Below are 115343 nucleotides of genomic sequence, written 5' to 3'. Positions count from 1 at the left end.
GCATTTAAGGAAACGTTGAATGCGCTATTCTTTTTAATCGATGAACTTCCTGTGGGTAGTGCAGCTGCTTCGATAGCTGATTGAACATCTTCAGGTGATTCAGCTTTAACTACTGAGGCCATAAAATTTCCATATTTCAAAACACGTGGAATTATTTTTTTTGCAGAATCACCTGGCAGCAATGAGTCCAGAATGTTGCAAATATTCATTACTGCGCTATTATAATTTTTTGTATAGATATTCTTATACAGGTAGTTGGCATTTCTTGCTACATCAATGTATTTATCATGGATAACATCAGTTTTAAGAGCCTCAGGAATTTTGAAAGTGTTCACCAGTTTAAAACCATAGTCAATAATATTTATTGACTTATTAATATACGTGTAATAGTCATCGTTGCTCAATGCCCCTTCTTCTTTTTTTGTTTTGAAATCTTCGATAGTATTTTGAACATCATCTGCTAATAATGAAAAGTTTTCAATTAAACCTGAAAGCCTGAAAATGTGATCTTTTTGCCTGGCTAAGAGTGTATCTATTCTAATTGAATCCTTATTCTTCCCATAAAATGTTATGTTTTGTGAGCTTGCTTGCTGGTATAGCAGTCCAAAATAGATCCGAAGTGTAAGGCTATCGGTAAAAAGGTTTTTATTCAGTTCACTTAATTGAACCCAGCTTTGATGCTGTGAAGTATCTGCCCTGATGCTTTGAGATATTATATTTAGAAATTTAAAGGAATTCTCCAGGTTCTTACTAACCTTCCCCCATGGCAAAACAGCTAGCTGCTTTATGACACTATCCGGCATGATACTATTTCCGGATTGGGATAATTCGCTGACTATATTAGCAGTGCCTACTACTAATTTTATTTCACTATGGTTAGCGATCAACATTTCATATTTTGGCAAATCAATAACCTGGTTTAAATGAATGATTAGATTGCTTAAATCCGTATGAAAATCATTCCTCAGATTTTCTAAAAAAGTGGCATATTTATAAGAATCAATTCCTTTTAGAAGTTCAACTGTTTTTGGAAAAAGTATTTTGCATTCTTCATGTTTGTTTAGAAACTCTTTAAACTGGTTGAAAAAAGCAACGCTCAATTCTTCTTTTCCTCTTTTAATTAAAAAGCGGGCGAGGCCATCTGCGATGGAGGTGACATTGAGGTTGCCTATACTTGGCAAAAGTGGATTGTTAAATGGACCGGTTAATCCAGCTTTATCAGACCAGTTTTCCGTGAAATCCTTTATAAATAGATTATTATTAAAAAACAAAGAAGTAACATCAGATTTTTTGCAATAATGTGATAAAATATCGGCTATTTTCCCCTTATCAGTTTCCTTCCATTTTCCAGCCGTATCAATCAAACTTTTTAACTCTTTAGCATCATAATATGCTGATTGTGCATTTGCTTGATCTTTTACCATTAAGCTAAAAACAAGCAAGCTTAAACATAATATTTTTTTCATACCTGGTAATTTTAATTGCATTATTGAATTATTTGATACTGAAATAATTTAATTGCTCCATAGTTAAAAGAACTTTTTTGTATTGAGAATCTTTTCAGTTCCTCAAGAAAATTTTGCTTTGCAATAGACCGGTATTTGGCCAAAAAGCATGCAGCCAAAGCTGAAATCATTGCTGTTGAAAAACTACTTCCTGAATCTTTCACTTTATTAAAAGCATTATCAAAGGAGGTACAAACAACCATCGGTGTTAATATGTCAAGTTTGACCTTTATTAAAAGATCAGTGGAAAATTCATCAATACAGCCAACTGATACGCATTCGTTCTCGTTAGCTGGAAATAAAACGTCATTAATCGCAGAATTATCACCAGCAGCACATATAATTAATTTTCTTTTTTGTGCACTAATTTGTTTAATCAAATCAATTATCTGCTGTCCCTGATTTTGAAATTTATCTCTGATAGTTTGAGCATTAAAACCTTGACTGATGTTTACTATTAAAGGACCATCAACATTTAGCATCCTTGTAAGAGCTTGAATAAAGTTGGTTAGTTGAATAGAAATATCTTCACTATCAGACTTATATTTTATAGAATATAGAATAATATCCTTGGCTATACCCTGAACAATTTTTTTTCCACAAAGTATTCCTGCGATAAAATTACCATGATGCAGATCTCTATTACTATTAGAAAGAATTTCTTCAGTAGGATTGTTATAGTATGAGGTACTAACTGTGATCCCCGTATCAATAAGCCCAATTGTTGTGCCTGCTCCATTTGTCTTAAACCAATCGAAATTATAAGCGGCAACAAATTGGTTAAAATCTATTTCAGGAAGACCTAATTGGCTAATAGCAGCCCCAACCCACTTGTCCGACACACAATGCCCATCCTTCCCCACATGCCATTTGCCCAATTCATTCTCTATCACCCCCACACTCTCAAATACTGCATCCTTATGAAGTACGCCTACCACGTTTTCCTTATTTGCAAAATCCTTAACCGGGCTGCTGCGCAGGTTCAGTTTATTGACAGTGACTTTTAATGTTGCCATGGTACAGTTTGTGTAAAATGATCCATACAATTTGTTATTAAAAAGTTTATCTGCTCTTATGTTCTCTGCCTAATCCATGCAAGGAATTGCAACACATTGTTGGCATAATTTTCTGCCCTTGGGCCACTTCCATTGTAGGCCTTCACCGTTTGAAAAAGGTCGTTGGGATGGGCAGCCCATTTACTTTTTAATTCCTTTATTACTTTTTCGAGGCAATGATCCATTTGATACCATTGCTTTTGCGTAAAAAAAGTTTCATCCGTTTGGATATATTGCAAATCATACTGAAACAAACCATACCCGGCATACACCCAGTGCTTGGGGCCAAAGCCCCGCATAGCACGGGTTTTATTGGCTTCTGCTATTAACATGTTGGCTGTGTCTTGTCCATAGCGTGCTATAAATTCCGGGGTGTTTTTAGGAAAAGCCCGCCGGGTTCCATTGACATCTCCTGATGCATCAAATACGCACCTACCCAACACTTCGTCAGGGGTATGGTCTTTGGTCCAGTCATAAAAATAAATGGCGGTTTCCTGGCAGGCAATGGCGTATAAAAGTTCTTTGGTAAATGGCGTCTCCTCGGTAACGGCCTGGCATTTATCACCATAATGTTGTTGCAGCCATTCGGCTGTTAGTAAACATTTATTGCGACTCAAAGGAAGTTCCTGAGGGGTAGTATGAGGCAGAGGAATTACTGCTTTCCCCGCTACCCTGTTTGCAGAATTATCCTGGGGAACTACAGGGTCATTAAGGCTGATGATCGTAACGCCGCCGCCCCAATAATAATAGCCATCTCTATCCATATACCATTTGCCCAGGTCGTTTGTTATCTCCTGTACACTCACAAATAAATAACCTTTGGATACGGTACCACTAATGTTTGCTTTTTCACCAAAATCAACTATTGGCGTTCTCCTTCTGTTGAGTTTATTTACTATAACTTTCAGTTGTGCCATAATTTATCCTACAGCCTCCTGGTCTGCATTATTGTTAGTAGAAGGGCTTGCTGTACTGGCAGGTGTGGTTGCAATAAGGGGTTTGGGTTGTCCACTATTTTCAGAATCTATTTTAGTACCCGTGCCTCTCAGACTAATCAGTTTACTCAACAGGTCAAACCAGAAGGGTGCGCCAAGCATAATGGCCAGGGCTGTGATGATCCAGCCGAAGAAGGTTTCCCAGCCGCCCGCCTGGTTGGGACTGTAAAAATTCCATTTATCGCCTATTGTATTTTGGATATATTCACTTCGCTCTTTAAAAAATTTCATCCGGTTATATTCCACCAGTGGGGCTGAAACCTTTGTAAGCGTTGCATTGTCGCTTTGGATGGACTGTTGAAGTAAACCAATACTGTCAACTATACGAATACTGTCAGCCGTATTTTTTAAGGTATCTTTTTTTAATAAAAGAGCCTTTACCAACCGTTTTGAATTATCCAGTTTATTATTCATTTGATCAATGGTATCCTGCGTTACAGCAATTACCTGTTCCAAAGCCGCTAACCTGTTTTTAAAATCACCACATTTCAGGCTGTCTTTCCACATACTCATGGTATCTTTCCAGGGTCTTCCCAGGCCCAACACATCATTTGCCCTCGCTGCATCTGCAGCTACCAGATTATAAGTAGAATCCAGGCGGCTGCTATCTCCTGTTAATAATTTATCCGGATTTAAATGCTCCTGGCTGGCAATAGCCATTTGTACCATCTGTTCCCGCGCAGTGCGGTTGGTGGTAAGGATCCGGCGAATGGCTAATGAATCAACATTAAAGAAATAGGCAAGTGCAAAACCAATGACGAAAAGTACTATCCGGGTATATTTTTTAAACCAGCCGGTGGCACGCTCCATCATATCATTAAACCATTGCTCCAGCTTTCCCTGGAAAACAGTTATGTCTGCACCGGAATCTTCCCAGAGCGATTTAAGAAAAAGCGCTGTGCTTTGATTGATTTCTATGGTTTCTCCAGTTGTTTCTGCAGTGGTATTTATGATTTTCTTTATGGCAGGGTTAGCAATGTCGCTCAAACTGATAGGTAATTTATGTATCACACCCGCCATGACAGAATCATGAATTGCCTGAAGGCTTTGCGAGGCCGGCTGGTCAAACCCTTTCAGCAGATCAAGCATTACCTTGGCAAAATTAGCTGAGGTAATGTAAGCCGGCTTACTGTACCAATTGTCCTCTGCCAGGTATTTGATCAAAGGATGGGCATAAAACCAGGGAGCTACTTTTTTGTTTTTAAGTATACTTTTAAGATTAAAAAGATGCAGAATTCCGACAATCCTGTCCATATAAGGAATGTCCTTCGCTGTTTTCCCATCCTCCAGCATTCTAAGGATTGCCTTTTCCAACACTTTGGCTCGAAATGCAAATCGTGTAGCAATTATCTCTTGTATGATTGTAGCCATCAGGCTATACAGCAGGAACACAAATACCAATCCTATAAAAACATCTAAAGCTACATTGTTGAACATAGTAGAAAGTTTTGAGATTACAACAACTGAGGCAATTGAAAGGATAAGGACGTTTCAACTAATTCAAAAATAATTTTCTCGAGCTTCAAGGAACCCCTCGCTGGCACAGGTTTGGCCGCGTTTGGTTTGTGCATAGTCAGACACGTGCCTTACTTTTACTTACCTATACCCTACAGCGCAAAATTTATCTTAACCTGAAAATTCTTATACGGCAGCTTCTCTGTTCCTGTAATTTCAGGTTGCCCGTTTTGCTGCAGGTAATAAGCCGTGGGAATTTTAGCGTTTAATCAATCAACCGAAAAGCCGAAAAAGCCATACCATTTCGTAGTACCAATACTTGTTCGTATACCTTAGTTATCAAAGCATCTGCCACTATCAAGCCTAAAGAGATTGCTTTGGTTATTTCCTTCATCTGCATAACATTCATACCCGTTATAATGTAATCCATAAGTTAACTGGGCGTAAGAAACCCAGGAAGAAAACCCAAGGGGCGTAAACGTCCCATGCTGTGTTTCTTTCTTATCTGACAAAGTAAAAATAAAATGACTATTAAGTGTGGCTACGGGATATTTACCGTTTTTAAACGGGCATTGGGGGGTACGGCAGGAATTGTAGAGGATATTGTCTTTTGAAGGAAAGCTCTTTATCAATTGCTATTTCAGGGAGAGCGCTTTTGTCTTACCAAAGCTACTCCCCCATTTAAACGCTTTCTTCATGAATAACCTCCAAATTCCATCAGGAAAAACCATGATATCTTTCAGGCTTTCCCTTTTACAATCTTCTTTATCTTTAATACCTATTGCTATACAAATGACTACCGTAGCTATTGCAGACGACCATAAAATATTCTGTGACTCCCTGGAAGCGCTCATTAACGACTTTGAAGGGTTCAGCGTTACCTGGACTGCCCAGGATGGAGACAAAGCCATTGAGATACTTAAGCAAAAAGATAATCAACCGCAAATTTTACTGCTTGATATCAATATGCCCGGCAAAAATGGTATTGAAGTAGCCGAATGGCTGTTTCAAAACAATATGCCAGCAAATGTGCTTGCTCTTACGATGGAGAATGATGATAACAGCATTATTAAAATGCTTCAATACGGTGTTAAGGGATACCTGCTGAAGAGTGTGAGCGCCGAAGAGTTATTGAACGCATTGCAGGCGGTGGTAAAATACGGCTTTTATTATACACCCCTCATCACCAAACAGATCAGCCAGCAGGTATCAAAAAAAAATACCAGCACTATTCCGGAACTGAAAGACCGCGAGAAGGAATTACTTCAATATATGTGCACTGACCTAAGCTATACAGCAATCGCTGAAAAAATGTTTTTAAGTGAATCCACAGTAGATACTTACCGTGGCAGGCTCTTTGAAAAATTTAATGTCAAAAACCGTATCGGCTTAGTACTCAAAGCCAACAATATGGGATTGATCAGGCTTTAATCATTCTTTTCAGGTATCATTATTTTAATAATAGCGCCCTTGCCGGCCGCAGATTCGATCTGCATTGCTCCCTTCAGGTAATCCACCCTGCTTCGAATGCTTTTCAATCCTAATGATGAATCGCTTATTTGCAAAGGATCAAATCCGCGACCGTTGTCCTCTACCATAGAAACGATAGCACCATCAGGGGTTTCTATAGACACGGAAATTTGAGAGGCATCGCTGTGTTTTACTGCATTTAAAACCAGCTCGCACATGATCCTGTATACGTTCAACTGAACATCTGTATGCAACGATGTAGTAATATCATGCTTAAACTGAACTGGTATATTATACGCCTCCTGAAGATTTTCGAAGTACTTAGACAAAGAAACTACCAGCCCTTCCGAAGAAAGTCCTTTGGGCATAAGCTGGTGCGACATGTCCCTTATTTCCATCATAGAACCATCAATTATCTCTTCCGTTTTTGCTACAAGCAAATCTGAGGCGTCATTCCGGAGCCTTGCTTTGGCTACCCTTAAAAAATTTATTTTTATAGCCGCCAGCATGGGGCCAATGCTGTCGTGCAGTTCGCCGGCAATCCTTTTACGTTCACTATCCTGCACCGTTACCAATTGTTCCAATGTGCGGGAATGCGCTTCTTCCAATTGTACAACATGCACCGCTACGTGCTTTTTATCTTCCCATATATTCAAAAAAGTGGCACAGGTAAGCACCAGCATTTCTGCTATGCTCGTGAGCAGCATGCCGTGATCATTCAAAAGAGCAACATAAAAAAAACCTGCGTTTGACAACACCTGCTGTATCGCCATGATCACCATAACCCCCATAGCTAATGCAAACAGCCGGACAGTGATGCTCTTTTCAAACAATCGTATTAGCACCAGTAAAATGCATGCAAACGATAAAACAAAATAAGTATGCCATCCTACATTGAACAGCGCGGGCAGCAGTGTCATTCCAGGTAAAAAATAATAGATGGTCAATGTGACCGGCATAACCACAGCAGACCAGGTAATACACCTGAGTATGGTTTGACTGATTTTATCATTATCCAGGATGCGCTTAAACAGTGAATCTAAAAGCCTGCAAAATGACAGCAGTCCGCATACAATGGATAAGGGCTTTATAATGCCATTAAGCACAGGGAACCCCGGAAAGAGCATGGGGTACAAATAGCCATAATGAGCGAGTATCCATGAAGTGACGCTAACGATATACAGCGCATAATAACCCAATGCGATATTTTTGAAAATAATCCAGCCAGATAACACTGCAATGATGATGAGAAAAACTGTGCCGAGGTAGAACCAGATAAGCCGGTCAAACCCTACGTATAACTTATCCAGGTTATCAGCGGTCATTATTTTATAACCCACATTCACATTTTTACCCTGATCCTGAAATGCGGCAAGATAGTATGTGTCCTCTTTATCCAGGCTAAGTAACATGGTATGCCATACATATTTCCTGTTGCGATCGTATGGCACCAGGTTTCCCCCGCTATATGCTATTTGTTTTGTGCCATCACTTGTTAGGCCGAACAGCAAAACAGTGTCGAGACTGGTATTATCAACAGACAAAACATATCTTTCATGACCGGAGGATGATCCGGCCTTTATTACAATATAGCACCACTTATTGTACGTTACTATTCCAAAATCAATTTTTTGCCCATCATAACTGGAATAATGAATATCTGAGGGATTTATATGAATGGCACCCGGAGGTATATGGGAAGAAAAAGAGTAAAAGCTATCAGAAAAAAAAGATGGCTCCTGGGCAAAAGATGATACAACTGCAATAAATAACAGCGTAATAAGAGCGGTGGCCTTATGAATATTCATGGTGGTTGTGATGCAACGTTAGCGCGGCAAGCTGTGGAAACCTGTAACTAAATATAATGCAAATCGTGAAATATATTTCATCCTGCTTCAATAATACTACGCTCAAACAATTATACGCCGGGTTTAAACGGCAGGATCATTTGCGGGATAGCGGGTGGGACGCAAAAGATGATTCAATATTTCACGCCCGCCCGACCGCGTCATTCGGGCAGGCGGAGAACGCAATGGAGCAGGGGCGCAAAGAAGGAACAAGTTAATTGCTCAAAAAACCATCCATGCAACTCCGTGCCTCTCGGTCTCCGTGGTTCAAAACTTTCGCGCTAACGCAGCGGGTATTACAATAAATCATTTAAATTGCCATTCATAATTATAAAGAATGAAAGCACTGTTTATCTGCGTTTTTTTACTATCTGCTATCACCTCCCAAGCCCAAACATCCAAAAAGAATGTGACCCTTTACGTTTTTGACCAGAACTGGAAAGGCTGTAAGCTGGAAGAAGCTAAGTACCTGGCCTGTCAGCAAAAACTTGGAGATACTGCGTATGAATGGAAATATTATCAATTCGACGGACCTTTATTATCAATAGAAACCTACAAAGACAAAGAAACCAATATTCCGCATGGTGCATTTACATACTATGGCGCGGATGGACAAATGGATTCTTCCGGTTACACATTCGAAGGTAAAAAGAATGATTGGTGGTATTATTACACGGATTCCTTTACGCTTTGGAAGAAAGAAAAATATGAGATGGGTAAGCTGGTTACCCGTATGGATCTGGCTTCAATAGAAGCGGAAAGAGAGGAAAACAGGAAGAAAGCGGAAACAGAAAAACATTGGGGGGAAGTGGAAGCAGTGTTTAAAGGAGGAACAGAAGACTGGGGGAAGTATATTCAGAAAAACATCAATTTCCCGGATCGTGCAAGAAATTTGAAAAAAGAAGGTAGTCTTTTGCTCCAGTTTGTAGTAAATACCGATGGCACCACCAGCGATATCACGATATTGAGGTCCATTGAATATTCACTCGATGAAGAAGCCATGCGTCTTATAAAAGATTCACCCAAATGGCGGCCGGCACACCAGGACGGCAAGCTCGTTAAGGCCTTCAGGCGGCAGCCGTTGATATTTCAATTACCCCAATAAGCTATTATCGGAGAGATGCAATGCTTTTGTACCAAGCTTAAGCAGTTGTAGGTTAGGTTTCCTGGCGTTATCATTTTACGGGACAGCGTCCAGGAAGAACATACTGTGTACGAAATTGGAGACTTCGTCATCGTGAAATACTTCCATCAGCGTTTTTAGTAGCAGAGAAGTGTTTGAGCAGATGCCTCCTTTGGTCGGCATGACAAGCAGCGGTGCTATGTTCAACATTAGTAATGCAATTCACCTGGGTTTCTCTACCTGGTATTCTGGGGTACGAGAAATCTGTGAATCCATAGGAATATTATGATACATTCGTACTCCACCTCGCAGAGTCCTGCTTACGCACCAGAAATTTTACAAGCTAAAAGAAGATGAACAATTTTATGCTTTGCCGGAAGAAAAGATAAAAATGCCAAGCCATGCGGTAATGCCAGATGAAATCATCCGATGGAAAAACACGGAAAAGCTGGCAACGCTTTTATGGACTTATCCGGGAATGAATAAACCTGATTTTATTTTTTCCCTGATTTTCGCTTTTTGTATTTCCCTTTGGGATCCCGCTTGTGATGATAGAGAGACGTGATTGTAATGAGTTTCCGGCTTTCATCAATATAGTAAACCAGGTTGTAGGGATATTTTTTGAGCGCTATTTCATGCAAGTTTTTATATGTATTGCGGTATCTGTTAGGGTTGGCACATATAGCGGTTATAGCATCCTGAACCGCCACAATCAACCCGTCGGCAGCAATTGAACTTTTTTCTTCATACCAATCAAACGCTTTCTCATATTCATTAGCTGCAATAGGATCAAAACTGTATTTGTACGCCATTACTATTTTCTCTTATTCCTTTTTGCCTGCAGGCGTTTACTCATTTCATTAGGTGAAACCATCCTGCCACCATTCAGGTAATAGGTAACTCTTTTGTCAAGCTCAGCTTTAAATTCATCGCTATAGTCAACCTGTGTTTCCTTTATCTCATCTTCTACCATTGTATATATTGCTTTCAGTTTCTTGTCGTCCGCAATTTCAAGATAACCATGTAGCTGCTGTTTTATAGCCGTAGTATTCATACAATATATTGTTTTCATTGTTTATTAGCCGCCATGCTATTTTCGGAACCTGTGGTACTGTGAAGTCTTTTTTCGTCCGAAACACCTTCCTTCCCTTCGCATTGCATATACTGCTATCAATTTCAAACAAATATAGCAAAAAAAGAGGGTATATTCCTGTGGAAGGGACACCCGGACATCTTTAATATCTGTTGGCTTGCCGAGAGTTTATCCAAAAGTGTATACCTAAGGTCACCCACTTGCATTTCACAAAAGTTTTATATCAAATCTACGAACTTTGCGGGGATGCAGTCCCTGAAGAACATATGGATTCAATACTTCACGCAGAGAACGCAAAGAAGCAGCGAACGCAAGTGAAAACAAACCAATCACCCAAAAATCTCTGTGCAACTTCTGCCCCTGTGCTTCCGTGGTTCAACGGTTCAGTGGTTCAACCCTAAAAATCAAACTCTCTTTTCCCAATATTCCAGCGCACGCCTGCGGTAAAGAAAAATTCATTTCTTTTCGGCTGTGCCTGCACGTTATAATTACGCTGCGCTATGTTCAGATCAATGTACAGGTTTTGCAGTAATTCATATGAAGCTGAAAAAGAGGCGAGCAATTGTTTTGCGGAAATACCTGTTCCAATATGAAAGCCATATTCCCTGGGACGGGTGAGATAGCTCCTGAAAAGATTATTACCCATATTAACGCCCATAGAATCAAGCCCCTGTTTATAATACATTAATTTGCCGGTAAGGTACAGGCGCGGAATGGGCTGATATTTAAGTACTGCAAGATATTCACCAAAATTGGCGCCCAAAGGATGCGCCAGTTCTTTATTGTAATGTACAAAGGCTGTATTGCTATCGTTATGCGTATACATGAACGGGCGTACGAGATTCATTTCCACCTGCAGATCAAGGTTGTTTATACCCGCCACATCAATGTATTTGGCTCCCAGTTGAAGCGCCTGTTTATTCATCCAGCTACCCCGGTTATAATTTCTTATTTCTTTAAATACAAATTCGCTGATCGCCAGTTGCCCGTACAATTGCATGCTTTTAAGGAAGTTGGCTTTAAAATCAATACCTACTGTAGCTTTGGATCCGCCACTGCCCAACTGCATTTCTATAGCCCTGTAAAAAATAACCGGGTTAAGATAGCTGAGCTCAAAACCATTTCTTCCATTGTATACTACATTCTCATATATCCCGATATTCAGCCATTTGGTCAACTGCATGCTCAAATGATGAAAGGCCATATAGTTTTTATACCGTATGGTATCCCTGTTGGGCACGGGGTTAAAAGGTGCGATGATTTCGGCATATATGCTTTTATAGCTGAATTTGCGCAACTGCACATCCATTTGCAGGTAAAGAAAGTTATTGCTGAAGTCGCTGAGCAATAAGCTGCGGTAACCATTTCCAACAAAAAGCTTATCGTAGCCAAAACGGAAATTGATGTATTTGGAAGCGGCGAAATCTATTCCCCCGCGTGCATCAATATAATCATACCCGTTTCCTTTAAACACCTTATAATATCCTGCATTGGGTACTCCCCTGTGCCTGGTAACATATTGCTGCACAAACAAAGGATCCCTTTCCTGGTTATCGGTGAGTGTTGTATAAAAGCCGAGCTTTCTGCCAATATTCCCTCGCATGGTAAATCCGCGGGTATTTACATACAATGCCTGGTCTACTTCCGATGATTTGCCCGCCTGCAGGTTCAGTACGGGATCAATAATTAAAGTAAAATCATCAGAATGCGTTTCATATAAGTGAGCCGGTGTTTTAAAAAAGGTATTCCATATGGGCTTGCGTACATGAAAGGATTCGCCTCTGTCTTTTGTCCAGTCGGAATTATTCATGAGCAGGCTCTGGATATTGTACCGGTCAACAGAAGAAAACTCAACAGGCAGTTCACCGGCCTGATCTAAAGAATCAAGATATGCTATCCGCCCGGTATACATTTTCCGGTTATATGGCTTAACCGTGGAGAAAGAAAGAACGGAATCATTTTGTAGTTTAATATCCAGCCTGTCTAACAATTGATATTGTTTGTCGCCCAGACTTATCCGGTCAGATTGTGTAAATGCAGTGGCGGATAATACCACGCAAAGAACGGTGAACGGTAGCTTTTTTATTAATTGCATTGAGGTGTGTCTTTAATATTTTGACAAATATATAAGATGTTTATAGCAGCAGTGGCGCTGAGTGTTATAACGATTAAAGCAACGCTATAGTTTGCGCTCATATAAAATATGTCTTCACAAAAGCGTAACGCTTAACGCAGCGTGATATCCGCTTCCAGCAATTGTTTGGCTCTTTTATGCAAAGGTTCACTTAATGGTACAACAGGCAGGCGCAAAACATTTTCAATAAGCCCCAGGTGAAATAAAAATGATTTTACCCCGGCAGGATTGTTTTCCGCAAACAACAATTCATAAGTCTCCAGCATGGCGTCATTCAAAACCTTTGCTTCTTTTAATTTTCCATCCAAAGCCAAACGTACCATATCCGAAAATTTGCGGGGCATACTGTTGGCAATTACACTGATCAGTCCATCCATACCACAGGCCAATTGGGGTAATGCAAGGGTATCATCGCCGCTGCATACGAAAAAATCATCCGGCCTGTTTTTGAGCAACTGCATACATTGCAGCATATCGCCTGCCGCCTCTTTTATGCCGGCAATATTGGGCACTTCCCTGGCAAGGCGAATAGTGGTAGCTGCAGACAGGTTACGTCCTGTTCTGCCCGGCACATTATACAATATTACAGGCCTGGGCGAGGCTTCGGCCACTGCTTTATAATGCTGGAACAATCCTTCCTGCGAAGGTTTGCTGTAATAAGGGCTAACGCTTAATACCGCAACCGCTTTATCCAAAGGAAATGTTTTTAATTCATGCACCGTTTCAGCCGTATTGTTTCCGCCAATACCCACTACCACTGGCACGCGGCCGGCTACTTTCGCAAGTGTATGTGCTACTATATTTTTCTTCTCTTCTTTGCTGATCGTTGGGGCTTCCCCCGTTGTGCCCATGCTCACGATATACTCCACACCATTATTGATCATGTGATCAATCATAACGTCTAATGCTTCGTAATCAATGCTGAAATCATTTTGAAATGGGGTAATCAATGCTACTCCTGTTCCTCTGAGTTGTGTTCTTAATGACATGCTGCTTATATGGTTATTGGTTGCAAGTTACAGGTTTCAGGTTGCCGGGAGTACTGACTGCCACTTGCATCTCCACCTTTTGCTTGTTTATTGTTTGAGATTTATTGAGGTAATTCTTCCCAGAAACCCATTTTGCTGTACTTTTCAATGCGTTGCTGCACGCGTACCGCAGGGTCAATGGATTGCAATTCTTTAATAAGCGGGATTAGGTATGATTTTAGTGTTTGCGAGGTTTCTTCATAATTCCAGTGCGCTCCCCCACATGGCTCAGGCACTACATCGTCAACCAGCCCAAACCCTTTCATATCGGTGGAAGTTAGTTTTAACTGCTCCGCAGCAACCTCCTTCTTTTCCCAACTACGCCATAAAATGGAACTGCAGTTTTCGGGTGATATAACAGTATACCATGTATTTTGCAGCATCAGCACCCTGTCGCCTACTCCTATACCAAGCGCTCCACCACTGGCGCCTTCACCAATAATCACACAAATAACCGGTACTTTTAAACGCATCATTTCATAAATATTACGGGCAATGGCCTCTCCCTGTCCGCGTTCTTCTGCTTCCGCCCCGGGAAATGCGCCCGGTGTATCAATGAGTGTAACAACAGGTTTATTAAATTTTTCAGCCAGTTTCATCAATCGTAATGCTTTACGGTAGCCTTCGGGGTTAGCCATACCAAAATTCCGCAATTGCCGCATTTTGGTGTTGATGCCTTTCTGGTGACCAATGATCATTACCGTTTGACCATCTAACTGCCCAAATCCTCCCACTATTGCCTTGTCGTCCCTCACATTCCTGTCGCCATACAATTCCACATAGTTGGTGCACATCCTTTTTATATAGGCATGGGTATACGGCCTATCCGGATGGCGGCTCAACTGCACCTGTTGCCAGGGCGTAAGATGCTGCGTGATTTCCCTTCGTTTTTCAACAATGGATTGCTCGAGTTGTTGCATGGTATCCGTATAATCCATCTTTGGATTTTTCTCGGCCATTTGTTTCAACTGCACTACCTGGTCAAATAATTCTTTAACCGGTTTTTCAAACTCCAGGAACTGTCTTTGTTTAAATTGGGGCATAAGCTGTTAAATATGCAGACGGCAAAAATAATATTTATAAAGGAAACCCCGGCAGAATTATATGTGCTGCGAAAAATGAGGTGTGAAGTTCAGGTTGCAGGTTACAAGGACAGGGACATGTTGCAGGTTGTTGCGGGAGCAATCTCAAATCAGAAATCTCAAATCAGAAATCAGAAATCAAAGATACGGCTTGACCCTCCTCGCCTCGGGCGCCGACCTCATCTGAAGTACTTTTTGTCGCAACGGGTCTCCACAACAGGGCAACTGTGAGAAGAGTGACCCCGGCGAATCGTTAGCGCCAGGGTCTAATATCTGCTCACAATGGACTTTTCATGAAGCCCCCCGGCGCGACTTAAAAAGGATGACTGGCGCATTTTGTACAACACGGTTTTATTAAGCCGTTCGGGTTTGTACGGCATAAAAGATTTACTTGCTGTAAATTGTAACCATTTCAAAAAATAAGCGACAGGTAGTTTAAACGCTCATAAATTCTAAATATAAAAATATGTATACAAGCAGAAGGACCTGGTTAAAACAAGTTGGCCTGGCAACAGCAGGAATAGGCGCCTCGAGTCTTGAAACTATTGCTGCTCCCGGCAATCCTTTTTGGGATAATACCATTGATGATAAACCTGTCAGACTAGTGGCAAATGAAAATCCCTATGGCCCCTCCCCCCTGGCAAGAAAAGCTATGGCCGACCACATAAGTATCAGTAACAGGTATAATGGTGAACTTACCGGCGTGTTGGTGGCAGCACTTGCAAAGAAACACGAGGTTACTGCCGGTAATATCCTGGTGGGAGCAGGATCTACCGAAATCCTGGATATTACAGCAAGATTTTCCGCTTCAAAAAAAGGAAGTTTTGTTATCGCCCAGCCTACATATGATTACTGGACTTATGTTGTAGAGAAATCTGGTTTCAGGAAAATAGGCGTACCGCTGGCCGCAGATAAAAAAAACGATCTCCAGGCAATGCTTTGTGCCGTGCAACCCGATACAAATCTTATTTATCTATGCAATCCCAATAACCCTACTGGCACTGTTTGTGACAGAGATATATTGGTGACTTTTGTAAAAGAAGCCACAAAAAAAGCAATCGTGCTTGTAGATGAAGCCTACATTGACTTTACAGAACAGCAATCGCTGTGCGATCTTGTGCCGTATAATAAAAACCTTGTAATAGCGAAAACATTTTCTAAGATATATGGGCTTGCTGGTGCAAGAACAGGGTATGCCATTGCGCATAAAGACACCATTGAGCAACTCGCGCTGATGGTATCCTGGCCTGCCGGCAGCCTTAGTGTAGTATCTGCTGCAGCAGCTATAGCATCCCTGGGTGATGAAAAATTTGTAAAAGAAAACTATAACTTAAATCAGCTAACACGTAAATATACTATTGAACAATTAGAACGCCTGCGTCTTACCTGTATTCCCTCCAATACCAATTTTGTATATTTTTCGCTTGATAATTATAAAAAGGATTACTTCGCCTTACTAAAGCAAAATAATATCATCGGTACAAGAATATACGAGGAGCAGGGAAAATGGACACGAATTACTGTAGGTACAATGAAGGAAATGAAAAAATTTATCAGTGCTGTTGCATGATACCGTTAGCAACCCGCTGATTTTCTTACAGGAGACTATCCTGTTAATAATAATTACCCCTCTCTGGCACCAGCTTTCAAAGGACAAATAAAGCTGCCCGGAAAAACAAGCGCCCTATTGTTGCTTTGTTCAGCGCCAGGGTGTCATAGCTGCCCACAATGGACTTTTCATGAAGACCTTGGCGCGACTTGTAAATCTCAAATCATAAATCTCAAAATCAAAAATCAGAAATCAGAAATCAAAGATGCCGTCTGCCCCTCCTTACATCGGGTGCCGACCGCATCTGAAATATCTTATTGTTTCAATGAATAAAAACTCAGTAAGCGGATATTATTCAGGTCACTGTAATCGTACTGATACAAACCATTTTTGCCAACAATCATCGCTTTTTTATTGGCTGCAATTACATCATATGGTTCATCACTGTCTATTTGTGTTAGCTGTTTTATTGCCCCGGGGTTTGATGCATCGTATAATCTTACACCGCTTGTACCATCACATACAAAAAGCAGGTTGCCGTCTTTAGTGAGACCGGTTGGCCCGGTAAGCGGATAGGTTTTTACCAATACAGGGTTCATAAGATCTTTTACATCTACAATATTCAGCTCATTGTCATTTCCACCACAGGAAGTGCCGCCGCGCAGCGTAACATACGCATACTCACCATCAGTTACTACAGGATCACAGGCACGGCCATGCGAAAATGTACCCAATTGCACAGGAGATGTGGGATTGGCAAGATCATACATAAACATACCTGAAGAAGAACCGAGAAACAATTTGTCTTCAAAAGGATAAATGGTTTCCAGGTCAAAACCTGCATAGAAAGTGGTATCCAACCGCGGAGTGGCGGCAGTGGTAATATCCACAATTCCTACACTGTGCGGTTCTCTTATGGCATACAGGTAATCATTCATTAATACCATGCTTGCCATTGAGCCGGCAGTGCCGTTACCATTAGATTTTGCCCCTCCGGAACTGGCGGCGTTATTTAACGCGAATATATCGCCCCCCAGATAAACTCTATCTGTAAATGCTACAACGGTATCTTTTTTAATCCAGTCTACAGCTATGTATTTATCATCAATATTTAAACCATAACCATACATCCGGCCCATAAAAAAATTAGCAATCCGGTTGCTGATATTAACATGCTTCGGGTTACTGATGTCTATTGCAAGTAAATCGTTATACATATCGGCATACAGGGTATTACCTTTTACAGCTATATCCCGGTTACCGGGAATGTTCAGGAAAGCGACCTGCGAAGGTTGGGATGGATCGCTGTTGTCAATAATATGAATTCCCTTATCTACCTCATTCAGGTAAATAAATTTATCCTTTATGTAGATTTTTCCCGCTTTTTGAACAGTTTCGGCAGGGTTTCCGTTTATAGCCGCCAGAACATCTGCTTTTGATTTCAAAACAGGCGTCATTATCGTATAGGTATAGGTATGCGTAGCAGTTATTTTATCCTTTATGCAACCGGAGAGAAAGACAAGCATATAACCTGTTGCCAATAGTGCCGGCAACAAGGATGGGATTCTTTTTGTCATAGCAATCGTTTTCAACGACTGACAATGTTGGAAAGGAAAGCGTTGCACTTGGGTTCAATTCTTTTCTAATCGTATAATACAACTATCCGGGTGCTTTCTTATTTACAACAGGGCAACTGTGATAAAAGTGACCCATCGAATCGTTCAGTGTCGGGGTCTGCTACCCGCAATGGCTTTTCATGAAAAAGCCAGCGTGACTTAGAAATGATGCCTTTATTGACACCGATGGAGGATAAATGATCAGTATGCAACGGGCGGTTCACTCTTCGAGCACCCTTCAAAAAATATTGACCAATATTAATTTATAAACGGTAACCCATCAAAATACCAACTTACAATTTTTTGCGTTTTAGAGACCTGTTGCATTGTTTGGTATTACTCCGTACCTGATTTAGCTGCCCTAATGCAATCATTAACTATATAAACCTTTTTTTGATGAGACAGCAATTGTTTCTGTTTGTTTTGCTATGCGTAGTTTATAATGGCTATGCGCAACAGCAAAGAACTACGAATCACGATTCAAACCGGGCCCAGGATCATAATTCATCGCGAAGCAATAAAACTGCAAGTATATCGCCGGATGGCAGCGACTGGAACTCATCAGGGAGTAATAAGTTGCGAATGCAGGCGCAATCAGATGATGGCGGCTGGAATACAAAGGGGAGCAATGGGGAACGAAGCTATTTACCATCTGGCTGGACTTTTGGTATTAACAGTGGCGTTTCTTTTGCAGGAAAAAGTAATGAAAACAGCCTGTTTAGAGGTAATGGTATGGCCACACAAATGTTTGGCCGATACTATTTTGGAAATATAGGGATCGGCGTTTCAAGCGGCATTGTTGCCGGCGCTATCAACAACGCGGTACTCAACAAGTTTTTGACAGAACGAAAATGGCAACAGGGCCAAATATCAAAATCTAATCCTTTCAATAGCTATTTTTTGTTTGGTCCCTCTTTTAAATTTGGCGAGCGGGTAATTGTAAACGCTGAATTGCAAGGCGGGATGTTCATTAACAACCCGGGCAGTATTACTATTAGCCAGCCGGGTGCTGTTCGCTCCTTATACCGTTTTGAAGGAGCTGGAAAAAACTTGTTCCCCGGTTTTTCCGGAAGTATCGGTTTGGCATATCCCATCAATAATTCCACCCGGTTTATTTTAAATACAGGTTACCTGCAAACAAAATCATCCATTAACTTATACGATCCCCAACGGGGTATGGATATGGCTATAGAACAGGATCGTGTTGTAAAATTGTTTACAGTTGGCGTGGGCATTACAAAATCATTTGGGTCAAAAAGAGACGCTGCAGGCGGAATGGCAACAGGAAAAAGACACGCCATCAATACAAAGGGAACAGGGGCAACTAATGGAAGAGTAATCCCGTCTGCACAAAATCATGCCATCAATACAACAGGAACTGGTGGTAACCGAATGATGAACAATGAAAGTTGCGGTCCGGTTACACAAAAAATAACAAACCCCGATGGAACGACAGAAGAAAAAACTTTTGCCTGTCCTGCCGATGCAGCAGCATATAATGAACGCATTAGCATGAATGTAACCGTACCCAAACAAACACAGGGAGCTACATTTGGCGAAAAAGTAAATGCGGGATTACATGCCGCCGGCGGTGCAGTGTCGCAGGGAGCTTCAAGAGCTGTTATCTCTGGTACTGTAAGCTGGAGTAGCGGTAATTCATCTGGTATTATAACCAATCAGGATGCTGTAGGTTCTGCTGGTAATCTTGCTGGTGGTGGGGCGGCGGCAGCTTCTTATGCCGCAACCGGAAGAATGGCGCCATCGTCAACAGCATCACAAGGTGTTTCCGCTACTTTCTATACAAGAGAGGCCGGTAGTGGCATGGCAACAGGTAAACGTTCGGCAAGAGATCATGGCAGCGGTATGGCCACTGGCAAAAGACAGTATGCACCTGTATATAATGAAGGAGATATAAACGAATGTAACGGCTGTGCCGCTACCGTAAAGTTGCTGGGGCACGAATTGACACATACCGTACAACAAGCACAGGGAATAAAAAATCCATTATATAGTGACAATGGAAACCAGGGAACAAACCCAATGTATGAAGGCAGGAGCAGCTTAAGTAAGGGCGGAGATAATGATTGCGATGGTATTGAAGGGTTAGCGGTTTTTTTGATAGATATAAATAGCGGAGCGGTAGTAGCCACTACAAAAACTACAACCTGTGGCGATTTCTTTTTTGCCAGGGTACCCGCAGCCAGCTACCTGGTAAAAGTAACCGGCGGTTTTAGCAAAACAAAAAACTATGATGTAACAATTAAAAGCGAAGCAAACTTAGACATGGCTGGTGAAATAAAAACAGCAGATGATCATTGGACAATTGAACTAAATACAGGGAATAGTACTATTCAAAAAGAAAGGACCCAATCAAACAATACAAACGAGCGAATGGCAGGCGCAGGTGTAATTGCAGATAGCGGTTGCGCACAATCTTACACAAAAAATTTCCCTGTGCTTATTGGCGATATTGATGACGATGGCATATCAGAAATTTTAATTGGCAATAGTGAGGCATTTTCATCAGAGGGGGCTGTTGCTTCAGCAGCGCTTGCCAGACCTGGCAATCCTATTGGCGGCATCATAGTAAAAGGTGGCAAGAACCCGGGAGGACAAATGCGCGCTGTACAAACAAATGAACATGGAGCGTTTGAATTTGCTAATATGGAAAAAGGAAACTACAGCATTGCTACTGAAGTAAATTATTATTTAGATGACGAAACAATGATAACAATTAGAGATGAAGATTGTGATGGAGATGGAACTACTACTAAACCCCGTGTCCAGGATCATAATTCATCCCGTTCCAATAAATCAAGCAGCATCGTAGATCATAACACGGGTGATGATACTAAGGAGAAGTCAATAGTTAATACTACGAAAAGCAATACCAAAGATTTCCTGGTAACGCTTGATGAACTGGATCAGTTGTTGGCAGCCGATAAAACTTCATCAGCAAATGCAATTCATAAGGCAAAAGAAAACAGCCGTGAGCTTAGAAATACAATTGTTCAAAACGAAAGCAACGTTGATAAAGCAATCGCTGCCGTGGATACCAGCTTTTCCGTTTTGCTTGGTTCAATCAGCAGCCTGGGCCAGCAATACAGTTCTATTTCCAATACACTCAAAACAAAACATGATACCGCTAAAAATAGTGTTGGCAATATCAGGTGACGGCGATATTGTTCAGCGCCAGGGTCTCATAGCTGCCCACAATGGCCATTCATGAAGACCCCAGCGCGACTTAAATCTGCTAAAACCGAAAACTTTTCCAGCTATATTTGCACCAATAACCAAATAAAAAGATTCCGGATGAAAAATATAGCAACACCAAAAGTTCTTTTGATCTTTAGCTTCTTATTTTTGTCAGGAAAAATTATTGCCCAACGAACCTGCAACTGTCTTGAGAATTTGGATACACTCATTAAAAAAACAGAACTGAATTATGTTGGTTATCCTGACAAGGTTACAAAAAAGTCACAATCGCAATACAAACAGTTGATTAAAAAGCTAAGAGCAAATGCCATAAAACGATCCGATCCGCAAAAATGTTTTTCCATACTGAAAGAATATGTTGGCTTTTTTTACGACAAACATTTCGATCTTGAATATAGCGTAACCGATACCGCCGCATTTGAATACAGCAGCCTCACAGAGTCTGGTTTTGTAAAAACTTTCGCCAATAAAAAAAGAGAGGCTATAGAAGGACTATGGATCAGTCCTGATTCATCTGTGAAGATGGCTGTGTACAAGGTGGATGCGACAACCTATAAGGCGGTTATTGTGCAGAGTAGTGATAACAAACTCCGGACCGGACTCGTGTATTACACCCTTACAAAAGATAAGGATGGGTATACGTTTAACAGGTACGATTGGTTAACACCCGATTTTCCGGTTAGGCAACATGGCGGACTGTTACACATCTGGAACTTTGAGATATGGGGCAAAGTATACCCCGATGCAATGACTTCTGACGAAAGATCCGAATTGCTTACCTGGCGCCATTACAATTTTGGGCTCAATTGTAAAAAGCTTGATGATAATAATGTGCTGCTAACCATTGGGTCGTTTAATCATGACGATAAGGTAAAAGAGATCATTCAGAAAAATGACTCCCTGATAAGGAGCACAAAAAACCTTATTGTGGATTTAAGGGGAAACGGCGGCGGCAATACCGGTTGGGTGTATCTCCTACCTTATTTTTATACCCAACCTATACAGCAGGGGCATACCTATTTGAGATTATCTCCGGAGAATATCCAGGCTAATCTTCCCGGCATTAAATGGATGGCGGAAAACCCCTCAACAGATCCTGCATGGAAAAAGTCTTACACTCCAGAATATCTTGCAGCTTACAAAAAAGCCTATGAAGAAATCCCCCATTCGAAAAATACATTTTACACCCTGCCAACTATGACATTATATGCAGATTCGATATTAAAAACACCTCAAAAAATTGCCTTAATCTTTGATGATCTTGGTGGAAGTTCAACAGAGTTTTTCTTTTATATTTCAAAGCAGAGTAGCAAAATAGTAAGATATGGCGAGCATACTTTAGGTATGATGGACTATATGGGAATATCCCAACAAACAAAATTGCCTTTTGATGATTACTATCTTTTAATCCCCGACAGGAAGTCTCCCTGGACAGATGCCGCGCCGACAAACAAAACCGGCTTTATACCTGAGAGTGATCTATCTCATTTACCGCATCATCAGTGGATAGAATATATAAAAGCTGACTTAGAAAAAGAGTAAGGATCTCAATATGGAGCCAAAAAGAGGAGTTGTCTGTATGAGCTTTCGTATCAATTCCAATCAAATCGGAAATGAATTTTTGATAGGAGAATTTATCTTTTTCAAACACCAATGTTTTGGGTCCCAACGGGTCTCCACAGCAAGGCAATTGTGAGAAGAGTGCCCCCAGGCGAATCCTTCAGTTCCAGGGTCTGCTACCCGCAATGGCTTTTCATGAAGACCGCAGCGCGACTTAATAAACAAAAAAAGCGCTACCCAAAAGGATAACGCTATGCTATTAAAATGACACTGCATTAAGAAACGGCAGTCTTTCTCTTCTCACCGGAAGACGTTGGACCGGAACTCTCATTCCTGAACGCCACGGTATTATCAAACACATCTACTAAAACAGGGTTTGTTTTATCAATATCACCTGCCAGTATTCTTTTACTTAACTGGTTCACAATTTCTTTCTGTATCAGCCGCTTCAATGGCCTGGCGCCAAATTGCGGATCATAACCGTTTTCGGCAAGAAAGTCGACCGCATAATCGGTGAATTCTAGTGTAATGCCGTTCAGCGACACCAGGTTTTTTAAATGGTTGAGCTGTATATTGATAATGCCACGTATTTCGCTCTTCATCAGCGGCTGAAACATAATGATATCGTCAATCCGGTTTAAAAACTCCGGGCGAATGGTTTGCCGCAGTATATTCAACACTTCACGTTTGGTATTCTCAACTACTTCTTCCTTATTGCTTTCGGTTACGTTTTCAAAATTATCCTGTATTACCTGGCTGCCCATATTGCTGGTCATGATGATAATGGTGTTTTTAAAATTCACCACGCGGCCTTTATTATCTGTTAAGCGGCCATCATCCAATACCTGCAGCAACACATTAAACACATCGGGATGCGCTTTTTCTATCTCATCTAATAATACCACGCTGTAGGGTTTGCGCCTGACGGCTTCGGTTAACTGGCCGCCTTCATCGTAGCCCACATACCCCGGAGGAGCGCCCACCAAACGGCTAACGGTGTGCTTTTCCTGGTATTCGCTCATATCAATCCGCGTCATCATATTGTCATCATCAAACAGGTATTCTGCCAATGCCTTTGCCAGTTCAGTTTTTCCCACTCCTGTGGTGCCCAGAAATATAAACGAACCTATTGGTTTTTTGGGATCATGCAATCCTGCACGGCTGCGGCGGATGGCATCTGCAACGGCGGTTATCGCTTCCTCCTGCCCTATTACCCGCTTGTGCAATTCATCTTCCAGATTCAGCAGTTTTTCTCTTTCAGTCTGCAGCATCTTACTCACAGGTATACCTGTGGCTTTAGCTACCGCTTCGGCAATATCTTCCGCATCTACCTCTTCCTTTAATAATCTTTTTTCAGGAGCCAATTCATTCAACTCTCCGGTAAACTGCTCTATCTTTTTCTCTTCTTCCTGAATTTTTCCATACCGGATCTCGGCTACCCTTCCGTAATCGCCATTGCGTTCTGCTTTTTCAGCCTCTGTTTTTAATGCTTCAATGCCCGCTTTGCCGGCCTGAATTTTTTCAACAAGCTCTTTCTCCTCCTGCCACTTGGCTTTCAGCGTATCCCTTTCCACACTATGCAGCGAAATCTCTTTTGCAAGCGCTTTCAGTTTCTCTTCATCATTTTCCCGCTTAATGGCTTCCCTTTCAATTTCAAGCTGGCGAATCTGTCTTTCCAACTGATCCAGCTCTTCCGGCATGGAATTCATTTCGAGACGCAGCTTTGCAGCGCTCTCATCAATCAGGTCAATGGCCTTATCAGGCAAAAACCTGTCGGAGATATAACGGTGCGAAAGCTCAACCGCAGCAATAATGGCCTGGTCCTTAATGCGCACATGATGATGGGTTTCATAACGGTCTTTAATACCCCGTAAAATAGAAACTGCATCTTCCACACCGGGCTCATCAATCAACACTTTTTGAAATCTTCTTTCTAAAGCTTTATCCTTTTCGAAGTATTTCTGGTACTCATTTAAAGTTGTGGCGCCTATGGCTCTCAATTCGCCCCTTGCCAATGCGGGTTTTAAAATATTGGCCGCATCCATCGCGCCCTCACCGCCCCCTGCACCAATAAGCGTATGTATTTCATCAATAAAAAGAATGATCTGCCCATCGCTTTTTGTAACTTCATTGATCACACCTTTCAGTCTTTCTTCAAACTCCCCCTTATATTTTGCACCGGCAATCAATTGCCCCATATCCAAACCATAAATAATTCTACTTTTCAGATTTTCCGGTACGTCGCCATTTACAATACGCATGGCCAACCCCTCTGCTATGGCTGTTTTACCAACGCCGGGCTCGCCCACAAGCATCGGGTTGTTTTTATTCCGCCGCGAAAGAATATGTAATGTTCTTCTTATTTCTTCATCTCTGCCTATTACCGGATCTAATTTCCCCTGCCGGGCCAATTCATTTAAATTCCTTGCATACTTATTCAGTACATTAAACTGGGTTTCCTGTGTTTGCGAAGAAATGGTAGACCCTTTTCGCAAATCCTTAATAGCGGCAATTAAGCCCTTTTCTGTTAGGCCCGCATCTTTAAGCAGCTTTGCGCTATTATCGGTTCCCTGCAAAATAGCAAGCAGGATATGTTCCACACTTACAAACTCATCGCTAAAGGTTTTGAGCAAGGCACCGGTACGCAGCACTACATTATTGGCATCGCGGCTAATAACCTGGGCCGGCTCTCCGCCCTGTACTTTCGGCAATTTATTAATGCTCTCGTCTAATTTGCTTTCAACAAAATTTACATTCACATTATTCTTCTTCAGCAAAAATTCAATAGGCGAATCATCATCACTGAGCAAGGCCTTGAGAAAATGCTCAGTTTCAATATTCGCGTTATTGTTATTGAAAGCAATCTGCTGCGATTTAGCCATCGCCTCCTGTGCTTTAATGGTGAAATTATTTAAGTTCATATTTTAAGTTTTCCTTTATTCGTTTTCAAATAACTTTAACCTCTGTTGCACAAAACACAATCCAAAAACAAAAGACAGCAATTATGTCATATAAAGTTATATCAACCTGCCTGTATTTCAGCTTATTAGGGGTTTTCATGTTATTCTTACAGCCTGTTATGGGGCAGTATAATTTCGCTGGTGTGGATGATATGCTACAAAAAAGCGAGAAAGCTTTAGGCAGGCATGCAGTTGCATTGGTTTGGAAGGATGGTAAAATCGTTTACAAAAAAGAAATTGGTGAGGATTTTAATGCCAAAACACAGGTGGCTATTGGCGCCAGCGGTCAATGGCTTGTTGCTGCCGTTTCCATGATTTATGCGGATGAAGGCAAGATAACATTAGACACGAAAGCCGGTAAATTAATTCCCATTCTGGCTAAGTATATGAAAGGGTATATCAATTTAAGGCATTGTCTTACACATACTACAGGTTTGGAAGCCGAAAAAGGTGGACTGGGCAAATTGCTGCCCAAATCAAAATTTGAATCCCTGGAAGAAGAGGTGGATTTTTTTGCAACGAAAAGAGAAATTGTAACCAATCCGCAAACTGAATTTTTTTACAGCCATGTTGGGATGAATATAGCGGGGCGCATGCTGGAAGTGGTGAGCCGCAAAACCTTTGACCGTGTGGTGCAGGAAAAGCTGCTTCGCCCTTTAAAAATGAGAACCACTACTTTTTTTAATTACGACAATTTATATGTAAATCCTTCTGCGGGAGCACAATCTACCGCCAATGATTATATGAACTTCCTTGTAATGCTGTTAAACAACGGAATGTTTGAAGGTAAACGGATCATGAGTGAAAAAGCCATTGAAGAAATGGAAAAAGCACAGTTCGCAAACCTGCCGGTTAAGTATACCCCAAAAGGAACAGAAGGCCTGCACTACGGCCTGGGCGCCTGGCTAATGGAAGAGAATGCTGAAGGTAAAGGCACGGTAATAAGCGGCCCTTCTTTTGTGGGCACCTGGCCCTATATTGACCGCAAAAACAATTATGCCGCCATTTTATTTGTAAAACCGCAGTCTGACGAGCAGGGAAAAGAAATGTATACCCAATTTAAAGCCGCCGTGGATGAGGCTGTCGGGGGGAAGTAGGGTGTTACAGGGTACAGGTTTCAGGGGGGTAATCAGTTGTGAGACTCCCGGTTTGAAATTTGAGATACAAGACCTGCCCGTGCGGCAGGCGGGTTTGAGATTGCATTTTCCTTCGAATTTAGCATTTGAGATTTATTTGGTTCTTATGATTTGTTTTGGGGTTCTTCATCAAACTCCTACTCCTGTTTAATAAATCTCCACTCTCCTTCCCGCACAGAAAGTGCATATACAGCACTATAGATATAGCGCGCCACTTTTTCAATCCCTGCAACATTGATGAATACCGCATCATCGGCGGGTGTATGATATTGCGGATGACCGCCTGTATGCAGTCCGATGCATGATATACCCTTGCGGTAAAAAGAAACATGGTCCGACCCTCCTACTCCCCCGGCATGCACAACCAAGTTTAGTCCTGAACCTTCACCCAGGCTTTTCATAAAATCCACTCCTCCCGGGAAAGTACCGGCGCCACCCATATACAATTGATTTTCGGCATTCAGGTGTCCTACCATATCCATATTGAGCATTACTTTTATGGCAGATTGTGGTACCGGAAGATGCGCTGCAAAATATTGCGATCCCAGCAAACCTTCTTCTTCCGCCGCAAAAGCAACCACAATTACGCTGCGTTTTAAATGTTTTTGATTGCGTTGCAAAGCCTTTGCTATCTCCAGCAATGCGGCTGTGCCCGAGGCATTGTCGTCTGCACCATTGTGTATAGCAGTGGTATCCGGCTTTAATGAACCGGTGCCAAAACCGCCATAGCCCAAATGATCGTAGTGAGCACCGAGAACAATATATTCATTTTGCAGTTGCGAATCACTGCCTTTTATTATCCCCACTATATTTTTAGCAACCACTTTTTGCGGTTCGATATTTACCGAACCCGATAAAGGCTCAGCAGACAAATAATAGCTCTTATCATCACCAGTTGCCCGTGTAAATAATTTCGCCTGCATTTGCTGCCATGCCATTCGCGTAACCTGTATAACGGGAATGGCTATAGGCTTATCCTTTCTGGGACGCAGGCGTACCAGCACATCTTTACTATCCACGCTATCGGGTGAAATTAGTATTACACCAGCTGTGCCATGATGCATCGCTTTTACGCTTAACGCATAATCCGATAAACTGTCTGTTGCAGGGGCTGCTGTTTTATGGCGCCAGAGTACTATCCAGTATGGCTTTTCATGCTGTTGCACATCAAAAGCAATAGCGTTATCACCCGCAAACAATATGGGAGCTTCTATCTTAGCAGAACCTGAAAAAGGAAAAATGCTGTATTGCTTATTCAACAGCAGGCTTTCTACGCTGGCTGCGCGGATAAAATTACTGCCCTCTGGGGCATCCAGTTTAACGATCACATCAAATGGCTGATCGTATCGCTCAGGCAGTGGCTCTACACCCGATTTTGAGAAAGCGGCTTTGATGTATTGCCCGGCCAGGCTGCCTTCCTTCGTTCCGGGCCAGCGGCCCTGAAATGCATCAGACGACAAATATTCAATATGCTTAAATATATTTTTGCCCTTAATGGAGGTCTGCGAATAAACAACTGAATAAAAAAACAAGGAAATGAACAGCAAAAAATATTTCATGCTTAAACGAGAATATATGAAGGCATTGACGATGCCAGTGCGATATTTTAAATTTCAAATCTCAAATCACAAATCTCTTACAACACCTGTATCCCCGCATTAATGTAGGGCTGTAAAAGCGGATTTTCGGGGGGTAATTCGGTAGCCAGTATATCAATCTGGTGTAAGCCACAAACCCTTAAAGGCTGAACCGTATTTACCTTTTCGGAAATGGTAAGACAAACCGTTTTTTTTGCCGACTCAATCATGGCTTTTTTAATTTGTACCACTTCCCAGTCGCTGTCTGTAACACCATGTTCAATATCAATTGAGTTAACGCCCAGCAGGCAAATATCTGCTTTGATCTGGCGAATCGTAGCAATGGCATCTCCGCCTACCGTAATCTTTGAGTTCTTGGAGAGCTTATCACCAACAACAATTACATCAATATTCGGATGATTGGAATATTCAAGTATGGCAGGTATGCTGCACGATACAAAAGTAGCTCTCAACTGCATCGGTAATATCCTTGCCAGCTCTACAATGGTGGTTCCCCCGGTAGTTAATATGAACATGCCGTCCTGTATAAGACTAAGCGCTTTGGTGGCAATAATTTTTTTATGCGTATGAGAATATATCTTTTCGGAAGGATACCCTACATGACTGAATGAGCAGGATAATGCGCCGCCATGTACTTTAATGATTTTGCCTTCATCGGATAATTCCTGGAGGTCACGCCGGATCGTATCTTCCGATACTTTCATTTCTTCACTTAAACCTGAAGAAAGCACTTTATTGTGAATATTGACCTGGTGAAGGATAAATGCCTGTCGTTCGCGTTTGAGCATTTTTTAAATTTGTTTCTGCCCAAAAGTAAAAGAAATAAATACAAAAAATCTTAAATCAGAAATCTTAAATCTTAAATTCGTTTGATATATCCTTTTGGTTATCTGCCCTACAACTGATATTTTTGCTCTCCTCAAACCAAGAAAATAAGATGGCAAACCGTGTTATACAATTTCGTGAAGCTTTACGGGAGGCGATGAACGAAGAAATGCGCCGTGACGAAAGGGTTTTTTTAATGGGAGAAGAAGTAGCAGAATACAATGGAGCTTATAAAGTAAGCCAGGGTATGCTCGATGAATTTGGTCCCAAAAGAGTGATTGATACCCCTATTTCTGAACTGGGCTTTACAGGCGTGGCTGTAGGCGCAGCGCAAAACGGACTTCGCCCGATTGTGGAATATATGACCTGGAATTTTGCGGTACTGCCGCTTGACCAGATTCTAAATACGGCTTCCAAAATGTTGGCTATGAGTGGCGGACAGGTAGGTTGTCCTATTGTTTTTCGCGGACCCAATGGTTCCGCCGGTCAGTTGGGTGCACAGCACTCCACGGCATTTGAAAGTTTATATGCCAATATACCAGGACTAAAGGTGATCTCTGTTTCAAACCCTTATGATGCCAAGGGATTGCTAAAGAGCGCTATAAGAGATGATGACCCTGTTATTTTTATGGAAAGTGAAGTTATGTATGGCGAAAAAGGGGAAGTTCCCGAAGAAGAATACCTGATACCAATTGGCAAGGCCGATATAAAGCGTGCCGGAACGGATGTTACCATAGTTTCGTTCAATAAAATGATGAAGATAGCACTGGGCGCCGCTGAGGAATTGGCAAAAGAAAATATCAGTGCAGAAGTAATTGATCTGCGCACCATTCGCCCGTTAGACTGGCACACCGTTTTTGAATCGGTGAAGAAAACCAACCGCCTGGTAATTGTGGAAGAACAGTGGCCATTTGCTTCCGTATCATCCGAACTGGCATACCGCATACAAAAAGAAGCATTTGACTATCTGGATGCACCTGTTCGCAGAATTACAAGCGCCGATGCACCTATGCACTACGCGCCCAACCTGGTGGCTGCTTACCTGCCGGATGTTCCCCGAACAGTAAAGCTGGTAAAAGAGGTTATGTATATAAAAAAATAACCGTCTTTCTGGATTCAGAAAACATATTATCCCGGAGTTCAGCGCTTCGGGATTTTTTTTGAATAATTTTGATACCGCAATGAAAAAAAATACATACCTCATCCTCCTCTTTATATCACTATCTGCTGTTGCGCAGCAAAAAGTGCCGTTTACAAAACCTGATACCGTTCAGCTCATGACGGAAGTAGTAATTAAGGGCTTTGAATCCGATAAGCGCCTGCTGGAAACCCCTGTGTCGGCGGGGACTGTTAGCCGGAGGGATATACAAAGATTTTCCAATGCATCACTGGTACCAGCAATAAACATTGTTCCGGGCGTTAGAATGGAAGAGCGGTCGCCCGGCAGCTACCGTTTAAGCATCAGGGGCAGCCTGCTTCGTTCGCCTTTTGGAGTTCGGAATGTAAAAGTGTACTGGAATGATATACCTTTTACAGATGCAGGCGGAAATACATATTTCAACCTGGTTGACCAGAACAGCATCAGGCTAATTGAAATATTGAAAGGACCGGCAGGAAGCATGTATGGAGCCAATACCGGTGGAGTGGTTATACTTCATTCGGATGAACCACCCCTGCAGGAAAATATTGCTCAGAAACATCATTTCCGGGCCCAGATTAACGGAGGCTCATACGGACTGTTTGGTGAAAATGTACAATGGCAGTACCAGGATAAAAACATCAGTTCATCACTAACCCAAAGTCACCTGCAATCCGACGGATACAGGCAAAACACCCGGTTGCGCAGGGATGTACTGCAATGGAACGGATCGGCACGGTTATCTGAAAAGGATAAGCTTGACTGGATTTTGATGTACGCGGATATGTATTACCAAACACCGGGCGGATTAACCTTGCAGCAAATGCAGGCCGATCCCCGACAGGCCAGGCCGGCTACCCCAACTGCGCCGGGCGCTGCAGAACAAAAAGCCGCCATTTATAATAAAACACCTTTTGCCGGATTAAGCAACCAGTATAAATTCAATAAACACTGGAGCAACACCACTTCCCTGATGCTGGCTTATACCGATTTTAAAAATCCCTTTATTACCAATTACGAAGCAAGAAAGGAAACCAATGTGGGCTTACGCACCAAAATGGTATATCACACTGTTACCGGCAGGCACGATTTGAAATTTATTGCAGGCATGGAGTGGCTGTATAATTATTCAGCTATCAATAATTATGGCAACCAGCGGGGCAATGCGGATACCATTCAGTTCAGAGACAAAATTTGGGCAAGACAACTATTACCTTTTTTACAAGGCGAATGGCAGTTGGGCAAAAAATTCCAGTTGCAGGCAGGCTTAGGCACCAATTTCTTTGTTTACCACTATCAGCGTCTTACGGATCTGGATGATTCGAAGAAGAAAAAGAGACTGGATGAACAGTTATTACCCCGGGTGGCAGGATTGTATCGCATAACAGACAATGTATCCCTGTATGCATCTGTCAGCAAAGGATTTTCGCCTCCTGCCATAGCAGAAGTAAGACCGTCTGAAGGGAGTTTTTACAGCAACCTTCAACCCGAATACGGATGGAACCGTGAAATAGGGCTTCGCGGGAAGCTTTGGAAGAATCGTTTGCTATTTGATATTACAGCTTACCATTTTAAACTGCAGGACGCTATTGTTAGAAGGATCAATGATACAGGTGCAGAATATTTTGTAAATGCCGGGGGAACCGATCAAAAGGGAGTGGAAGTATTTACCGAATATATCCTGGTGCAAAATAGCGTTACGTTTGTACGAACCGCAAAACTCTGGACGAGCATTACACTGAATGATTTTTCTTTTACGGATTATTCCATTGATGATAAGGATTATTCGGGGAATGCCTTAACAGGTGTGGCAAAAACGATCTGGTCGGGCGGCTTTGATATGAGCACTGCATACGGGTTGTATTTAAACACCTCATTTACCCAAACTTCAAAGCTTCCTTTAAACGATGCCAATGGTTTTTATGCCCCCTCTTACCAGGTGCTGCTGGCCAGGCTGGGCTGGAAAAAGGAATTCAATGCATTTTCTATTGAACTTTTTACAGGAATAGACAATGCATTGAACCAGTTATACAGTTTGGGAAACGATATTAATGCCTACGGCAACAGGTTTTACAATCCCGCTCCCGGGCGAAATTATTACGGAGGGCTAATTGTAAATCTGTAGTAAAAATTTAAAATATTGAAGCTAAAGAAGATACGCCTACTGCAAAAAGATAACATAATCCCATACAAAAAGCAGCTAACAAACCTAATTTAGTGATCAATTTCCAGGTAGGAACTTCAACGGCATGATTGGCTTTAATTACTTGAGTTTTCATGGATGATTCATTTAGTTTTACAGGATAATGATTAATTAACGCAAATGTAGCTGTGAATGGTATGAAGTGCAAGGTTTTTAAAGAAAAACATCGAATGCATTATTGAATTTTAGCATTTGATAAAGGGGTGAAGTAGTGATTAGTGGCAAGTGATAAGTGGTTAGTGCGGTGAGTGTGAAACCTCAACCTCCAACACTGCAACCTGCAACATTGTACCCTGAAACCTGAGACCTGAAACCTGAAACCTCTCATAATTCCTTATTTTTGAGCAATTAAAAGTCATTCTAACTATGTCGAACATTCTGATCATTGACGATGAAAAAGCGATACGTAAAACTTTGGGAGAGATCCTTTCCTACGAAGGATATAAAATAGATGAGGCCGGTGATGGCGAGGAGGGACTGAAAAGGTTTAAAGAAAAAAGTTACGATGTAGTGCTTTGTGATATTAAAATGCCAAAGATAGACGGCATTGAGTTTCTGGATAAAGCCAGCGAAATAAATCCTGATGTTCCCATTATAATGATATCCGGGCATGGCACCATTGAGACAGCAGTAGAAGCCGTAAAAAAGGGAGCATATGATTATGTTTCAAAACCGCCCGATCTGAACAGGCTGCTGATCACCATTCGCAATGCAATGGATAAAACCGACCTGGTTACCGAAACAAAAGTGCTTCGCCGGAAGGTAATTAAGGTAGAGGAAATGATCGGAGAATCGGCCCCGATTTTGAAAATCAGGGAAACCATTGATAAAGTAGCGCCAACAGATGCAAGGATAATGATCATGGGTGAAAATGGTGTGGGTAAAGAATTGGTGGCGCGCTGGATACATGAAAAAAGCAGTCGCAACAAGGGTCCGCTCATTGAAGTGAACTGTGCCGCCATTCCCGGAGAACTCATCGAAAGTGAATTATTCGGCCACGAAAAAGGCTCCTTTACTTCGGCAGTAAAACAACGCATAGGGAAGTTTGAACAGGCACATGGCGGAACCCTCTTCCTGGATGAAATTGGGGATATGAGCCTGAATGCGCAGGCTAAAGTATTAAGAGCTCTGCAGGAAGGAAAAATAACCCGGGTAGGCGGAGATAAAGATATTACTGTAGACGTAAGGGTAATTGCCGCTACCAACAAAGACCTGCTTCAGGAAGTGGATGAAAAACAATTCCGTCTTGACCTTTATCATCGCTTAAGCGTAATCATCATACATGTTCCTTCGCTTAACGACAGAAAAGATGATATTCCGTTACTGGTGGAAAAATTTCTTACAGATATATGCGCCGATTATGGTATTGCCCCAAAAGACATAGACGATGATGCATTAAAAGCATTGCAGGAAAACAACTGGACTGGCAATATACGCGAACTGCGAAATGTAGTGGAAAGGCTGGTCATTCTTTCCGGTAAAAACATCACCACAGAAGATATAAATAGTTACGTACTTCCTGGTAAGTAAGCCTTGGTTTGAAAACAATATATTGCATATGTGGTTTAGGTTCCGATGAAAGGATCTTCAGCAAGCTGAACTGGGGTGGCAAAAATGTGCATTATTTGCATTGGCTCATGCCCGGGCGCGGGGAAGATCTTACAACGTATGCCCGGCGTATGAGTGAAAGGATCACAGAAAAAGATGCCATCCTGGTAGGGGTTTCTTTTGGAGGGATATTAAGCATAGAGATTGCCAAGCTGATAGAGATTGAAAAAGTAATCCTCATCAGCAGTGTAAAAACGCATCATGAAATTCCACGGTGGATGAAGGCTTCCGGTAAATTAAGCCTGGATGCCATACTACCCAAAGGCCGCCTTCATGCTGTTCGACCGTTAAAATTATTTTCGCCTGTTGAAAATTATTTTTTGGGCGCCGTAACAGAAGAAGAAAAAAAGTTAGCCCACGAATACAGGAAAAACATAGACCCCCATTACCTGAAATGGTCCGTTCACCAGGTATTGAACTGGAAAAACGAATGGATACCCGAAAACCTGTTTCATTTACATGGCAGCAACGATAAAATATTTCCATGCACGCTGGCACATCCAACGCATACCATCGCATCGGCCGGGCATTTTTTAGTGTTTCAGCATCCCAAAGAAGTATCCGATATTTTGAATGATATTATTTAACACGCGGCATAGCCGTTAAGCTTTAATTAACAAAAGAAGGATTTCATTGTCGTAACATTTTGGTATAATGAACGACATATCCCCATAATCAGCTATTTATACTATTTTTGGCAACTTCATAAAAACAGAGTTACATGAGTTTAGGCTGGACCCTTTTTATTTTAGCAACGATTGGTTCTCTTATTGGTTTGTATGGCATGTTTAAAAAAGCTGGAATTGAGCCCTGGAAAGCATTGATTCCGTTCTACAACACCTGGTGCATGGTGGAAAAAATGCCTTTGAAAAGATATTGGTTTTTTTTGCAGTTCATACCCATTGTTGGACAGTTCATTACGATCTGGATATTTATCCGTTTTGTAGAGCATTTCGGCCGTTTTTCATTGCTGCATCACGCGGCAACTGTCTTTGTTCCTTTTGTATATTTACCTTACCTCGGATATTCGAAAAATGAAAGATATGCCGGTAATGCCGTGGTAAAGAATTATAAAAAATCCTCTGCGAGGGAATGGATTGACGCCGGTGTTTTTGCTGTGGTTGCAGCCACCATCATACGCACTTTTATTTTTGAAGCCTATGTTATTCCAACGGGCAGCATGGAAAAAACGCTGCTGGTAAATGACTTTTTGTTTGTAAGCAAGATGAGCTACGGTCCACGGCTTCCCAATACCCCGCTGGCCATTCCTTTTGTACATCATACCGCACCCATAACCGGCGGCAAATCTTATTTAGAATGGATTAAGCTTCCTTATAAACGTTTATGGACAACCCCGGTAAAGCGTAATGATGTGGTAGTATTCAATTACCCGGTTGGCGATACCGTAATAGGCGAGTACCAGTCGAACCTCAATTATTACGATGTGCTGAGAGACCAGTATGGAGGCAACCGCGAAGCCCTGCTTCAAAGAGATGATATAATAGTAAGACCTGTAGATAAAAGAGAAAATTTTATTAAACGCTGCGTAGGCATTCCGGGAGATACCCTGCAGCTAAAAGAGGGAATTTTGTATGTAAATGGCAAACCGGGATATGTGCCCGAAGCTTCCGCAACTTTTTATGGAGTGCAAACCAAAGGGCAATATTTTGATGAAGATGTATTAAAGGAGGATTTTCATGTAGAAACCGACCCTGAAAGGCAGCAACTGCTCGTAGGCAATGATATGAATTATATGATTGATCTTAGCGCTGAGGAAGCGGAACGGATGAAAAAACTGCCCTATGTACAAAGCATGACAAAAGATGTAAAACTATCTAATCCAAATGTGTTTCCCAATGATACAGCACATTACAAATGGAGTGAAGATTTTTACGGGCCAATATGGGTTCCCAAAAAAGGAGCTACCATTACGCTTACACCGGAAAATATTGCATTTTACAGGAGGATCATTGCTGTTTACGAACACAATACATTAGCAGAAAAAGACGGCCAATTCATCATCAACGGTAAGCCAACCAACCAATATACTTTTAACATGGATTATTTCTGGATGATGGGAGATAACCGCCACAACTCGCAGGACTCCAGGTTCTGGGGCTATGTACCCGAAGATCATGTGGTAGGAAAAGCATCTCTGATATGGTTCAGTTGGGATGGCGGCCCCAGGTGGAGCCGGTTGTTTAAGGCGATAAAATAGTAGTAAGTGACAGGTGATCAGTGCATGAACCTTTAACCTGAATCATCTAACCAAAAAACTCTTCAGTTGAAAAAAGAGCAGATTTCTTTTTCTTACGAAGTATTGAATGCTGTTGAGTTGCTGCCCGAAGCCGACCAGGAGCTATTTAAAAAAGCCAGGGAAGTAACCCAACTTGCTTATGCACCTTATTCCCGGTTCTTTGTAGGTGCTGCTGCTGTATTACAAAACGGAAAAACGATTACGGGAACCAACCAGGAAAATGCATCCTTCCCGGCGGGAATATGTGCCGAAAGGGTGCTATTGTCCGCAGCTGCTTCCTTATACCCAGGCATACCATTGCTTACTATCGCCATCAGCTATTTCAATAAAAACAATGGTAAAAGTGAACGTCCTCTGGCGCCATGTGGTATTTGCAGGCAAAGCCTGCTGGAATACGAACTGCGTCAGCAGCAACCCATCCGCTTATTATTGGGTGGAATGGAAGGGGAGATATTTGTTATTGACGATGCAAAAGTCCTGCTCCCTTTATATTTTTCAGGATCAGATATGACTTAACTTCTCACCACGCACTATCCACTATCCACTACTCACCTTATGGAGGAAAATAATAGCAATATGGCTTTTAAGGATAGATCATCGCTTCAATTTGACAGCAATATTGTATTAACAGAAGTGCCGTGTAAAGAATAAATGAGTTTCATTTAAACTATTAACACAAAAAAACCGCCTCCCGTAAGGAAGCGGTTGTAGCACAAAATTATCGCGATCATTTTTTCATTATTCTGAGTATATATAATATGGCATGGAGAGCGGCAAAAATGAGTGAAAAATAGAAAATAAAAATATCCGCCCCGCCTGTAACACTATGATGTATAAAAGCTATTACAATTAAGCTCACCGATAAAGACAACCCGCAATACCCCACGACTTTATTGCCCTGCTTTAGGGTTTGAGCTTGCCCGCCCGAAAGCTTGCTATGGTAAACACCATACCACAGGTAAATATCAAAACCTATGATCATCCATACAATTAAACGGATCCAGGTATCTAATGGAAGGAATGCCATCATAAAAAAGCAGGTAACAATACCTAAAATCGGCACAAGAGGAACCAGTGGCGTTTTAAATCCCCTTGGAGCATCCGGCATTTTTACACGCATTACCCATATTCCAATACATACCAATATAAATGCGAACAAAGTTCCAATGCTGGTCATTTCGCCTACTACCCTTGCAGGCACAAAAGCGGCGAACAAACTCACCAGCAGCATAAACATCAAATTGCTTTTGGCAGGCGTCTTAAATTTAGGATGCACATTGGAAAATACTTTAGGTAATAAGCCATCCTTGCTCATACTATAAAATACACGGCTTTGTCCCATTAACATAACCAATATAACAGAAGCATATCCACCCAGGATGGCTAATATGATAGCACGGTTCAGCCAGGGATAATCCGGGTGAATTAATCCTGTACTATCAGGTTTCCCCATGTGGTCAATAGCTACAGCTACAGGGGCAATACCATCCTGTCCTCTGAAAGAGGTATAACTGGTAACACCGGTCATTACATGGGCAAAAAGTATATACAATACGGTACAAATAGCCAGTGAACCCAAAATACCTATGGGCATATCCTTTTTGGGATTTTTCGCTTCCTGCGCTGCTGTACTCACAGCATCGAAACCAATGTATGCGAAAAACACCACTGCGGCCGCCCGTATTACCCCGCTAAAACCAAATTCGCCAAAATTGCCCGTATTGTCAGGAATATAAGGAACATAATTTTCTTTATTGATGTATTGCCAGCCTAAAACAATAAAAACCAGCACTACTCCAACTTTAAGCGCTACAATAGCAGTATTAACCCAGGCGCTTTCCTGTGTTCCTCTTATCAGCAGCAAGCTCACCAAAATCACTATCAGCACAGCCGGAAGGTTAATCAATCCCCCATCCCACGGTCCTGCGGTTAATGAAACAGGTAAAACAATATCAAATCCTTCTAAAAATTTAGCCAGATACCTGCTCCAGCTAATACTTACAGTTGCCGCGCCAACGGCATACTCCAATACAAGATCCCATCCTATAATCCAGGCGATAAACTCGCCCATGGTAGCATAACTATAGGTGTATGCACTACCGGCTACCGGTATCATTGATGCAAACTCTGCATAGCATAATCCCGCAAAAGCACAGCCCAATGCTGCTACAATAAATGAGATGGTAATAGCCGGACCAGCCTGGTTAGCTGCTGCAATACCTGTAATAGAAAATAAGCCGGCGCCTATAATAGCTCCAATACCTAATGCTACCAACGCCCATGGGCCCAATGTTCTTTTTAAGCTTTCCGGGCCTGTTTCCTGGGCTTCAGCAATTAATCCTGCAATGGGTTTCTTTACAAATAAGCTCATAGCATCAGTGGTATTTAAGTTAATTTTACAGGTATTTCAAAAATGAGATTGAAAAGTAGTGATTTCTCCCCAAACAAAGGGAAACTTAAACGATTTTATATCCGCCTGTTCAAAAAAAATGATTTCTTTTTCATTAACCGTAAACTTTCTGTTAGTTTTGAAATTTACACCCGTTTAGTATTATATGAATAAACGCAGTTCAGGATTATTGGCGCTATCCCTCTTCACCATTATTGCTGTTTTACATCTTATTCATTTGGAACACTGGGTAACAATTCCGGACAACGTATTATTTATCAGCAGGTGGCTTTTGATTGGAAGCCTTGTATTATATGCCTGGTTTAAAAAATCGCTTACTACCTGGATATTTGTTGCCATGGCTATCGGAGTGGAAATAGGCCTGGACTTTCCTGCCTTCTCACAGCATCTGCGTTTTCTAAGTACAATATTCTTGCGCCTTGTAAAAACCATTGTAGCGCCTTTATTGTTTTCTACGTTAGTGGTAGGCATTGCCAGCCATTCCAACCTCAAACAAGTGGGGCGAATGGGCTGGAAATCGCTCTTATACTTTGAGGTTGTTACAACATTCGCGTTAATTATCGGACTGCTGTTTATAAATATTACAAAAGCCGGTGTGGGCATACAGGTACCACCCGCTTTACTGAAAGAATTACCCGTTGCAATAGAAAAGACCTGGCAGGATCATATTGTAGACATTTTCCCTGAAAATATTATAAAATCTATTTACGAAGGCAATGTATTGCCTATTGTGGTATTTAGCGTGCTGTTTGGAATCGCCCTTGCCAAACTGGCCCCAAACCGAAAAAAACCTATGCTGGAATTTTCGGAAAGCCTGGCTGAAGCCATGTTTAAGTTTGTTAATATCATTATGTATTTTGCTCCTTTTGGCGTAGGAGCCGCTATTTCGGTAACCGTTGGGCATTTAGGCCTCGACATCCTGAAAAACCTGCTGCTGCTGCTGCTTACATTATATTTAGCACTATTCGCATTTTTGCTGTTTATACTTTTACCAATCTTATTATTCATAAAAATTCCCGTTAAAAAGTTTATCCAGGCCATAAAAGAACCCGTTTCCATTGCTTTTGCCACTACCAGCTCCGATTCGGCACTTCCAATAGCCATGGAAAACATGGAAAAATTTGGTGTACCACGAAAAATTGTATCCTTTGTTATACCCACAGGATATACTTTTAATTTAGATGGTACAACTTTATACCTCTCCCTGGCGTCGGTGTTCGTAGCCCAGGCGGCAGGGCTTCATTTATCTATCGGAGAACAACTAATAATTGGCTTTTCGCTAATGCTCACAAGCAAAGGAGTGGCGGCCGTGCCAAGAGCATCTTTGGTGATCCTCATTGCTACAGCTTCAACTTTTGGTTTTCCACTATGGCCCATTATGGCTATATATGGTATTGACGAGCTCATGGATATGGCACGCACCTCTGTAAACGTAATTGGAAATACATTGGCCAGTTGTGTGGTTGCACGATGGGAAGGTGAATTTGACGATAATAAAGCAATGGCATTTCAGCCGGATTAAAAGAAATTTAACCTTTTCTTTTAGCATTCCTTTAAGAAAGCTTACAAAAATCAGCAATTTATTTCGGCAGATACTGCAATTTTGCCACCGAAATGGAAAAACTTCAAAACACAAGTATGTTCAAAAGAATTATTGGTACGGCTATCTGCTTTATAGTGAGCTTTTCGGTATTTGCACAGGAAGAGGATATCAGGCTCCAGTTCCTCAATCAATATGAAGAAACCCTGAATAATATCACCATTACCAACGCTGGCAAAACAACAGATTATTTTGCCGATGAAAATGGCTTCTTTACCATTAAGGTAACGCCCTCCGACTCTGTAGTGATCAGTCATAGCGGTTACAGCAATATCGCTTCTTCCGCCACCGCTCTCAAAGAAAAAAAAACAATTACGCTTCATAAAGATTTTTCATGGAAGGATTTGATGAATCCTATGTTTTACATTATCAATGGGGGACTTTGGCTGTTATTGTTTATCGTGTTTGCAGAAACAGGTTTATTCGTAGGCTTTTTTCTTCCGGGCGACAGTTTGCTTTTTGTTGCAGGAATATACAGCAGCAGCCTGATGCATGAATTTTTTAAAACGTTTGGTGTTGGACATATCCGGAATGAATGGATAGACCTTTTGCTGATGACAGCGCTTATTTCCCTGGCAGGCGTTATCGGCAACATGGTGGGTTATTGGTTTGGAAGAAGAATAGGCCCTGCGATGTATAATTGGAAAGACCGCTTTCTTTTTAAAAGAAAATACCTCAATGACGCACATGATTTTTATGAAAAACACGGTGGTGGCGCCATCATATTTGCACGGTTTTTACCCATCATACGAACTTTTGCGCCTATTGTAGCGGGTATTGTTCAGATGGACCGAAAGAAATTCATGTTTTATAATATAGTGGGTTGTGTGGCATGGGTTGTTAGCATGATATTCGCAGGGCATTTTTTGCAGATATGGGTAAGAAAACAATTTGGTTTTGAGTTAAGAGATCATCTTGAAATGATCATTATTATTATTGTAGTGGTAACCACTTTACCTGTAGCCTGGAAACTACTATCCGGCAAAAAAACCAAAAAAACAACAGCATAAATACAACACCCCCATGACCCAACCAAAAAACGCTGTCTTTAATATTGCCGTAATAGTAGCGGCTTTGGGTTATTTTGTTGATATATACGATCTCCTTCTTTTTGGCATCATCCGGATAGAAAGCTTAAAGGACCTGGGGCTTAACGAAGCGGCCTTGTTAACCGATGGCGAAACAATTTTGCAATGGCAGATGTGGGGGCTGCTGCTTGGCGGTATTATATGGGGCGTAATGGGCGATAAAAAAGGAAGGATAAGTGTGCTGTTTGGGTCCATCATTTTATATTCCATAGCCAATATCGCTAACGGCTTTGTACAAACGGTAGACCAATACAAATGCATACGCTTTATTGCCGGTTTAGGATTAGCCGGAGAATTGGGTGCAGGTATTACCTTGGTATCGGAGCTCACTTCTAAAGAAAAAAGGGGCATTGCTACTTCAATGGTAGCAGGGCTTGGTTTAACGGGTGCTGTAGTCGCATTTTTTGTTAAGGAAAATTTTCACTGGCGAACCTGCTATTTTATTGGCGGTGGTTTAGGGCTTTTATTGCTTTTGCTGCGCATTTCTGTTTTTGAATCAGGTATGTTTCACGAAGTAAAAAAAATGAACGTAAAACGCGGCAATCTCCTCATGTTTTTCAGCAATGCAGAGCGGTTTAAGAAATATTTGATTGCAATACTGATAGGGCTTCCCACCTGGTTCGTTATTGGCGTGCTGGTCACTTTTTCGAGCGAGTTCGGAAAGCATATGGGAATTACCGAAAAAATTGACCCCGGGAAATCAATCATGTTTGCTTATGTTGCCATTTCATTAGGAGACATTATAATAGGATTTGTAAGTCAATGGTTCAAAAGCCGCAAAAAGGCGCTGTATGTTTTTTATGCCATTACAGCCTTTTTCATGATCCTTTATTTTACCATTCAATGGAATGGATCCGCATCCCAAATGTACTGGATATGTGCCGGACTTGGCTTTGGTACCGGTTTTTGGGCCATATTTGTAACTATGGGTGCAGAACAGTTTGGTACCAATATAAGGGCAACGGCGGCTACAACCATACCCAATATGATAAGGGGGATGCTGGCTATTTTTATTCTTCCATTGTTCCAGGGTTTGCGGAATGTTACGGATTTTTATACTGGCGGATGGATTTCGGCAATAATAATTATGGCAATTGGCACAGCAGCTATCATACTTACAAAAGAAACCTTTGGTAAAGATTTGAATTATGTGGAAGAGTAGCAATCAGCTATCAGCCGTCACATTGGGTTATAAATTACCGAAAGAGCTTGTTATCCTGACGAATGGACCAATCAATAAACCGACCAACTAACCACGCAGCATCCATGAAATTTCTCATCATTCGTTTTTCTTCCATCGGCGATATCGTATTAACTACCCCTGCTATCCGTTGTCTCAAACAACAAATTCCGGGCGCGGAGGTGCATTTCCTTACCAAAACAAAATTCAAAGCTGTTACAGTAGCCAATCCGTACATTGACAAGTTCCATTATTTTGATAAAGATATTAAACAAACGATAAGGGATATACGATGGGAGCGGTATGATTATATTATTGATCTTCATAAAAATTGGCGGACACTCCGTATATACCTCGAAACAGATATGAAAACGAAGTGGCTGAGCTACCGTAAGCTCAGTGCACAAAAATTCCTGTTAACCAAACTGGGCATCAATACGATGCCCGGCATTCATATATCGCAAAGAAGTCTTAATACATTGCTGCCGCTGGGTGTAAAAGATGATGGAAAGGGATTAGACTATTTCATACCCCAGGAAGAAGAAGTTGAAATAACCGAATTGCCTTTGTCGCATCAAATGGGTTATATCGCCATTGTTATAGGAGGTTCTTACTTTACAAAAAAGCTGCCGGTATATAAATTACAGGAGCTTTGCCTGCAAATACAACACCCTGTTGTACTGCTTGGCGGAAAAGAAGACAGCGAAGCGGGAACAGCCATTGCAAGCGTTGACCCGATAAAAATATATAATGCCTGTGGTAAGTTTTCACTGAATGAGTCGGCTGATATTGCGAGAAAGGCGAAGCTGGTTATTTCGCACGATACGGGTTTGCAGTACATTGCCTGCGCTTTTCAAAAACCGGTACTGGCCATTTGGGGAGGCACTTCACCGAAACTGGATGTGGAACCTTATTATGGAAGCGGGTTACTGCAAAAACACAGCAATTTTATTGTTCCTGACCTGCCATGTCAACCCTGCTCTAATTTTGGAACAAAAAATTGTCCCAAAAAACATTTTAAATGCATGCATTTGCAGGATATAGCTAAAATGGTTGAGAAAGTAAAGGAAAAAATCTGAAAGCAGTACTTATAAAATTATTTTTATTACCCCCAAATAATCCAGCAACAAGATACCGAAGAATGCAAGGATGAAAAACACCAATGCTATTTCCCCCCATCTTTTCTCACCCGACTTCATTGGAGATTTAAAAAGAATGCCGGCGGTTACCTGGATGAGCACACCCAAAGAAAAAACAGATAACCCCAGAAAAAGGAACTGGTCGAATGTAAATATTGCAACAAATAAGCCGGCAAGCATGAGCAAACTGCCGGTAACTTTCAAAGGTGAATTAAGATATTTTGTCATGGTCAAGGGATACAGGATGAAAAAACTGAATAGTCAAAATTATTCAATCCCTTCCATACAATCAATGGCACAACTACGTGATTTGCAGAAAATTATCATAAATCAACAGTCCAAAATCCTAAGTTGCATAAGCTCATACCGCTACTATAAACGGATGATGAGATATAAATCCATTATTTGGCATATTCACCCGTCCAGGCACCTTCCTTATTGAACAGGTTAACGCCGCTGTCCGAATCGGTGCAGGCAAACATACCCGTCCATTCATCATTCAAATCAAAACAATTGTACGTTTTATTGTCTGTTTGGACGAGGTAACCCGTCCACTTTCCTTTCAGATCAAAACACAACATCACCAATTGATCTCCCCACACATAATAACCTGTATGATTGCCTTCTTTATCGAACAAATAATACCCCACCCAGTTGCCATTCATCAATGGATTTAAACTTAATGATCTAAGGGGGTTCAGTATTTCGTTGTAGTGTGGATTAACCTTTGTATTCAGTTTTGGATTGATCAGTGCATTACTCGTTGGATTGATGGCAGCATTGGAATAAGGGTTCAGGTGCCAGTTAAACATCGGGTTAATCTTCAAATTTTTTTCAGGACTTATGCGTTCATTGGAAAACGGAGATAAGGTTTTATTAAGCTGGGGATTCCTGTTAAATGGAACCTGTGTATAAGCGGATAAGGATAGGGTAACGAATGTAAAAAGTAAAATCAGCTTCATACGCGTTGATTTAAGTTTGCCAGACACAGTAAGGATAAGGAATGATAACTAAAGGTTGCAAGAGGTATTGGAAAACTTAAATATAGCCAGAAATGCTATTTTAAAAAAATGCTATTACAGCGTGTACGTTTGAATTTTGCGTGCGAACCTTGCCTTCAGTTAAGAAAAGTCTCCCGTGTTTCATCTTTTAAAACAACATGCACGGGAGACTTCTCGGTATTAAAATCAGGTATGTTTATAATGTATTCAAAACATTATTCATATTTCGTACAGCATCGGCGGATTTGCTGAACAGCGCTTTTTCTTCCTCATTCAAGTTGAAATCAACAATTTTTTCCCAGCCGTTTTTGCCAATAATTACAGGAACGCCAAGGCAAATATCTTTTTGGCCATATTCTCCTTCAAGGTACACAGAACAGGGTATAAGCCGTTTTTCGTCCCTCACAACAGATTTAACCAGGTCGGCGCCTGCTGCGCCGGGGGCATACCATGCCGACGTGCCCAGCAATTTTGTGAGTGTTGCCCCGCCTACCATTGTATCTGCAGCAACTTTTTTTAGTGTTTCGGCATCGGCATATGCACTTACAGGTGTGCCCTGGTACGTAGCCAGCCGGGTTAGCGGAATCATGGTGGTGTCTCCGTGACCTCCAATTACAATACCGTGTAAATCGTTGGATGAAACAGACAAGGCCTGGCTCAGGTAGTATTTAAACCGCGCACTGTCCAATATGCCGCCCAAACCAATGATTTTGTTTTTTGGCAAACCGCTCGACGTTAGGGCGAGATAGGTCATCGTGTCCATAGGGTTGCTTATTATAATGAAAACGGCATCGGGTGAGTGCTGAAGAATATTTTGTGTAACTCCTTTTACGATCCCGGCATTGATGCCAATCAACTCCTCACGTGTCATTCCCGGTTTACGCGGAATACCGGAAGTGATCACCACCACATCGCTGCCTTTTGTTTTTGTATAATCATTGGTGCTTCCAATAATTTTTGTATCAAATTTTAACAGTGCAGCAGTCTGCATCATATCAGTCGTCTTGCCTTCAGCCAAACCTTCTTTAATATCCAGCAAAACCAGTTCCTCACAAAGAGCGGCACGGGCAATATTATCAGCACAGGTGGCGCCTACTGCTCCGGCACCTACAACGGTTACTTTCATTAGTCAATGTATTTAATAAATGAAGAATATTATTCGGCAAAATAAAGGTATTTGTACGAATGTTAGATTTGCGAAACTCAAAATATACAATGCAGAGAGATGGCGTTAAAGATATTCCATCATATCCTCCCATTTGGGCGTGCCTTCAAAAGTTTTAAGTAGTTTGTATTTTTTGTCGTAGATGGCCAGAAAAGGCAGGTAGTGTATTTTAAAATAGTTGGGAAAGAAAAACCTGGTATCGCGACCTACGGTAATGTTCTTAAATTTGGCCAGATCAAAGTCTTTATAAAACTGCACCATCTTATCAAAAGGCAGGGTTGTTATCATTACAACCTGGGAATTGGCAAGTTGTTTTATGTTCTTTTTTATCAGTTCAGTTTCATGTTTGCAATGATCGCAATCCGGACTAAACAACATGATAATGGTCTTCTTTTTTTTGGGCAAATCATTTTTGGTATACCATGTGGTACTGTCGGTGAGCAAAATCGAAAATTGTGGCAAAGGATACTGGGTATACAAAGGCTTGGTTTTGGACGTATCATTTTGCCCAATACTTAGTTTGCAGCAAAGGCACAGAAGAACCAGAAATGACCAGTATCGCATTTTGTTCAATTTTCATTAAAAATAGCAATGAAAATGTAAACCACAAGTTAAGGGAGAAGCTTGTTAAAAAAATGTCAGTTTAAACAGCATTTTAACGTTCTTGCCCAACAATATGTAGATTTGCATTAACGTTGTAGCAGCATACGCAAACGAAATCACAATGCAAAAGCTTTACACACTTTTAGTTATACTGGGTTTGGCTTCTTTTGTGCAGGCACAGAACAGCACCAGCCAGGCGAAAGCCGGCGATGTATTGTCGGTAAAGGAAACGCGGTATGATTTTGGAAAAATTCCACAGGGAAAACCGGTAACGCATATCTTTGAAGTAGTGAACACCGGGAAAGAACCTCTTCAAATTGAAAATGTTCAGGCATCCTGTGGTTGCACCACTCCTGAATGGAGCCACGACCGTATAGCTCCGGGAGCATCAAAGAAAATTACGGTAGGATATAATGCAGCCGTTAAAGGAGAATTTGAAAAAGCGATTACTGTTTTTTACAACTCAGGGAAAACAAAACTATTGTATATAAAGGGAGAAGTTTGGCAAACACCTGCCGACCCTGCTCCTGCTAACGCAAGTGTACAGTTATTAAAAAATATAAACCATTAAATATGAAGAAACTGTTATTTACCATGGCAGCATTTGCCATAACTTCCTGGGCCGTGGCACAGAAAACCGAAGGCAAACAAAAAGCAGAAGACCTGATCAGTTTTAAAGAAAAGAAACACGACTTTGGAAAGATCAAACAGGGTGTTCCTGTTACTTACGACTTTACTTTTCAAAACACCAGTGATAAACCCGTGGTGATAGAAAATGCATGGGCTTCCTGTGGCTGTACTACACCAACCAAACCTGAACAGCCGGTTGCCAAAGGAAAAAGCAATATTATTAAAGCAGGATTCAATGCTGCGGCTGCAGGTGAATTCGACAAAACGGTATATGTAAAGGTGCAGGGCATAGACATCCCCCTTGAATTAAGGATCACGGGAAATGTGCTGAGCGCCGAAGCATACGCCAAATATGAGTCTGAAAAGAAAAAAAACAAAGGCAGTAAATAATACGCTGCTTCATTAATAAAAATCCCCGTTGCAAATGCAACGGGGATTTTTATTGCCATATCGCCTGTAAAAACATCTGATTAACAATGCAGCAATAAACATTGCGAGCCAATCATCAGTCGGTATACGTGTAAACCGAATTTAATAATCTTAAAAAAAACAGTTATGAAAAAGACAGGATTGACCATACTGATGGCTGCACTGATCTGCACCGTTTCCTTTGCCAATGACTCCCACAATGCAGATAAACAAAAAGCAACCTTTATGGCAAAACAGGATTTCCAGTCCGATTTTCCCAACATCAAAACGGTACAATGGCGCAGGGACCAGCAATACAGCGAAGCCATATTTACAAAGGATGGCACCCTTATGCATGCTTTTTACGACTGGGACGGCCAACTCGCAGGCACTACTCATGACGTTAGGTATAGCGATTTGCCTGAATCGGCACGCAAAACAATTGCAAAACAGTATAAAGACTATACTATCGAAAGAACAATTGTTTACAATGATCGGGAAGAAAACCTGAATGACTTATTTCCACTGGTACCTTACGAAAGCAATATCAATTATTTTGTATCATTAAAAAGGAATGACCAGCGCGAGCCACTAATCCTCCAGGTAAAGCCAGACGGAGAAGTATCTTTTTTTGAAATGATGAAATAAGATGCACTATGCGGATACGCTTAAAAAGCAGCGTTCAAAACCAGGCCAGGTATATATGTCCTGGTTTTTCATTTTATCAGAATACCGGAAATACAAAAGGGACTATAAAAACAATATCCTTCGTTTTTGCTACTCAATCTTTAATCTTAGCAAATCCGGCAAGCAATGTAACGCCCAATCCCAGAAAGGCAATAAGGGCAAATGACCATCTCAAACTAAATGCCTCGGCTATCAATCCAATAGCTGGGGGACCAAACAAAAATCCCAGGTAGCCAATGGTGGAAACGGCGGCAAGTGCAACGCCAGCAGCTACTTTGCCCGATTTCCCGGCCGTACTGTATACCAGGGGAACAACAGAAGATACGCCCAGGCCTGTTATCAGAAAACCGATGGTAGCAGGCACTATATATGGTAACACAACAGCAAGCATTAATCCGCCCGCAATAAGCAAACCACTCATTCTTATCATATTTTTCTTACCTATTTTAACAGACATCCAGTCGCCGGCAAACCGACCACACGCCATAGTAGTCATAAATGCTACGTAACCCAAAGTTGTAAGCGATTTAGGAACCTGCACCTCCTTAACGAAGTAAATGCCGCTCCAGTCGAACATGGTGCCTTCGCATACCATGCAACAAAAAGCGATGAGTCCTAATTTTAACAGTGCACTGTCCGGTTTTGCAAAAACCGGTGTCTTGCTGTCTGAATGAATATCTTTTGCGAGTAAATATTTATACGCCACCATAACGAGGCAGCATACCAGCATAGTAATGATGCAAAAATGCAGAAAAGGAGAAATAGATGAGGAAAGCATGAGCGTTCCAACAGCGGCGCCGCTAAAACCAGCTACACTCCATACTCCGTGAAAAGAGGCCATGATAGATCTGCCATATAACGCTTCTACGCTTACACCCTGTGTATTCATAGAAATATTGAGCAAGTTTCCGGCAAAGCCAAAAAGAAACAGGATAATCACCAGTTGCCACACCAATGCAACAATTCCTAAAAAAGGCAGTAAAATGGCATACAACAAGCCAGCAATAATAGCTGTATGCCTGCTTCCATAACGCGCCACCACAAAGCCCGATACCGGCAGGCTAACCATCAGGCCGACGGGGAGGGACAGCAGCACCATTCCCAGGCCCGCCTCGTTTAAGTTCAATTTTTGCTGAATATCAGGTATGCGTGAAGCCCAGCTTGCAAAACAAAAACCAGCCAAAAAAAAGAAAGCGCTAACGGCAATTCGGGCAGCCCTTGCCGGTGATTGTATAGCCATAGATGACAGCATAATGATACAACTAAGTTAGGTGAAAGCGAAAATCAAACTATTTATTGATCATTAATTTTATCGTTAGCCAGTATGGAATTCAGTCGATATTTAATACCCATTTGAATATTTTCACAGCTCAATATTTTTCTTTATCTTAACTGTCAAACACCGGACAATGAAAAGCGCTAACCTGCTTACTGCGGCATTGCTTTGCCTAACCTTTAATGGCTTCACACAAACCACACACACGCCCGTGGCATCTTATTATTCTTCTTCGGGCGCTTACAGTAAAAATTTTACGGATGCATTTTCCCTTTCTTCCAATATTGCAGCACTATCGGCACTAACCAACTTTAGCGCCGGTGTATATGGAGAAAGAAAATTTATGCTGGACGAAACAAGCCTGTACACAGCTGCTATTGCCATCCCCACATCTTCCGGCAATTTCGCCCTGCAGGCAGATTATTTCGGCTATGATGCATACAATGAATCACAGGTTGGTATTGCCTATGCCATACCGCTGAGCAACAAAGCGGGAATAGGGGCCAAATTCAATTATTATAGTCTGCGCATTCCTTCATACCTGAAGGCTTCCGCAATAAATTTTGAATTAGGAACAATCATACATATCAGCGACCAGTTGCATACCGGTGTATCCATATACAACCCTTTAAGCAGCCCGCTGGGAAAAAACACCGGTGAAAAAATCGCTTCTGTATATAAAGTTGGACTAGGGTATGAGATATCCGCTTCCTTTTTTACACAACTGGAAGTAATAAAAGAAAAAGACAAAGACGTAAATGTGCATGCAGGATTGCAGTACAGGCCAATAAAACAATTGTTTGCACGGGCAGGTATATTTACAGGTACTTCCACCTGCTATTTTGGAATAGGTTATTTATACAGGCAACTGCGTATGGACTTCTCCGTTGGTTTCCATCAGCAATTGGGCACATCCCCGGGGCTGTTATTGTTGTACCAGCTTAACAAAAAAACAAAGGGATGAACCGGTATACTGCCATAATGTGTTTGCTTTTTCCTTTGTGTTTACAGGCACAGGACGAGCCCACGGCGGAAACAGAACAACAACTGGAAAATATAACTGAAGGGCTTGAAGATGCTGAAACCACGGATGACAGCTGGTGGCAACACCTCGAATACCGGAAAAAAGACCCGCTCAATCTTAATACCGCTACGGCATCAGATCTTACAGAATTGCAATTGCTATCTGCTTTGCAGATGAATAATTTCATGAATTACAGAAATATATTGGGCAGGCTGATCAGCACCTATGAATTACAATCGGTACCGGGCTGGGATATACCACTCATTCAAAAACTATTGCCTTATATTACTGTTGCAGAACCTGCTTTTACAAAAGAGAAACTATTGAAACGGATTAACAAGGGAAACCACTACCTGGTGATGCGGTACTCACGTGTTATGGAAAAAGCAAAAGGATACCTCGTAAAAGACAGTTCACGCAGCTCTTATTCAGGCAATCCGGTGAGACTGATGTTTCGCTACAAATACCAGTACAAAAATCTTTTGCAATACGGTTTAACCATTTCAAAAGACGCAGGAGAGCCTATACTTAAAAAAGCGGATGGTTTTGACTTTTATTCCTTTCATTTTTTTGTAAGAAATATAGGGGTGGTTAAAGCTTTGGCATTGGGCGACTATACAATAAATATGGGACAGGGGCTTATTCACTGGCAGGGCCTGGCTTTTGGAAAAGGCGCTACTGTAGTGAACACAAAGAAACAAGCTCCGGCCGTACGTCCATACAACTCATCAGGCGCTTTCTATTTTCACCGGGGCGCCGCTATCACGGTTGAAAAAAACAAGTGGCAGGGAACTGCTTTTATTTCGCTGAGAAAACTGGATGCCAGAATAAATCCGGATCCGGCAAACGGTGAAGATTTTATATCATCCATTCATACTTCCGGATACCACCGTACACAAAGCGAAAGAAGAGACCGGCAAAGCCTGCGTCAATTGGCCTATGGAGCGAGCCTCGTGCACAGGCAGCGCCATTGGAATGTGGGCTTAAACATGCTGCGATATCATTTCAGCAAAAAGATTCAAAAAGAAGATGATCCGTATAACTTATACGCGTTAAAAGGAAAGGATAACGGCAATTACAGTATAGACTATGGCTTTACGCTAAGAAACATGCATGCTTTCGGAGAATTTGCTGTAGATAACCAATTTAATAAAGCAACAATAAATGGCATATTGATCAGTGTTCATCCCAAAGCAGATATTTCCCTGCTCCACCGAAGCATTTCAAAATCCTACCAGGCCTTTTATGGTAATGCATTTACAGTAAACACATCGGTTTCAAATGAACAGGGTTTGTTTGCCGGACTTTCTTTAAAGCCTGCCCCTGCATGGAATATTAATTTGTATGCTGATGTTTATCGGTTTCCCTGGTTGAAATACCGTACAGATGCGCCATCTTATGGCAGGGATTATTTCGTTCAGATTGGCTGCAAGCCTTCCAAACAAACTGAAATGTATACGCGCTACAGGAGTCGTCAAAAAGCGATCAATCAAACAATGGAAACCAACGCCATGAATGAAGTAATTACCTTTTTTAACCGTTCATGGCGTACGCAGATCAATCACCAGGTAAACAAAACATTTTCCATAAGACAGCGGTTTGAATTATTGTGGTACAATCCTGAGAAAGAAAATCCTGAAAAAGGTTTCCTGGCCTTTTTTGATGTTTTTTATAAGCCGCCTCAAAGCAGCCTCAGTGTTAATATGCGCCTGCAATATTTTGAAAGTGACAGTTACAATTCCAGGTTATATGCCTATGAAAATGACGTGCTTTACTATTATGCCGTTCCTGTGTTTTACAACAAAGGATCAAGATATTATATCAACGCCAGGTATAAACTAAACAAATACATGAGCGTGTGGCTTAAATGGGGGCAACTGATTTATAGCAATAAAGATTCCGTTGGCAGTGGGTTGGATGAAATTAATGGGAACAAAAAATCGGAGATAAGAGTGCTGCTGTATGCAACGTTTTAAAATGCGCTGAAGGAAGCGGCAGTGCTTTACGCGCAAAGCTCCTTACTGGAGACCACAATTTGGGACTTTCAATTTTAAGAACGATTACATGTTTACAAACCAGAGTTTCACCAGTCCGGGGAAAACTGCAATCCCGGTTTTTGAAGCGTCGAGCTATCCCTCTGGCTGATCCAGTGACCCGGTCTTAAACGAGCTTAAAAGGATTGATCGCGTGGATTTTAGGTTCCGCGCCAGGGACAGTGAATACCTTTTCAATATGCACCTGCGTGATTTCAATTATTTGGAAAAAGACCGGAAAAAGCGCCCTCCTCAAAGGAAAGTGACTAAATACTCATCGCTTCCTGGATCAATGATGCCATCTGGGCGGTGAATTTTAAAAATTAGGTTTTTGATCAAACTAAAAATATCTTTAGTTCAAATTCTTCATTTAAATGGAACAGCTGCTTGTCAAAGACATAAAACAGGGCTCTTTGGATGCTTTTAAATTTGTATTTTCTTTTTACCAATCGAAACTGCATAATTTTATATATACGAAAACAGGCTCTGCATATTATGCCAAAGAGGTAACCCAGTTAACTTTCATTAAGTTATGGGAATACCGCGAAAGTTTAAGTGAAGAGTGGCAGCTTTCCACGCAGATATTTCGCATGGCTAAAACAACGCTTATTGATGTGTTGCGAAAAACGGAAAGTGAAAGGTTAAAATTGGAAGGACTCTCTAAAAGCGGGCTGGAAGAGGTTGCCGATGGCCTCCCAATGGAAATGCACGATGTTAATATAATACTGCAAATTATCACAGAAAAAATGCCACCCATGCGCAAAAAAATTTTCAGTTTAAGAGTAGAACAAAGGTTGAGTTATAAGGAAATTTCTTCCTTACTGTCTATATCTATAAAAACAGTTAACAAGCATATGGAACTTGCTTTACCAAAAGCAAGAGCAAGGCTTAAATCACTTCGCTAAGTGCTGACCACCATTATATATAATACTTAATCGGTTTAAACGTGATTGAAAAATTAATAAAAAAATATTTTGATAAAGCCTCTTCCCCGGAAGAAAAAAAAGATATTTATGAATCTTTGGTAAATAACCCGTCTGAGTATACGCACTATTTTGCTGAAGAAGAATGGAAAGCGTTTGTTGGTAGTAATGAAAATGGGAGTGAACATGAATCTGAATTTTTGAACAGGAAATACAAAGCAGCAAAGGCTAAAGATATTATTTTTTATAAGAGGATGGGGTATGCCGCGGCCTCTGTCATCGTATTGTTTTTATCGTTTTGGATGACTGAAATGTATTTTTTAAACAAGCAACCGCAAATTTCTGCCCAAAAATTCACCGGATCTCCCGATTTGATCATTCGGTTCAATGATTCCCCGGTTGCAGAAAAAATAGTACTGTCAGACAGTTCGGTTGTTGAGTTATCTGCAGGCGGTAAAATAAGTTATCCGAGAAATTTTGAACCTGGCAGACGCACTATCCAATTGGAGGGAACTGCTATATTTAAAATTTCTAAGGATTCAAAACGGCCTTTCACCGTCTTTTGCAAAGAAGTTGCTACTACTGCATTAGGTACAAAATTTAGAGTAAGCAATACTAAGTCTGGGAATGTACTGGTAGAGCTAATGGAAGGTAAAGTACTGGTGCGTCGATCTGCAAAGGAAGAGAATGACAAGAATGAACAATATTACCTTGTCGCCGGTGACGTCATAAGTTTTAATCGTTCTAATAATATATTCACTAAAATATATAGTACGATTGCTAAGGATGAGAATAAAGCACCTTCAATAGCTGCAGGTAATCGGGAAACAGCAACCCGACCCGAAAATGTAGCAATCCTTTCTGAACGTCGTATCGAAACAGAGTCAAGTATACAATTTAATGGGGAAATGCTCCCCAAAGTTCTGGACTATATGTCTGCTGCTTATAAAGTGAAAATAATATATCCTACCAAATATATTTCACGTATTCGCTTTGTAGGAACTGTGCATAAAAATGAGAGCATTCATCAAATATTGCAAAACATTGCCATTATGAACGAACTGCAATTGAAGCAGGATACTGCTAATAATATTTTTATCGTTCAAATTCCATCCAGATAAGCCGTACTTAATTAGATGTTTAAAATCAGGGTGAGTAAACCCCATAGATAATATCTCCAACTTGAAAAAGTCTCTCTCGAATTCCCCTGCACTAAAAGATTAAAATAAAATTGGAATGCTTTAGGGAATACCGATTGCCACTTTCGTATAAGGTAAGAGCAACGATATATCTCATTTATTTCAATTTTAACCAACTCAAAACTTATGAGTAAAAACTTAAAAAGACCGGTTTTTTACTTCCTGATGTGCATATGTTGTGCCATTAACCTGGCGGCACAGGAAAGAGTACCTTCTGTTACCGGATTGGTCCGGAACGCTTCGGGCATACCGCTCCCTTTCGTAACAATAAACGCACTAGCCAACGACAAAATTTTACATCAAACTATCTCCGACACTTTAGGAAAGTTTAAGTTTGATCGACTTCCAGCAGGGAATCTGACCGTTGAAGTTTCTTCGGTGGGATATACCTCTCAAACACTTACCGGGTATAAAATCGTGGATGGCCAAACCATCTCAATGCTGGTGGATATGCAGCCGGCCCCTGGTAGTTTAGACGAGGTAGTGGTAGTAGGTTACGGCAATCAGAAGAAAGTAAATCTTACCGGTTCCATTTCAACGGTTGCAGGTGCGGATCTGGCGAAAAAACCGGTGGGACAAACATCTACAGCATTACAGGGCATTGTGCCTGGCCTTACTGTTACACAACGTTCTGGTCAGCCAGGTTTTGATGGCAGCGTCATACGCATAAGGGGTATTGGCACCCTTGGTGACGCTAACCCTTTAATAATATTGGATGGTGTAGAATCTGACATCAACAATATTGAACCTAACGATATTGAAAGTATCACTGTATTAAAGGATGCCTCTTCAGCAGCCATATACGGTGCAAGGGCCGCAAATGGCGTGATCCTGATCACTACCAAGCGAGGTAATAAAAGAGGGGTGGCGGTGAGCTATAATTCCTATGTTGGCGTTCAATCCCCTACCGGTTTGCCTGACATTGTGAATGCTATGGATCATATGCTCCTGACAAACGAGGCCAGTACGAATGTAGACAACTCGCCTATATTTTCGCAACAGGTGATAGATGATTACAAAGCAAACGCTGCCGGCAATTCCGATAAATATCCTGATACAGACTGGCAGGATCTTACACTAAAGAAAAATGCGATGATGCAAAGTCATTATTTAGGCATCAATGCAGGCGGTGAAAGAGTGAAAATGATGGGTTCATTTAGTTACCTGGACCAGGACGGAATTGTACCGAATGTTAATTTTAAAAGATACAACGTGCGCTTCAACACGGATATACAATTGAACAGACAGTTTAGTGGAACATTAGATCTTTCATTGCGTCGTACAGATATCAAGCAACCACCTTCAGGCACTCCCTATATATTCCAGTTCCTGCGTTCGAACAATGCTACCAACCAGGCGATCTTATCCAATGGTTTGTATGGTGAGGGTAATAATGGTGAAAATCCGTTGGCACGTGCAGCAATTGGAGGGTTGTATCATGAGCAAAACCTTATGGCACTTTTAAATCTTAGTGTAAAATACAAACCGGTAAACTTTTTTTGGGCCGAGGTAAACTATGCTCCCCGTTATAGTGATCCACGCGTGAAAACTTTTTCCCACATTATTCAGATGTACAAATCGGATTTTTCGAAAGGCCTGGCCATACCGGGTATCAATTCATTAAACGAACAATTTTCCCGTAGCTGGTACAATAACCTGCGTGCTACCGTCAATTTTGATAAAGAAGTGGCACCCAATCACAGGCTAACGATACTTGCCGGTGTGCAACAGGAAGACCAGGTGGATAGTTATATTTCAGCCTACCGCCAGGTATTTACCTTCCCGGATTACCAGGTGATTAATTCAGGAAATCAGTTAAACCAGTCTAACGCAGGTTCAGCGACGTCTTGGGCTCTGCGTTCGGGCTTTGGTCGCCTTAATTATAACTACAAAGAAAAATACCTGTTTGAAGCAAATGCCCGTTATGATGGCTCATCGAGGTTTGCAGCCGGAAATAAATATGCCTTCTTTCCCTCTGTATCTGCGGGTTGGAGAATAAGTAAAGAAGCGTTTATGGATAACCCGTCTTCTGCAATAAAAGAGTTGAAACTTCGTGGTTCCTGGGGCCAATTGGGCAACCAGAACATAGGCTTGTATCCTTATGTATCGTCGGTAAGCGTTGGCAGCAGCAATTATCCTTTTGACAAGACAGTTTTTGGTGGCGCTGCAATTAGCAATATGGCCAATAAAGATATTCAATGGGAAACTTCGACTGTTAGTAATATCGGTCTGGATCTTAACCTCTGGTCCAAATTAACGGTCACAGCAGATTATTACTACCGCAAAACAACAGGCATCTTATTGCAATTGCCTGTCCCTGGTATGCTGGGCCTATCTGCTCCTTATCAAAATGCGGGCGTAGTGGAAAACAGGGGATGGGATGTATCTGTAAATTATCGAAACCGCGCGGGCGCCTTTACTTACGGATTTACCCTGGCATTGTCTGATGTTAAAAACAAAATATTAGATATGAGGGATAGCAAAACTACCGGGCTTTTGGTAAATTTTGAAGGGAGTCCTATTGGAGCTATTTATGGTTACGAAGCAATTGGCTATTTTACAGATGCTTCCGATGTATCAAAGAACGCTACTCAATTTGGAAAAGTTGCTGCAGGCGATATTAAATACAAAGATTTGAATGGTGACGAGGTCATCAACAATTCCGATCAAAAAATAATCGGTTCCACTATTCCCCGCTATAGCTATAGCACCAATGTTGATCTGGGGTATAAAGGGTTCGACTTTTCGTTGTTCTTACAAGGGGTAGGCAAAGCTGATGGTTATATGGGTGGGCGTGGCATCATGCCTTTCTGGCAAGGAGGTACCGCGCTTGAAATCCACAAAGATCGCTGGACTACTTCGAATCCGAATGCCACGTTTCCACGCCTGGCCTACAGTGAAATCAATAACATCCAAAACTCTTCTTTCTGGGTAAAAAATGCTGCCTACATGCGCGTGAAAAACATCCAGCTGGGCTATACTTTCAATAATATTGCCCTTAAGAAAATACAGCAATTGCGACTGTATGTAAGCGCGCAAAACCTCATCACCTTGGATAAATACTGGGATGGTTATGACGTAGAAGCGCCTGTAACAACTGAATATGGATCCGCTGGCTGGTATCCGCAAATGAAAGTGATTAGCGCAGGTTTAAATATTAATTTCTAACCCCTCAAACATGAAGACGATGAAACAGGTAAAATTTATAATTATTTTCCTTGGTGTAATAACAGCAAGTTCATGCAGCAAGAAATATTTGGAGCGTTTTCCACTCGATAGCCCCTCCACGGCAACATTTTTATCCAGTGAAGCAGAGTTGGACATGGCCGTTACCGGTAGTTATCAACCATTGCAATTTATAGGAGAAGATGCGGTGCCCTTTATCTTGACGCTGGAATATGTTTCAGATAATGGCTGGGAAAGAAACCCCAATCAGTTGCAAATTATCGGGAAGGGAATAGCTACCTCTGATAATGGATATGCCAAAACGGTCTGGGATGCCTTATATGTGGGTGTTAGCCGTTGCAATTTTATCCTGTCTAATGCGGATCGGCTAAACGGCGTAGTGGCAGTGGATAAACTTGACAGGGTGTTAGGTGAGGTACGTTTTCTCCGTGCCTACTATTATTTCTATTTAAATGAAGTGTTTGGTGGCGTTCCATTATTGACCAAGACGGTTTCGCTGGCTGAATCACAAGTGGCCCGTAATACCAAAGAAGAAGTGGTGAATTTTATTATTTCTGAAATGGATGCGATTGCTTCTGCACTTCCGGTTGTTGCCAGTCAAATGGGCAGGGTTACAAGAGGCGCTTCTTTGGCACTTAAATCAAGGACAGCGTTGTTTAATAAAAAATGGGATGCTGCTGCAAAAGCAGCCAGCGACCTGATGCAACTAGGTTCAAACGAGTTACACGGTAATTATGGGGAAGTTTTTACTTATTCAGGTATGACCTCCCGCGAAATCATATTCGCTATTCAGTACCTGAGGAGCATGGGTACTCATGGTATTTCGAGACGCTTTTATTCCAGGACAGCGAATGGCTTCTCCAGTAAGGTTCCGGCCCAGGTGGTTGTAGATTCTTATGAATGTACGGATGGATTAACGATTGATAAGTCGCCGTTATATAATCCCGCCAAGCCTTGGGACAACAGGGATCCGCGTTTAAACTTTTCCGTAGTTCTGCCGCAAACCAGGTTCATTGGCTACGTGTTTGAAACGCATCCGGATAGTTTGTTAACATGGGATTATAACGGAGCAGTGCCCCAACGTGTGGCGAATGCGGATGCTATAAATCCGCTTGCCACTTTTACCGGTTACCTATGGCGCAAATATGCTTCCCCGGAAGATTTGAACAATATTGATCAACCCGATGTAAATGTAATTGTATTCCGATATGCAGAAATATTATTGAATTATGCTGAGGCCAAAGTGGAGTTAAACCAGATTGACCAATCGGTGTACGATGCGATCAACCTGATTCGCGAAAGACCTTCCGTTAGTATGCCGCCCATTGCAGCCGGTAAAACACAGGACGAAATGCGGTTTATTGTTCGCAGAGAAAGAAGGTCTGAACTGGCAGGTGAAGGAGTGAGATGGTTTGACATCCGTCGCTGGGAGCTGGCGGAAACGGTGATGAATGGCCCTTTGCTTGGAAGAATACGCGATCGTTTTCTTTCAAATGCGCCAAGGGTGGATGAAAATGGGCTTCCTCATTATGAAAATGTAACGAATGCGGACATGATGCGTGTAATAGAAACAAGGACCTTTAAAAAAGACAGAGATAATGTGTGGCCCATTCCCCAATTGGAATTGGAAACCAATAAAGCATTGGTGCAGAACCCGAACTATTAAGCAATTAATATGAGCAGGAATAAATAAAAAGCGTCCCGATCCCTGGGACGCTTTTTTTAACTGATTGCCAAAACAATACATCAGCCAAACCACCATCATCGGCGACATTCTTTCAAGATTAAAGGTATTCCTGCTTTTAGTTTCCTTTTAAAAACCTGAAATGGCGAATGAAATATTTATGTGTGCAACGAGGCTTCGTATCAAAACCAGAAAGAAGATTTTAAAAAATCAAAAGTTAAGGATACGGGTAACCAACAATCCCATATTAGTTGATTCACCGTCAAGTGAAAGTGCTGACTCCTGATGTACAAATCAAACGATAGTAGTAAGAAGGAAATATCCAGTATTGACTGGTGGAACAACCGAACGATGGCTATGAAAGGAGGCGCTTTCAGGCTTCGAGAACTGAAGAATTCACCAACCGTGTGAGAGGATGTACCGAAGTGACGAAATCCCTGAAATAAAGAGGTTACAAGAATTAGAAACGTATGCAGGAGTGATGACAACGTTATACGTTTGGGTGAGAAGTATGAACTGGTATATCGGTCTGGTGGGAATTGTAAATCTATAGGCATACAATTTGGCGACAACTCTCAAAAATTGGTTTATGAAAAAGCCCCGACCAATGCCCTTTCCCTTTTCGTAATCTAATCAGGGGCAAAGAAGAAGGATTTTTACTTAAGCAAATGGAATAGAATCTTGGTGGTAGAACTTTGGTTCAGTTACTCAATAAACACACACAATGGTGCAAAACCAAATGAAAAAGGTCAGAGATGAAATTTCACCTTTGACCTTTTGCCGTTCATTATCAGTTTATTAGTTCAGTATTTCACCTAATTTTTTAAGGAGGTCCTCCCCTCTCAGGCTTTTGGCAATGATCTTTCCTTCTTTATCCAATAAATAATTCATGGGGATTGCTTTGATTCCGTATAAAGCGGCGGCATCACTTTCCCATCCTTTAAGGTCAGACACATGCGTCCAGGTAAGTTTGTCCTGCTGAATGGCCTGCTCCCATTTGTCTTTCTTTTCATCCAGCGAAACGCCCAGGATATCAAATCCTTTGGATTTATATGTGTTATATGCTTTTACCACAGTTGGATTTTCCTGGCGGCAGGGACCGCACCAGCTTGCCCAAAAATCCACAAGTGTATATTTTCCCTTGTATGCGGCTAATGACACCGGCTTACCATTGATATCATTCAAAGTGAAGTCTGGCGCCACACTCCCAATGGCTGTGGTTTTGGCCGCATCCAAACTTTTCTTAACCGCTCTTCCAAAATGAGAGGTTTTAATCTTTTCATCCAATCCATTGTACAGCGGTTCAACATCGGCTGGTACAATATCATATCCAAAAGTTTGTGCCAGTTGAAAAGCCGAAACATAAGAAGTGGGGTTTTCTTTTACAAATTTTGCAACGAGTGCTTTATTTTCCCCTTCCAGCGACTCATATTGTTTCTGAACTTCGCCGGCTTTCTGTGCATCGCCCTGCATTGCAGCCATCTGGTACTGATCGTACAACTGCTTTTGTTTTTCTTCGATAGGCTTGCGCATCTCATTGAATTTCTTAAACTCTTCCTGTGTTGCAGATCCACTGATATCAGCTTTATGCAGTGAATCCAGGGATCCTTTAATTGTTAGTTTTCCACTTTCAATAAAAAACCCAAGCGGAAATTTCTTTTGTCCATTCTGATCGTAACCCAAAAGGGTAAATTCCGGATGAGCCGCGTTGCCTTTAAATTCAAAACTACCGTTTACAATTTTTGCAGAATCCGGTATTTCCTGTTCTTTTTCCACATGATACAAATAAGCCCACCCACTATCTAATCCCTGTATGTTGGCTGTTAACAGATAGCTCGTGTCGCCCGGAGATTTTTCATCGCTGGCAGATTTTCCTCCTTCAGCACAGGATAATAGCATAAAGGCAAACATTAATGCGATAAACAGCTTTTGCATGTCCAATATTTTTATTAATCTGCGAAATTAAGTATTAAGTGCCGCCGGTTGGCCGCAATGATGGCAAAACATTGTTATAATTTTCGGCTAACAGAGTAAAATATGAGTGCACTCACCACTCACTATTGATATTGAATATATATCGGCCGCGGTTTTAATTGCAGCACTTCTTCGGGCGTCATAGTGCGACTATTCGGTTCTCTGAAGTCGTTCTTGTAAAAAATTTTAAACCCGGCGTAATGCACCGGTTCTTTGTAAATGTATTGCCGGTAGGTATTTATTTTACGTGCCTGCAATCCCCAGCCATCCATATCCATAATAACCTGCACTTCGGGGCGGGTTTTGATTTGCTTATAATTGGTTACCATACCCTGCGTAAAGCGGTGTACCACCAGTATTTTGGGAGGCAGATTGTACTTTTTTACCAGCTCGGCCAGATAGCCCGTAACATAGTTAATATCATCGGCATTAACGGTACCAATAACGGTTCCCGGCCTATGGCCGCCTTTCATTGAAAATTCAGGATCAATGCCAAGGTGCACATCCGGCATCATTAAATATTTTTCGAATTGTGGAATTTCCTGTTGTAAGGTGCTTAACCCTATTTGCACATCAATAAATGTTATGGCGTCAATTCTTTTTGACATGCTCAGCACAGAATCAATCTGGTGAAAAGGCATCCGCAGACGGTACTTTCCATCTTTGCCGGGGCTTTCCTGTGCAGTTACTGCTATATAATGCAAGGCGGGTAAAACTTCTGTTGTGGTATCGGCAGCTTCCCACTTAGCCACTTCTTCTTTTAATTTTGCCAGCATTTGAGCAGGAGGCAATTCGCCCAAGATACCCATGCGCTTTGAATACAGGTTGCCGTAATAAGAAACAACTCTTTTAAACGGAAAAATGGCTCCCGGAAGCGGATAAGGTGCATTAACCGGCCACAAACCGGAACTATCGCCATTAGCAAGCTGAATGTTTTTTTGATTATACAATGCGGTATCAATAGGCTCAGGCGCCTGGGGCCCGGGTGCTTTATCTTCCTGAACATTTGCAATGGCAGAATCTTTAGCCGAGTCTGTTTCCGAATAAGTTTGACCGCAACTGCTGGAAAGCAGCAAAAATGCATTAAACGATATAAGAAGGATAGCAGGCCGTAAGAATTGGCCGGGTAAAGAAGATACATTCATAGTTGTGTTTCCCACAGTTTTAACAGGTGCCTGACGCATGGGGTATTGTATGATTTAAAAATCTTTTAAAAAGAACAAACAAAGTAACGTTCTATTCCGCTAAAAACGTGGTAATCAGTAAAATATTATCAACAATTTTGCATTATTTTTTATGCCCGGATAGCTTTTTTGAAAAAACGAATAAAATATTAGTCTATAAATTTGATAGACTAATTAACCTCCCCTATTTTTGTCTCATGATCAACAGCAACATACTTCTTACTACAAATTCAATGGCGCGATATTAAGGCTTTACCATCGCCCTCTTCTGTAATCGTTACTCTTCTTACTTAATATTAAACAATATGAAATACATCCCGGGCCAGCTTTGGGCACTGACGGTATTACTATTACTGAACCCAAAATGGCGCTCTGCTGACCGTTTAATTGTTAAGGAGGAAACACATAAACTGTTCATTTATCTCAGCCCGCGATAAAATACCAATACAGACATCATAACCGCAGGAGAAAACAAGAGTAACGTGGCCGAGTGGACAGGCAAAGGCCGGCAAGTCCTTTTACGGTGGTCCGATTCCACCCGTAACTGCGGAGTCATAAAGCAAGCAATCGTTAACATCCTTTCGTTTCTACGGAAGGACTTTTGTTATATATAATAACTGTCATGGTAATTGTAAACGATCGTATACTGAGTGAATAGCGAGTAGTCAATAGTGAATAATCGTCTTGCTTTCCAAGGATTGCACTCACCATTCACTTCCCAGTGTTTGGATCTTCCTTAACCCAAGTATTTTAACACCTCTTCACCCATTGCGGTTGTACCTAAAATTTTACCGGGAGCCGTTTGCGCATCAGCAATGTCCTTAGTACGGAAACCGGATTTAAGTACTTTATCCACGGCATTGATAACTGCTTCGGATTCGGCTTTCATGCCAAAAGAAATGTCTAATAATAAAGCGGCTGATAAAATGGAAGCAAGGGGATTGGCAACTCCCTTGCCGGTAATATCGTGCGCGGATCCATGAATAGGTTCGTATACGCCGGTGCCATCGCCAATAGAAGCTGAAGCCAGCATACCCATGGATCCGGCTATCTGAGAAGCTTCATCGGTAAGGATATCACCAAACAGGTTTGCCGTAACCACAACATCAAACCGGCGGGGATTCTTTATCAGCAACATGGCTGTAGCATCTACAAACTGGTGTTCCACTTCAATATCCGGGTATTCCAATGCAATTTTTTGTACTACTTCTCTCCATAACCGTGAAGTTTCAAGTACATTGGCCTTATCAACCGAGCATAATTTTTTTCTTCTTGTTCTTGCAGCTTCAAATGCCTTACGGGCAATACGTTCTACTTCATAGCGGCTGTATTCTGCCACATCAAAGGCGGTATCGCCATTATTTTTTCTGCCTTTTTCACCAAAATAAATATCACCCGTTAGTTCGCGAAAAAACATAATATCGGCTCCTTTCAATATTTCCGGTTTAATGCTGGATGCACCTAATAATTCATCAAATAATTTGATGGGGCGGATATTGGCGTACAATCCCAGTTCTTTCCTCATTTTAAGCAACCCTTGTTCAGGCCGTACTTTAGCCGAAGGATCATTATCATATTTGGGATGCCCCACCGCGCCAAACAATACCGCATCCGATTGTTTCATCTTTTCCAGTGATTCATCTGGTAAAGGGTTTCCTGTAGCTTCAATAGCCACATGACCAATCAAAGCTTCATCATAAGCAAAGCTATGCCCGAATTTTGCCGCTATTTTATCTAATATTTTTTTACCAACTGCTGTTACTTCCTGCCCTATCCCGTCGCCGGGAACAATTAAAATGTTTTTTGTTATCACTGTTCTTTAAAATTGAAATGAAATGATGATGTATTGATCCGCTTATATTGTATTCAGCATTTTTTGAGTTGCTTTTATTGCCGAAACGGTCTGATCACTATCAAGACCTCTTGTTTTGAATTCTTTATCATTATATCTCCAGGTTATTATCGTTTCGCACAAAGCATCACTACGGCCACCAGGCGGAATACGAACTGCATAATCCGTTAAAAGCGGCAGTTCCATTTTCTTATGTCTGTACACTTTTTTGAGCGCATTCATAAAGGCATCATATTGCCCATCGCCCTGTGCATGCTCTTCAAACGCTTCGCCATCTATCAATAATTTTATGGTTACAGATGGATTAAGCCCTTTTGAATGTGTTAACGCATAATTTTCAATCTTTACCTTATCCTCATTGGCATTGCTGTTTAATATATCAGAAATGATATAAGGAAGATCGGATTGCGTAACATCCTCTTTCCGGTCTCCCAGTTCTATAATGCGCTGCGTTACTTTTCTTAAATCCGTATCAGACAGATGTATACCCAGTTGCTGCAAATTGTTTTCAATATTGGCTTTGCCACTGGTTTTTCCCAAAGCATACTTTCGCTGCCGTCCAAAACGTTCAGGCATCAGATCGCTGCAATACAATTTATTTTTTTTGTCTCCGTCTGCATGGATACCCGCAGTTTGAGTAAATACATTCTCTCCCACTACCGGTTTATTAACAGGAATACGAAATCCTGAAAATGTTTCAACCAGCTTACTTACCGTATAGAGTGATTTTTCGGCTACTGCTGTTTTTATTTTCGGCATAAAATCGTTCAAAACGGCTATAGCGCTTGCCAGCGGTGCATTTCCAGCCCTTTCGCCCATACCATTTATGGTAAGATGAATACCATGTGCACCAGCCTTCACAGCTTCCAGCACATTGGCCGTACCGAGGTCATAATCATTATGCGCATGAAAATCGAAATGAATACCGGGATAACGGGAAACAATTTCCGATATATATTCATATGCTTCCGAGGGGATTAAAACGCCCAAAGTGTCGGGTAACATTATTCTTTTAACGGGCTGATACTGCAGGAAATCAAGATATTGAAAGACGTAATCTTTTGAATACCGCATCCCATTGCTCCAGTCTTCAAGATATACATTACAGGTTATCCCTTTTTTCCCTGCCAGAGCAATAACGGCGGCAACATCTGCAAAATGCTGTTCGGGTTTTTTCTTCAGTTGGTGTGTTAAATGATTCAGGGATCCTTTGGTAAGCAGGTTCATTACCCTTGCCCCTGCTTTCATCATCCACTGTACGGATACATCCCCGTCAACAAAAGTGAGCACTTCCACCTTGCTCAAACAACCATTGGCCTTAGCCCATTTGGTAATTCGCTTTACCGCGTCAAATTCACCTTCGGATACACGGGCAGATGCTACTTCAATCCTGTCTACCTTTACTTCCGATAACAAAAGTTTTGCGATAGTTAGTTTTTCTGACGCAGAAAAAGACACACCGCTCGTTTGCTCCCCATCCCTGAGCGTTGTATCCATTATTTCAATATATCGTTGAGCTGACGGCATGTTTGCTGATCGTTTTTAGTATAAACTGGTGGCGGCAAATGACCGAATGTCTTCTTTCATTGCCTGCAAATAATCAATATCATCATACCCATTGACCAGGTTATGTTTTTTATATCCATTGATATCAAACGATTCAGATTCACCTGTTGAAAGGATGGTAATAGTTTGATCCGGAAGATTTATTTCAATTTCATTTTGAGGGTTGGCTTCAATAGCAGTAAATATTTTATCCAAAAACAGTTCACTTACCTGCACGGGAAGTATGCCAATATTTATAGAATTATTTTTAAAAATATCGGCAAAAAAACTTGATACCACACAACGAAAGCCATAATCATAAATAGCCCATGCCGCATGCTCTCGGCTGCTTCCGCTGCCAAAGTTTTTACCTCCAACCAATATCTTACCTGTATAAAGCGGGTTATTCAAAACAAAATCCTTTTTTGGAGTATTATCATTATTATACCGCCAGTCGCGGAAAAGATTGTCGCCAAACCCCCTCCGTTCCGTTGCTTTTAAAAAGCGGGCAGGAATGATCTGATCGGTATCCACATTTTCAATGGGCATTGGAACCGCTGTACTTTTAAGTATTGTGAATTTATCGTAAGCCATTTCAGAGTTTATAGTTTATAGTTTTTTGTTTGTAGCCTTATACCTTACACCCCACACCTCATACGTTCTCTTCAGCAATTAGCTCTCTTGGGTCTGTAACTACACCGGTAACTGCAGCGGCGGCGGCCACCAGGGGGCTTGCCAGCATTGTTCTTGCACCGGGTCCCTGCCTTCCTTCAAAGTTGCGGTTACTGGTACTTACGGCATATTTGCCTGCGGGAATTTTATCATCATTCATTGCAAGGCATGCAGAACAACCGGGTTGACGCAGCTCGAAGCCTGCTTCCTGTAATATATCCAGGATACCCTCATCTTTTATCTGGCGTTCTACTACATGCGATCCGGGAACAATCCATGCCGTAACATGATCGGCCTTTTTCCGTCCTTTTATAATAGATGCGAAGGCACGAAAATCTTCTATACGTCCGTTGGTACAACTGCCAATAAAAACGTAATCTACTTTTTTACCCAGCATCTTATCCTCTTCCCGGAAGCCCATGTAGTTAAGCGACTTTTCATAGCTGGATTTTCCGCTTCCCAACTCCTGCGACACAGGTATACGCTTGCTGATACCCATGCCCATACCGGGATTGGTGCCGAAGGTGATCATGGGCTCAATATCCACAGCTTCATAATGATATTCTTTATCAAAGCCGGCCCCATCGTCTGTTTTCAACGTTTTCCAGTAAGCCAGCGCCTTGTCCCAGGCTTCCCCTTTAGGCGCTTTATCTTTTCCTTTGATATAGGCAAAGGTTGTTTCATCCGGTGCTATCATCCCCCCCCGGGCTCCCATTTCGATGCTCATATTACAAACGGTCATGCGGCCTTCCATGCTCATATTTTCAAACACATCTCCGGCAAATTCAACAAAATAACCGGTAGCGCCCGCTGCTGTTAATTTTGAAATGATATAGAGCACCACATCCTTGGGTGTAACGCCCTTACCCAGTTTGCCATTAACATTGATGCGCATTTTCTTTGGCTTGGGCTGCATAATGCACTGCGACGACAGTACCATCTCTACTTCGGATGTACCAATGCCAAAAGCAATAGCGCCGAAAGCGCCATGGGTAGAAGTATGCGAATCACCACAAACGATGGTCATACCCGGTTGTGTAATACCGTTTTCCGGACCAACCACATGCACAATTCCGTTTTTGGGATTACCCAATCCCCAATGTGAAATGCCGTATTTACCCGAATTTGTTTCCAGCGCTTTTAACTGGATAGCAGAAAGCGGATCCTGTACCGGCAAATGCTGGTTAACAGTAGGTGTATTGTGATCTGCAGTAGCAAAGGTCTTTTCCGAAAACATTACCTGGAGCCCTCTTTGTTCCAGGCTTAAAAAAGCAACCGGACTGGTTACCTCATGAATAAAATGCCGGTCAATAAAAAGTACATCGGGGCCGTCCGTAATCTTTCTAACTACATGGGAATCCCATACTTTGTCAAATAATGTTGTTGGCGTACTACTCATTTTTTTAAAATTTAAAAGAGAACCGCAAATTTCTTAAATTATAGCCAGATAATCAGGATTTATCTGGTTTAAATTTAAATTTCCGGCAAATCCAATAAAATTATTCTTACCGGCGTATACCATCAGTTGTCACCAGGATATGGTATTACATAAAAATGCCACAGACCGGCAGGTAAATCTGCGGATCTGTGGCAAATGTAAAATCTTTAAAAAACGGCTTTACAATTTTTTTGTACTTCTACCATCACTGTACTGTTAAATACTGGGCGTAAGCATACCCCTCTTCTCCGGCGTCTGTTCTGATCAGCCACCACTGATCGTTTGCCTTGCTAACCAACGTTACTATTTCGTTATGCGCCGCTTTTCCAACAATGGGCTGATCGGTTCCCGGGCCTTTACGAATATTAAGATTAGACTTTTCGGTGGTTACCTTAGCCTTAGCGCCGGCAACCGCAGTAGCTACATTTACATTCATTACCACATCACCCGTCAAAAAATTGGGGTCTATTTTTCCATATATATCCCACAACTGGTCTTTTACACTTCCCGATGGCGCTTCACCATCAATATATAATACACCATCCTGTTCCCTTACCTGCAAATTGGCCACACCTGAAGCTGTTGCAGTATCAACTAACTGTTTGTATTTATCCTGTAGTGCCATAAGATTTTTTTTAGGTTAATTAATTTTCAAAGCAGTAGCATCAACTTTTTTGGGTTTTAAACCATCCAATGCCATTTTAATTTTTTTCCAGTTGGCAGCCGTGGTTTCGCCGGTAACAGTAATTACACCATCATTTGCAGTGGCTTTTACAGTTGGAAAATCTTTGAGCGCATCAGCAATTCCTTTTGTTAACGGATCATCTGCCGCAATTTCAACAGGTGCAGGTGCAGGAGGCGGTGCGATGGTTGTATTGTTTATAACTTCTTTTACTCCTTCTATACTTTTAACTGCGGCCTCGCTATTCGTTCTGTCAGCTTCGTCTTTCGCTTCACCACTAAGCGTAACTACTCCGTCTTTTACAGTAACTGCAAGATGTGATAAAGCGGAATTCGATTGAATTTTAGTTTCTATGTCCTGGTCGCTTATTTTAGGTTTACACGAAAAAAGCCAGATACTGGCCATAGCAACAAACATAGAAGTCTGAAGCAAACGATAAAGTGTTTTTTTCATACAAGTCTGATTTTAGATGAATAAAAAGATAAAGGAAAATCATGCCAACCCAAACTGTTTTTTAAAGATGGCTAATTTATTTTAATATTAAGAATAAAATTTATAACCCACATCTATAGGTATCTGTGCTCACTTATGTATAATATAAGTTACCCCTTCTGTGGCTAAATCTGTATTTGGAAAACCTTCCTGTGCTTCCGTAAGGAAATCATCCAGCGTTTCATACCTGCTGCTGAAATGGCCTATGAGGAGTTTGCGTGCATTGGCCTTTAGCGCAATGGCTGCGGCCTGCCTGCTTGTAGAATGCATCCTGCTTACCGCTTTTTCCCTCTGGTCGTCCAAATAAGTAGCCTCATGATACAACAGGCTTACGTCTTTACATTTCTCTGCTATACTTTCATTATACAACGTATCGGCGCAGTAAGCATAGCTTTGAGCAATTTCCGGCGGCTGCGTTATCCATTCGTTTTTTATAATCTCCCCTCCTTTGGTAATATAATCTTCACCCATTTTAATGTGCTGGTAAAATGAGGAAGGGATGGCATATTGCCGCAATTTATCACTGTTGAGTTTTAAAGGCTTTTCCTTTTCTTTGAACAAAAAACCCCAGCACGGAATACGGTGGCTAACCGCAAAACAACTTATGGTTATCTTCTTTTCATCTACAAGTATTCCATCTTTTTCAATAGCAACAAAATGTAAGGGATAAGGCAATATCGTATCGGAGGCCTTAAACTGTATTTCCATGATCTCCTTTAACAATGGAGGAGAAAATATCCAAAGGTCCTCTGTACGGCCGTTTAATCCGTAACTGGTCAGCAAACCCGGTAACCCAAAATAATGATCGCCGTGTAAATGAGAAATAAAAATGTAGCGGATACGGTTACGCCGGATCTTGTAGCTGTTCATTTGTATTTGCGTGCCTTCTCCGCAATCTACTAAAAACAGGTGCTCTTCATAATACACTACCTGCGCGGTGGGATGCCTGTTGTGCATGGGAAGCGCCGAATTATTGCCAAGTATGGTTACCGCAAACACATTACATAATTAAGTAGTGAAAAAGTAGTGTTAAGTTAACCATAATATACCGTATGAAAGGGGTAAAAAGGTTGCAGGGTTCAGGTTGCAGGTTAGCACACACAACTTTACACTTCTCACCTTAACCATTCACTGCTCCCAAAATCGAAAAGCGTTGCCGTAAACACACCGCTTTCCCTTTTTTTGAAAATTACGTCCCAGTTTCCCGTATAGCGTAATAATTTCGGAACGAGGTAACCATTCGTTTTCGTCATTTCCACCTGCATTTGAACATCAAAATCATATATGCCGGCTTTATAACTCATCGCATAATTTCGGGCAATCACCTCAAAGGTTGTCACATTAAACCAGGTTATCATTTCATCAATTACTACCCTGTTTCTTTTTGCTCCGCTCAGATCATCTTTAACTTTTATGGCAAATACGTAACAAAGTTCACCCAGATGCTCCTGCAAATCGAGATGATATTCGTAAAGTGGCGCCATATCTTCTTCAAAAATGGCTGTTTTACTGCCTATAAATGGTAGTCCGGGTATGGCTTTGCCCGGATTAAAAAAAAGCATTTTCAGTTGTTCTTTATGTTTTGCCATGCCGGATTTTCCTATCACATTCAATTCCGCTCCCTTTACAATATTGGTTTCTCCGCAAATGGTGTCGGGCGCAAAAAAAAGACTGGCATATAATTCCGGAGTGTAATAATTATAGTGACGGGCCTTGTCATACATATCCCCAGTCACTTCTTCATTCAATATGGTAGTATGCCTGCAGCCTTTGTTTGCCCATTGTGTGGTTTTGCTGTACAAAGAAGCTTTTACCTTTCCTTTTTTATTGAACATCCTGATATCATTCAGCGAAGTGAAGTTCAAAACCCGGAGGTTACGGAAAGCTTTGTAAAAGGTAGTATCGTTTTTTACCTTTTCAATAAAGGAAGGTATATCTACATTATTGCGGATAATGATCTCCGAAAGCGTAATTACTTTTTTGTCTACGACCACTGTGTCATTCTCCTGTGCAAAAAGAAATGCTGCGGGTAACAGCAAAAACACTGGCAGCCATAGTAAAAAGCGGCGTATATGCGGGTATTTACTTTGCAAAAGACATTTTGTAGTCCACACTTACTTTCCCTTTGGATATATCATCCAGCTTGCCTTTCATTAACCTGCGTTTAAAAGGTTTCAGGTAATCAATGAATAATTTTCCTTCTATATGATCATATTCGTGCAGAATTATCCTTGCTGTTATTCCGTTAAATGTTTGTATGTGCGGTTGAAATTGTTCATCCATATACCCGATCGTTACTTCCTCATTGCGGTAAATATCTTCTCTTATTTTAGGAATACTAAGGCAGCCTTCATTATATGCCCATTCCTTACCATCCAGCTCTTTAACGTGGGCATTAATAAAAACCTGTTTAATTCCCGGTGCGTCGGGGTATTTCTTTCTTTCAGCATCATCCATGCTTACAAATACCTGGGTACTGTCTATAACAAAAAGCCGTATATCGCGGTTTACCTGGGGAGCAGCCAGCCCTACCCCACTGGAAGCATACATGGTTTCCCACATATCATCAATCAACTTATTCAATTGAGGATAGTCGGGTGTTATATCCTTACACACTGTTCTCAGCACGGGGGCGCCATATGCTATAATGGGTAAAATCATTGGTTTTACTTATTGATTAGCTTAATTTATGGCTGCAAATTTAACTGAATTTCTTGAAACTCATATCCTTGTTCATCAGTCTGATCCAAAGTCATTTAACTGAGAATTTATACACAGTTACCTGGTGGTATTTTTCACCGGGCTGCAGTATAGTGTCTGGGAAACCAGGTTGGTTGGGTGAATCGGGGTAATGTTGTGTTTCGAGGCATAAGCCCCCATGCCTGTTATATTTTATATTACCGGGCGTATGTTTCAGGCTGCCATCTAAGTAATTACCGGTATACAACTGAACCCCGGGCTGAGTAGTTGATGTTTCCATACACCTGCCGCTGGCTGGGTGATACAATGTGCTAATGGTTTGCAGCTTGCCGGTGAGATTGCCGAGAACAAAATTATGATCATAACCATTTCCTGTGCTTCCTATATCCTTTCCAACCTTTTTGGGAGTGGTAAAATCAAAGGCTGTGTTTTTTACCGGAACCAAATCGCCGGTAGGAATAACCTTACTATTTGTAGTTGTAATGTATTGAGCGTGCAGTGTTAATTCGTGATCAAGAATATCCGCATCATTACCGGCGGATAAATTAAAATAGACATGATTGGTAAGGTTTACAGGCGTTGGTGCGTCTGTAACAGCGGTATAATCAATGATCAGTTCACTTTTTCCAATTAAAGTATATACTACAGTAACCTTAAGGTTACCCGGGTAGCCCTCTTCACCATCCGGGCTTTCATAGTAAAGTTGAAGTGTATTGCTTTCAGGCGCATAAGCAGCGTCCCAAACCTTTTTATCAAACCCTTTAATACCCCCATGCAGGGTATTGCCATTGTCATTGGGTGCAAGATGGTATTCTTTTCCGTTGAGCGAAAAACGGGCGTTGGCAATGCGATTGGCATAGCGGCCTACCAGGCATCCGAAAAAAGGATTGTTCTTTTGCAAGTAGCCTTCAAGGGAATCAAAACACAAAATAACATTTCCCGCTTTACCATTCCTGTCAGCAGTCATTACATTCGTAATGGTTCCGCCATAATTCAATATCCGCACTACCGTTCCGGCTTCATTTATAAGCCCATATTGCAGCACGTCTTTACCGTTTACCTGACCCCATTTTTTTACCTGTTCGTTGATCATCTGTATGCCGTTTTTAAAAGAAAATTTCAGGAGTGAAGTTAGGGTCTAAGTTTGGAATATGTAAAACCGTTAATAAAAAAAGAAAGCTTTCAGCATCAGGTCTAACCAGGCTGAAAGTGAGATCACGTGTCACGAAAATCCTTTTCAAAACCAAAGCTTTGGGCACATACATAATGCTGAGATCTCATTCCATTGTCATACTGCTATGGTCATCTTATAAACAGGATACCCGGAAGATTTTGCCGGCATGGAGGAATTGAATTTGTTCTTATCGCCAAAAACACTAATCTTTATCCGCCCAAAATACGAATTGTAACCAATTGATGTATAGCATCCATTCCATAAAACCAGATCATACCCAAACATTTAAACGATTTGATTTGTTATGAACAATTACCTCTCAACCAAAGACTACCTTGTTTTTATTATTTATTTTTTAATCGTTGCAATTTATGGTTACTGGATATACCAGCGGAAGAAAAAGGCTAATGCTGATACCAAAGATTTTTTCCTCGCAGAAGGATCCCTTACATGGTGGGCTATAGGTGCATCTCTTATTGCGTCTAATATTTCAGCAGAACAATTTATTGGCATGAGCGGAAGCGGCTTTACGCTCGGGCTGGCCATTTCCACCTACGAATGGATGGCAGCGGCTACACTTATTGTGGTAGCCATTTTTTTTATACCGGTATATCTGAAGAATAAGATATACACCATGCCTCAATTTCTTAATCAACGCTATAATGGTACAGTAGCCATGATCATGGCCGTATTCTGGTTGCTATTGTATGTAGTTGTTAATCTCACCTCTATATTATTTCTTGGCGCATTGGCCATAAGCAGTATCTCTGGTATTAGTCTTACCGTTTGTATGCTTTTCCTGGCTCTCTTCGCCATTATTATTACACTGGGTGGTATGAAAGTGATTGGTTATACAGATGTGGTGCAGGTTTTCTTTTTAATATTAGGAGGGCTTGTAACCACCTACCTCGCATTAGACCTTGTGGCCACTCATTTTGGATTAAGCGGTGTTGTAGCCGGATTTCACAAGCTCACCGAAAACGCCGATGAACACTTTCACATGATTTTTGAAAAAGACAATCCCAATTATATCAGTTTACCAGGCTTATCGGTATTGATTGGCGGCATGTGGATTGTTAACCTGAACTACTGGGGTTGCAATCAGTATATTACCCAACGTGCACTGGGCGCCGATTTAAAAACAGCGAGGAATGGATTGTTATTTGCTGCTTTCTTAAAATTATTAATGCCTGTTATTGTAGTACTGCCAGGTATAGCGGCTTATGTGCTATACCAAAACGGATACTTCCACCAGGATATGATGGTTAACGGAGAAATGATGCCTGATAAAGCCTATCCTGTATTGCTGAATTTATTACCATCGGGATTAAAGGGGCTCGCTTTTGCCGCATTAACCGCTGCTGTGGTGGCATCACTTGCGGGGAAGGCAAATAGCATTTCTACTATTTTTACCTTAGATATTTATCAAAAGAAAATTAATCCCGCAGCATCGGAAAAAAAATTAGTATGGACCGGCCGTCTGGCCGTAATTGTTTCCATGCTGCTGGCTGTACTTATTGCACCCTTTTTGGGTATTGATAAAAAAGGAGGATTTGAATATATACAGGAGTACACCGGCTTTGTTTCTCCGGGCATATTCGCCATGTTTATTCTGGGATTCTTCTGGAAGAAAACAACTTCTAATGCAGCGCTTTTTGCTACTATAGGTGGGTTTGCATTGTCTATTCTCTTCAAAATCATGCCAGCCCTGGTTAACCTTGAATGGCTCGCTTCAACTGGTTTTGCAAAACAGGTATTACAAAAAGATGGCAGCATGCTCTATGAAATACCTTTTATTGACCGGATGTTTTTTGTTTTTGTTATTTCCGTTATAGGTATGTACATCATTAGTGTATATGAAAATAGCAAAGGTGTTAAAACAAACGGACTGGAGATAGATGGAAAAATGTTCCGAACATCGCCGGGCTTTGCAGCGGGCGCTTTGCTGGTGGCTGGTATACTGATAGCCTTGTATACCCTGTTCTGGTAAAGAAATGTAGTGGTGAATAGTCAGTATGAAGACTGATCTGATAGCTGAAGTATCTCAACTCACATACCATAACTGCTCAAACTATAAACAACAAACTCCCAAACTACAAACCGCCGGGTTTATTAATAAAAACATTTCGTACCGGGAAAGGAATATTGATTCCTTCTTCCGTATATCTTTTCTGGATCCGTTTCATCAATTCGTGTTTAATAAGAAACTGGCTGCCAAATGTTTTTGCTCTAAGGAATGCTTTGAGGACAATACTGCTTTCACCAAACTGCTGAAAGCGGATAAAAGGTTCAAAATTCTGAACACAGTCGGGTGAAGCCTGTTGCATTTCTTTGAGCACTTCAACCGTTACCTCTTCTACTTTTTGAAGGTCGCTGTTATAATCTACCCCGATGGTAATATCAAATACGATCTCTTTATCCGGCAAAAAATAATTAGAGACTATTACACTGGCGAGTTTTGAATTAGGTACGATGATCGTATTGTTGGATCCTGTTCTTAGCGCGGTGTATCTCCAACTGATATCTTCCACAAATCCTTCCTGCCCGGATTCCAATTTTATAAAATCGCCGGGATTGATTTGTTTCGTAGATATGATCTGGATACCGGCAAACAGGTTAGACAGGGTATCCTGAAGGGCAAGCGCTACAGCCAGTCCACCCACACCCAACCCTGCAAGGATAGGCGTAATAGAAATACCAAGCGACTGTAGTATGACAAGCATACCGATACAATACACAATCACTTTAATGATATTGCCAATAATGGATGAAGACCTGACAACCGCTTCACTATCCGGATTCTTTATTTTCGTCATTCCTGAAAGCACTGTTGCTACTATCCAGGTGATAGAAAAAATATAAAAGACCGCCAGGCCATTCTCGAGCCATTGATGATATTTGACATCCATCTGCACCCGTCTCCATCCCAGGAAAACGCCCAATGCAATAAGCCATGGAATTACCCATTTGCCGATACTTTCAATGATCAGGTCATCAGCCGTCCATTTTGTACGGGCTACGGCTCTTTTAACAACAGGAGAAATTACTTTTTTCACAAACAGTCCGGCAATTAATCCGCCTGCCACATAAAAAGAAAAATATAACATTTCATCAAAAGTCATCCTATGGAGTTTTATTGTGCCGGGCAAGTTGATTTATTTGAGACAAAATAACCAAAATGCCATAGCAATTTATTGTCAAAAATATTGAGTAATCCAACAGTAAAATTCAAACTACGGGTTTTATGCGAAAGATTTCGGGATGCAGGTTCAAAATGGCTGCTTCAGGGTAATTTTTGCCAGCACTTCCATACCTGCCTCATTGTGAATCCTGCTGACAGGGCATAACGAAAAAAGTGAGATAAAAATCTCACTTTTAGTACAAGTGTACGGATTAAACAAAAATTACGTTGAAGTGTATTCCAAAGGTTAGCTAAACATTTTACAATTGCTTTAATACGGGGTCATTGGCAGGCATAACAGAACGGATAAGCAATTGAAGTGTTTCAATATGGATATTATCCTTTTTTTCTGCCCGCGAGCAATACTACAACACCCGCAGCAACAGCAATACCGCCAGCATACATAGGCCAACTCACATTTTTCTTTTCTTTCGTATTTAATTCGATGGGACCGGCATCAATGATATTTTTTTCCTTGGTAAAACTAAAGCCGCGGAAAATAAGCATTAGTATACCGGCAGCGATTAAAATAATTCCCAGAATTTTCATGTGCTTTTGTTTTAATAAGTAAATAAGCGTTTACCTTTAGTTTCAAATTACCTGCCAAATAATACACCCTCCGAAAAAAATCAAAACCGTGGAAAAGATTCCCCGTCAAATGCCTGGATAAGCTTACCAATTATTTATTTTTACCAGGCGCTTGATTCATTTAATTCGGTTAAGGCTTCTGAACTTATCTGTAGTGTGGCTGCAGCCATTAGCGCATTGAGTTGTTCAATGCTGGTAGCACTGGCTATGGGTGCTGCAACGATTGGCTGTTTAATAAGCCAGGCTATGGCAACACTTGCCCGTGTGGTATGATGCGAGGCGGCTACTTTATCCAATGCGGACAGGATCCGGAACCCTCTTTCATTCAGGTACTTTTTTACGCCTCCTCCCCTTTTGCTTTTACCAAGGTCTGCTTCACTGCGGTATTTGCCCGAAAGAAAACCTGATGCCAGTGCATAATAATTGATCACACTGAGGTTGTGCTGCTCACAAATGGGCTGATAGTCCTTTTCAAATTTTTCCCGGTCATACAAATTATACTCGGGTTGCAATGTTTGATAAACAGGATAATTGTGTTTTTTACTGGCAGCCAATGATGCGGCCAGCCTTTCGGGTGACAGGTTAGAAGCGCCGATCCATTTTACTTTGCCCTGCTTTACCAGCATATCGTACGCTTCCAATGTTTCTTCCACCGGCGTGGCTTCGTTATCCCAGTGCGTTTGGTAAAGATCTATATAATTTGTTTGCAAACGGGTTAATGAATCTTCCACCGCATTCAAAATATATTTTTTAGAAACGTCTTTATGGCCCTGCCCCATGTCGGAACCCACTTTTGTAGAAATAATGATCTTTTCCCTGTTGCCTTTTTGCTTCATCCATTTTCCAATAATTGTTTCACTTTCCCCACCTTTATTGCCCGGTACCCAACGGCTATAGCTGTCTGCAGTATCAACACAATTAAATCCGCCCGCTGAAAAAACATCTAATAATTCAAAAGATTTATTTTCATCAACAGTCCAGCCGAAAACATTTCCTCCAAAAATAAGAGGCGCAATCTGTAAATCAGATTTTCCCAATCGCCTGTATTGTATCATAATTGTATGCGTTATTTTAACTGTTAAAATAAATGTATGAGAATTAATATAAGCCTTTTATAGTAAAGTACCACAAAGCAGTGGTAACAAAGGATATTACAATACCAATACCTGCCACCAGGCTGGTGAGCTTAGGATTGAGGTTATATTCACTTGCAACAATCGTAGCAGTAAGATGGGAAGGCATGGCCGATTCAAAAATACTGATTTGAGGTATTATTCCTTTCATACCTAAAAAATACACTATGCAGAAAATAACCAAAGGCGCCACCACCAATTTATATAAAAATGACGCTGCCAAATGATTTAACTCCCGGCGCCATCCATCAAATTTTAATTGCAATCCAATAGAAAATAATGCTAAAGGAGCTACCGTTGCCGCCAACATATCAAATAAAGCATCAAATGGGGAAAGATTGATAAATAAAGGAAGCACCAAAGCCGCCACACATCCAATAAAAGGAGGAAAGGAAAACATTTTTTTCAACACCGCCCCTACTGTAAGCGAGTGCTTTTCCGAAGCATTCATCGCTACTACAATACCCGCAGTGGCAAGTAGCATAAAGGTAACCTGATCGCATATAACGGCAACGCCTAAGGCATCATCGCTAAACCAGGCAATAATAAGCGGGAAGCCCAAAAATGAGGTATTGCTTAACCCGGTTACCAGTTTTAATCCGCTTTCCGTTTGTTTATCCAGTTTTGCTTTAGCAGCGTATACTCTTATATATATCCATCCGCACAGCCAAACAATTACCGGCATCGCGGCAGGTAGTATCAGTGATTTCGTCCATTGTATATGTGGCAGGTATTTAAAAGCAACTGCCGGCAATGCCAGGTTAATGATCAAAGCATTTACCCCTTTATAGGCATCGGCAGGAACCGCTGTAAACCTGCGAACCAGTAAGCCTGCCATAATACAAATGCCTATTAATAAAAAGTTTGCCATATATTTAAGGCTATTAATGACATTGGCAATTCCATCCGCATTATTCTTTCACCTTACCCGATTTTTTGAGGTAACGTATAAGCAGGTACATTAGCAGGAGTATGGAAAGAATAACAACAATCAGCGTGTTGCGGTAATGGGTGTCATAATCCGTAATGTGAGGGTATTTCAACAGAAGGATAAGGGTAATGCCCGACAGCCATACAAATTGTGTGTTATATTCCTTTAATATCCACCGCCGCCAGTTAAAAGACATACTGCCAAAAGTTTTATCAATACCTCTGAGGTCGGGTATCCACCGGTTTACCTTTTTGCAGTAAGCATCGAAGCCTGCTCCAAATTTGCCACGCAAAAAATGTTCTTCGGCCAATACAATGGCCTGGTAAATAAAAAGAAAAGCAGGAATAATAATAACTACATAAAATAAAGAGTTGGCTAATATCCCAACCCCCAGCAGCATTAAAATATTTCCAACGTATAGAGGATTGCGGCAATGATTAAAAATACCATCGGTTACCAGTCCTTCGGCATAAGGTTTTCCCTCGCTGCCACCGCGCACTATATATGCCAGTCCAATAGTAGCTCCGCGAATTAGTTGTCCCGAAACAGTAATCAGTAAACCCAGGACAATCGGCCAAATATAATGGTGTTCACCAAATCTTTCTTCAGAAAACAGGGGAGGCGAAGGAATAAAAAGCGCTGCGTAAAAAAGAATAAAGATCCAGTTGCGGTACTTGAAAAAAAAGTTTCCGATTGCTATCATAAATTTTAAAAATTGAAAAACCGGTATAATGCGTTGCATTGGAAAAAACACTTAAATACCGGCAATTTATTTTTTTACCGCGATAATGCCTGCGAAATTATACCATTTAAAAAACACCTCGCAGTGAGCGAAACCCGTGTCCTGTAAGATTCCTGTATTTTCACTAAGCTTATATGGAATAAGCACGTTTTCCAGCGCTTCTCTTTTTTGGGATATTTCCAGTTCACTATAATTATTCCGTCTTTTATAATTGTAATAATAGCTAATAAAATCGCGGTTGAAATGGCTGTCTTCAGCCAGAATTTTTTCTACCAGTATTAATGCCCCCCCATGATTTAATCCCTTATAAATCCGTTGAAGCAACTGCGCCCGGTACATTGGCCGCACAAATTGTAAAGTAAGGCAAAGCACCACTACATCGGCATTTACAATTTCAACTTTATTACCAATGTCCGCACAAACCAGTTCATATTCCCTGGTAAAACCCACTTCTTCCAGTTTACTTCTGCATTTTTTCAGCATTTCCTCCGAGTCATCTATGCCAACAAACTTAACATTATTACTCACCATCGTATTCATGCCTATCAGGGTAGTACCTGTAGAACATCCAAGATCGTATACCTGGCCGCCCTCTTTAGCGTGGTTTGAAGCCAGTTCGGCTATCATACGCTGCATTTCACCATAGTAAGGCACCGAACGGTTTACCATATCATCAAACACATGAGCTACACCGGCGCCAAATTTAAAATCGGCGGCCTTTTTAATTTCATCTTTAAAAAATTGGTCTTCTGACATATTATTAACAGATAAGCTGATTAAAACTCATTCAGGAACAATGTATTTCCAGGGATAAGGTTCGATTATACACGACCACAAATATAGCATCTAACAGCTTTTATATTTGCAGGGAAGGAAAGAATGTCAAAAATAAATTAACACTTTCTTTGAGCAGCATACATTAAACCCGTTTTACCAGGCTGCATCTAATAAAATACAACACTAAATATATAAAAATGAAAAATCCATATATTTTTAAATCCGCAGTATTACTGGGCGCATTTGCAATATTCGGCTTCAGCGGTTTGCAGGCCCAATCCAAAAAAGAAACAAAAGCAAAGGAAGAAAAGGAAATCAAGGCATCCATCAAAGTGCAAAACTATGTTTTTAAAGCCCAAACGCTTTTACCAATGAACGGCGGGACCCGTCATCTGAATGGCGATTATGATTTAAGCATATCTGAAGATAAAATAGTAAGTTTTTTACCCTATATGGGCCGTATTTATACAGCGCCTATAGATCCTGCCAATGGGCCGCTTCGTTTTACTTCTACCGATTTTACGTATGCTATACAAACGAAAAAGAAGGGCGGATGGGATATTTCCATTAAGCCAAAAGATGTAGGTTCGGTAAGAGAACTTAATTTACATGTTTCGGATAACGGTTACGCCACCCTGCAGGTTAGCGGTAACGACAGGCAACCTGTTACCTTTTATGGTTACGTGGTTGAAAAAAGTTAAGATCATGATCAAACGAAGCAGGAGATAGTGCTATATTTTCGCATGAGTCATTTCTTACCTGATTAAAAAGCTACCTTTGTACTTGCTGCAAACTGTGCTATCGTGGCTCTGTTCTACGGAGCCAAGGAAAGTCCGGACAGTACAGGGCAACGCACCGGTTAACAGCCGGGTGCCGCTTCGGCGGTAACAGACAGTGCCACAGAAAATAACCGTCTGCCCCAGGGTGGATAAGGGTGAAAAAGTGAGGTAAGAGCTCACTATTATATATGGCAACATGTATAATGGGTAAACCTTGTGTACTGAAATGCTATGTATATCCCGATTTTTTGCCGGCCCGGCGAAATTTTCTTTATTGAAATATCGGGAAGGGTAAGCAGATTGACCTGTTCAGTAATGACCAGGCAAGATAAATGATAGCACCCGACAGAATCCGGCTTACAGGTTTGCAGTAATATAATTGGGATAGTTCTTAATTGGACTATCCTTTTTGTTTATACATAAAAAAACCGGTAACACTACCGGTTCTTAATCAAAACCATAACTACACACTAATAATCGGAAAACTGTATTTTATTTCAATACGGTAAGGGTTTGCTGCCCTTTATAATTTTGTATCATTTCCAGGTCGGCTTTCTGTGCGGCTGTTGCCGATGGTACACCGATAACCGTATGGGTTGCTTTTTCAAACGATGAAGCTATTTCTGCATCTGCTTTCAACATCAATTCAGCAGTTGGCTTTGCCACTGTTACCGGCAAGTTGGCTGTAATGAAATTAGCGGCTACTTCTGCATCTGCTTTAGCAACATCATTTGCGCTATAAGCAGCTAAATGCACAATCTCATCGGTAAACCGGCTGATCATCGCCTTATCAGCTCCTGCAGCCATGGTTGCAGAAGGATATATTGTGCTGAGCCTAAAATTAAAATGCATTTCCGTATCAGCTTTGGTACTTGCCTGTGCCCTGTTCATACTCCATACCCTTCTTTCTTTTACTTCAGATATAAATGTAACAATGGTTTCTTTATCGGCTTTGTATATCGCCTTTTTGGTAGGTGTGCTGATCACAAAAGCAGTATTAATTCCGTCCCCGGGATGTACAACTGTTGTTACGCAACAGGTTTCATCACCTGGCTCTGCTTTGATTGTTGCAATGTTCTGTACTTTAGCTGCGCTTTGGTTGGTATCACTACCACTTACAAAGGAGTCGTCCTGAACAAAAGACATTGCACTCAATCCCATTACTGTTACCAGCAACATAGAGGCAGACTTGCTGATTACATTTTTGAACATTTTGTTCTTTACTGTTGGACTGGTTCCTGCCTTCGAATCCATTTCACTCTTCCTTTTCATAACTATACTTGTTTAATTGTTTGTTTTTTAACCATGTTTACCATACAAAGATATATCTTTAAGATACTACTATGCAATGCATAATACTATGTATGGCTCTAAACAATGATGAATGGTCATTTTTGTTTTTAATCCTAAAAAATTACTGGCAATACGTTAGTGACGTGATTTTTGAACCTGTGCGAAAGTTTTAAATTTCATTCCGAAGAAAACTTCTAAAAGACGGGAGACTAGTCTCAGTTGGGCAAGCAAGAGTTAATGTATCAGGTTCATGTTTGCGCGGCAAATGTACAGCTTTTTAAGTACATGCCAAATTCTTATGGTGCTTCTTTTTAAATAATTTCTAAAACTTAACCTATGATAACCCTATAATAGGGAATCATTAACATTAATAATCGTTTTTACTGAAAAATATTCAAAGAACTGAGATTTCATATGCTGACAGCCTTAAAACGCAAACGTTGCGTGATTGTTACATTATTGTGCAGGAATCAATGTTAAATAATTATGAACAGCTATTGAAAGCCGGGATGAAAGCGCTGAAGCGTATCCCTGAGATAATCCCTGTCGAGATGGGTATAAATTTCGGTGGTGGTAATGCTTTCATGCCCAAGCATTTCCTGAACTGCCCTTAAATCAGCTCCTCCTTCCACCAGATGGGTGGCAAAAGAATGGCGGAAGGTATGGGGTGAGATATTTTTAACAATGCCGGCTTTCCGGGCAAGGGCTTTAATAACCAAAAAAATCATTACTCTTGTCATATGCGCCCCTCTCCTGTTCAAAAACAAAATATCCTCCTCCCCTTTTTTTACCGTGATATGAATCCTTATATTTTCCCGGTATATATTAATATGCTTAACGGCATCTCGGCCAATGGGCACCAGGCGCTCTTTGTCGCCTTTACCCGTTACTTTAATAAAGCCTACATCTAAGTACAGGTTCGACAATTTAAGCGCTACTACTTCGCTAACCCTCAGTCCACAACTATACATTGTTTCTATCAAAGCCCTGTTTCTAACGCCTTCAGGCTTGCTCAGGTCAATTTTGCCGATAATGGATTCTATCTCTTCAAAGCTTAATGTATCTGGCAGCGTTCGCTTTAATTTGGGGGATGATAATAATATAGTGGGATCTTTTACAGCGATCTTCTCGAGAAGGCAATATTTATAAAAAGCCTTAAGCCCTGAAATGATTCGGGCCTGCGAGGAAGCAGTCATATTCAGTTCAGCAATCCATTTTACAAATTGTTGGAGATCTTTTAATTCAACCTCGGCCGGAGTTTTAAGGTTTTCATGCAATTGGAGAAATTGCAGCAGTTTTTCGATATCATGCAAATAGGCTTCTATTGAGTTGGAGCTAAGCGATTTTTCTAACTGCAGGTAAGCCCTGAAACCATTTTTCTGATCATCCCACATACATGTTGCATTTCATTGGCTGTAAAATAGTGCCGTTGCAAAAATTAAATGCAAATATCAGCTAAAATCAAATTCACCATTGTTCCGCAGATATACACATTTTATATGGTTTGCCAAATTGAATCGAATTAACGCTTACTTTCGGGCCATTAATATTAAAACAGATTATGCAGGCAATTAACCTGAGATCATTTAAACAGAAAGTCAGGTTCCACAAAAAAGGATTAAGAGCGTTTCTCACCAGGCTTGAAAAAAATCCTCCCCCTAAATTAGATGATCTTACGATAAATGTTGATAGAGCCGTGTGGCTGGAAACGGATTGCTTAAGCTGCGCCAACTGTTGTAAAACGATGAGCCCTACTTACACTCCAGCGGATATTAAACGTATTTCGACCCACCTGGGAATGACGGCGAAAACTTTTAAAGAAAAATGGCTGTACTACGATAAGAAAGACAAAGACTGGATGAACAAACAGCAACCCTGCCAGTTTCTTGACCTGACTACCAACATGTGCAATATTTACGCGGTGCGCCCCGCTGATTGTGCCGGGTTTCCACATCTTGCCAAAAGAAAAATGGTGAACTACATGCATGTACACAAACAAAATATTGCCTATTGCCCGGCAACCTACAAAATGGTAGAAAAAATGAAATTATTGGTTACTACAGGGAAACATCTTCAATAAAGAAATATTCGGGATCCTGGTTTTTCCGTAAATTAACAGATAGTATATCGTATTGTATTCTTTTCCATTGCGGGTACAGCAAAAGAAATACTTCGGCACCATTCATCAGGCTCTCCATTTTTTTCTTTGTAACACTTTCCTCCGGGTATCCGAATCTTAAAGAGCGGCGGGTCTTTACTTCAATAAAATGCAATATGTTTCCGGTATAAGCAATAATATCAATTTCGTAATGAGAATGACGCCAGTTTGTATGGAGAATAACAAAATCATTCCGTATTAAATAAGCAAGCGCTAATGCTTCCCCATTTTTTCCGGTGATGTTGTGGTGAGCCATTAATTAGGAAGGAAATTTATATCAGGCCAATTTAGGCTTTAGCATATATTGTTTAATAAGATAGTAACTTCCAAAAAACAGCGCCGAAAAGAATAATGTACCTGCTATAGAGTTTTTATAAAAAGGTAGCCCGTCTGCAAAACACATCATCAAACCATCAAAAGTTTTGGGGCGCTGAAGCCCGCCGGTGCCGCTTAGCCATACCATAAAATTGGAAATCAAAAAATAAGCCGTGGGCGCTGCAAAAGAAGCTACAGCAATATTGATTACACTCATTTTTTTTATAAAAAAGCCTGATACGGTTAACAACGCGAATAATACATAATTCGTTAACTGACCTTCATAAAATCCCCACATAGGCGAAATCCCCGCAAAATACAGAAGCTCAAACAATGCATCCGACAATACCATAGACAATAATGGCAGTGCAAAGGCCAGTTTTTTATCTTTTATAACAGCTCCTCCAAACAATGCCATTGCAATTTGCGGTGCAAATCCGTATGGACGTCCCGGTATAATGCGGTAAAGAGCTGCAACTACAACCAGTGCTAATAAAATATATAAAGCAGTTTTGTTTATTTTCATAATCTGAATTTATCTGTCCGCAAAAATAGCAATAAATCATGAAAATGCTGACACGCATATTCGCTTTACCGGTTTCCCGCCATTACAAAAATCCAAACCAATTTTTTATTGTATTGATTTTTAGCGATCTTTAAATAACACGTATCTTATTTTAATAACTTATAAAACACGTTTGTATGCCAATTGTAAAAGTAATTGAAGTGATCGCCTCTTCAGAAAAAAGCATTGACGATGCTATCCGTTCGGCTGTAACCGAAGCTTCCAAAACTGTTCGCAATATTGATTCGGTTTTTGTAAAGGACATTAAAGCGCATGTTAAAGACAACAAAGTGACTACATTCGGTGTAATATGCAAGATATCTTTTAGACTGGATGATTAAGTTTATCAGAGGGTTCCAAATCTTCATACGGCTTGCAGCAGATACCGGCAGGTTTGGAACCCTGATTTATTTTTAAGCTTCTTCGTAATTGACCCCAATTGAAAATCAACTCCTGTTTTAATTTTTCCCTCCTTACACCCTATTCCTTATACCTTACTCCTCTTAATTCAACCCCCTAAAATCAACAGGCACCAATTTGCTTACCCCCGGCTCCTGCATGGTTACGCCATATATAATGTCCACGGTAGACATGGTCATTTTATTATGGGTAACAATAATGAACTGCGAGTTTTCGCTGAACTGGCGGATCATATTGGTGAACTTGTTCACGTTAGCATCGTCAAGCGGGGCGTCTACCTCGTCTAATATGCAAAATGGCGCTGGCTTGATCAGGTAAATAGCAAACAGCAATGCCGTTGCCGTTAATGTTTTTTCTCCGCCGCTTAACTGGGTAATGGAAGAAGGCCGTTTACCTTTTGGTTTGGCAACGATATCAATTCCTGTTTCAGCAAGATTTTCAGGATTTTCGAGCAGTATGTCCGCTGTGTCTTCCTCGGTAAACAGGGCCTTGAATACTTTCTGAAAGTTTTCTCTAACCGTATTGAATGTTTCTAAAAATTTTTGGTTGGCGGTTGCTTCCACCTCCTGTATCGTTTGCAAAAGGCTATCCTTTGCTGTTACCAGGTCGTTTTTTTGCTCAAGAATGAACTCGTATCTTTTCCTCATTTCCTGGAAAGCTTCTATGGCGGTAGGGTTTACTTCACCCATATTTTCCAGCCGCTTTTTCATTCTTTCGCAGGAAGCCTGCAGTTCTTCCAGCGGTGTTTCTGTTGCACGGGGCTCATCTAATATAGCATTCAGGTCAACCCTGAACTCCACGCTCAGCCTTTCTTTCATTCCGGCCAACTGCAGTTTCAGCTCGCTTAATTTGTCTTTTATTTCATTCAGCAAATAATCCAGTTGTTCTTTTGCCTTTTGCCTGTGGCGCAGCGCGCTTTCTTTTTCATTTAAAGCATTGCGGCGGTTATAATAAGCCTGGTCGGCTTCATTTAGTTTCCTTTCTTCTTCATCCTTGCTCCGCAGCATATCCAGCAATATAGCTGCAACCAGCTTCAATGCTTCCTCTGTTTGTGTAATATTGCCAGATGCTTCCAGTAATTGTGAATTGCTGTTTTCTATCTGGCTTTTAAGATCACCCAACTGTCCGTTCTTAAATTGATGTTCCTGCTTTAGTGCATTTACCTTGCTCTGCAATTTGGTGTATTGCAGGTTGCTATCATTGTATGCGGCGTTCGCAAAATTGTATTCCTGTTCAGCGAGTGTATAATCCTGCTCGGCGTTCCGGAGATTGTCCTGTAGCTCCTGTAACTGTGTATTTAATTTTTCCAGTTCATCTCTCACCAGGGCAATGCTATCGTGATTGTTCTGCAATTGTATCCTAAGATCTTCAAGCCGCCTGCTGCCATTTTCTTCCATGTGCTGCAGGTTTTCCATCTTATTCTGCAAAGCAAAAGCCTGGTTGGTTAACTGGCTAATCGCGTCCTGTGTTTGCCGTATGGCCTGCTCTTTCAATTGCTGGTTATAACCAATGACTTCGTTATGCCGCGCCTGGATAGCGGATTTCAACTCGTTAACCACTGCTTCCTGCGCTATTATTTCACCATTCAGTTTTTCAAGGTTTTTCGCACGGCCTATTTTTTTCCCTTCAAATAATCCTACGCTGCCGCCGGTAAGCGCATATTTACCTTTCACATATTTGCCATGCTTTTCCAATACTACAGCACCATTGCTATTAAGCAGGGCTTCATCATTTTCAGCAATATACACGTTACTCAACAGGTATTCCGCCAGTTTCCTGTATTGCCCTTCCACCTCAATAACATCCATAGCAGCAATCGTTCCAACAGGCTGGTGATGTTGCATATCATTAAAATCATTTACCCTGTCCAACAAAAAGAAATTGGCTTTACCCTTTTTGTTGGTATCCAAAAGCTGAATCGCCTGCAACCCTTCTTCCAGGTTGTTAACCACGTAATAATTAAGGTAAGGTTCCAGCACATTTTCCACTGCTGCCCGGTATTCTTCTTTAACATAAATAATATCCGATAAAATTGGAGCGGCATGATTCCATCCCGGGTTATTGTGCAAAAATTTTACACTTTCAGGATAGCCTTCCATAGAATCTATAAGGCTTTTCAATAATGCATGTTCATTTTTCCGGGAATCCAGTTTTCGGTTTTCCTCTGCCAACTGGTTGCGCAGGGTTTCCACCATTGCCTGCGTTTGCAATATCTGCTCCTTCGTGTACTCATGCTGTTCCTGCAATTGCCGCAGGCCGGTGCGTTTATTGTCTAATTCAATTTCCTTTTCTTCCCTTTCCTTCTCCAGTTGCGTTATCTGCTGTTTACGCTGTGCCTGCTCATCTTCTCCCTGTACAATGGTGCGCTGAATATTCTGGATAGATGTATCAGCAACGGCTACCTGCTTTTCAGCATCAAACTGGCGGCGCTGCAGAGCCTGGTTATCCCGGCGAACGATATCAATAGCAGCGCGCTTTTCATCAAAAATGCGCCGCTTCTCTTCCACACCATCCTTTAAGCTTTCAACTTTTTCTGTAAATTCTTCCAGTTTAACTTCCTCATCTGTTATTTGCCCGGCAGTAAAAGCTATGCTTTCTTCCAGTCCCTTCAACTGTCCTTCCGATTTTTGTAAAAAATCGTGCAGGCTGCTTTCTCTTTCTTTCAGGTATTGCAGGCGCTGTTCGCCGAGGCTCTTCTCATTTTCTTTATTACGCACAGTTCCGAGCAGATCATTAAAAGCATGCTGCATGTCCTGCAACTGTTTTTCCTGTTCAATAAAACCCAGTTTTTCCTGTTCAATAGCTGCATCATCCTGTGCAATACCAGCTTCCAGTTCAAAACGTTTATCTATTTCCTGTTGCTGTTGTTCATTTAAATCCCTGTATGTAATGTTAAACCCTTCAAGCGCCGCTTTGGCCAGCTCCACGCTCAATTCTTTATACTCCTTTTTGATCTCGTAATACTTCTCCGCCTTTTTAGCCTGGCTTTCTAAGCTTTTTAGCTGATTGTTGATCTCAAAAAGAAGATCTTCAATACGTGCCAGGTCCTGCTCGGTAGCGTCTAATTTTAATTTGGCTTCCCGCTTCCGGGTTTTATAAATAGTGATACCTGCAGCCTGTTCAAGCATACGGCGGCGGCTGTTTTCTTTATCTTTGATAATATCATCCACCATACCCAGTTCAATAATGGCATAGCTGTCGGTACTAATGCCCGTATCCAAAAAGAGGTTATGAATGTCTTTCAGGCGGCAGTTTACATCATTGAGGCGGTATTCACTCTCCCCGCTTTTATAAAACTTACGGGTAACGGTAACCGTACCGAATTCCGTAGGAAGAAGGTTGCGGGTATTTTCGAAAGTAAGACTTACCTCAGCCAGTCCACTGGCACTGCGGGTACGCGACCCGTTAAACACCAAACTTTCGAGGTTTTCACTGCGCAGGTTGCTGATCTTATGCTCTCCTATTACCCAGCGAATGGAATCTATGATATTACTTTTGCCGCAACCGTTTGGCCCGATAATACCTGTAATCCCCTGGTCGAAATTGATTGTAGTTTTGTCGGCAAAACTCTTAAAACCCTTGATTTCTAAACTCTTTAAACGCACAGTTCAATATTTTTGTGGAATGGGCAAAAATAGCTGAATCAAAACGAAAATTAGTGCAGACCATTTTATGAAACCCCATTATTGTTAACGAATTATACACAAGAACTCAGCCCATATTGTAACTATGCACAATATGTGGAGAATTACCAACGGGATGCAATATCGGGGAAAAGAATGACTGGAAGGGATTTGAAATTTGTGAGAGGTTTCAGGTTACAGGGGGTATCCGTTTTAAATGTTGAGAGTAGTTTATCGTTGCATTCGCTTCAGATTTTTTCGGATTTCGGATTTAAAATTTACTTGGATCTTGTGATTTGTTTCCTGGTGCTTCCTCTCCTCCTTCGGATTTCGGATTTTCTGATTCGGATTTTATTTGTTATTTGTATTTTGGCTCTTATTTTTTCTTCCAAATTGCATATCTTTTAACCACACATATGGTCAGTTTCACAGCCACTATATTAAAATTCGGGGAAAAAGGAGAAAAATCCGGCTGGAACTATATTGAAGTACCGGGAGATATTGCGGGACAGCTTAAGCCCGGCACAAAAACGGCTTTCCGCGTAAAAGGCAGGTTAGATGATTTTGTTATTAAAGGAGTGAGCCTTATCCCAATGGGTGGCGGAGATTTTATTATGGCATTAAATGCAACCATGCGAAAAGGAATCCGTAAAAGTAAAGGCGCTATGGTAAAAGTGCAGCTAACAGTTGATGCACCTTATGAAATTATTCCCGAACTGCTGGAATGTTTATCGGATGAACCGCACGCCATGGCATTTTTTAAGCAGTTGCCCCGTTCGCATCAGAACTATTTTTCTAAGTGGATTGAAACTGCCAAAACAGACGCTACCAAAGCAAAACGCATTAGCCAGTCTGTAAATGCCTTTTTAAAACAGCAGGGATACGGGGAAATGATACGGTCGCTGAAAAAGGATAAAGATGATTTAAGGGGGAGTTTGTGATTTTCCGCTTGTTGTTTTACAGCTTATAGTTTGTCATCATGTTGTTTTTTTCACAAAATGCCTGGCGGCGTTAAAACGATGCAATAGCCGGAATAGAGACCCGTGTTGCGCAACGATAACATCATAATAATTTTACCGTTCCAAATTCAGACTTGATCGTAATTTTTGCGTTACCCTGTCCGGCTGTACCATAATATTGTTTATCAAATCTGGGTCCGTGCTTCTGGCCGCCATCGTCCTCTTCCTTTATATCAAAAGCACTGTTGTTATCAACATCGCCAAAACTGGTTTTAATATTGAAGCTGGCGGAAAGTCCTTTATTCAATTCTATGCCAAGTGTAGAATAAGATGATCTTATATTTAACTGTGTAATAGAATTATCCAATCCAAGGTTCACTACCTCACAAAATTCAAAATTTGAATTTACGTTGCCGCTGAATTTCCCCAACACAGCTTTAGAAAATTTAATCGTCACTTTACCATTATGGATCGAGGCGATATCGGCTTTACCAAACTCCACCGAAACCTGCTTTACATTGGCCAGGTTCCCGGCAGTTAAGCTCCCAAACTTACTTTCTAATGAAACTTCTCCTTTATAATCGCCTATTATTAAAGCGCCAAAGGAGTTGGAGGCATCCAATGGGTTACTGGCAGGCAGGTATACCATATAATTGATCTCCATACCTTCCTGCTTATAATTTTTGCCTCTCTTTTTATTCCCGTTATTGTTATTATTGTTATTGCTATTATTATTCATATTGTCCATCTGCGTTTTAAAATAAACGCCACCGCTGTTTTTCCCGTCTTCAATACGGATTTTATTGAGTATTTCCTGTGCTTTCTCTTCCGTGGCGGCTTTGGCAACAATGACAATGTCAACTTTCACTTCATTTTTATCCCAGGTGCTGAATTTCATTTCCCCGAAAGAATTGTTCAATGATATTTTTTCACTGCTTCCAAGAGTATACGACTTACTGTAGGTTTTCTTTTTTTCAACCAGGGGATCATCACCCGCGGCCAGCGCTCTGGAAGACCAGGTAAATAGGATAACTGTAAGTGTTATGTAAAGTATTTTTTTCATAATGATGTGCTTTTTGATTGTTTGATCTTTTGGATAATATTCAATTGCTGGTTAAGGAGTTCAATCTGTAACTGCAGATTATAGATCATAGCCTCCAGTAGCTCTTCTTTATTAGGGTTTACCGGTAATTGTTGTTTTAATAAGGTATAAGTGCTATCCAGTCGTTTTATATCGAAACTGAATTTTTTGTATAGGAAAGGCTCATCGGTTTGAATCGCTTTCAATTCTTTCTGCTTTTCATCTATCAGTAACGAAAAGCGGGCTGCCTGCTGTGCATACACCGGGTCAATTGCTGCTATGTCCGCATCTTTGGCCACTTTATTATCCGGGAGTATAATAGTATTGTTTTCTACTACCGGCTGATTTACCGGGTCAGTCTTTTTAAAAATAATATAAGCAGTGGCGGCTGTTGCAAAAAGGATAACTGCAGCAGCAGCGGTCCACCATCTTTGCTTTAAAGAACGAACAGGAACCGGAGTTTTGGATTGCAATCCTTTCTCAATTTGTTCCCATAGCTTTTCAGAGGGCTGCTCCTCATCAAAATGGCTCCTGTTTTGTTTAATAAAGCGATCTAAGTTATCACTCATGTCATGCTCCTCTTTTAAGTATTGTCAATAGCTTTTGTTTTGCCCTTATATATTGAGTACGGGTGGTAGATTCTGCCACATCTAATATTTGCGCTATTTCTTCGTGATCATAGCCTTCCAGCAAATACAGACTCAATACAGTGCGGTAGCCAACAGGCAACCGGGTTATCGCTTCCCGCACCCGCTCTACCTGCCATTGCATGTCCTTTTCTTCATCTTCAGCAGCTTCTGCCCGGTTATTCATTTCCGCATTCTCTATTTCCACCAGATCTATTCTTTTTTTCTTCAGGTGATTGATGGATTTATTGACTACGATCTGCTTTAACCATGCACCGAAGCTGCTCTTGCTCTCAAAACTGTCAATATGATGAAAAGCATCAATAAATGACTCCTGGAGCACATCTTCAGCTTCGGTACGGTTATTTACTATTCGCAGGCTGGTATTAAACATAGCTTTAGCGTATAATTCGTATAGCTTTTTAAAGCTCATAACATCTCCTTCCCGGCATCGCTCTACCAGGTATGCATGTTGATCTTGTGCTACAGCTAATTCCAAAAAAAGAGGTTTTCTGCTTTAATATACAATAATGACAATGGAAGGGAAAGCATGTTGCATGCCAGCAGGAAATTATTTTATACAGTGGTAAAGAATGCGATAATTTGAAAATGGGAAGATCGTTCAGGTTTGAAATTTATTGTCTTCCTGCTATCGGGTTATTTCCTTCAGATTTCGGGTTTAAAATTCGGGGCTTTGTATCCGCCACGGCGGAAAGGGTTTATTTGTTTCTTGTTATTTGCTTTTTGATGCTTCTATGGGGATATCAGGGCCGTATGCTTATTTTATCGGGTCCGGGAAATGCTGCGGGAACCTTTTGCGTAACCTTACCGGTTGCCACCCACTCCGCTCCTCTCTGTAAATAAGTAATAAATCCAATACATTGCTGTGATTCATTGGCATGGCCCAATGTAGTATGAAAAATTTTTCCCCTGCCATAAGTGATTGCCATCATTATGGGCTCATTGCGTCCTGTGCCACTTTGATCTTTAGCACTATAAGCGGTGGCCAATACTTCCATATTTTCGGCCGGTCCGCGCAGGCGATCATACAACTCGTCTTTATTGTGCATCCATACTTCGGGTAAGTCCTTTGTAATTGGATGTTTTTTATTACGGGTAATAATTTTAAACGCATGAAATTTCCCATGACTGCCACCCACTCCGGGGCTGTCATCTTTTACCAGTTTACCTGCCTCATCGTAATAAATGTAAGGTCCGTCTTTTTCACTTCTGTTACCCCATCCTCCCAGGCCTATCATCTTATTAAATTCCGGCCATTCCGGAAAAGCGTTATCGGCAGCATGCACAGATACCACTCCTCCGCCATTCTTTACAAAAGATTCAAAAGCCGCATTGATAGTTTGCGGCCAGGCATCCCCGTTATAGTTAAGCAATACCACCTTATAGTTGCTGAAAACAGGTTTAAAATCTTCCATATCTCCTCCTTCGGGCGGAGTGGTAGCAATATCAACAGCAAAAAGCCCGGTCTCTTCTAAGTAGCCCTTCATCATTTGCGTGGTTTGGGCCCAGTTGCCGTGGTTATTTTGCCCGTCAATGATAAGCAGCTTTATTTTTTCCTTTGGGGATTGCGCATGGCTATACTGCATACACAGGATACACAGGCATGCGATAAGAAATATTATTTTTTCTCCAAACTTATTCATATATATTATTTTGATTCATAAGATCGCAAGGGTGTAAGACCGCAAGACCTTAAGACAGTAAGAGAGTAAGACCGTAAGAGAGTAAGAGTATAAAGCATAGACGATCTTTTACCATCTTACAATCTTGCCATCTTACCATCTTACCATCTTACTTCGTTACCCTCAGCACACCACGCATAACTACATAATGTCCCGGGTAAGTGCATACATACTGGTAGTCGCCGGGCTGTGTGGGTGCGGTAAAATAAATGGTTTCCTTTTCTGTTGGTCCCAATAACCTGGTATGAAACAATACATCTGCACCTGCCGGCACAAAGCCTGATTTTTCACCGTTTAAACCCAGTTTGGTAGCGGCTTCGCCTACTTTGTCTGCTGCACCGGGCTGGGTAATCACCAAATTATGCAACATATCATCGTTATTATTAAACGTCAACTTTACCCTTGAACCCGCTTTAACGGTAATCGTTTCCACATCAAACTTTAAACCGGGCTTAGTGCCTATAACGATGCTGCGGTCAGTTCCCTTTGTCCAGGCTGCCGGCTGTTTGGTCATGTGTTTAACATCAGTGGCTTTTGATGCTTTCGCAGGAGCCTTTGCAATTTCATGCTGCATGCTATGCTGATGCTGAAGTGCAGCCGCATTCACTCTGTTCTCTGCTGTGAGAGCGAGTTTCTCACCATCGGGCAGTTGATTGAGTGTATAAAATCCAAAACTATGCAACAATGTATTGCGCTCTGCAGAAAGCAACCCTTCTGCTTTTATTTCATGAATATACCCCAGCCTTAAGCTATCCACCACCAAACGTACTTTTAACCGATCTGGTGAAACGGCTATTGCTTTAATAGGACAACTTCCCTGGTTAATGACAGGACTGCCATAATTATGATGATATTTATAGGTAAAGCTAGATATCTGATAAGATGCCGCATCACGGGCCGATTGTTCATCTACCGGTTGGGTAAATTCAATTTCAAATCCATCGGGTCTGGCCTGCACTGTTTTCATTTCAAAAGCCGTTTTTCCATTCCATACCATCCGCTGCAAACCATATTCCTCCCTGCCTGTAGAACCCCATCCACGGGATGTCATGCCCACAAACATACTGCCATCCGATCCCCAGTTAAGCCGGAGAATACCCGATGAAAATCCTTCCCGGAAAGGAAATACAATTCCCTGGTAAACACCTTTTACCTGTTCCAGGTATACCCGCATAATTTTACTTTGTCCCTGGTCGCCTACAAATAGCTGGCCTTCAAAAGGTCCCATTTTCCCCTTCACATCATAATTGATAATGCCAGCGGTTGATATACCCAAAATAGTATGCGGGAACCATACCGATGGTGGTTTTAACCCCGGCACCCGTTTGGCTACATCATATTTGGGTTCGCCTGTGTCAGGAATATCTTCTTTCTTAAGCGTAACAGTGGAGCCGGGTAAGTGCGACCATACCAAGCTTGCCGGGTTTCCCACAAAATCCCCTTCGGCTACATGGGTAATGCTTCCCGAGCCTACCCAGTCGCCCTGGTTTTCGGCATAGAATATATCTCCTTTGTTGTTCAACGCAAAAGCAGCGGGTGAGCGCATGCCGGCAGCAAAGGGCTTCATTTTTCCATCGGGTGTAATTTTAATCATCCATCCATGCCATTTGGATAAACTTTCACCATGATCGCCTACCCATGCAAGGTTCAGTGTAAGTATCATATTGCCGTCCCTGTCTAATACCGGCCCATAGGAAAACTCATGATAATTGGCTGCTAACGGCCATGAATACACGGTTTCGTATTCATCCGCCTCTCCGTCCCCATCCAAGTCACGCAAACGGGTAAGTTCTGACCGCTGTACTGCGTATATATCTCCGTTAATATAATTCAGTCCCAGCACTTCATGCATTCCCTGCGCAAACAGGCGGTAATGCGGCGCACTGCCATTTTTCATATAGGGATTGGTAATGATCCACACTTCGCCCCTGCGCGTAGATACTGCAAGCGCGTCATCGGGTAAAAAAGTCATACCCCCTGCTTCCAGCAATATGCCTTCGGGTATAGGAACAGTTTGAATCGCATAAAAGTCTTCTTCTTTCTGAACATGTATGGCAGTATCCGTTTGGTTTTGTGCGGATAGATGTGCTGCAGCACCAATGCATATTGCCAAGCACAACATGCGTTTTAATAAGCGAAATAATGTAAAATATAATGTTGTCATGATTTTTATAAAGATTACCAGATGAGGGAATAGGTTACCGCAATGCCAGCCTTATCTATGGGAACCAGCAATTCCTGGTTTGCGCCCGCCTGCCGTATAAAAGGCTTTAGCTTTTCATCAATGGAAATGTAATACGACTTATCACCAATAGCATAAAAACCTTTTTTACTTTGTTCTATCTTTTTAGCAACCGCAATGCGATGATATAAATTGGCGGATGGATTGGCAACCACCAATTCCCTTACAATTCCTGATGCATTGGGAACTGAAATTTTATCAGTAATATGTACATCATTAATACTATACCGGAATGAAGGCGCCCTGCCGGCATCTATGGTATATCCCTTGTTCTGCACATCATCAAAGGACACAGTATCGGGCCAGGCGGTATTTGCAGCATCGGGTAAACTGGCTACAGCCGGTGCATCGGATAATATGATAACGCTGCCCAAAGGAACAATACGCTGGTAAGGTTCTCCCCTTTCGTGCCAAAGGTCGGTAGCATCTGCAAACTGCCCGCGCCATACCTGCAATAATGCACCGCTTTTTAAGTCATAAGAATAATTTACTCCGTTGGGATTACCAACAGAAATGGCATGCGTGATCATTTTTTTTCCATAGCTTAAAAAACTACGCAACAGGTAAGGCCTTGTTTCAGGCTGTACAATAATGGGATTAACGATCTTTACTTTTTCGGGTGTGTTGTTTGCTGTAGTTAAAGAACGGTATTTAATATTACGGATCGCAACATTGCCATGATCGCCCTGTATCATTAAAGGACCGGTAGCCTGCTCTTCTTCAAACAAGGGAGACCTTGTAGGCCCGGTTAATGCTGTTTGCTGCTGCACCAGCACTCCATTTAAATATATGGCTTCAAAACGGGCGTTGGTAACCTTCTCCCCTTTTTCATTGAACCGCGGCGCACGGAATTTTATTTTGAGATGCTGCCATAAACCCGGCGCACGGGCTGTATTCACCAGGGGTGCTGTTCCTTCAAATCCTTTATCGGCACCTGTTCGCTTATCATCCCATCGCTGGTATATGCCACCGCAATCGGAGTAGGTTGGGTGCAATACAGTCCAGCTATCAAATAACTGAACCTCATACCGCCCCTGCAGGTATATACCGGAATTGGTGTTTTTGGCCATCATAAAATCCAGTTCGAGTTCTACATCACCAAAACTTTCTTTTGTTACCAGGTGTGCCCTGTTCTTTTTAGAAACCGTATTTACCAGCACGCCTGTTCCCGGAACAGGTTTCAGGTCGCCTTCTTTATCTATATCCGCTACGGCATCCGAAGCAACAGACCAGTTGCCTCCCGGATTTGAAAAGGCATCAAGATTGTTCAGTGAAATTGTGGTAAAGCCCGGTTGGTTCTGCGCATAACCAATACATATAGATAGTACGCCCAGGAAGAGAAGATACATTCGTCTTTTGATCATTCTGATTGTATTATGAGTTTAAAGTTGAAATGATAAAAACAGGATAGCGAAACTATAGAAATATTTTTTTTCTGCATTATTCTTTTTCATGTTCAGCAACCATTTGGTCGAAAGCTTCGGCCCTTGCGGCATCAAACTTTGCTTTTTGTATCCATTCAGCCGTTCCATATACACCTGCTTTGGAATAATCAAACGGTTTAAACTTTATTTTGTTGATGATCCTTTTATTGGTAATAAGGAAATCAAAGTTTTTAACATCCTTAAAACCAGGATTAGCTATAACCGAGTGTTTGTCTTTGCCTTCCTGCTGCCACGCTGCAAAAGTTTTTTTACCAAAAAGGATATTGCTGCTGCGGGTATCCCAGTAGCAGTTTTCATCGGTTGTTATATCAACTGTTGGCCAGTTGCTGCTCAATAAGGTGCCACTATTGAAGTAAACAATGTTATTGGTAAATGAAAACGAACGGTGCTTTTCCACACGGGTAGCCTGCAATTGCGCTTTAATGTTATTGACGAATATATTATTGCGGATGATGTTTTCTTTTCCATAGTGCTGATGAAATCCTGAACTCTTACAGTTGTACACCAGGTTATTTTCCATGGTAATTCCCTCCGAACCCTCATCTGTATACAATCCCCATCCACCATAATCGAGCGAATAAATATGATGGATGACATTATTGCTTACGGTAGTTTCCTGTGAAGCGCCCAGTGTATATACTCCGCCCATATCACTTAACACGCCCCATCCCAAATGATGAATATGGTTATACTCCACGCGGTTGCGTTTGGAAGGACTGGGTGTATATCCCCATACCCAACCTACGGATACGCCGGAGTATTTGAAATCTGAAATTTCATTATGGAGCAATTCATTATCACTTCCATGAAATATGGTCATGCCCACTGCACAGGGAAATACATGTCCTCCGGACCGGGCTATGTTGTTAACCACTTTTATATGGTGCGTTAGTTCTTCAGGATTGGTACGCAGAATGGTCTCACCAATTTTAACAGCGCCTGCGCCCAGGTCGTGTAAATAGCAATGCTCTATCAATCCATTGTCGCAGGCTCTTCTGAACCATATACCACTACCACCCGTACCCGATACTTCACAATTAATGAATGACACCCGGCTGACGAAATCCATTTCAATACTTGCCGCTATAGGTGCAGCCGCCTGCGCAGGTTCTACTCCTGATGGCGGCATGCGATAGCCCGCTACCCGGAAAGCAATGTTTTCAAAACGAATATTACTTACCTTTTCTCCTGTTTTTTCATTGCCTGATATGGTAATGAATTTATCCAGTACCGGGGCAATAGCAGTTGTTCTATCAATGGTTTCACCCGGCCGCGGACGATAGTACAATGTGCCGGAACGTTCCAGGAACCATTCGCCCGGGGCATCTAAAGCAGAGGGCACATTTTCAATGGCGAATAAAGATGCGGCAGTAACGGGGTTCCAGGGTTTCATGCCTTCCCCGCTTATATATACGGCGGTATCAGCGGCGTTGTACGACTGAATATATTTTTTTGTATTGTCCCAATGATGATAAAAAGTGATCACTGCATCTTTCAAATCTTCTTCGTTCAAATTTTTAATCCAGGTTGCAACTTCAGCAGGAATTTTAATTTGCTGAACCGCCAGCTCCGGCGCCCGTCCATCGCCATTAACAATAACCGTTTCTTTAACCGCTACGGGGTTATAAAATCCCTTATTGGGTGTTTGCGCCCTGGCAACACGGGTTCCGTTTACATAGAGTTGCTCAAAGCGCCAGCCATACCGCCGCGCTTCGGGCACATCGGTTTTCCAGAGGCTGTCGGATACTTTTTCAAATTTGTTCAGGTAAAACCCGCCATAAAAAACCACACCTTCCTCTCCTTTAAAAACCAAAGGAACTGCTTCTGTACCACCATCCTCAACCGATAACATTAATGTTTCCGGCAGCATATATTCGCCCTTACGAATGATTACCTGCCATGCATGTTGGGCAGTAGGATTTTGTTTTCGCAATAACCGGATGCGGTCCCTTGCCGCTGTAAGTGTTGCCAATGGCTGTTCAGCGGTTCCGGGATTACCATCGTTGCCGCCGGGCGCTATATAAATGTTTTGTGCAACCACACCTTGAAATAATAAACAGCTGAATGACAGGAAAAAGGCAAACCAAACGTTTTGTTTCACTGGTAGTATTATTGTTGATTGGCTAAAAATAAGTTTTTTTGCTAAGGACAGGAGGTAAAAGGTTCAGCCAAAGCATATTCTTTCTCACTTACTTTTCGGGGGACAAGCGGGACGATTGGGACTGAATGGAGGAAAGTGAATTGACTACTTGCGGTGCTGTTGTTGCATCATCAATAGCGATTTCATTCAGCGCCAGGGTCATAGCTAACCCACAACGGCTGTAGGTGAATACCCCGGCGCGAATCAATAGAACCTAGTCCTGAAGTACAAAACGAAATCATATAACCACACTATGAATAGCGCAAATACAACTCACTGCCTACTTTTTCATATATCTCAGCACCAGGGAACCCGGCGCTTGTTTTACTTGCAGTTCAAATCCTTCCATCATTTCTTTGCCGGTTTTGGTAATCGTGCTGTTGTCGTGCAAATTGGTAATGTCGTAGTGGCTATCAGCATCAAGACCTACTAATTTTACCCTTAGCTTTTCATCTTTATTATCCTTTCTCCTAAAGGCTACGACTATACCCGACTGGTCGCCAGCCCTGTTGAGCTGATAAGCCACCCATACATTCATTCCGGTTAAATCACCCAAGCCTGTTAATGGATAATAGTCGGCATAATAATAGGAACGCAGTTCTTTAAACTGTTGTACATATTTACGCATATCTCCAATATTGCCCTGCATACCTGTTAAGTCCCAATTTATCACCATTGCACTACTTAATGCGGAGTGAAAACTGTATTCATCAAAACCAAATACACCAGTGCCGTGCAGTGGCAAATAGAAATTCAAACCATAGGTGTGATTCTGATAACCGTTAGGCTCTCCATATTGGTAATCTGTACGCCATAAAGGCGCACTGCGCGATGTGGTTTCCAAATCGAGCCGGCGCCCGCCACTGGCGCAGTTATCAATCAGCAGGTTGGGAAAGCGGGTCAATAAATAATCCCAATAGGCATATAATCCTTCAATATATCTTATTTCTTTCAGGCCTTTTCTGCCGGCCTCATCGTTGGCTTCCCAGTAGGGAGAGGCGTGCATATTAAAATCCTGCCGGTAATAATCAATGCCGTTCTGCTCTAAAAAATCACCAATATATTTGCTTAACCATTCACGTGCTTCTTTATTGGCAAGGTCAAATAAAAATGTATTGGGGTCATCATTCCGTTTCAGCATCCACTGCGGAAATTGTGTTGCCCAATCTGAATTTTTAATTACCCGTTCCGGTTCAAACCATACCATAAATTTTGCACCCACTTTATGGGCCGCGTCCGATATTGGTTTAAACCCATTTGGGAAACGCGTTGTATCAATCCGCCAGGTGCCCACTTTGTTAGCCCAGTTGGCACCACTAAAATCCGGCCCGCCACTGCCTGCGTACCAGCCTGCATCTAACCAAAATACTTCGGGGGTTATACCAAATTGCTTATAGCGTTTAATAAAAGCGATCGCCATTTCTTCGGTGAGACAGGTATACTCATTGCATGGTGCAGGATCGCCCCATTCAAAACCGCCGGAGAGCGGATATTCGGCAAAACGACCATTGATCTTTGTGCTATGATGCGCCAGTACAAATTGCCTGAATTGATTATGCCCGTTGATGAAATTACTTCCCTGCCAGAACAATAAGGAAATAAGCGGTGTACGGATTGACTCTCCGGGATAAAGGAAAAGATCAAGGTTTTTCATGCCTGCCTGCAGCGTAAACCATTGTTTTTCTTTTTGAGTAATATCTGCGAACCAGGTGCCTGTCCATCCAATTGCAGCAATGACGCCACCTTTACCTTCGGCTTCTATATTGAAAAACGGGAAGGCGGTTTTGTCGGATGATCTTCCACCTTCTGGTTCCAGGTGCCGGGTACTGCCGGTTTGCATAGAAACCTTATGTAAACGGAAATCGTTGATGTTATGATCACTTCCCTCACTTCGGTAGAGATTAAAGGCACTTGTATTGGAATATTGCAGGCTGAGATCAACTGTCTTAATATTGTTTATCTGTGCGCTGTTGCGGCTACCATCGTTCGTGAAATGTAATACCCATTCCACCGATTGAAATTTTTTAAAGCCGGTTGCTTTGCAATCAATCCTCAGTTTACTCACCGGGTCGGTATACGAAATAGTATATTTTATCTCATCAGCATCTGTATTGCTTTCTTTTACTATACTATGCTTCCATTTTTTTATAACCGCAGAGGACGGTTGTCCGTTATATTCAAACGAAAAAGGCGGAAGTTTTCCTTTGGCAAAATTTTTTACAATCCATTGCTCCGCATTCACCACAGCACCTGCTTGTTGTGGTGACTGAGCTAAAAGAAAAAAAGGAATAGCCAATAAGAGAGCCAGGAAAGTAACTACTCTGTTAATCACACGAAAGAGCATACCGAAATTTTAAGATAGACGAAATAAAGAACCAAAATAAATTGTTTTTTTGAGATTTCGCTCCTGCCTATCAGGCAATGCAGTATTTGGAAGAATTGCCCAATCTTCAAATCCTAAATGCCTAAACAGCTTCAAACCTGGTTCATTGTGCGAAAAAATAAAGCCAACAAAATTGAAGTCTGAAAAATATCAGGATCACCGGATATTGCTTACTTTTAAGCGCATGATCATTGTTGATCTTACAAAAAAATCAAGCATTTTTAAATGAACGTACTTGAACGTTTTGCTTCCGTAACCACATTTGCATTTGACATGGATGGTGTGTTAACCGATGGCACCATCTGGGTGTTCCCGGGTAATGATTTTATCCGCCGCATGGATATGAAAGACGGCTACGCGCTTCAACTATCCATAAAAAAGGGATACAGGATAGCGGTAATAACCGGCTCACATTCGTTGCCAATGCAGGAAAGGCTTGCGACTCTGGGTATCACTGATTTTTTTCAACGGGTGCAACATAAAAAAGAGCAACTGGATACATATATTACACAGCACAAGCTTAATAAAGATGAAGTTTTGTATATGGGAGATGATATCCCGGATTACGAAGTAATGCAGTCCGCCGGAATTGGCTGCTGCCCCGCCGATGCCGTTACGGAAATAAAAACAATTGCTGACTATATTTCTCCCTGGGGAGGTGGCCAGGGCTGCGTGAGAGATGTCATTGAAAAAGTACTAAAGCTCAACGGGCATTGGGAAACGGATGCGGGGTGAGGCAGGGAAATGTGAAAATGTGAAGATTTGAAAATGAATTCCTTCCGGTTTCAGAAGTTTTTGGTTTTTTGTTTATCGTTGTATCTGCTAAGTAATAACTACTAACTATAAACTTCCAAACCATAAACTATCCAAACGTCTCCACTCCCAATTCCGGGTTTCCGGCTTCGTGCTTTATTTACCTATCTTAGCAGCTACTTTAAATGTAGTTGCTATGGCTGCACGTACAGACCAGTTTACCAGTCCTGATTATTTGCAATTAGACGATCTCCTTACAGAAGAGCAAAAGCTGATCCGGGAGAGTGTAAGAGCTTATGTAAAAAAAGAAATTTCTCCTATTATTGAAGACTATGCTCAAAAAGCAAGTTTTCCCGTGCATATTGTAAAACAATTGGGCGATCTGGGTTGCTTTGGTCCAACCATTCCTGCAGCTTACGGTGGCGGCGGTCTTGATTATATTAGCTATGGACTGATGATGCAGGAATTAGAAAGAGGCGACAGCGGTGTACGTTCCACCGCTTCGGTGCAGGGCAGTTTGGTAATGTTCCCCATTTACGAATATGGAAGCGAGGATCAGCGAAAAAAATATTTGCCCAAGTTGGCCAGTGGCGAATGGCTGGGATGCTTTGGTTTAACGGAGCCTGATCATGGATCAGATCCTGCCGGTATGCTTACCCGTTTTACTGATGCCGGCGATCATGTTATATTAAACGGGGCTAAAATGTGGATCAGCAATGCACCCCATGCACAGGTAGCCGTTGTGTGGGCAAAAGACTGGAATGGCGATATTCGCGGTCTCATTGTAGAAAGAGGCATGGAAGGATTTAGTACACCCACTACCCATGGTAAATGGAGCCTGCGGGCATCTGCTACCGGCGAATTGGTTTTTGACAATGTAAAAGTGCCCAAAGAAAATATTCTGCCCAATGCCAAAGGATTAAAGAGTCCTCTTGGCTGTTTAACCAAAGCGCGGTTTGGTATTGCATGGGGCACTATTGGAGCCGCCATGGATTGTTACGATACCGCATTAAGATATGCTAAAGAAAGAATTCAGTTTGATCGCCCGGTTGGTGGCTTTCAATTGCAGCAGAAAAAACTGGCCGAAATGATCACGGAGATCACCAAAGCCCAATTGCTGAACTGGAGAGTAGCGGTACTGATGAATGAAGGAAAGGCAACACCGCAGCAGGTGAGTATGGCCAAACGCAACGCCTGCGAAGTAGCCACCAATATATGCCGCGATGCCCGGCAAATGCTGGGCGGCATGGGTATTACGGGTGAATATTCCGTAATGCGCCATATGATGAACCTTGAAAGCGTGATCACTTATGAAGGAACACACGATATACATTTACTTATTACAGGTATGGATATAACAGGTTTGAACGCATTTAAGTGAAATCAAAAATTATGAAAACTTTTCTCCTGGGCTTTATGGGAACGGGCAAAACCTATTGGGGACGGCTTTGGGCAGCACAACAAAACCTGCGCTTTTTTGACTTAGACACCGAAATAGAAAAACATACCGGGTTAACCATTCCACAAATATTTGAACAACACGGCGAAACTTTTTTTCGGGAACTGGAGCGGGAAAGGCTTCATAGTTTTGACAAAGAAGATGATTTTATTCTTTCTGCCGGTGGAGGCACACCTTGCTTTTACAACAATATGCAATGGATGAATGAAAATGGATTGACCATATATTTAGATACGCCATTGGCGGTATTGAAAGATAGATTATTGAAGGAAAAAATGCACCGCCCGCTGATCAAACAATTAGATGAGCAGGGGATTGAACACTTTATTGAAACCAGCATCCAAAAAAGGAAGGAATATTACCAGCAGGCACATATAATATTGTCTACAGAATCCATTTCAGATATTACCTTTGGCGAAATCAAACGGAAATATGTCTAAACGATTTATCCAATATGCCGCCATCCTTGGAGCGCTTAGTGTTGCATTGGGTGCATTTGGAGCGCATGCCCTGAAACAAATAGTTGAAGCCGATGCGGTTGCCACTTTTGAAACCGGCGTGAGATACCAGTTCTATCATACTTTCGCTTTACTGGCCATTGGTATTCTATACAGAAGAATGCCCGGAAAAATTATGGAATGGGCAGGCATCTTTTTTATTTCAGGAATTGTATTATTCAGCGGCTCCTTATACCTGTTGACCTACTTAAACGCCACCGAAACAGTAGGGCTTAAAGGTGTAGGCGCCATTACTCCATTAGGTGGACTTTGCTTTATTGCGGGATGGATATGCCTGTTGATTCAAAGTTTAAAACCCAGTATGCACCACCAAAGAAGTAAAGCACCGGATGCTTAACAGAATGATTAATAGTAGTTATACTCAGTAATCGGTAAATGTTACAGTTTTCAAGTCTCAGGGAAGAGGATTTGTAGTTTATGGTTTGTAGTTTATAGTTTGCACACCTTAGAACTTCTATCCTGTACCCTTTGCAACTTGCACCTTGTACCTTGCAACACAAACACCTTATCTTTGTCTATCTTTAACCATAGGTTTGAAGTTACATGGCTAATAAATTAAAAAACAATAAGTCCAAATCCCCTGATCCTGAAAAACTAACCAGCGACAAAACCGAAAAGGTTAAAGTAAAAGAGTTGGTGAAGGATGAACGCACCCATAAAATAATGGGAAGCATACTACTGCTTACGGCATTTTTTCTTTTTATAGCATTCACTTCTTACATATTTACCTGGCGCCAGGACCAGGACAAAGTATTCCAGGGTTTTTCAGCATTCTTATTTGGCGATGATATAAAAGCGGCCAACCTGCTTGGCCGTATAGGCGCTTATATATCCCACATATTTTTTTACAAGGGCTTTGGCTTATCATCCTATCTTTTTTGCATTTTCTTTTTTATTATGGGCGTGAACCTGCTGTTCGGCGAAAGAATTTTTTCACCGTGGCGCAATTTCAGGTATATCGTAGTGGGGCTGATATTTTTCAGCACCGCCCTGGCTTTCATTACACAGGGCAATGGTTTTCCGTGGGGGGGAGAAACAGGTAATATAACCAGCAACTGGCTGAGTGGCCTACTGGGAAAAATTGGCACTGCAGCCCTTTTACTGGTTGGCGGCTTTTCTTATTTTATATGGCGATTTAACCCATCCTTCTCTCTGCCGGCCAAAAAACAAAAATATAAAGGCCAAAACGGAAACAGCAAACTTGTACCGGTGGATAATTCTTTTACCGAAGAAGCCAAACTGTTTACAGAAGAAAACATCATTAAAGACCCCCAGGGCAATACCCTGAAACATCATGGCGGCGTTGTGGTTATCAATCCACCGGGCATAGATGAATCCGGTGAAAAAATAGTGTTGTCAGAAACCAGCCACGAACCGCAAACCACCATCATTCCCAAGTCACGGAAAAAAACAGCAGAAGAGCTGGAATTACAGATCAACGCGTTAAAAATTGCTGAAGAGCCCGATGACACTGACCCGGCTGATGAAGAAGAAACGCCTGTAAAAAAAGTGCAGAACCTGCCGCCCTATGATCCTGTTCTTGATTTGAAAGATTACAAATATCCATCACTCGATTTGCTGGAAACCCATGGAAGTGAAAAAATTGTACTGGATGCTTCTGAACTGGAAGCGAACAAGCACCAGATCATCAATACGCTGAAAAACTATGACATTGATATCCGGCAGATATCCGCTACAGTAGGCCCCACCGTTACCTTGTATGAAATTGTTCCTGCGGCAGGCGTTCGTATTTCACGCATAAAAAATCTCGAAGATGATATTGCTTTAAGCCTTGCAGCCTTAGGCATACGCATCATCGCTCCTATTCCCGGAAAAGGCACTATAGGCATTGAAGTACCCAATGTTAAAAAGTCTATCGTAAGTATGAAGGGACTTTTATCATCGGAGAAATTTCAACAGAACAAGTTCTCACTACCCATAGCTTTGGGCAAAAAAATAGACAACGAACATTTTATTGTTGACCTCGCTACCATGCCTCACCTGTTAATGGCCGGTGCTACAGGCCAGGGTAAATCGGTAGGCATTAACGCCATACTGGTATCGCTTTTATATAAGAAACATCCGTCGCAGCTTAAATTGGTGATGGTAGATCCCAAAAAAGTGGAGCTAAGTTTATACCGGGTAATTGAAAAACATTTCCTGGCCAAACTACCTGGTGAAGAAGAATCTATTATTACCGATACCAAAAAAGTGGTGCATTCGCTGAACGCCCTGTGTATTGAAATGGATAACCGCTACGATTTGCTTAAAGAAGCAGGTTGCCGGAATATAAGAGAGTACAATGAAAAATTTGTAGCCCGGAGGCTTAATCCCGAAAAAGGTCACCAGTTTTTACCTTTTATCGTTCTGGTAATTGATGAGTTTGCCGATCTGATCATGACGGCAGGCAAAGAAATTGAAATGCCTATTGCGCGTTTAGCACAATTGGCCAGGGCGGTTGGTATTCACCTTATCATTGCCACACAGCGCCCTTCGGTTAATATTATTACGGGAACCATTAAAGCCAATTTCCCGGCCAGGGTAGCCTTTAAGGTTTCTTCCAAAATTGATTCCCGCACTATTTTAGATACCGGTGGTGCAGAGCAGTTAATAGGCCGTGGTGATATGCTGGTATCCTATAATGGCGAAGTAACGAGGGTACAGTGCGCTTTTGTGGATACACCGGAAGTAGAAAAAGTTGTTGAATTTATAGGTGAACAAAGAGGGTATCCACAGCCCTTTTATTTGCCGGAATATATTGATGAAAAGGAGTTGGAAGGCAAAGATTTCGATTCAGGGAACCGCGATCCTTTGTTTGAAGAGGCCGCCCGGCTTATTGTTCAAAGCCAGATTGGATCCACTTCATTATTGCAACGCCGCATGAAATTGGGATATAACCGCGCAGGCCGTTTAATGGATCAATTGGAATCGGCAGGTATTGTAGGACCCAACCAGGGCAGCAAGGCAAGAGATGTGATATATAAAACGGAAATGGAATTGGAAGAATTTTTGCAGGGTTTATAAAATAAACACAGCAATAGCGGTGTCATATTAAACTATGTAGCTGTTGCCATAGTCTTTGAAATAACTATCTTTGCGCACCAATAAAAAAACGAATGAAAGGAATATTAACTATAACCGTACTATTGGCTATGTTCTCCATTTCAGGATTAGCACAAAATTCCGTTAAAAACCTGGGGACCAATGATCCGGATGCTAAAAAAATATTAGACGGTGCAACCGCTAAGTTTAAAACCTATAATACTGTTAAGGCAGATTTTGTGTTGCAAATTGAAAATGCCGCAGGACAGATCCAGGGAACCAAAAAAGGAACTGCCTACATGAAGGGCGATCAATATAAAGTAGAATTAACCGACCAGGAAATTTTTTGTAATGGGCAGAAAATGTGGACTTATGATAAAAACGCTAATGAGGTCCAGGTGAGTAAATTCGACCCCGGTGGCAGCAGTTTCACTCCTCAAAAGATATTCACAAATTTTTATGAAAAAGATTTTCTGTATAAGCTAAACGGTGAAAAAAAAGAAGGGAAAAAAACATTACAGGAAATAGAACTGACTCCTACTGATAAAAATAAGGCGTTTTTTAAAATACTGGTATTTGTAGACAAGGCTACAAAAAATATTGTATCAACCCGGCTGTTTGAAAAAAATGGCAACCGCTATGCCTATAAAGTTTCCAGCTTTATTCCCAATACGAAAATAGACAACAGCTTTTTTGTTTTTAATACTGCCAAACACCCCGATGTTGAAGTGATAGATTTGCAGTGAGGGATAGAGGTTACAGGGTACAAGTTTCAACCGTTTAATAACGGTAAAAATTGCAATCCGCTTCATCACAAATCAATTTACGCAGGGTTTTGTCCTGTAGCAGTGTTTTATAATCCATCCACTTTCCATTTACTTTTATTTTATGGTAAACAAGCCGTATGCCGTGGCTATAATCAACATACCAGTTTACATGGCCTGTATATAAAGGTTGTATAGGGTTGCCATTGAATAAATGCCATCCGTAGATAGCCACCCGGTTGGGTTTATTATCCTTTACAATTTTTTCACTGATCACCACATCCTTTTTAATACCTGCAATGAGTCCTTTTTTCCCTTTGCGCTGACCTTCAATAATAAGGTGATGCTGCCACATTGTTACCGTGCTGTCGCGAAATGCATACATGGGAACGGGAGCCAATTTAACCGCAGCAGCTTTATAAATTTCATTGACCATTTTGCGGGTAGGCAAAAAACAATGAAGTGTATCCGCTATTTTTTGTGCGGCCATTGGAGTTAGTGGTACGCGTGCCCAATCCGCATCATTACCTATGCTCAGGTAATCGGGTGAAACATAATAAACCGCATTGATATTTTTGCCTTCTGCAGAAGTGATTGTTGCATGAACCGGTACAAACCATTTCAAAAAAGAGGGCATATTGCCTTCAAGCAAAACTTTTACAGCCAGAGAATCTCTTTGATGCCAGTTACACGATGCACATTGCATATAAAATGCACTGCCCGTTATTGGATTTTGCAAAGCCGGCACCTGTATTTTTTTATAAGAATGGCAGGAAGCCAATAAGCAGGAAATAAAAAATAGTCGCCACATTGTTTTTATGGATGACCGTGTGCAGGGTCCGCGTCATTTGCGCCCCAACGGAATGAAGCAATAGTAAATCCGCTAAGATCAAGTACCCTGTCTACTACGGTGGCAGCTACCGCTTCAATGGTTTGAGGGCGGCTATAAAAAGAAGGTGTAGCAGGGCAAATAATGCCTCCGGCTACCGTAACCGTTTCCATATTACGGATATGAATAAGATTATACGGCGTGTCTCTTACCACACAAATCAATTTTCTTCTTTCTTTTAGTATTACATCAGCAGCTCTTGTGATCAGGTCATTTGAAACACCTGTGGCTATTCTCCCCAAAGTGCCAATAGAGCAGGGAATAATGATCATAGTATCAAATTGGCCTGAACCAGACGCAAAAGGGGCGTTAAAATCATTTTTTCCATAAATATTAACAGCATATTTATTGAAGGAATCATCGCCGAGTTCCGTTTTCCATACCTGTTTGGCATTGTCTGTAATTACCAGTGCAAGCTCATTCCATTGTTCGGGTATGGCCAATAATTTATCAACCAGTTGACGGGCATATAAAGATCCGCTGGCGCCGGTAACTGCAATAACAATTTTTCGCTTCAATTGTGAGTTATATTTGTATAAATAAATAAATAAATCAAATGCAAATATCCGGCATTTTCCTTTGCATTGGCATAAGTGCCTTCCTCTGTGGCATGAAAACACCTGCAGGTATTCCTTTCAATTATACAGATACGACTATAATCAGCTCCAAAAAAAATGAAAAGCTGCAATGGTTAACCCTTGCTGAAGCGGAAGCAAAAATTGCTTCTCAAAAAAAAGCCATTATAATAGACCTGTATACAGACTGGTGCGGCTGGTGCAAGGTAATGGATAAGAACACCTATACAAACCCCCATGTTGTTCAATATATTCACAACAAATTTTACCCCGTAAAATTAAATGCAGAAACGAAGGAAATACTTACCTGGCGTGGAAAGCAATTTAAATACAACGAAAATTACAGAGTAAATGATTACGCTATCCTGTTAACCGGCGGGCAACTTTCATATCCTTCCACGGTTATTTTGCCAGCCGATGGTTCGGCGCCACAGGTAATTCCCGGGTATTTAAAAACACCTGAAATGGAACTTATTTTAAAATATTTTGGCGAGGGGCATTACGGTAAAACGCCGTTCGAAGCATACAGGAAAGATTTTCTGCAAACCTGGAAATAATTTTTTTATTCGCAACAATATAAGAATCAGCTATATCGTTATATGTCTGGTTTTTCATAGGATATTGGATTTAAAACGGGGCAGGATTTCTATCCAGCCCTTTTTTATTGTTTCGCCAGGGTTACCCCCGATCTTTTCTCTTTCCCCTCAACACATCATGATTTAATCCTATACCAAGCCCTCATTCTACAATTAATTTACTTTTTAAAAATAAAATCAATGTATTGTGCAACGTTTGTTACATAATACTGGTCTCATTATTGGTTTTTCATAGGATATTGGATTTAGAAACGGGGCAGGATGTCTATCCAGCCCTTTATTTTTTATATGATCTCCTTTTAAAATATTCTTCTCTGCAAATTCTTCATGATATTGATTCCCAATATTATTACAACAAAAAAGCAATGGCTTTCCGGATACTATGATTAGAAAAGAAAAAAAAATTACGTCGTATAAATACTAAAATTAAAAAAACGATTTATATTCGGCTTTTCATAGGATAAGGTTTAATGGTTAACGGTTAAAAGATTAGTGCCCCTCCCCCGATTTATCGGGAGGGGGTTTTTTATAGCATTTCGAGAGCCGTTACAGCGTTTCCTTTTTTATGAGCATGTAATTTTATTTTTGAATAACACCAGCACCACATGCACACATGTACAGCGATCTTCTCTATCATATCGCGCTAACCATGGTTCCCCATATTGGTGATGTACATGCAAAAGAGTTGCTACAGCATTTTGGCAGTGCAGAGAAAGTTTTTGCCGCACGTAAATCCCACCTTGACAAATTTCCCGGAATAGGTATTGTCCGGTCAAAAAGCATAAAAACATTTAACGCCTTTAAAAGGGCGGAAGAAGAACTCCGTTTTATTGAGAAATACAAAATAACAGTACTTACACAATCGGATACAGCATACCCGAAACATTTGTTGAATTGTTATGATGCGCCTTCCCTTTTATATTATAAGGGAAACGCCAATCTCAACCACGATAAAGTGGTGGCTGTTATCGGTACCCGCAATCATACTGATTATGGTAAAGAAATGACTTGCAAAATAATTGAAGACCTGGCTCAAAATAGTGTGCTTGTTGTAAGCGGACTGGCTTACGGCATAGATGCTTTAGCGCACAAAGCCTCATTAAAAAACAAATTATTTACTATTGGGGTACTCGCTCATGGGCTTGACCGTATTTATCCTGCCGCCAATAAAGTGCTTGCAAAAGAAATGACTGCGAACGGTGGGTTACTTACAGATTTTATGTCGGGCACCAAACCGGATAAACAAAATTTTCCGAAAAGAAACCGCATTGTGGCAGGCATTGCCGATGCTACCGTTGTTATTGAAACCAATATCAACGGAGGCAGTATGATAACAGCGGAACTGGCTAACAATTATAATAAGGATGTGTTTGCCTTGCCTGGTAAGGCAACAGATATCAAAAGCTCCGGCTGCAATTATTTGATCAGAAGCAATAAAGCAGCTTTAATTACATCAGGAAAAGATATTCTTGAATTCATGAACTGGTCCGGCGTTCCTGAAAAGAAAAAGGCCACGCAAAAAGAATTGTTTATAGAACTAACACCTCATGAAAAAACCATCTTAACAATCATTGAAGAAAAAGAAACCGCTTCCATTGATGAGATCACTCCCGGTTGTGATTTCAGCAGCAGTATAATTGCCGCAGCCATATTAAACCTTGAGTTACAGGGTATAATAGCCTGTCTGCCGGGGAAAATATATAAGCTTTTATAAGAGGCCCCTGAAATGAATGGCTATACATAACATAAGAAGCTGTTTAAAATAGAGTTTCCGGACAGCATATTCATTTCTGCATTGAAGAAACAAAATACGGGAACAGATGCACTAACCATTATTCATAGCTTAATCTGCGAATCTGCGGCGAAAAGAAGGTCTCTGTGTATAGCATTTTCAAGAATCTGTTAAACGCATATCCAACGCCTTGCATCAAACCATACTGCCGGCATTGCGCTGCGGCAATACAAGTGTTTTGCAACAAAATTTGGAAGCTATTTATCCTCTCCCCTATCTTTGCACATGGCAACAATAATCAACTCCGCTAAAGACAAATTCCCTCAAAAATTTTTTGGTGAAGGTTTAACCTTCGATGATGTGCTGCTTATGCCGGCTTATTCGCAGGTACTTCCGCGCGATGTAGACATCAGTACAAAGCTCACCAAAAGCATTGCTCTGAATACGCCCCTGCTTTCTGCCGCTATGGATACCGTAACAGAAGCTGATCTTGCCATAGCATTGGCCAGGGAAGGAGGTTTGGGTATTCTTCATAAGAACATGACAATTGAAAGACAGGCCGAACAGGTGCGAAAAGTAAAACGCAGCGAAAGCGGACTGATCCTTGATCCTATAACCCTGCATGTAGATGCCACTATTGGCGATGCATTGAAACTGATGCGGGAAAACAAAATAGGCGGAATACCCATTGTAGATGTGAATAAGAAATTAGTAGGCATCCTTACCAACCGTGACCTGCGTTTTGAAACCTCTCTGAAGAAAAAGGTGAGTGAAGTAATGACAACGGAAAATCTTATTACCGCACCAGAAGGAACAGACCTTGCCAAAGCTAAAAAAATACTCAGCCAGTATAAAATTGAAAAACTGCCTGTGGTTAATAAAAACGGGCAATTAACAGGGCTGGTTACATATCGTGATATTTTGCAATTGCAAAGTCATCCTAATGCCGTAAAAGACAGTTTTGGCCGTTTGCTTACCGGCGCAGCCCTGGGTATAACCGCCGACCTGATGGACAGAGCGGCTGCTTTACAGCAAATAGGCGTAGACATTGTATGTTTAGACAGTGCGCACGGGCATAGTGAAAAAGTTATTGAATCGCTGAAAAAGCTGAAAAAGAATTTTAAAAAACTACAGGTCATTGCCGGGAATATTGGAACAGCGGCAGGCGCCAAAGCCCTGGCTGAAGCAGGTGCAGATGCTGTAAAAGTAGGTATTGGCCCGGGTTCTATATGCACCACCCGAATTGTTGCCGGCGCGGGCGTTCCCCAAATTACGGCTATTATGGAAGCGGCTTCCGTACTTCATAAATTAAATATACCGCTCATAGCCGATGGCGGCATACGTTATACAGGAGATATGGTAAAGGCACTGGCAGCAGGCGCCAATGTGGTGATGATGGGAAGTGTTTTTGCAGGAACCGAGGAAAGTCCTGGTGATACGATTATATATGAAGGCAGAAAATTTAAGCAATACAGGGGGATGGGTTCTTTGGGCGCGATGGGACAGGGAAGCGGCGACCGCTATTTCCAGGATGTGGAGGATGACGTTAAGAAATACGTACCCGAAGGCATTGAAGGACGCGTGGCATTTAAAGGCAACCTGAGTGAGATCGTATACCAGTATACAGGCGGATTAAGATCGGGAATGGGTTACTGCGGAGCCGCCAGTATTGCAGCATTGCAAAAAGCACAGTTCATTAAAATAACCAATGCCGGCATGAATGAAAGTCATGCCCACGATATAGAAATTACCAGGGAAGCTCCCAACTATACCAGGTAAATCCTGGGAAATGCGACATTCGCGCCAATACCTGAACCGTAGATATTGGGCTATGAACATTATAACGCATCTTAAATGAATAGTGCAATGGCTTTTCCGCGCAAGGGTATCTACAACGCTCAAGCCCTGTTAACCATCCGTTAACCAAACTCTTTATTTTTGAGAGTATAATTTTTCTTCCCGTTTTCTCCACAACTGTAATGAAACAGGAGGGTGCATATTACCGGGATTTTACAGAAGAAGAATTTGCTGCGGATGAATATTTCCAGCAATGGGTGCTGCTGCCCGATGATGAAGCCGAACTATATTGGAAATCCTATGCTCAAAATCATCCCGCACAGCAAATAGCTATTAACAATGCTTTTAAGCTTGTTCAACATTTGGCTGAAACCGGGTTTCATATCCCCTTTTTATCGCAGGGCGAAAAGCAGGTATTAAGGCATAATATTTTTCAGCAGATCAGCTTACCTGGTAATGCTGCCGTAGCAGATCTGCCCCGTAAAAAAATAAAATGGTGGGTATTAGCCGCAGCAGTCATAGTTTCACTTGTCACCGTAAGCATTTTCTCTCCATTCCACACTCCTGAACAAACAGCAGCAGTAGCCATGGCATCGCACAAAACTGGCTTAAGACAAGTGAAAGAAATTATGTTGCCCGACAGTTCGGTAGTGGTACTCAATGGCAATTCTTCCCTGCGGTATAACAGCGATTTTGCAACAGCTTCTGTAAGAGAAATTTTCCTGCAAGGCA

94 protein-coding genes, 1 other RNA gene and 1 pseudogene (1 of these 96 running past the window's edge) are annotated in these 115343 nt (G+C 41.5%); 42 read left to right on the top strand and 54 right to left on the bottom strand.

What is annotated here, in order from left to right:
* The 4 genes in view from FRX45_RS14580 to FRX45_RS14565 are tightly spaced (at most 56 nt apart) and all read right to left on the bottom strand, a layout consistent with a single transcriptional unit that may run on beyond the window.
* Nucleotides 1-1466, bottom strand: the 5' portion of a protein-coding gene (locus tag FRX45_RS14580; RefSeq protein ID WP_152269179.1) for a hypothetical protein. It extends 469 nt beyond the left edge of the window; 1466 of the gene's 1935 nt are visible here — the first part of the coding sequence; the start codon lies at nt 1464-1466; its stop codon lies off the left edge, out of view.
* A gap of 20 nt (nt 1467-1486) precedes the next feature.
* Entirely contained in the window at nt 1487-2521 is a 1035-nt protein-coding gene (locus FRX45_RS14575) for a S8/S53 family peptidase (RefSeq protein ID WP_152269178.1), read from the bottom strand.
* Nucleotides 2522-2577: 56 nt separating this feature from the next.
* Nucleotides 2578-3477: a hypothetical protein gene (locus FRX45_RS14570; protein ID WP_152269177.1), complete on the bottom strand. Its 900-nt coding sequence runs from the start codon at nt 3475-3477 to the stop codon at nt 2578-2580.
* A 3-nt stretch (nt 3478-3480) separates the two neighbouring features.
* Nucleotides 3481-4992, bottom strand: a complete 1512-nt coding sequence (locus FRX45_RS14565) for a hypothetical protein (protein WP_152269176.1) — start codon at nt 4990-4992, stop codon at nt 3481-3483.
* A 714-nt stretch (nt 4993-5706) separates the two neighbouring features.
* On the opposite strand from FRX45_RS14565, the gene FRX45_RS14560 reads away from it, so the two are divergent.
* A complete protein-coding gene (locus tag FRX45_RS14560) occupies nt 5707-6441 on the top strand; it encodes a response regulator transcription factor (RefSeq protein WP_152269175.1) in 735 nt (244 codons plus the stop codon).
* On the opposite strand, the gene FRX45_RS14555 is transcribed toward FRX45_RS14560, so the two are convergent.
* Nucleotides 6438-8288 carry a sensor histidine kinase gene (locus FRX45_RS14555; protein WP_152269174.1) on the bottom strand — a complete coding sequence of 617 codons (1851 nt, stop codon included), beginning with the start codon at nt 8286-8288 and terminating at the stop codon, nt 6438-6440. The two genes, FRX45_RS14560 and FRX45_RS14555, sit on opposite strands and share 4 nt — an antisense overlap.
* A 65-nt stretch (nt 8289-8353) precedes the next feature.
* On the opposite strand from FRX45_RS14555, the gene FRX45_RS14550 reads away from it, so the two are divergent.
* Nucleotides 8354-8545 carry a hypothetical protein gene (locus tag FRX45_RS14550; RefSeq protein WP_193311709.1) on the top strand — a complete coding sequence of 64 codons (192 nt, stop codon included), beginning with the start codon at nt 8354-8356 and terminating at the stop codon, nt 8543-8545.
* Nucleotides 8546-8664: 119 nt separating this feature from the next.
* Nucleotides 8665-9432 (top strand): energy transducer TonB, encoded by a 768-nt coding sequence (locus FRX45_RS14545; protein WP_152269172.1) that lies wholly within the window; start codon nt 8665-8667, stop codon nt 9430-9432.
* A 512-nt stretch (nt 9433-9944) separates the two neighbouring features.
* Here FRX45_RS14545 and FRX45_RS14540 read toward each other — a convergent pair.
* The 5 genes from FRX45_RS14540 to FRX45_RS14520 form a co-directional block, all read right to left on the bottom strand.
* Nucleotides 9945-10262 carry a type II toxin-antitoxin system RelE/ParE family toxin gene (locus tag FRX45_RS14540; protein ID WP_152269171.1) on the bottom strand — a complete coding sequence of 106 codons (318 nt, stop codon included), beginning with the start codon at nt 10260-10262 and terminating at the stop codon, nt 9945-9947.
* Nucleotides 10263-10264: 2 nt separating this feature from the next.
* Entirely contained in the window at nt 10265-10522 is a 258-nt protein-coding gene (locus FRX45_RS14535) for a hypothetical protein (RefSeq protein WP_152269170.1), read from the bottom strand.
* 418 nt (nt 10523-10940) lie between these two features.
* On the bottom strand, nt 10941-12638 hold the full coding sequence (locus FRX45_RS14530; protein WP_152269169.1) for a hypothetical protein: 1698 nt from the start codon (nt 12636-12638) through the stop codon (nt 10941-10943).
* Between the two features lie 131 nt (nt 12639-12769).
* The gene (gene dapA / locus FRX45_RS14525) at nt 12770-13666 is read right to left on the bottom strand and encodes a 4-hydroxy-tetrahydrodipicolinate synthase (RefSeq protein ID WP_152269168.1); all 897 of its coding nucleotides are present in this window, start codon (nt 13664-13666) and stop codon (nt 12770-12772) included.
* Between the two features lie 101 nt (nt 13667-13767).
* Entirely contained in the window at nt 13768-14748 is a 981-nt protein-coding gene (locus FRX45_RS14520) for an acetyl-CoA carboxylase carboxyltransferase subunit alpha (protein ID WP_152269167.1), read from the bottom strand.
* A 505-nt stretch (nt 14749-15253) separates the two neighbouring features.
* Between FRX45_RS14520 and FRX45_RS14515 the strand changes: the two genes are divergently transcribed.
* Nucleotides 15254-16357, top strand: a complete 1104-nt coding sequence (locus tag FRX45_RS14515) for a pyridoxal phosphate-dependent aminotransferase (protein ID WP_152269166.1) — start codon at nt 15254-15256, stop codon at nt 16355-16357.
* Nucleotides 16358-16650: 293 nt separating this feature from the next.
* Here the strand turns inward: FRX45_RS14515 and FRX45_RS14510 are convergent, their stop codons facing one another.
* Complete coding sequence (locus FRX45_RS14510; protein ID WP_152269165.1) at nt 16651-17913, bottom strand: LVIVD repeat-containing protein; 1263 nt, start codon at nt 17911-17913, stop codon at nt 16651-16653.
* A 435-nt stretch (nt 17914-18348) separates the two neighbouring features.
* On the opposite strand from FRX45_RS14510, the gene FRX45_RS14505 reads away from it, so the two are divergent.
* Entirely contained in the window at nt 18349-21126 is a 2778-nt protein-coding gene (locus FRX45_RS14505) for a hypothetical protein (RefSeq protein ID WP_152269164.1), read from the top strand.
* A 138-nt stretch (nt 21127-21264) separates the two neighbouring features.
* The gene (locus tag FRX45_RS14500; protein WP_193311708.1) at nt 21265-22710 is read left to right on the top strand and encodes a S41 family peptidase; all 1446 of its coding nucleotides are present in this window, start codon (nt 21265-21267) and stop codon (nt 22708-22710) included.
* Nucleotides 22711-23003: 293 nt separating this feature from the next.
* Here the strand turns inward: FRX45_RS14500 and clpB are convergent, their stop codons facing one another.
* Nucleotides 23004-25649, bottom strand: a complete 2646-nt coding sequence (gene clpB, locus FRX45_RS14495; RefSeq protein WP_152269162.1) for an ATP-dependent chaperone ClpB — start codon at nt 25647-25649, stop codon at nt 23004-23006.
* An 83-nt stretch (nt 25650-25732) separates the two neighbouring features.
* Between clpB and FRX45_RS14490 the strand changes: the two genes are divergently transcribed.
* The gene (locus FRX45_RS14490; protein ID WP_152269161.1) at nt 25733-26785 is read left to right on the top strand and encodes a serine hydrolase domain-containing protein; all 1053 of its coding nucleotides are present in this window, start codon (nt 25733-25735) and stop codon (nt 26783-26785) included.
* Between the two features lie 176 nt (nt 26786-26961).
* On the opposite strand, the gene FRX45_RS14485 is transcribed toward FRX45_RS14490, so the two are convergent.
* Nucleotides 26962-28383, bottom strand: a complete 1422-nt coding sequence (locus tag FRX45_RS14485) for a M20/M25/M40 family metallo-hydrolase (protein ID WP_226805395.1) — start codon at nt 28381-28383, stop codon at nt 26962-26964.
* A gap of 77 nt (nt 28384-28460) precedes the next feature.
* The gene (locus FRX45_RS14480) at nt 28461-29210 is read right to left on the bottom strand and encodes a DeoR/GlpR family DNA-binding transcription regulator (protein WP_152269160.1); all 750 of its coding nucleotides are present in this window, start codon (nt 29208-29210) and stop codon (nt 28461-28463) included.
* A gap of 149 nt (nt 29211-29359) precedes the next feature.
* On the opposite strand from FRX45_RS14480, the gene FRX45_RS14475 reads away from it, so the two are divergent.
* Nucleotides 29360-30349, top strand: a complete 990-nt coding sequence (locus FRX45_RS14475; RefSeq protein ID WP_152269159.1) for a pyruvate dehydrogenase complex E1 component subunit beta — start codon at nt 29360-29362, stop codon at nt 30347-30349.
* A gap of 79 nt (nt 30350-30428) precedes the next feature.
* The gene (locus tag FRX45_RS14470; RefSeq protein WP_152269158.1) at nt 30429-32510 is read left to right on the top strand and encodes a TonB-dependent receptor; all 2082 of its coding nucleotides are present in this window, start codon (nt 30429-30431) and stop codon (nt 32508-32510) included.
* Between the two features lie 7 nt (nt 32511-32517).
* On the opposite strand, the gene FRX45_RS23315 is transcribed toward FRX45_RS14470, so the two are convergent.
* The gene (locus FRX45_RS23315; protein ID WP_193311707.1) at nt 32518-32664 is read right to left on the bottom strand and encodes a hypothetical protein; all 147 of its coding nucleotides are present in this window, start codon (nt 32662-32664) and stop codon (nt 32518-32520) included.
* 290 nt (nt 32665-32954) lie between these two features.
* Here FRX45_RS23315 and FRX45_RS14465 point away from each other — a divergent pair, with 290 nt between their 5' ends.
* From FRX45_RS14465 to FRX45_RS14450, 4 genes and pseudogenes are all read left to right on the top strand, one after another.
* Entirely contained in the window at nt 32955-34118 is a 1164-nt protein-coding gene (locus FRX45_RS14465; RefSeq protein ID WP_152269157.1) for a sigma-54-dependent transcriptional regulator, read from the top strand.
* A gap of 8 nt (nt 34119-34126) precedes the next feature.
* The gene (locus tag FRX45_RS14460) at nt 34127-34783 is read left to right on the top strand and encodes an alpha/beta hydrolase (protein WP_152269156.1); all 657 of its coding nucleotides are present in this window, start codon (nt 34127-34129) and stop codon (nt 34781-34783) included.
* 134 nt (nt 34784-34917) lie between these two features.
* The gene (locus FRX45_RS14455; protein ID WP_152269155.1) at nt 34918-36414 is read left to right on the top strand and encodes a S26 family signal peptidase; all 1497 of its coding nucleotides are present in this window, start codon (nt 34918-34920) and stop codon (nt 36412-36414) included.
* 63 nt (nt 36415-36477) lie between these two features.
* Nucleotides 36478-36969 (top strand): annotated as a pseudogene (locus tag FRX45_RS14450) (cytidine deaminase); the annotation flags it as partial.
* Between the two features lie 211 nt (nt 36970-37180).
* Here FRX45_RS14450 and FRX45_RS14445 read toward each other — a convergent pair.
* Nucleotides 37181-38824 (bottom strand): amino acid permease, encoded by a 1644-nt coding sequence (locus FRX45_RS14445; protein WP_152269153.1) that lies wholly within the window; start codon nt 38822-38824, stop codon nt 37181-37183.
* A gap of 184 nt (nt 38825-39008) precedes the next feature.
* Between FRX45_RS14445 and FRX45_RS14440 the strand changes: the two genes are divergently transcribed.
* The 4 genes from FRX45_RS14440 (at nt 39009) to FRX45_RS14425 (ending at nt 43810) form a co-directional block, all read left to right on the top strand.
* Nucleotides 39009-40385 carry a dicarboxylate/amino acid:cation symporter gene (locus FRX45_RS14440; RefSeq protein WP_152269152.1) on the top strand — a complete coding sequence of 459 codons (1377 nt, stop codon included), beginning with the start codon at nt 39009-39011 and terminating at the stop codon, nt 40383-40385.
* Nucleotides 40386-40501: 116 nt separating this feature from the next.
* On the top strand, nt 40502-41473 hold the full coding sequence (locus tag FRX45_RS14435; RefSeq protein ID WP_152269151.1) for a DedA family protein: 972 nt from the start codon (nt 40502-40504) through the stop codon (nt 41471-41473).
* A 13-nt stretch (nt 41474-41486) separates the two neighbouring features.
* Entirely contained in the window at nt 41487-42713 is a 1227-nt protein-coding gene (locus FRX45_RS14430; RefSeq protein WP_152269150.1) for an MFS transporter, read from the top strand.
* A 104-nt stretch (nt 42714-42817) separates the two neighbouring features.
* Nucleotides 42818-43810, top strand: a complete 993-nt coding sequence (locus FRX45_RS14425; RefSeq protein ID WP_152269149.1) for a glycosyltransferase family 9 protein — start codon at nt 42818-42820, stop codon at nt 43808-43810.
* Nucleotides 43811-43819: 9 nt separating this feature from the next.
* Here the strand turns inward: FRX45_RS14425 and FRX45_RS14420 are convergent, their stop codons facing one another.
* The 4 genes from FRX45_RS14420 to FRX45_RS14405 all read right to left on the bottom strand — a co-directional run bounded on the left by FRX45_RS14420 (nt 43820) and on the right by FRX45_RS14405 (nt 46516).
* Nucleotides 43820-44098, bottom strand: a complete 279-nt coding sequence (locus tag FRX45_RS14420) for a hypothetical protein (protein ID WP_152269148.1) — start codon at nt 44096-44098, stop codon at nt 43820-43822.
* 173 nt (nt 44099-44271) lie between these two features.
* Nucleotides 44272-44832, bottom strand: a complete 561-nt coding sequence (locus FRX45_RS14415; RefSeq protein ID WP_152269147.1) for a hypothetical protein — start codon at nt 44830-44832, stop codon at nt 44272-44274.
* Nucleotides 44833-45067: 235 nt separating this feature from the next.
* Entirely contained in the window at nt 45068-45997 is a 930-nt protein-coding gene (locus FRX45_RS14410; protein ID WP_152269146.1) for a malate dehydrogenase, read from the bottom strand.
* 105 nt (nt 45998-46102) lie between these two features.
* A complete protein-coding gene (locus tag FRX45_RS14405) occupies nt 46103-46516 on the bottom strand; it encodes a TlpA family protein disulfide reductase (RefSeq protein ID WP_193311706.1) in 414 nt (137 codons plus the stop codon).
* 244 nt (nt 46517-46760) lie between these two features.
* On the opposite strand from FRX45_RS14405, the gene FRX45_RS14400 reads away from it, so the two are divergent.
* From FRX45_RS14400 to FRX45_RS14390, 3 genes are all read left to right on the top strand, one after another.
* Nucleotides 46761-47210: a DUF1573 domain-containing protein gene (locus FRX45_RS14400; RefSeq protein WP_152269144.1), complete on the top strand. Its 450-nt coding sequence runs from the start codon at nt 46761-46763 to the stop codon at nt 47208-47210.
* Nucleotides 47211-47212: 2 nt separating this feature from the next.
* On the top strand, nt 47213-47659 hold the full coding sequence (locus FRX45_RS14395; RefSeq protein ID WP_152269143.1) for a DUF1573 domain-containing protein: 447 nt from the start codon (nt 47213-47215) through the stop codon (nt 47657-47659).
* Nucleotides 47660-47824: 165 nt separating this feature from the next.
* Nucleotides 47825-48325, top strand: a complete 501-nt coding sequence (locus FRX45_RS14390; RefSeq protein ID WP_152269142.1) for a hypothetical protein — start codon at nt 47825-47827, stop codon at nt 48323-48325.
* Between the two features lie 133 nt (nt 48326-48458).
* Here FRX45_RS14390 and FRX45_RS14385 read toward each other — a convergent pair whose 3' ends face one another.
* Complete coding sequence (locus tag FRX45_RS14385) at nt 48459-49604, bottom strand: MFS transporter (RefSeq protein WP_226805394.1); 1146 nt, start codon at nt 49602-49604, stop codon at nt 48459-48461.
* A gap of 169 nt (nt 49605-49773) precedes the next feature.
* Here FRX45_RS14385 and FRX45_RS14380 point away from each other — a divergent pair, with 169 nt between their 5' ends.
* The 6 genes from FRX45_RS14380 to FRX45_RS14355 all read left to right on the top strand — a co-directional run bounded on the left by FRX45_RS14380 (nt 49774) and on the right by FRX45_RS14355 (nt 59671).
* Complete coding sequence (locus FRX45_RS14380; RefSeq protein ID WP_152269140.1) at nt 49774-50604, top strand: hypothetical protein; 831 nt, start codon at nt 49774-49776, stop codon at nt 50602-50604.
* On the top strand, nt 50601-52640 hold the full coding sequence (locus FRX45_RS14375; RefSeq protein WP_152269139.1) for a ComEA family DNA-binding protein: 2040 nt from the start codon (nt 50601-50603) through the stop codon (nt 52638-52640). The genes FRX45_RS14380 and FRX45_RS14375 overlap by 4 nt, the downstream gene beginning before the upstream one ends.
* Nucleotides 52641-53071: 431 nt before the next feature.
* Complete coding sequence (locus FRX45_RS14370) at nt 53072-53602, top strand: sigma-70 family RNA polymerase sigma factor (protein ID WP_152269138.1); 531 nt, start codon at nt 53072-53074, stop codon at nt 53600-53602.
* A gap of 41 nt (nt 53603-53643) precedes the next feature.
* A complete protein-coding gene (locus tag FRX45_RS14365) occupies nt 53644-54741 on the top strand; it encodes a FecR family protein (RefSeq protein ID WP_152269137.1) in 1098 nt (365 codons plus the stop codon).
* A gap of 204 nt (nt 54742-54945) precedes the next feature.
* Nucleotides 54946-57987, top strand: coding sequence for a SusC/RagA family TonB-linked outer membrane protein (locus tag FRX45_RS14360; RefSeq protein WP_152269136.1), 3042 nt, complete (start codon nt 54946-54948; stop codon nt 57985-57987).
* Between the two features lie 19 nt (nt 57988-58006).
* On the top strand, nt 58007-59671 hold the full coding sequence (locus FRX45_RS14355; RefSeq protein WP_193311705.1) for a RagB/SusD family nutrient uptake outer membrane protein: 1665 nt from the start codon (nt 58007-58009) through the stop codon (nt 59669-59671).
* An 816-nt stretch (nt 59672-60487) separates the two neighbouring features.
* Here the strand turns inward: FRX45_RS14355 and FRX45_RS14350 are convergent.
* The 12 genes from FRX45_RS14350 to FRX45_RS14295 form a co-directional block, all read right to left on the bottom strand.
* Nucleotides 60488-61624: a TlpA disulfide reductase family protein gene (locus FRX45_RS14350; protein WP_152269134.1), complete on the bottom strand. Its 1137-nt coding sequence runs from the start codon at nt 61622-61624 to the stop codon at nt 60488-60490.
* A gap of 122 nt (nt 61625-61746) precedes the next feature.
* Nucleotides 61747-62847, bottom strand: coding sequence for a hypothetical protein (locus tag FRX45_RS14345; RefSeq protein WP_226805392.1), 1101 nt, complete (start codon nt 62845-62847; stop codon nt 61747-61749).
* A gap of 736 nt (nt 62848-63583) precedes the next feature.
* Complete coding sequence (leuB, locus tag FRX45_RS14340) at nt 63584-64660, bottom strand: 3-isopropylmalate dehydrogenase (protein ID WP_226805390.1); 1077 nt, start codon at nt 64658-64660, stop codon at nt 63584-63586.
* A gap of 42 nt (nt 64661-64702) precedes the next feature.
* Nucleotides 64703-66226, bottom strand: a complete 1524-nt coding sequence (locus FRX45_RS14335) for an alpha-isopropylmalate synthase regulatory domain-containing protein (protein WP_152269133.1) — start codon at nt 66224-66226, stop codon at nt 64703-64705.
* 15 nt (nt 66227-66241) lie between these two features.
* The gene (gene leuD, locus FRX45_RS14330; protein ID WP_152269132.1) at nt 66242-66838 is read right to left on the bottom strand and encodes a 3-isopropylmalate dehydratase small subunit; all 597 of its coding nucleotides are present in this window, start codon (nt 66836-66838) and stop codon (nt 66242-66244) included.
* A 58-nt stretch (nt 66839-66896) separates the two neighbouring features.
* Nucleotides 66897-68315: a 3-isopropylmalate dehydratase large subunit gene (gene leuC, locus FRX45_RS14325; RefSeq protein ID WP_152269131.1), complete on the bottom strand. Its 1419-nt coding sequence runs from the start codon at nt 68313-68315 to the stop codon at nt 66897-66899.
* A 244-nt stretch (nt 68316-68559) separates the two neighbouring features.
* Nucleotides 68560-68979 carry an SH3 domain-containing protein gene (locus tag FRX45_RS14320; protein WP_152269130.1) on the bottom strand — a complete coding sequence of 140 codons (420 nt, stop codon included), beginning with the start codon at nt 68977-68979 and terminating at the stop codon, nt 68560-68562.
* 15 nt (nt 68980-68994) lie between these two features.
* Nucleotides 68995-69489, bottom strand: coding sequence for a BON domain-containing protein (locus FRX45_RS14315; protein WP_152269129.1), 495 nt, complete (start codon nt 69487-69489; stop codon nt 68995-68997).
* A gap of 129 nt (nt 69490-69618) precedes the next feature.
* On the bottom strand, nt 69619-70527 hold the full coding sequence (locus tag FRX45_RS14310; RefSeq protein ID WP_152269128.1) for a ribonuclease Z: 909 nt from the start codon (nt 70525-70527) through the stop codon (nt 69619-69621).
* A 116-nt stretch (nt 70528-70643) separates the two neighbouring features.
* Entirely contained in the window at nt 70644-71621 is a 978-nt protein-coding gene (locus tag FRX45_RS14305) for a hypothetical protein (protein ID WP_226805388.1), read from the bottom strand.
* Entirely contained in the window at nt 71611-72189 is a 579-nt protein-coding gene (gene def / locus FRX45_RS14300) for a peptide deformylase (protein ID WP_152269127.1), read from the bottom strand. Before def ends, FRX45_RS14305 begins: the two co-directional genes overlap by 11 nt.
* Before the next feature lie 91 nt (nt 72190-72280).
* Complete coding sequence (locus FRX45_RS14295) at nt 72281-73321, bottom strand: aldose epimerase family protein (RefSeq protein WP_152269126.1); 1041 nt, start codon at nt 73319-73321, stop codon at nt 72281-72283.
* 385 nt (nt 73322-73706) lie between these two features.
* Between FRX45_RS14295 and FRX45_RS14290 the strand changes: the two genes are divergently transcribed.
* Complete coding sequence (locus tag FRX45_RS14290; RefSeq protein WP_152269125.1) at nt 73707-75392, top strand: sodium/sugar symporter; 1686 nt, start codon at nt 73707-73709, stop codon at nt 75390-75392.
* Nucleotides 75393-75495: 103 nt separating this feature from the next.
* On the opposite strand, the gene FRX45_RS14285 is transcribed toward FRX45_RS14290, so the two are convergent.
* The 6 genes from FRX45_RS14285 to cmoA all read right to left on the bottom strand — a co-directional run bounded on the left by FRX45_RS14285 (nt 75496) and on the right by cmoA (nt 80733).
* The gene (locus tag FRX45_RS14285; protein WP_152269124.1) at nt 75496-76524 is read right to left on the bottom strand and encodes a mechanosensitive ion channel family protein; all 1029 of its coding nucleotides are present in this window, start codon (nt 76522-76524) and stop codon (nt 75496-75498) included.
* Between the two features lie 395 nt (nt 76525-76919).
* Nucleotides 76920-77132, bottom strand: a complete 213-nt coding sequence (locus tag FRX45_RS14280; protein ID WP_152269123.1) for a hypothetical protein — start codon at nt 77130-77132, stop codon at nt 76920-76922.
* A gap of 140 nt (nt 77133-77272) precedes the next feature.
* Nucleotides 77273-78226 carry an aldo/keto reductase gene (locus FRX45_RS14275; RefSeq protein WP_226805386.1) on the bottom strand — a complete coding sequence of 318 codons (954 nt, stop codon included), beginning with the start codon at nt 78224-78226 and terminating at the stop codon, nt 77273-77275.
* A 43-nt stretch (nt 78227-78269) separates the two neighbouring features.
* Nucleotides 78270-79175 (bottom strand): AEC family transporter, encoded by a 906-nt coding sequence (locus FRX45_RS14270; protein WP_152269122.1) that lies wholly within the window; start codon nt 79173-79175, stop codon nt 78270-78272.
* 40 nt (nt 79176-79215) lie between these two features.
* Complete coding sequence (locus tag FRX45_RS14265) at nt 79216-79938, bottom strand: methyltransferase family protein (RefSeq protein ID WP_152269121.1); 723 nt, start codon at nt 79936-79938, stop codon at nt 79216-79218.
* A 66-nt stretch (nt 79939-80004) separates the two neighbouring features.
* Complete coding sequence (gene cmoA / locus FRX45_RS14260; RefSeq protein WP_152269120.1) at nt 80005-80733, bottom strand: carboxy-S-adenosyl-L-methionine synthase CmoA; 729 nt, start codon at nt 80731-80733, stop codon at nt 80005-80007.
* A gap of 218 nt (nt 80734-80951) precedes the next feature.
* On the opposite strand from cmoA, the gene FRX45_RS14255 reads away from it, so the two are divergent.
* Nucleotides 80952-81455, top strand: a complete 504-nt coding sequence (locus tag FRX45_RS14255; protein ID WP_152269119.1) for a DUF4251 domain-containing protein — start codon at nt 80952-80954, stop codon at nt 81453-81455.
* A gap of 84 nt (nt 81456-81539) precedes the next feature.
* Nucleotides 81540-81909, top strand: an RNA gene (gene rnpB, locus FRX45_RS14250) — RNase P RNA component class A.
* A 116-nt stretch (nt 81910-82025) separates the two neighbouring features.
* Here rnpB and FRX45_RS14245 read toward each other — a convergent pair.
* Together FRX45_RS14245 and xerD are read right to left on the bottom strand one after the other, a co-directional pair.
* Nucleotides 82026-82805, bottom strand: coding sequence for a hypothetical protein (locus FRX45_RS14245; RefSeq protein ID WP_152269118.1), 780 nt, complete (start codon nt 82803-82805; stop codon nt 82026-82028).
* Between the two features lie 515 nt (nt 82806-83320).
* The gene (xerD, locus tag FRX45_RS14240; protein WP_152269117.1) at nt 83321-84220 is read right to left on the bottom strand and encodes a site-specific tyrosine recombinase XerD; all 900 of its coding nucleotides are present in this window, start codon (nt 84218-84220) and stop codon (nt 83321-83323) included.
* 167 nt (nt 84221-84387) lie between these two features.
* Here xerD and FRX45_RS14235 point away from each other — a divergent pair, with 167 nt between their 5' ends.
* Nucleotides 84388-84906, top strand: a complete 519-nt coding sequence (locus FRX45_RS14235) for a YkgJ family cysteine cluster protein (RefSeq protein ID WP_152269116.1) — start codon at nt 84388-84390, stop codon at nt 84904-84906.
* Here FRX45_RS14235 and FRX45_RS14230 read toward each other — a convergent pair.
* Both FRX45_RS14230 and FRX45_RS14225 read right to left on the bottom strand, forming a co-directional pair.
* Complete coding sequence (locus FRX45_RS14230) at nt 84884-85240, bottom strand: YraN family protein (protein WP_152269115.1); 357 nt, start codon at nt 85238-85240, stop codon at nt 84884-84886. The two genes, FRX45_RS14235 and FRX45_RS14230, sit on opposite strands and share 23 nt — an antisense overlap.
* Nucleotides 85241-85261: 21 nt before the next feature.
* Nucleotides 85262-85825, bottom strand: a complete 564-nt coding sequence (locus FRX45_RS14225; RefSeq protein WP_152269114.1) for a DUF6580 family putative transport protein — start codon at nt 85823-85825, stop codon at nt 85262-85264.
* A 176-nt stretch (nt 85826-86001) separates the two neighbouring features.
* Between FRX45_RS14225 and FRX45_RS14220 the strand changes: the two genes are divergently transcribed.
* Nucleotides 86002-86205: a dodecin family protein gene (locus tag FRX45_RS14220; protein WP_152269113.1), complete on the top strand. Its 204-nt coding sequence runs from the start codon at nt 86002-86004 to the stop codon at nt 86203-86205.
* Between the two features lie 162 nt (nt 86206-86367).
* Here the strand turns inward: FRX45_RS14220 and smc are convergent, their stop codons facing one another.
* Nucleotides 86368-89889, bottom strand: coding sequence for a chromosome segregation protein SMC (gene smc / locus FRX45_RS14215; protein WP_152269112.1), 3522 nt, complete (start codon nt 89887-89889; stop codon nt 86368-86370).
* Between the two features lie 434 nt (nt 89890-90323).
* Here smc and FRX45_RS14210 point away from each other — a divergent pair, with 434 nt between their 5' ends.
* Nucleotides 90324-90848 (top strand): YdeI/OmpD-associated family protein, encoded by a 525-nt coding sequence (locus tag FRX45_RS14210; protein ID WP_152269111.1) that lies wholly within the window; start codon nt 90324-90326, stop codon nt 90846-90848.
* Between the two features lie 121 nt (nt 90849-90969).
* On the opposite strand, the gene FRX45_RS14205 is transcribed toward FRX45_RS14210, so the two are convergent.
* From FRX45_RS14205 to FRX45_RS14170, 8 genes are all read right to left on the bottom strand, one after another.
* Nucleotides 90970-91929 carry a DUF4097 family beta strand repeat-containing protein gene (locus tag FRX45_RS14205; RefSeq protein ID WP_152269110.1) on the bottom strand — a complete coding sequence of 320 codons (960 nt, stop codon included), beginning with the start codon at nt 91927-91929 and terminating at the stop codon, nt 90970-90972.
* Nucleotides 91926-92516 carry a hypothetical protein gene (locus tag FRX45_RS14200; RefSeq protein ID WP_152269109.1) on the bottom strand — a complete coding sequence of 197 codons (591 nt, stop codon included), beginning with the start codon at nt 92514-92516 and terminating at the stop codon, nt 91926-91928. The genes FRX45_RS14205 and FRX45_RS14200 overlap by 4 nt, the downstream gene beginning before the upstream one ends.
* A 1-nt stretch (nt 92517) precedes the next feature.
* Nucleotides 92518-93072, bottom strand: a complete 555-nt coding sequence (locus FRX45_RS14195) for an RNA polymerase sigma factor (RefSeq protein WP_152269108.1) — start codon at nt 93070-93072, stop codon at nt 92518-92520.
* A gap of 265 nt (nt 93073-93337) precedes the next feature.
* Nucleotides 93338-94237: a ThuA domain-containing protein gene (locus tag FRX45_RS14190; protein WP_152269107.1), complete on the bottom strand. Its 900-nt coding sequence runs from the start codon at nt 94235-94237 to the stop codon at nt 93338-93340.
* A gap of 148 nt (nt 94238-94385) precedes the next feature.
* On the bottom strand, nt 94386-96440 hold the full coding sequence (locus tag FRX45_RS14185; protein ID WP_152269106.1) for a plastocyanin/azurin family copper-binding protein: 2055 nt from the start codon (nt 96438-96440) through the stop codon (nt 94386-94388).
* A 14-nt stretch (nt 96441-96454) separates the two neighbouring features.
* Nucleotides 96455-97882 carry a 3-keto-disaccharide hydrolase gene (locus FRX45_RS14180; protein WP_152269105.1) on the bottom strand — a complete coding sequence of 476 codons (1428 nt, stop codon included), beginning with the start codon at nt 97880-97882 and terminating at the stop codon, nt 96455-96457.
* Between the two features lie 76 nt (nt 97883-97958).
* A complete protein-coding gene (locus FRX45_RS14175) occupies nt 97959-100004 on the bottom strand; it encodes a right-handed parallel beta-helix repeat-containing protein (protein ID WP_152269104.1) in 2046 nt (681 codons plus the stop codon).
* A gap of 379 nt (nt 100005-100383) precedes the next feature.
* Entirely contained in the window at nt 100384-102447 is a 2064-nt protein-coding gene (locus tag FRX45_RS14170; protein WP_152269103.1) for a glycoside hydrolase family 36 protein, read from the bottom strand.
* Nucleotides 102448-102711: 264 nt separating this feature from the next.
* On the opposite strand from FRX45_RS14170, the gene FRX45_RS14165 reads away from it, so the two are divergent.
* From FRX45_RS14165 to FRX45_RS14140, 6 genes are all read left to right on the top strand, one after another.
* Nucleotides 102712-103221 (top strand): KdsC family phosphatase, encoded by a 510-nt coding sequence (locus FRX45_RS14165; RefSeq protein WP_152269102.1) that lies wholly within the window; start codon nt 102712-102714, stop codon nt 103219-103221.
* Nucleotides 103222-103435: 214 nt separating this feature from the next.
* Entirely contained in the window at nt 103436-104620 is a 1185-nt protein-coding gene (locus FRX45_RS14160; protein ID WP_152269101.1) for an acyl-CoA dehydrogenase family protein, read from the top strand.
* 11 nt (nt 104621-104631) lie between these two features.
* Entirely contained in the window at nt 104632-105138 is a 507-nt protein-coding gene (locus tag FRX45_RS14155) for a shikimate kinase (protein WP_152269100.1), read from the top strand.
* A complete protein-coding gene (locus FRX45_RS14150; RefSeq protein WP_152269099.1) occupies nt 105131-105553 on the top strand; it encodes a DUF423 domain-containing protein in 423 nt (140 codons plus the stop codon). Before FRX45_RS14155 ends, FRX45_RS14150 begins: the two co-directional genes overlap by 8 nt.
* Nucleotides 105554-105759: 206 nt before the next feature.
* The gene (locus tag FRX45_RS14145) at nt 105760-108240 is read left to right on the top strand and encodes an FtsK/SpoIIIE family DNA translocase (RefSeq protein WP_152269098.1); all 2481 of its coding nucleotides are present in this window, start codon (nt 105760-105762) and stop codon (nt 108238-108240) included.
* Between the two features lie 92 nt (nt 108241-108332).
* Complete coding sequence (locus FRX45_RS14140) at nt 108333-109004, top strand: LolA family protein (RefSeq protein WP_152269097.1); 672 nt, start codon at nt 108333-108335, stop codon at nt 109002-109004.
* A gap of 34 nt (nt 109005-109038) precedes the next feature.
* Here the strand turns inward: FRX45_RS14140 and FRX45_RS14135 are convergent, their stop codons facing one another.
* Both FRX45_RS14135 and FRX45_RS14130 read right to left on the bottom strand, forming a co-directional pair.
* Nucleotides 109039-109833 (bottom strand): hypothetical protein, encoded by a 795-nt coding sequence (locus FRX45_RS14135; protein ID WP_152269096.1) that lies wholly within the window; start codon nt 109831-109833, stop codon nt 109039-109041.
* Nucleotides 109834-109838: 5 nt separating this feature from the next.
* Nucleotides 109839-110429 (bottom strand): UbiX family flavin prenyltransferase, encoded by a 591-nt coding sequence (locus tag FRX45_RS14130; RefSeq protein WP_152269095.1) that lies wholly within the window; start codon nt 110427-110429, stop codon nt 109839-109841.
* Between the two features lie 38 nt (nt 110430-110467).
* Between FRX45_RS14130 and FRX45_RS14125 the strand changes: the two genes are divergently transcribed.
* From FRX45_RS14125 to FRX45_RS14110, 4 genes are all read left to right on the top strand, one after another.
* The gene (locus FRX45_RS14125) at nt 110468-111043 is read left to right on the top strand and encodes a thioredoxin family protein (RefSeq protein ID WP_226805384.1); all 576 of its coding nucleotides are present in this window, start codon (nt 110468-110470) and stop codon (nt 111041-111043) included.
* Nucleotides 111044-111695: 652 nt separating this feature from the next.
* The gene (gene dprA / locus FRX45_RS14120) at nt 111696-112796 is read left to right on the top strand and encodes a DNA-processing protein DprA (protein WP_152269094.1); all 1101 of its coding nucleotides are present in this window, start codon (nt 111696-111698) and stop codon (nt 112794-112796) included.
* Nucleotides 112797-113099: 303 nt separating this feature from the next.
* Nucleotides 113100-114593, top strand: a complete 1494-nt coding sequence (gene guaB / locus FRX45_RS14115; RefSeq protein ID WP_152269093.1) for an IMP dehydrogenase — start codon at nt 113100-113102, stop codon at nt 114591-114593.
* Between the two features lie 200 nt (nt 114594-114793).
* Nucleotides 114794-115343 (top strand): FecR family protein (locus FRX45_RS14110; protein ID WP_152269092.1); only part of this gene is annotated, 550 nt, incomplete at its 3' end.

This window comes from Agriterribacter humi (genome assembly GCF_009192765.1).
Taxonomy (GTDB): domain Bacteria; phylum Bacteroidota; class Bacteroidia; order Chitinophagales; family Chitinophagaceae; genus Agriterribacter; species Agriterribacter humi.
This window is presented reverse-complemented; position numbering and strand designations above follow the sequence as displayed.

What these genes read in the sequence shown, in the direction of transcription:
- xerD (WP_152269117.1), bottom strand. Translation starts at nt 84,220, where the DNA reads ATGTGGGATGATCAGAAAAATGGTTTCAGGGCTTACCTGCAGTTAGAA.
- FRX45_RS14560 (WP_152269175.1), top strand. Translation starts at nt 5,707, where the DNA reads ATGAATAACCTCCAAATTCCATCAGGAAAAACCATGATATCTTTCAGG.
- FRX45_RS14155 (WP_152269100.1), top strand. Translation starts at nt 104,632, where the DNA reads ATGAAAACTTTTCTCCTGGGCTTTATGGGAACGGGCAAAACCTATTGG.
- FRX45_RS14255 (WP_152269119.1), top strand. Translation starts at nt 80,952, where the DNA reads ATGAAAAATCCATATATTTTTAAATCCGCAGTATTACTGGGCGCATTT.
- FRX45_RS14190 (WP_152269107.1), bottom strand. Translation starts at nt 94,237, where the DNA reads ATGAATAAGTTTGGAGAAAAAATAATATTTCTTATCGCATGCCTGTGT.
- FRX45_RS14520 (WP_152269167.1), bottom strand. Translation starts at nt 14,748, where the DNA reads ATGCCCCAATTTAAACAAAGACAGTTCCTGGAGTTTGAAAAACCGGTT.
- FRX45_RS14285 (WP_152269124.1), bottom strand. Translation starts at nt 76,524, where the DNA reads ATGACTTTTGATGAAATGTTATATTTTTCTTTTTATGTGGCAGGCGGA.
- FRX45_RS14265 (WP_152269121.1), bottom strand. Translation starts at nt 79,938, where the DNA reads ATGATAGCAATCGGAAACTTTTTTTTCAAGTACCGCAACTGGATCTTT.
- FRX45_RS14165 (WP_152269102.1), top strand. Translation starts at nt 102,712, where the DNA reads ATGAACGTACTTGAACGTTTTGCTTCCGTAACCACATTTGCATTTGAC.
- leuD (WP_152269132.1), bottom strand. Translation starts at nt 66,838, where the DNA reads ATGGCTTACGATAAATTCACAATACTTAAAAGTACAGCGGTTCCAATG.
- FRX45_RS14270 (WP_152269122.1), bottom strand. Translation starts at nt 79,175, where the DNA reads ATGGCAAACTTTTTATTAATAGGCATTTGTATTATGGCAGGCTTACTG.
- FRX45_RS14390 (WP_152269142.1), top strand. Translation starts at nt 47,825, where the DNA reads ATGAAAAAGACAGGATTGACCATACTGATGGCTGCACTGATCTGCACC.
- FRX45_RS14510 (WP_152269165.1), bottom strand. Translation starts at nt 17,913, where the DNA reads ATGACAAAAAGAATCCCATCCTTGTTGCCGGCACTATTGGCAACAGGT.
- FRX45_RS14540 (WP_152269171.1), bottom strand. Translation starts at nt 10,262, where the DNA reads ATGGCGTACAAATACAGTTTTGATCCTATTGCAGCTAATGAATATGAG.
- leuC (WP_152269131.1), bottom strand. Translation starts at nt 68,315, where the DNA reads ATGAGTAGTACGCCAACAACATTATTTGACAAAGTATGGGATTCCCAT.
- FRX45_RS14500 (WP_193311708.1), top strand. Translation starts at nt 21,265, where the DNA reads ATGAAAAATATAGCAACACCAAAAGTTCTTTTGATCTTTAGCTTCTTA.
- FRX45_RS14545 (WP_152269172.1), top strand. Translation starts at nt 8,665, where the DNA reads ATGAAAGCACTGTTTATCTGCGTTTTTTTACTATCTGCTATCACCTCC.
- cmoA (WP_152269120.1), bottom strand. Translation starts at nt 80,733, where the DNA reads ATGTCAGAAGACCAATTTTTTAAAGATGAAATTAAAAAGGCCGCCGAT.
- FRX45_RS14320 (WP_152269130.1), bottom strand. Translation starts at nt 68,979, where the DNA reads ATGGCACTACAGGATAAATACAAACAGTTAGTTGATACTGCAACAGCT.
- FRX45_RS14455 (WP_152269155.1), top strand. Translation starts at nt 34,918, where the DNA reads ATGAGTTTAGGCTGGACCCTTTTTATTTTAGCAACGATTGGTTCTCTT.
- FRX45_RS14355 (WP_193311705.1), top strand. Translation starts at nt 58,007, where the DNA reads ATGAAACAGGTAAAATTTATAATTATTTTCCTTGGTGTAATAACAGCA.
- FRX45_RS14375 (WP_152269139.1), top strand. Translation starts at nt 50,601, where the DNA reads ATGAACCGGTATACTGCCATAATGTGTTTGCTTTTTCCTTTGTGTTTA.
- FRX45_RS14350 (WP_152269134.1), bottom strand. Translation starts at nt 61,624, where the DNA reads ATGCAAAAGCTGTTTATCGCATTAATGTTTGCCTTTATGCTATTATCC.
- FRX45_RS14245 (WP_152269118.1), bottom strand. Translation starts at nt 82,805, where the DNA reads ATGAAAAGGAAGAGTGAAATGGATTCGAAGGCAGGAACCAGTCCAACA.
- FRX45_RS14345 (WP_226805392.1), bottom strand. Translation starts at nt 62,847, where the DNA reads ATGCGTCAGGCACCTGTTAAAACTGTGGGAAACACAACTATGAATGTA.
- FRX45_RS14160 (WP_152269101.1), top strand. Translation starts at nt 103,436, where the DNA reads ATGGCTGCACGTACAGACCAGTTTACCAGTCCTGATTATTTGCAATTA.
- FRX45_RS14135 (WP_152269096.1), bottom strand. Translation starts at nt 109,833, where the DNA reads ATGTGGCGACTATTTTTTATTTCCTGCTTATTGGCTTCCTGCCATTCT.
- FRX45_RS14290 (WP_152269125.1), top strand. Translation starts at nt 73,707, where the DNA reads ATGAACAATTACCTCTCAACCAAAGACTACCTTGTTTTTATTATTTAT.
- FRX45_RS14440 (WP_152269152.1), top strand. Translation starts at nt 39,009, where the DNA reads ATGAATAAACGCAGTTCAGGATTATTGGCGCTATCCCTCTTCACCATT.
- FRX45_RS14140 (WP_152269097.1), top strand. Translation starts at nt 108,333, where the DNA reads ATGAAAGGAATATTAACTATAACCGTACTATTGGCTATGTTCTCCATT.
- FRX45_RS14415 (WP_152269147.1), bottom strand. Translation starts at nt 44,832, where the DNA reads ATGAAGCTGATTTTACTTTTTACATTCGTTACCCTATCCTTATCCGCT.
- guaB (WP_152269093.1), top strand. Translation starts at nt 113,100, where the DNA reads ATGGCAACAATAATCAACTCCGCTAAAGACAAATTCCCTCAAAAATTT.
- FRX45_RS14555 (WP_152269174.1), bottom strand. Translation starts at nt 8,288, where the DNA reads ATGAATATTCATAAGGCCACCGCTCTTATTACGCTGTTATTTATTGCA.
- FRX45_RS14185 (WP_152269106.1), bottom strand. Translation starts at nt 96,440, where the DNA reads ATGACAACATTATATTTTACATTATTTCGCTTATTAAAACGCATGTTG.
- FRX45_RS14205 (WP_152269110.1), bottom strand. Translation starts at nt 91,929, where the DNA reads ATGAAAAAAATACTTTACATAACACTTACAGTTATCCTATTTACCTGG.
- FRX45_RS14570 (WP_152269177.1), bottom strand. Translation starts at nt 3,477, where the DNA reads ATGGCACAACTGAAAGTTATAGTAAATAAACTCAACAGAAGGAGAACG.
- FRX45_RS14485 (WP_226805395.1), bottom strand. Translation starts at nt 28,383, where the DNA reads ATGAAATATTTTTTGCTGTTCATTTCCTTGTTTTTTTATTCAGTTGTT.
- FRX45_RS14505 (WP_152269164.1), top strand. Translation starts at nt 18,349, where the DNA reads ATGAGACAGCAATTGTTTCTGTTTGTTTTGCTATGCGTAGTTTATAAT.
- FRX45_RS14535 (WP_152269170.1), bottom strand. Translation starts at nt 10,522, where the DNA reads ATGAAAACAATATATTGTATGAATACTACGGCTATAAAACAGCAGCTA.
- FRX45_RS14125 (WP_226805384.1), top strand. Translation starts at nt 110,468, where the DNA reads ATGCAAATATCCGGCATTTTCCTTTGCATTGGCATAAGTGCCTTCCTC.
- FRX45_RS14530 (WP_152269169.1), bottom strand. Translation starts at nt 12,638, where the DNA reads ATGCAATTAATAAAAAAGCTACCGTTCACCGTTCTTTGCGTGGTATTA.
- FRX45_RS14360 (WP_152269136.1), top strand. Translation starts at nt 54,946, where the DNA reads ATGAGTAAAAACTTAAAAAGACCGGTTTTTTACTTCCTGATGTGCATA.
- FRX45_RS14230 (WP_152269115.1), bottom strand. Translation starts at nt 85,240, where the DNA reads ATGGCTCACCACAACATCACCGGAAAAAATGGGGAAGCATTAGCGCTT.
- dapA (WP_152269168.1), bottom strand. Translation starts at nt 13,666, where the DNA reads ATGTCATTAAGAACACAACTCAGAGGAACAGGAGTAGCATTGATTACC.
- FRX45_RS14315 (WP_152269129.1), bottom strand. Translation starts at nt 69,489, where the DNA reads ATGAAAAAAACACTTTATCGTTTGCTTCAGACTTCTATGTTTGTTGCT.
- FRX45_RS14210 (WP_152269111.1), top strand. Translation starts at nt 90,324, where the DNA reads ATGGTCAGTTTCACAGCCACTATATTAAAATTCGGGGAAAAAGGAGAA.
- FRX45_RS14220 (WP_152269113.1), top strand. Translation starts at nt 86,002, where the DNA reads ATGCCAATTGTAAAAGTAATTGAAGTGATCGCCTCTTCAGAAAAAAGC.
- FRX45_RS14480 (WP_152269160.1), bottom strand. Translation starts at nt 29,210, where the DNA reads ATGCTCAAACGCGAACGACAGGCATTTATCCTTCACCAGGTCAATATT.
- FRX45_RS14425 (WP_152269149.1), top strand. Translation starts at nt 42,818, where the DNA reads ATGAAATTTCTCATCATTCGTTTTTCTTCCATCGGCGATATCGTATTA.
- FRX45_RS14225 (WP_152269114.1), bottom strand. Translation starts at nt 85,825, where the DNA reads ATGAAAATAAACAAAACTGCTTTATATATTTTATTAGCACTGGTTGTA.
- FRX45_RS14295 (WP_152269126.1), bottom strand. Translation starts at nt 73,321, where the DNA reads ATGATCAACGAACAGGTAAAAAAATGGGGTCAGGTAAACGGTAAAGAC.
- FRX45_RS14170 (WP_152269103.1), bottom strand. Translation starts at nt 102,447, where the DNA reads ATGCTCTTTCGTGTGATTAACAGAGTAGTTACTTTCCTGGCTCTCTTA.
- FRX45_RS14430 (WP_152269150.1), top strand. Translation starts at nt 41,487, where the DNA reads ATGACCCAACCAAAAAACGCTGTCTTTAATATTGCCGTAATAGTAGCG.
- FRX45_RS14335 (WP_152269133.1), bottom strand. Translation starts at nt 66,226, where the DNA reads ATGCCGTCAGCTCAACGATATATTGAAATAATGGATACAACGCTCAGG.
- FRX45_RS14235 (WP_152269116.1), top strand. Translation starts at nt 84,388, where the DNA reads ATGCAGGCAATTAACCTGAGATCATTTAAACAGAAAGTCAGGTTCCAC.
- FRX45_RS14515 (WP_152269166.1), top strand. Translation starts at nt 15,254, where the DNA reads ATGTATACAAGCAGAAGGACCTGGTTAAAACAAGTTGGCCTGGCAACA.
- FRX45_RS14575 (WP_152269178.1), bottom strand. Translation starts at nt 2,521, where the DNA reads ATGGCAACATTAAAAGTCACTGTCAATAAACTGAACCTGCGCAGCAGC.
- clpB (WP_152269162.1), bottom strand. Translation starts at nt 25,649, where the DNA reads ATGAACTTAAATAATTTCACCATTAAAGCACAGGAGGCGATGGCTAAA.
- FRX45_RS14150 (WP_152269099.1), top strand. Translation starts at nt 105,131, where the DNA reads ATGTCTAAACGATTTATCCAATATGCCGCCATCCTTGGAGCGCTTAGT.
- FRX45_RS14475 (WP_152269159.1), top strand. Translation starts at nt 29,360, where the DNA reads ATGGCAAACCGTGTTATACAATTTCGTGAAGCTTTACGGGAGGCGATG.
- FRX45_RS14145 (WP_152269098.1), top strand. Translation starts at nt 105,760, where the DNA reads ATGGCTAATAAATTAAAAAACAATAAGTCCAAATCCCCTGATCCTGAA.
- def (WP_152269127.1), bottom strand. Translation starts at nt 72,189, where the DNA reads ATGATTTTACCCATTATAGCATATGGCGCCCCCGTGCTGAGAACAGTG.
- FRX45_RS14565 (WP_152269176.1), bottom strand. Translation starts at nt 4,992, where the DNA reads ATGTTCAACAATGTAGCTTTAGATGTTTTTATAGGATTGGTATTTGTG.
- FRX45_RS14465 (WP_152269157.1), top strand. Translation starts at nt 32,955, where the DNA reads ATGTCGAACATTCTGATCATTGACGATGAAAAAGCGATACGTAAAACT.
- FRX45_RS14445 (WP_152269153.1), bottom strand. Translation starts at nt 38,824, where the DNA reads ATGAGCTTATTTGTAAAGAAACCCATTGCAGGATTAATTGCTGAAGCC.
- FRX45_RS14275 (WP_226805386.1), bottom strand. Translation starts at nt 78,226, where the DNA reads ATGATACAATACAGGCGATTGGGAAAATCTGATTTACAGATTGCGCCT.
- FRX45_RS14400 (WP_152269144.1), top strand. Translation starts at nt 46,761, where the DNA reads ATGCAAAAGCTTTACACACTTTTAGTTATACTGGGTTTGGCTTCTTTT.
- dprA (WP_152269094.1), top strand. Translation starts at nt 111,696, where the DNA reads ATGTACAGCGATCTTCTCTATCATATCGCGCTAACCATGGTTCCCCAT.
- FRX45_RS14380 (WP_152269140.1), top strand. Translation starts at nt 49,774, where the DNA reads ATGAAAAGCGCTAACCTGCTTACTGCGGCATTGCTTTGCCTAACCTTT.
- FRX45_RS14385 (WP_226805394.1), bottom strand. Translation starts at nt 49,604, where the DNA reads ATGGCTATACAATCACCGGCAAGGGCTGCCCGAATTGCCGTTAGCGCT.
- FRX45_RS14410 (WP_152269146.1), bottom strand. Translation starts at nt 45,997, where the DNA reads ATGAAAGTAACCGTTGTAGGTGCCGGAGCAGTAGGCGCCACCTGTGCT.
- FRX45_RS14435 (WP_152269151.1), top strand. Translation starts at nt 40,502, where the DNA reads ATGTTCAAAAGAATTATTGGTACGGCTATCTGCTTTATAGTGAGCTTT.
- FRX45_RS14420 (WP_152269148.1), bottom strand. Translation starts at nt 44,098, where the DNA reads ATGACAAAATATCTTAATTCACCTTTGAAAGTTACCGGCAGTTTGCTC.
- FRX45_RS14395 (WP_152269143.1), top strand. Translation starts at nt 47,213, where the DNA reads ATGAAGAAACTGTTATTTACCATGGCAGCATTTGCCATAACTTCCTGG.
- FRX45_RS14370 (WP_152269138.1), top strand. Translation starts at nt 53,072, where the DNA reads ATGGAACAGCTGCTTGTCAAAGACATAAAACAGGGCTCTTTGGATGCT.
- FRX45_RS14280 (WP_152269123.1), bottom strand. Translation starts at nt 77,132, where the DNA reads ATGAAAATTCTGGGAATTATTTTAATCGCTGCCGGTATACTAATGCTT.
- FRX45_RS23315 (WP_193311707.1), bottom strand. Translation starts at nt 32,664, where the DNA reads ATGAAAACTCAAGTAATTAAAGCCAATCATGCCGTTGAAGTTCCTACC.
- FRX45_RS14470 (WP_152269158.1), top strand. Translation starts at nt 30,429, where the DNA reads ATGAAAAAAAATACATACCTCATCCTCCTCTTTATATCACTATCTGCT.
- FRX45_RS14200 (WP_152269109.1), bottom strand. Translation starts at nt 92,516, where the DNA reads ATGAGTGATAACTTAGATCGCTTTATTAAACAAAACAGGAGCCATTTT.
- FRX45_RS14490 (WP_152269161.1), top strand. Translation starts at nt 25,733, where the DNA reads ATGTCATATAAAGTTATATCAACCTGCCTGTATTTCAGCTTATTAGGG.
- FRX45_RS14180 (WP_152269105.1), bottom strand. Translation starts at nt 97,882, where the DNA reads ATGATCAAAAGACGAATGTATCTTCTCTTCCTGGGCGTACTATCTATA.